General features: G+C 57.5%; 72 protein-coding genes, 1 tRNA gene and 5 pseudogenes (1 of these 78 running past the window's edge). 40 read left to right on the top strand and 38 right to left on the bottom strand.

The genetic code is table 11. From position 1 onward, the window contains the following. The 4 genes from H6973_20125 to H6973_20140 all read right to left on the bottom strand — a co-directional run. Positions 1 to 332: dihydrolipoamide acetyltransferase (locus H6973_20125; GenBank protein MCP5127827.1), on the bottom strand; the 332-nt coding region annotated here is incomplete at its 3' end. 15 nt (positions 333 to 347) lie between these two features. Further along, positions 348 to 1,919, bottom strand: coding sequence for a dihydrolipoyllysine-residue acetyltransferase (gene aceF, locus H6973_20130; protein ID MCP5127828.1), 1,572 nt, complete (start codon positions 1,917 to 1,919; stop codon positions 348 to 350). 37 nt (positions 1,920 to 1,956) lie between these two features. Continuing rightward, the gene (gene aceE, locus H6973_20135) at positions 1,957 to 4,614 is read right to left on the bottom strand and encodes a pyruvate dehydrogenase (acetyl-transferring), homodimeric type (GenBank protein MCP5127829.1); all 2,658 of its coding nucleotides are present in this window, start codon (positions 4,612 to 4,614) and stop codon (positions 1,957 to 1,959) included. A 344-nt stretch (positions 4,615 to 4,958) separates the two neighbouring features. Continuing rightward, positions 4,959 to 5,777 (bottom strand): helix-turn-helix domain-containing protein, encoded by an 819-nt coding sequence (locus H6973_20140; protein MCP5127830.1) that lies wholly within the window; start codon positions 5,775 to 5,777, stop codon positions 4,959 to 4,961. A 407-nt stretch (positions 5,778 to 6,184) separates the two neighbouring features. Here H6973_20140 and H6973_20145 point away from each other — a divergent pair. After that, positions 6,185 to 6,451 (top strand): annotated as a pseudogene (locus tag H6973_20145) (substrate-binding domain-containing protein). After that, positions 6,367 to 7,059 carry a Fic family protein gene (locus tag H6973_20150; protein ID MCP5127831.1) on the top strand — a complete coding sequence of 231 codons (693 nt, stop codon included), beginning with the start codon at positions 6,367 to 6,369 and terminating at the stop codon, positions 7,057 to 7,059. Before H6973_20145 ends, H6973_20150 begins: the two are co-directional and overlap by 85 nt. A 112-nt stretch (positions 7,060 to 7,171) precedes the next feature. Here the strand turns inward: H6973_20150 and H6973_20155 are convergent, their stop codons facing one another. From H6973_20155 to pap, 6 genes are all read right to left on the bottom strand, one after another. Beyond that, positions 7,172 to 8,935: a PTS fructose-like transporter subunit IIB gene (locus H6973_20155; GenBank protein MCP5127832.1), complete on the bottom strand. Its 1,764-nt coding sequence runs from the start codon at positions 8,933 to 8,935 to the stop codon at positions 7,172 to 7,174. A 31-nt stretch (positions 8,936 to 8,966) separates the two neighbouring features. Beyond that, on the bottom strand, positions 8,967 to 9,950 hold the full coding sequence (pfkB, locus tag H6973_20160) for a 1-phosphofructokinase (GenBank protein MCP5127833.1): 984 nt from the start codon (positions 9,948 to 9,950) through the stop codon (positions 8,967 to 8,969). Continuing rightward, complete coding sequence (ptsP, locus tag H6973_20165) at positions 9,947 to 12,448, bottom strand: phosphoenolpyruvate--protein phosphotransferase (protein ID MCP5127834.1); 2,502 nt, start codon at positions 12,446 to 12,448, stop codon at positions 9,947 to 9,949. The genes pfkB and ptsP overlap by 4 nt, the downstream gene beginning before the upstream one ends. Before the next feature lie 258 nt (positions 12,449 to 12,706). Then, on the bottom strand, positions 12,707 to 13,705 hold the full coding sequence (locus H6973_20170) for a LacI family DNA-binding transcriptional regulator (GenBank protein ID MCP5127835.1): 999 nt from the start codon (positions 13,703 to 13,705) through the stop codon (positions 12,707 to 12,709). Between the two features lie 304 nt (positions 13,706 to 14,009). Beyond that, a complete protein-coding gene (gene ppk1, locus H6973_20175; protein MCP5127836.1) occupies positions 14,010 to 16,244 on the bottom strand; it encodes a polyphosphate kinase 1 in 2,235 nt (744 codons plus the stop codon). 14 nt (positions 16,245 to 16,258) lie between these two features. Then, positions 16,259 to 17,806, bottom strand: coding sequence for a polyphosphate:AMP phosphotransferase (gene pap / locus H6973_20180; protein MCP5127837.1), 1,548 nt, complete (start codon positions 17,804 to 17,806; stop codon positions 16,259 to 16,261). A 226-nt stretch (positions 17,807 to 18,032) separates the two neighbouring features. Between pap and H6973_20185 the strand changes: the two genes are divergently transcribed. The 4 genes from H6973_20185 (at position 18,033) to rsmI (ending at position 23,722) form a co-directional block, all read left to right on the top strand. After that, positions 18,033 to 18,992, top strand: a complete 960-nt coding sequence (locus H6973_20185; GenBank protein MCP5127838.1) for a lytic transglycosylase domain-containing protein — start codon at positions 18,033 to 18,035, stop codon at positions 18,990 to 18,992. Positions 18,993 to 19,364: 372 nt separating this feature from the next. Then, positions 19,365 to 20,522, top strand: coding sequence for a succinyl-diaminopimelate desuccinylase (gene dapE, locus H6973_20190; protein MCP5127839.1), 1,158 nt, complete (start codon positions 19,365 to 19,367; stop codon positions 20,520 to 20,522). A 44-nt stretch (positions 20,523 to 20,566) separates the two neighbouring features. Then, positions 20,567 to 22,831 (top strand): trehalose-6-phosphate synthase, encoded by a 2,265-nt coding sequence (locus tag H6973_20195; GenBank protein MCP5127840.1) that lies wholly within the window; start codon positions 20,567 to 20,569, stop codon positions 22,829 to 22,831. Positions 22,832 to 22,834: 3 nt separating this feature from the next. Next, positions 22,835 to 23,722, top strand: coding sequence for a 16S rRNA (cytidine(1402)-2'-O)-methyltransferase (rsmI, locus tag H6973_20200; GenBank protein MCP5127841.1), 888 nt, complete (start codon positions 22,835 to 22,837; stop codon positions 23,720 to 23,722). 68 nt (positions 23,723 to 23,790) lie between these two features. On the opposite strand, the gene H6973_20205 is transcribed toward rsmI, so the two are convergent. Further along, the gene (locus H6973_20205; protein ID MCP5127842.1) at positions 23,791 to 38,442 is read right to left on the bottom strand and encodes an autotransporter-associated beta strand repeat-containing protein; all 14,652 of its coding nucleotides are present in this window, start codon (positions 38,440 to 38,442) and stop codon (positions 23,791 to 23,793) included. 391 nt (positions 38,443 to 38,833) lie between these two features. On the opposite strand from H6973_20205, the gene H6973_20210 reads away from it, so the two are divergent. The 3 genes from H6973_20210 to H6973_20220 are packed head-to-tail and all read left to right on the top strand — an operon-like array spanning position 38,834 to position 46,074. Next, the gene (locus H6973_20210; GenBank protein ID MCP5127843.1) at positions 38,834 to 43,774 is read left to right on the top strand and encodes a tetratricopeptide repeat protein; all 4,941 of its coding nucleotides are present in this window, start codon (positions 38,834 to 38,836) and stop codon (positions 43,772 to 43,774) included. A 30-nt stretch (positions 43,775 to 43,804) separates the two neighbouring features. Then, a complete protein-coding gene (lnt, locus tag H6973_20215) occupies positions 43,805 to 45,355 on the top strand; it encodes an apolipoprotein N-acyltransferase (GenBank protein MCP5127844.1) in 1,551 nt (516 codons plus the stop codon). Continuing rightward, positions 45,352 to 46,074, top strand: a complete 723-nt coding sequence (locus H6973_20220; protein MCP5127845.1) for a transglycosylase SLT domain-containing protein — start codon at positions 45,352 to 45,354, stop codon at positions 46,072 to 46,074. Before lnt ends, H6973_20220 begins: the two co-directional genes overlap by 4 nt. Positions 46,075 to 46,324: 250 nt before the next feature. On the opposite strand, the gene H6973_20225 is transcribed toward H6973_20220, so the two are convergent. Beyond that, entirely contained in the window at positions 46,325 to 46,858 is a 534-nt protein-coding gene (locus H6973_20225) for a zinc ribbon-containing protein (GenBank protein MCP5127846.1), read from the bottom strand. A gap of 123 nt (positions 46,859 to 46,981) precedes the next feature. Between H6973_20225 and H6973_20230 the strand changes: the two genes are divergently transcribed. Continuing rightward, the gene (locus H6973_20230; GenBank protein MCP5127847.1) at positions 46,982 to 47,536 is read left to right on the top strand and encodes a CDP-alcohol phosphatidyltransferase family protein; all 555 of its coding nucleotides are present in this window, start codon (positions 46,982 to 46,984) and stop codon (positions 47,534 to 47,536) included. Positions 47,537 to 47,564: 28 nt separating this feature from the next. On the opposite strand, the gene H6973_20235 is transcribed toward H6973_20230, so the two are convergent. After that, the gene (locus H6973_20235) at positions 47,565 to 48,782 is read right to left on the bottom strand and encodes an HDOD domain-containing protein (protein ID MCP5127848.1); all 1,218 of its coding nucleotides are present in this window, start codon (positions 48,780 to 48,782) and stop codon (positions 47,565 to 47,567) included. Between the two features lie 152 nt (positions 48,783 to 48,934). Here H6973_20235 and H6973_20240 point away from each other — a divergent pair, with 152 nt between their 5' ends. Next, the gene (locus H6973_20240; protein MCP5127849.1) at positions 48,935 to 49,990 is read left to right on the top strand and encodes an AI-2E family transporter; all 1,056 of its coding nucleotides are present in this window, start codon (positions 48,935 to 48,937) and stop codon (positions 49,988 to 49,990) included. A gap of 58 nt (positions 49,991 to 50,048) precedes the next feature. Further along, complete coding sequence (locus H6973_20245) at positions 50,049 to 51,620, top strand: 4Fe-4S binding protein (GenBank protein ID MCP5127850.1); 1,572 nt, start codon at positions 50,049 to 50,051, stop codon at positions 51,618 to 51,620. 17 nt (positions 51,621 to 51,637) lie between these two features. On the opposite strand, the gene recJ is transcribed toward H6973_20245, so the two are convergent. After that, a complete protein-coding gene (gene recJ / locus H6973_20250; protein MCP5127851.1) occupies positions 51,638 to 53,353 on the bottom strand; it encodes a single-stranded-DNA-specific exonuclease RecJ in 1,716 nt (571 codons plus the stop codon). Positions 53,354 to 53,420: 67 nt separating this feature from the next. Between recJ and H6973_20255 the strand changes: the two genes are divergently transcribed. The 7 genes from H6973_20255 (at position 53,421) to kdsB (ending at position 59,549) form a co-directional block, all read left to right on the top strand. Continuing rightward, positions 53,421 to 55,700 (top strand): DUF4214 domain-containing protein, encoded by a 2,280-nt coding sequence (locus tag H6973_20255; protein ID MCP5127852.1) that lies wholly within the window; start codon positions 53,421 to 53,423, stop codon positions 55,698 to 55,700. Between the two features lie 18 nt (positions 55,701 to 55,718). Continuing rightward, positions 55,719 to 56,297, top strand: coding sequence for a Uma2 family endonuclease (locus H6973_20260; protein MCP5127853.1), 579 nt, complete (start codon positions 55,719 to 55,721; stop codon positions 56,295 to 56,297). Positions 56,298 to 56,371: 74 nt separating this feature from the next. Beyond that, entirely contained in the window at positions 56,372 to 57,052 is a 681-nt protein-coding gene (locus H6973_20265) for a MotA/TolQ/ExbB proton channel family protein (GenBank protein ID MCP5127854.1), read from the top strand. Continuing rightward, a complete protein-coding gene (locus H6973_20270; protein ID MCP5127855.1) occupies positions 57,027 to 57,506 on the top strand; it encodes a biopolymer transporter ExbD in 480 nt (159 codons plus the stop codon). The genes H6973_20265 and H6973_20270 overlap by 26 nt, the downstream gene beginning before the upstream one ends. A gap of 2 nt (positions 57,507 to 57,508) precedes the next feature. Then, positions 57,509 to 58,558, top strand: coding sequence for a tetraacyldisaccharide 4'-kinase (locus H6973_20275; protein MCP5127856.1), 1,050 nt, complete (start codon positions 57,509 to 57,511; stop codon positions 58,556 to 58,558). A gap of 18 nt (positions 58,559 to 58,576) precedes the next feature. Then, the gene (locus tag H6973_20280; GenBank protein ID MCP5127857.1) at positions 58,577 to 58,765 is read left to right on the top strand and encodes a Trm112 family protein; all 189 of its coding nucleotides are present in this window, start codon (positions 58,577 to 58,579) and stop codon (positions 58,763 to 58,765) included. Beyond that, positions 58,743 to 59,549, top strand: coding sequence for a 3-deoxy-manno-octulosonate cytidylyltransferase (gene kdsB / locus H6973_20285; GenBank protein MCP5127858.1), 807 nt, complete (start codon positions 58,743 to 58,745; stop codon positions 59,547 to 59,549). Before H6973_20280 ends, kdsB begins: the two co-directional genes overlap by 23 nt. Here the strand turns inward: kdsB and H6973_20290 are convergent. Beyond that, on the bottom strand, positions 59,538 to 59,807 hold the full coding sequence (locus H6973_20290; GenBank protein MCP5127859.1) for a hypothetical protein: 270 nt from the start codon (positions 59,805 to 59,807) through the stop codon (positions 59,538 to 59,540). The two genes, kdsB and H6973_20290, sit on opposite strands and share 12 nt — an antisense overlap. Before the next feature lie 53 nt (positions 59,808 to 59,860). Between H6973_20290 and H6973_20295 the strand changes: the two genes are divergently transcribed. Further along, positions 59,861 to 60,385 (top strand): low molecular weight phosphotyrosine protein phosphatase, encoded by a 525-nt coding sequence (locus H6973_20295; GenBank protein MCP5127860.1) that lies wholly within the window; start codon positions 59,861 to 59,863, stop codon positions 60,383 to 60,385. 40 nt (positions 60,386 to 60,425) lie between these two features. Here the strand turns inward: H6973_20295 and H6973_20300 are convergent, their stop codons facing one another. Beyond that, entirely contained in the window at positions 60,426 to 63,260 is a 2,835-nt protein-coding gene (locus tag H6973_20300; protein ID MCP5127861.1) for an Rne/Rng family ribonuclease, read from the bottom strand. Between the two features lie 349 nt (positions 63,261 to 63,609). On the opposite strand from H6973_20300, the gene H6973_20305 reads away from it, so the two are divergent. Together H6973_20305 and H6973_20310 are read left to right on the top strand one after the other, a co-directional pair. Beyond that, positions 63,610 to 63,810: a hypothetical protein gene (locus tag H6973_20305; GenBank protein MCP5127862.1), complete on the top strand. Its 201-nt coding sequence runs from the start codon at positions 63,610 to 63,612 to the stop codon at positions 63,808 to 63,810. A gap of 177 nt (positions 63,811 to 63,987) precedes the next feature. Next, positions 63,988 to 66,645 (top strand): DUF4214 domain-containing protein, encoded by a 2,658-nt coding sequence (locus H6973_20310; protein MCP5127863.1) that lies wholly within the window; start codon positions 63,988 to 63,990, stop codon positions 66,643 to 66,645. A 125-nt stretch (positions 66,646 to 66,770) separates the two neighbouring features. Here the strand turns inward: H6973_20310 and H6973_20315 are convergent, their stop codons facing one another. Further along, positions 66,771 to 67,577, bottom strand: coding sequence for a hypothetical protein (locus tag H6973_20315; GenBank protein MCP5127864.1), 807 nt, complete (start codon positions 67,575 to 67,577; stop codon positions 66,771 to 66,773). A 228-nt stretch (positions 67,578 to 67,805) separates the two neighbouring features. Between H6973_20315 and H6973_20320 the strand changes: the two genes are divergently transcribed. The 12 genes from H6973_20320 to H6973_20375 all read left to right on the top strand — a co-directional run bounded on the left by H6973_20320 (position 67,806) and on the right by H6973_20375 (position 86,247). Continuing rightward, a complete protein-coding gene (locus tag H6973_20320; protein ID MCP5127865.1) occupies positions 67,806 to 68,855 on the top strand; it encodes an RluA family pseudouridine synthase in 1,050 nt (349 codons plus the stop codon). A 15-nt stretch (positions 68,856 to 68,870) separates the two neighbouring features. Next, the gene (sppA, locus tag H6973_20325) at positions 68,871 to 69,845 is read left to right on the top strand and encodes a signal peptide peptidase SppA (protein MCP5127866.1); all 975 of its coding nucleotides are present in this window, start codon (positions 68,871 to 68,873) and stop codon (positions 69,843 to 69,845) included. 150 nt (positions 69,846 to 69,995) lie between these two features. Continuing rightward, positions 69,996 to 70,853: a penicillin-insensitive murein endopeptidase gene (gene mepA, locus H6973_20330; protein ID MCP5127867.1), complete on the top strand. Its 858-nt coding sequence runs from the start codon at positions 69,996 to 69,998 to the stop codon at positions 70,851 to 70,853. Next, positions 70,850 to 72,619 (top strand): AAA family ATPase, encoded by a 1,770-nt coding sequence (locus H6973_20335; GenBank protein MCP5127868.1) that lies wholly within the window; start codon positions 70,850 to 70,852, stop codon positions 72,617 to 72,619. Before mepA ends, H6973_20335 begins: the two co-directional genes overlap by 4 nt. 248 nt (positions 72,620 to 72,867) lie before the next feature. Then, on the top strand, positions 72,868 to 74,649 hold the full coding sequence (locus tag H6973_20340; protein ID MCP5127869.1) for an AAA family ATPase: 1,782 nt from the start codon (positions 72,868 to 72,870) through the stop codon (positions 74,647 to 74,649). A 212-nt stretch (positions 74,650 to 74,861) separates the two neighbouring features. Beyond that, entirely contained in the window at positions 74,862 to 78,374 is a 3,513-nt protein-coding gene (locus H6973_20345; protein ID MCP5127870.1) for a DUF4214 domain-containing protein, read from the top strand. A gap of 131 nt (positions 78,375 to 78,505) precedes the next feature. After that, positions 78,506 to 78,757 (top strand): DUF29 family protein, encoded by a 252-nt coding sequence (locus tag H6973_20350; protein MCP5127871.1) that lies wholly within the window; start codon positions 78,506 to 78,508, stop codon positions 78,755 to 78,757. Positions 78,758 to 79,211: 454 nt separating this feature from the next. Then, positions 79,212 to 80,741, top strand: a complete 1,530-nt coding sequence (locus H6973_20355; GenBank protein MCP5127872.1) for an IS21 family transposase — start codon at positions 79,212 to 79,214, stop codon at positions 80,739 to 80,741. A gap of 16 nt (positions 80,742 to 80,757) precedes the next feature. Further along, positions 80,758 to 81,513, top strand: a complete 756-nt coding sequence (locus H6973_20360) for an ATP-binding protein (protein ID MCP5127873.1) — start codon at positions 80,758 to 80,760, stop codon at positions 81,511 to 81,513. A gap of 158 nt (positions 81,514 to 81,671) precedes the next feature. After that, positions 81,672 to 83,315: a 50S ribosome-binding GTPase gene (locus H6973_20365; GenBank protein ID MCP5127874.1), complete on the top strand. Its 1,644-nt coding sequence runs from the start codon at positions 81,672 to 81,674 to the stop codon at positions 83,313 to 83,315. Positions 83,316 to 83,343: 28 nt separating this feature from the next. Next, positions 83,344 to 85,575: a CHASE2 domain-containing protein gene (locus H6973_20370; protein ID MCP5127875.1), complete on the top strand. Its 2,232-nt coding sequence runs from the start codon at positions 83,344 to 83,346 to the stop codon at positions 85,573 to 85,575. An 18-nt stretch (positions 85,576 to 85,593) separates the two neighbouring features. Next, entirely contained in the window at positions 85,594 to 86,247 is a 654-nt protein-coding gene (locus H6973_20375) for a FecR domain-containing protein (protein MCP5127876.1), read from the top strand. Between the two features lie 104 nt (positions 86,248 to 86,351). Here H6973_20375 and H6973_20380 read toward each other — a convergent pair whose 3' ends face one another. Then, positions 86,352 to 87,056: a Crp/Fnr family transcriptional regulator gene (locus H6973_20380; GenBank protein ID MCP5127877.1), complete on the bottom strand. Its 705-nt coding sequence runs from the start codon at positions 87,054 to 87,056 to the stop codon at positions 86,352 to 86,354. A 145-nt stretch (positions 87,057 to 87,201) separates the two neighbouring features. On the opposite strand from H6973_20380, the gene H6973_20385 reads away from it, so the two are divergent. Next, the gene (locus H6973_20385) at positions 87,202 to 87,930 is read left to right on the top strand and encodes a hypothetical protein (protein MCP5127878.1); all 729 of its coding nucleotides are present in this window, start codon (positions 87,202 to 87,204) and stop codon (positions 87,928 to 87,930) included. A 4-nt stretch (positions 87,931 to 87,934) separates the two neighbouring features. On the opposite strand, the gene H6973_20390 is transcribed toward H6973_20385, so the two are convergent. From H6973_20390 to tldD, 3 genes are read right to left on the bottom strand one after another with little or no spacing between them, the layout of a single operon-like run. Beyond that, a complete protein-coding gene (locus H6973_20390) occupies positions 87,935 to 88,228 on the bottom strand; it encodes a polyhydroxyalkanoic acid system family protein (GenBank protein MCP5127879.1) in 294 nt (97 codons plus the stop codon). Between the two features lie 48 nt (positions 88,229 to 88,276). Beyond that, positions 88,277 to 89,626, bottom strand: coding sequence for a metalloprotease PmbA (pmbA, locus tag H6973_20395; GenBank protein MCP5127880.1), 1,350 nt, complete (start codon positions 89,624 to 89,626; stop codon positions 88,277 to 88,279). Beyond that, positions 89,626 to 91,071, bottom strand: a complete 1,446-nt coding sequence (gene tldD / locus H6973_20400; GenBank protein ID MCP5127881.1) for a metalloprotease TldD — start codon at positions 91,069 to 91,071, stop codon at positions 89,626 to 89,628. Before tldD ends, pmbA begins: the two co-directional genes overlap by 1 nt. A 227-nt stretch (positions 91,072 to 91,298) precedes the next feature. On the opposite strand from tldD, the gene H6973_20405 reads away from it, so the two are divergent. Continuing rightward, complete coding sequence (locus H6973_20405) at positions 91,299 to 91,577, top strand: helix-turn-helix domain-containing protein (GenBank protein ID MCP5127882.1); 279 nt, start codon at positions 91,299 to 91,301, stop codon at positions 91,575 to 91,577. Positions 91,578 to 91,775: 198 nt separating this feature from the next. Here the strand turns inward: H6973_20405 and H6973_20410 are convergent, their stop codons facing one another. From H6973_20410 to H6973_20420, 3 genes are all read right to left on the bottom strand, one after another. Next, on the bottom strand, positions 91,776 to 92,075 hold the full coding sequence (locus tag H6973_20410; GenBank protein ID MCP5127883.1) for an SDR family NAD(P)-dependent oxidoreductase: 300 nt from the start codon (positions 92,073 to 92,075) through the stop codon (positions 91,776 to 91,778). A gap of 4 nt (positions 92,076 to 92,079) precedes the next feature. Continuing rightward, positions 92,080 to 92,358 (bottom strand): hypothetical protein, encoded by a 279-nt coding sequence (locus tag H6973_20415; GenBank protein MCP5127884.1) that lies wholly within the window; start codon positions 92,356 to 92,358, stop codon positions 92,080 to 92,082. 146 nt (positions 92,359 to 92,504) lie between these two features. Then, the gene (locus H6973_20420) at positions 92,505 to 93,731 is read right to left on the bottom strand and encodes a beta-lactamase family protein (protein ID MCP5127885.1); all 1,227 of its coding nucleotides are present in this window, start codon (positions 93,729 to 93,731) and stop codon (positions 92,505 to 92,507) included. A gap of 256 nt (positions 93,732 to 93,987) precedes the next feature. On the opposite strand from H6973_20420, the gene H6973_20425 reads away from it, so the two are divergent. After that, entirely contained in the window at positions 93,988 to 94,677 is a 690-nt protein-coding gene (locus H6973_20425; GenBank protein MCP5127886.1) for an IS630 family transposase, read from the top strand. Beyond that, positions 94,678 to 95,043 (top strand): transposase, encoded by a 366-nt coding sequence (locus H6973_20430; GenBank protein MCP5127887.1) that lies wholly within the window; start codon positions 94,678 to 94,680, stop codon positions 95,041 to 95,043. A gap of 203 nt (positions 95,044 to 95,246) precedes the next feature. Here H6973_20430 and H6973_20435 read toward each other — a convergent pair. The 4 genes and pseudogenes from H6973_20435 to H6973_20450 all read right to left on the bottom strand — a co-directional run bounded on the left by H6973_20435 (position 95,247) and on the right by H6973_20450 (position 103,196). Beyond that, positions 95,247 to 96,421, bottom strand: a pseudogene (locus H6973_20435) (IS630 family transposase). Between the two features lie 333 nt (positions 96,422 to 96,754). Further along, positions 96,755 to 97,756, bottom strand: coding sequence for a dihydroorotate dehydrogenase-like protein (locus H6973_20440; GenBank protein ID MCP5127888.1), 1,002 nt, complete (start codon positions 97,754 to 97,756; stop codon positions 96,755 to 96,757). A 105-nt stretch (positions 97,757 to 97,861) separates the two neighbouring features. Further along, the gene (nifJ, locus tag H6973_20445; protein MCP5127889.1) at positions 97,862 to 101,443 is read right to left on the bottom strand and encodes a pyruvate:ferredoxin (flavodoxin) oxidoreductase; all 3,582 of its coding nucleotides are present in this window, start codon (positions 101,441 to 101,443) and stop codon (positions 97,862 to 97,864) included. A gap of 115 nt (positions 101,444 to 101,558) precedes the next feature. After that, positions 101,559 to 103,196, bottom strand: a complete 1,638-nt coding sequence (locus H6973_20450; protein ID MCP5127890.1) for an NAD(P)-binding protein — start codon at positions 103,194 to 103,196, stop codon at positions 101,559 to 101,561. A gap of 204 nt (positions 103,197 to 103,400) precedes the next feature. On the opposite strand from H6973_20450, the gene H6973_20455 reads away from it, so the two are divergent. Continuing rightward, complete coding sequence (locus H6973_20455; protein MCP5127891.1) at positions 103,401 to 104,405, top strand: zinc-binding dehydrogenase; 1,005 nt, start codon at positions 103,401 to 103,403, stop codon at positions 104,403 to 104,405. Positions 104,406 to 105,049: 644 nt separating this feature from the next. Here H6973_20455 and H6973_20460 read toward each other — a convergent pair. After that, the gene (locus H6973_20460; GenBank protein MCP5127892.1) at positions 105,050 to 105,307 is read right to left on the bottom strand and encodes a hypothetical protein; all 258 of its coding nucleotides are present in this window, start codon (positions 105,305 to 105,307) and stop codon (positions 105,050 to 105,052) included. Between the two features lie 126 nt (positions 105,308 to 105,433). On the opposite strand from H6973_20460, the pseudogene H6973_20465 reads away from it, so the two are divergent. Continuing rightward, positions 105,434 to 106,396, top strand: a pseudogene (locus tag H6973_20465) (IS5 family transposase). 465 nt (positions 106,397 to 106,861) lie between these two features. Here H6973_20465 and H6973_20470 read toward each other — a convergent pair. The 9 genes and pseudogenes from H6973_20470 to H6973_20510 all read right to left on the bottom strand — a co-directional run. Beyond that, positions 106,862 to 107,982 (bottom strand): annotated as a pseudogene (locus tag H6973_20470) (IS3 family transposase). Positions 107,983 to 108,653: 671 nt separating this feature from the next. Next, a tRNA-Val gene (locus H6973_20475) sits at positions 108,654 to 108,728 on the bottom strand. 235 nt (positions 108,729 to 108,963) lie between these two features. After that, a pseudogene (locus tag H6973_20480) lies at positions 108,964 to 110,108 on the bottom strand (IS630 family transposase). Positions 110,109 to 110,529: 421 nt separating this feature from the next. Continuing rightward, a complete protein-coding gene (locus H6973_20485) occupies positions 110,530 to 111,378 on the bottom strand; it encodes an endonuclease/exonuclease/phosphatase family protein (protein MCP5127893.1) in 849 nt (282 codons plus the stop codon). A 2-nt stretch (positions 111,379 to 111,380) separates the two neighbouring features. Further along, a complete protein-coding gene (locus H6973_20490) occupies positions 111,381 to 112,001 on the bottom strand; it encodes a thiol:disulfide interchange protein DsbA/DsbL (GenBank protein MCP5127894.1) in 621 nt (206 codons plus the stop codon). A gap of 47 nt (positions 112,002 to 112,048) precedes the next feature. Then, the gene (ccsB, locus tag H6973_20495) at positions 112,049 to 113,230 is read right to left on the bottom strand and encodes a c-type cytochrome biogenesis protein CcsB (protein ID MCP5127895.1); all 1,182 of its coding nucleotides are present in this window, start codon (positions 113,228 to 113,230) and stop codon (positions 112,049 to 112,051) included. Positions 113,231 to 113,450: 220 nt separating this feature from the next. Next, positions 113,451 to 113,714: an excalibur calcium-binding domain-containing protein gene (locus tag H6973_20500; GenBank protein ID MCP5127896.1), complete on the bottom strand. Its 264-nt coding sequence runs from the start codon at positions 113,712 to 113,714 to the stop codon at positions 113,451 to 113,453. A 196-nt stretch (positions 113,715 to 113,910) separates the two neighbouring features. Then, the gene (locus tag H6973_20505; protein MCP5127897.1) at positions 113,911 to 114,633 is read right to left on the bottom strand and encodes a hypothetical protein; all 723 of its coding nucleotides are present in this window, start codon (positions 114,631 to 114,633) and stop codon (positions 113,911 to 113,913) included. 100 nt (positions 114,634 to 114,733) lie between these two features. Then, positions 114,734 to 115,343, bottom strand: partial view of a cytochrome c biogenesis protein ResB gene (locus tag H6973_20510; GenBank protein MCP5127898.1) — the end only. 1,394 nt of this gene lie beyond the right edge of the window; the window shows 610 of its 2,004 coding nt (coding positions 1,395-2,004); its start codon lies beyond the right edge, outside the window; its stop codon occupies positions 114,734 to 114,736.

Below are 115,343 nucleotides of genomic sequence, written 5' to 3' on the forward strand. Positions count from 1 at the left end.
ACGCCGCCGGCATAAGCGCCAGCGGCGGGCGCGGCCACGGGCGCGGCCACGGGCGGGGGCGGGGCGGCGGCGGGCGCCACAGTCCCGCCCTCTTGCGCATTGAGTGTCAGAATGAGCGAGCCTTCGGAGACCTTGTCGCCGACCTTGACCTTGATCTCCGCGATCACACCCGCGCTGGGCGCCGGCACGTCCATGGTGGCCTTGTCGGACTCCAGCGTGATCAGCGGGTCCTCGACCTTCACCGTATCGCCCGGATTGACCAGCACCTCGATGACCGGCACGTCCTTGAAATCGCCAATGTCGGGAACCTTGACCTCGACCAAATTTGCCATTGTTTCCTTACTCCTTTAGATCAGAACCCGCCGCAGGTCGGCGAGCAGGTTGGCGAAATGGACGTTGAAGCGCGCCGCGCCCGCGCCGTCGATCACCCGGTGATCGTAGGACAGCGATAGCGGCAGGATGAGTCGCCACGCCGACTGTTTGCCGTCCGGCGATACCTGCTTCCAGGAGGACCGGCACACTCCCATGATCGCGACTTCCGGCGCGTTGATGATCGGGGTGAAGTAGGTGCCGCCGATACCGCCCAGGCTGGAGATGGTGAAGGTGCCACCTTGCATCTGATCGGGTTTGAGCTTGCCCTCGCGCGCCAGCTTGGCGAGTTCGCCCATTTCCCTGGCGATGTCCACGATGCCCTTTTGATCGGCGTCGCGAAGGACCGGCACCACCAGGCCGTTGGGCGTGTCGGCGGCGAAGCCGATGTGGTAGTACTGCTTGAAGATCAGATTATCGCCGTCCAGCGAAGCGTTGAACTCGGGGAATTTCTTGAGCGTCGCCGCCGCCGCCTTGATCATGAAGGAGAGCATGCTTACCTTGACGCCGCTCTTCTCGATCTCCTGGTTGAGCTGAACGCGGAATGCTTCGAGATCGGTGATGTCGGCCTCGTCATGATTGGTGACGTGCGGGATCATCACCCAGTTGCGGTGCAGGTTCGCGCCCGAAATCTTCTTGATGCGCGACAGCGGCTTGCTTTCCACCGGCCCGAACTTGCCAAAGTCCACTCGCGGCCACGGCAGCAACTCGATGCCGCCGACACCGGCGCCAGCGGCCACGCCGGCCGCGGGCGCCGCGCCGCCCTTGGCGAAGCTTTCCACATCCTCCCTGAGAATGCGGCCCTTGTTGCCGCTGCCCTTGACCTTGCTCAGGTCGACGCCGAGTTCGCGCGCCAGCTTGCGCACGGCCGGCCCGGCATAGGCCAGTTTGAAAGCGCCCTCGTCGATTCCGGTGGTGGGTACAGGCGCGGCGACGGCGGACGCGGCGGACGCGGATGCGGGTTCACTGACCGGTGCCGGAGTCGTCGCCGCGCCGCTCGCGGCGGCCGTGGCCAGGGTGAGAATGACCGTGCCTTCCGACACCTTGTCGCCCACCTGGACCTTGAGTTCCCGCACCACGCCGCTCAGCGGTGCCGGCACGTCCATGGTCGCCTTATCCGATTCCAGCGTGATCAACGGCTCCTCGGCCTTCACCGCGTCGCCCGGCTTGACCAGTACTTCGATGATCGGCACATCCTTGAAATCGCCGATGTCCGGGACACGCACGTCGAACGTGTCGCCGTGCGAGCTAACCGGCGCGGGCGGCGGCGACACGCTCGGCACGGCCAGCGCGGCGGCTTGCGTCGCCTCCGCGCCGTCGAGCATCAGGATCAGCGCGCCTTCCGACACCTTGTCACCGATCTGGACCCTGATTTCTTTGATGGTTCCACCGGTTGGCGCCGGCACGTCCATGGTCGCCTTATCCGATTCCAACGTGATCAGCGGGTCCTCGGCCTTGACGCTATCGCCCGGCTTGACCAGTACCTCGATGACGGGTACGTCCTTGAAATCGCCGATGTCGGGGACTTTGACTTCGATTATCTGGCTCATTGTTCTTCCTCGTGAGGCGTTGAGCGGTCCCGGATGATCAAATCGTCCAGGGATCGGGCCGTTCGGTGTCGAGGCCATAGTTCTTGATAGCCTCCTCGACTTGTTCGGCCTTGAGCTGGCCCTCGTCGGCCAGCGCCTTGAGCGCGGCGACGGCGACATAGTACCGGTTCACCTCGAAGAAGCGGCGCAACTGAACCCGGTAGTCGCTGCGCCCGAAGCCGTCGGTGCCCAGGGTGATGTAGCGCCGCGGGATGTAGGCGCGCACCTGCTCGGCGAAGGCGCGCATGTAGTCCGAGGACGCAATCACCGGTCCGGCGTGCTTTTCCAGGCAGGATTCGACATAACTCTTCCGGCGCGGCTGCGACGGATGCAGCAGATTCCAGCGCTCGGTGCTCATGCCCTCGCGCCGCAGTTCGTTGAAACTGGTGACGCTCCAGACATCGGCATCGATCTTGAAGTCCTCCTTGAGCAATTCCGCCGCCGCCATGACTTCACGCAAGATGGCGCCACAACCGAACAGTTGCACGCGCGGCCCTGAAGACGCACCGCCGTCCTGGAGGAGATACATGCCCTTGACGATGCCTGCTTCCGCCCCTTCCGGCAGGCCGGGATGGGGATAGTTCTCGTTCATCAGGGTGAGGTAGAAATACACGTCCTCCTGCTCCTGAAACATGCGGCGCAGGCCTTCACGGATGATGACGACGACTTCATAGGCAAAGGTCGGATCGTAGGCGACGCAGTTGGGGATGGTCGAAGCCAGGATGTGGCTGTGGCCGTCCTCGTGCTGCAGACCTTCGCCGTTCAGCGTGGTGCGGCCCGCCGTGCCGCCGAGCAAGAACCCACGGGCGCGCAGGTCGCCCGCCGCCCAGGCCAGGTCGCCGACCCGCTGCAAGCCGAACATCGAGTAATAGACGTAGAACGGGATCATCGGCAGGTTGTTGGTGCTGTAGGAGGTCGCCGCCGCGATCCAGGACGACATGGCGCCCGCCTCGTTGATGCCCTCCTGCAGCACCTGGCCCGACTTGTCCTCCCGGTAGTACATGAGCTGGTCGGCATCCTGCGGTTTGTAGAGCTGGCCGACAGCGGAATAGATGCCGAGCTGGCGGAACATGCCCTCCATGCCGAAGGTGCGCGACTCGTCGGGCACGATGGGCACGACGAATTTGCCGATGGCCTTGTCCCGCACCAGCGTACCCAACATCTGGACGAAGGCCATGGTGGTCGAGATTTCGCGCTCGCCCGACGCCTTGAGCAGACGGTCGAAGGTGGTCAGCGGTGGGATCTCGAGCGCGGCGGACTTGGCCCGGCGGCTGGGCAGGTAACCGCCCAGCGCCTGGCGGCGCTCGCGCAGATAGCTCAGTTCCGAGCTGCCTTCCGGGAACCGGACGAATGGGATTTCCGCCAGTTGCTCGTCCGCGACGGGAATCTGGAAGCGATCACGAAATTGCCGGAGCGCGTCGTGGGTCATCTTCTTGGCCTGATGGGCGATCATCTGGCCCTCGCCCGACTCGCCCATGCCATAGCCCTTGACGGTCTTGGCCAGAATAACGGTCGGCTGACCCGGGTGCCTGACCGCTGCGGCATAGGCGGCATAGACCTTGGTGGAGTCGTGGCCGCCGCGGCGCAGCGCCCAGATATCGCCGTCGCTCATGTCGGCCACCAGCTCCCGCAATTCCGGGTATTTGCCGAAGAAATGCTCGCGGATGTAGGCGCCGTTCTTGGATCGGAAATCCTGGTACTCGCCGTCCACGCATTCCTCCATGCATTGCAGCAGGAGTCCGGTCTTGTCCTTCTCCAGCAGTCGATCCCAACCCCGGCCCCAGATCGCCTTGATCACGTTCCAGCCGGCGCCGCGAAATACCGATTCCAGTTCCTGGATGATCTTGCCATTGCCGCGCACCGGACCGTCCAGGCGTTGCAGGTTGCAGTTAATGACGAAAATGAGATTGTCCAGCCGCTCGCGGCCAGCCATCGAAATGGCGCCAAGCGACTCCGGCTCGTCGCACTCGCCGTCGCCCAGGAACGCCCAGACTTTCCTTCCCTCGGTCTGGGCCAGTCCCCGTCCTCCCAGGTATTTCAGAAACCGGGCCTGGTAGATAGCCATCAGCGGCCCCAGTCCCATGGAGACGGTCGGAAATTGCCAGAATTCGGGCATCAGCCACGGATGCGGGTAGGAGGACAGCCCCTGGCCTTCGGTCTCCTGGCGGAAATTGAGCAACTGGTCCTCAGTCAGCCGCCCTTCAAGGAAAGCCCGGGCATAAAAACCCGGCGCGGAATGACCCTGGAAATAGATCAGGTCGCCGCCATGGTCCTCGGTCGGCGCGTGCCAGAAATGACCGAAGCCGATGTCGTAAAGCAGCGCAGAGGATTGGAAGCTGGCGATGTGGCCACCCAGTTCGGATGATTCCTTGTTAGCACGCAGGATAATGGCCATTGCGTTCCAGCGAATGGCAGAGCGGATTTTGTGCTCGATATCCCGGTCGCCCGGCGTGCGCGCCTCGTTCTCGGGTGCGATGGTGTTGCGGTAAGCGGTGTTCAGCGACGCGGGAATGTAAATGCCTTGGCGCCGCGCCTCCTGCACCAGCGTGTCCACCAGAAAATTGGCCCGTTCCGAGCCCTGGTATTGCTGGACAGCTCGCAGGGCGTCGAGCCATTCCTGGGTTTCCAGTGGATCGAGATCGCGATGGGTTGCCACGAGTTCTTCTCCTCAGTTATCGGTTAGGGGTGGTCACGCGCGAGAATGCCACGCACGGGATCACATCGCCATGCTCCAGACAATGATAGGTGATGATGGGCAAACCACCACCATCGGCAGCTTTCGGCCAGCGATCGGAGGGACTCTCCACCTGAGTCCACGGGCGCGGCAAACCACCACAGGTCTCGAACGGAATGACAATCGTGGCAATCGATATCGGTTATCGCCGCGTCTTCGATTTTAGTGAGAGCCATGAAATTACCATCGAGTAAGGATAACCACCCGTTTGCCAGTCACCAGCGCAGCCGATAAACAATGAACGGAAAAAACTCTACAAGTCCGTGTTACTTGATGTCTTGGATAAAATTGCGCCGATTCCCAATCTGTGTCTTTTTTTGATACTGGCCTGGTGTTATACCGACTACCTGGGAAAAGTACCGATGAAAGTGGCTCTGATCACAGAAGCCAACGTGAAACGCCACCTCCCCAATCGGATCACCATGTCGTAACATTTCTTTAGCATGCAATACCTTCAGCAGCACTTGGTAGCGATGCGGTGTTATGCCCAGCGTTGTGGTGAACAACCGTACAAGATGGAATTTGCTGATCCCGGCCACAAGGGCCAGCTCATCCAGATGGATGTGTTCGGCATAACGTGCGCTTAAATGAGCGACAGCGACCTCGATGGGTGGCAAACGCTGCCAAGCCAGGAAGATTGTTTGCAAATTCGATGATATAAGTTTTTGCTCGCGCATCAGCGTTTCTGCCGCACGAGGCAAAGGTAGAGCGACGCAGACGATGTCGGCTTGTCGCAGTACCTCGTCGAGAGAGAGCAGGCAAGCATTACAGGCAACCTCAATCTCGGGCATTGGATGCACATGGTGGTAGAGGATTTTCATGCCGAAGTCCATACAGGCTTGACAAGCAACCACATGACCGATGAGATCCATACCGAGAACACCGAGTGTTTTGGTAAGTATCTTCCTCTCGGAAAGGAATTCTCTGACGCTACACTTTTCTTTCGCGAGGAGTTCCGCGAGTCTAATAACTGCAAGTCCCGTATTCCACACTTGGGGATGCCCGATCAGGGATCGTTCACTCGAGTCATTGGTAGCGAAGGTGGCTATCGCCTTATTCAAAGCAATGATGTCAATATGATCCATCGGGTTTCCCTTGTTTACATCAGGTGACGGGCTTTAAATTCCATGCATGGTTGTTGATAAAAAACTGAAATGAAACCGGTTTCATAAAAATCCAAAAAAAATTTGGTGTTGTGAATTGATAGGTTTTCAGGCCGCAGTGCGGTTCCCTTTAAAGCCTTGGTGTAAATGATCAATCCTTCAACTGGAGCACACTGCCCACATTTGTTTGTATATCATTGTCATTATTGCACTACCTTGTTCTTGATCAGCGGCTTTCGCACTGCAAGCATCGCTGCCGAGCAACAAATATCGAAATGGTCCCTAAAAGGTCCGCTTGACTTGTTTTATGGAACCGGTTTCATCATAATCTTTTTGTGAGTTGGCTGCAAGAGGCTTTGTTGCATTAATTCTGAAAAACACTACCTGCCTTGGTGGGAAGTAACGGATTGATCCTGTTGGGACTGGTCGAAGCCCTGCAGGAAGCACACCTTCCGTTTCCGGAACAGATCGGACTGGCAGGTTTTGACGATCTACCCTGGACGCGGCTGGTGGGACCCGGCATCACCGTGATCGCACAACCGACTTACGATATTGGACAGGCCAGCATTGAATTGTTGCTTCAGCGAATCACACATCCGTCCCAGTCGGTGTGTCGGGTGGTGTTGCGCGGGGAATTGTGGGAACGAGGATCGAGCGCGCGTTGGATACCTTCATTACCTGGTTCAACAGCCGCCAGGCGAATACGATGCTGGACCCACTGCTCCGAGCCGGTATCGCGCATTTGTGGTTTATCACCTTGCATCCCTTCGATGATGGAAATGGCCGGATCGCCCGTGCCATCACTGATCTGGCATTGGCCCAGGCTGATCACCACAGCATCCGGTTCTACACCATGGTGGCAACGATCATGACCCACCGCGAAGACTATTATCAGGTGCTCGAACGCACCCAGCGTAACGGTCTTGACATCACCGAGTGGCTGGAGTGGTTCCTGATCATGCTTCGGCAAACCCTGAACCTCGCACTCGATCAAATCCAGCAAGTGTTGTTGAAAGCCCGATTCTGGCAACAACATCGCCAAGTCATTCTGAACGAGCGACAGAATAAAGTGATGAATCGACTGCTGGATGCGGGTCTGGCAAGATTTACCGGCGGATTGAACGCTCGCAAATACATGGGTTTAACCAAGGCGAGCAAGGCAACGGCAACGCGCGATCTCACCGACCTGCTGGAAAAAGGGCTGCTCAGGAAATGTCCGGGCGCGGGGCGCAGCACCCGTTATGAAATCGTCTGGCCAGTGTAGCCAGCGCCAATCGTTTGCTACGAAAAAACCCCCAGACGGAAGTCTACCACCGCCTGAGGGAAGGTTCGGGAGCCACCTCTCCCACGTATGTTCTATCTTTCGCTCTAGCTGATCACGCTCCGGTCAATTTCAGCTTTGCCGGCGCATTCACCGGGCGTTTCAGGAAAAACAGCGCGCCGGCGGTCACCACGGTACCGATTGCAATGGCTAGCAGATACGGACCCAGGTTCGTCACGGCATTGGGAATGGGCAACACGAACACCCCACCGTGGGGCACCCGCAACTCGCAACCAAACACCATGGACAGCGCGCCGGTCACTGCGGAACCGATCATCAGCGCCGGGATCACCCGCAGCGGGTCTTTAGCCGCGTAGGGAATGGCGCCTTCGGTGATAAACGAGATGCCGAGCACGGCCGTCGCACCGCCAGCCTCGCGCTCATCCAGGGAAAAACGGTTCTTGAACAACAAGGTCGCCAGCGCCAGACCCAGCGGCGGGGTCATACCGGCAGCCATGACTGCCGCCATCGGCGCATAAACCCCGCTGACGATCAACCCGGTCGCGAAGGCGTAAGCGGACTTGTTGACCGGGCCGCCCATGTCGAACGCCATCATCGCGCCCAGGAGCAGACCCAGGAAAATGGCGCTGCCGCCCTGCATGCCCTTGAGCCAGGCCGTGATGCTGGCGAGCGCCACCGCGACCGGTTCGCCGACCACAAAATACATGAGCAGGCCGACGATCAACGTACCGAGCAGCGGCAGGATCAGCACCGGCTTGAGACCGTCCAGCGTGCGCGGCAAGCGGATATGGTCGCTCATCCACTTCACGCTATAGCCCGCCAGAAAGCCGGCGGCGATGCCGCCCAGGAACCCGGAGCCAATCGTGCTGGCGATCATGCCGCCGATCATACCGGGCGCAATGCCGGGCCGGTCGGCGATGGAATAGGCGATATAACCGGCCAATACCGGCACCATCAGCGTGAAACCGGCCTTCGCGCCGATTTGGAACAACGTCCAACCCAGGGTTCCCGCATGGGCGTCCTCAAAGACGTTGATGCCGCCAATGGCGAAACTGATGGCGATCAGCAAACCGCCGGCGACGACAAAGGGAATCATATAGGACACGCCGGTCATCAAATGTTTGTAGGCGCCGGTGCGGGTCGCCGCTTGCTGCGCCTTGGCTTGCTTGACTTGGGCATCGTAGTCCGCACTGCTGGCGTCGGCTCCTTGTACCTGAGCCTGTTCAATAGCGGCGCGCACCAGCGCCGCGCCGTCATGAATCGCGGCCTTGGTGCTGGCTTCGTGAAGACGCTTACCGGCAAAGCGGCTTTTATCCACCTGAGTGTCAGCAGCGATAATGACCAGATCCGCAGCGGCGATGTCCTCGGCGGTCAGGTTGTTTTTCGCCCCCACCGAACCCTGGGTTTCCACCTTGATGGTGTGACCCTGACTCTTCGCGCCTTGCTCTAGACCTTCCGCCGCCATGAAGGTATGGGCAATGCCGGTCGGGCAGGAGGTAATGGCGACGATCTTCAAACCCGCCGCGGGCGGTGTAGCGGGCTTGTCCGTTGCCGATATACTGGCCAACGCGGTCTTGATGACTTCCACGCCGTCGCGAATGGCCAGTTCGGTAGTGGTTTCATACAACGGCTTGTCGACGAAGCGGGCGGCATCGACGCGGGTATCAGCGGCAATGATCACCACGTCAGCCTCGGCGATGTCGTCTTCGGACAGGGTGTTACGGGTTCCGACCGAACCCTGCGTCTCGACCTGGACTTCGTAACCCAGCGCTTTAGCGGCCTGCTCCAATCCTTCGGCGGCCATGATAGTATGCGCAATGCCGGTGGGGCATGCAGTGACAGCAACGATTTTCGTCATATTCGATTCTCCTTCAGTTCTGGTTTTGTCTTCAATCAACGGGGGTAACAGCAACCTGTCCAGCTAGGGCGCGGACTTCGGCGGGACGGGGCAAATGTGGTCCCAGGCGAGTCAGCTTGGCGGCGGAGAACGCAGTGGCCAGTTGTGCGGTTTCCGCCAAGGACAAGTCTTCAAGACGGGCGGCGACCAGACCGGCGACCATGGCGTCGCCTGCTCCGACCGTGCTGATCACGGCGACCTTGAGCGGATGCGCGTGCAACGCCTGTTCACGGGTCAGGAACAGCGCACCCTCGCTGCCAAGCGATATGACCACCCAGGCAGGCGCCGGCGAGCCGTGCAACAACTCACGTCCCGCGGCGACCAGCGACGCCAAACTATCCAGCGGTCGACCTAATAATTCCGCCAGTTCATGCCGATTGGGTTTGATCATGCGCGGCCCGGCGGCCAGGGCGGCCTTGAGCGGCGCGCCGCTGGTATCCAGCAACACCGACGCGCCCGCCGCCTGCATTCGTTCGGTGATGGTCGCGTAAGCATTCACCGGCATCCCCGGCGGCAAGCTGCCGGACAGCACAATCCAGTCGACTTGCCCCGCCAGCCGTTCGAGCCGCTCCAGAATCTGGTTCAGCAAATCCGCTGCGGCCTCCGGGGAAAATTCCGTTCCCGGCATGTTGAGATCAGTGGTTTCGCCGCTGACCGTATCCGCCAGTTTGGTGTTGATCCGGGTTAAGCCATCCAGGTAACAACAATGGTTAGCGATCTTCTTGCGCTGGAATAGCTCCTCAAAGAGCACGGCGTTATCGCGGCCTAGTTGACCGGCGACCGCGACCGGTACGCCGAAATCGGACAGGCAGGACGCGACATTGATGGCTTTACCGCCGACATCGATTTGCATCCGCAATGCGCGGTTGACCGCGCCCGGTTGCAAGCCAGCGACTTCAATGGTTTGATCCAGGGCGGGATTCAGCGCCACCGTGACTACCCGCGGGGCATTGACTACGGGATTCAGGGCATTCATAGCGCGCGCACCTCATCAGCAGTACGGGCGCGCAGCGCTTGGCGGGCCAATTCCTGCATGGCGGTCCGCGATTCGCTCCGTAATGCGGCTTTCACCGGAGCAATATCCTGAGCGCTCATACTGAGTTCGTCGACGCCCAGACCCGTCAGGATGCGCGCGCCCAGTGGATCGCCCGCCAGTCCGCCACAGACCCCGACCCAGCCGCTGCCGCCGGATCGGCGGGCGGTTTGTGCGCCGCGCACCGTAGCGTCAATCAAATTGAGAACCGCCGGATGCAGGCTGTCGGCTTGGGCGGCCAGTTCCGGGTGTTGACGGTCCACCGCCAGCGTGTACTGCGTCAGGTCGTTGGTGCCGATGGAGAAGAAATCAACCTGGGCCGCGAAGCGGTCGGCCAAGACCGCCACCGCCGGAATTTCCACCATGATGCCGAGCTTCACTTCGGGGCCGTTGACCTGCTGGCGCGCGCGTTCGCAGTGTTCGCGCAGCGCTTCGATTTCGCCAAGATGGGTGACCATCGGGAACATGATCCACAGCGGCCCATGCTGGGCGGCGCGATACAAGGCCCGCAACTGGGCATACAACAAATCCTGGCGCTGCAACAGCAGGCGCGCGCCGCGCACGCCGAGAAATGGATTTTCTTCGTGCGGCAAATTGAGGTAAGAAACCTGTTTGTCGCCGCCAATGTCCAGCGCACGAATGATCAACCGGCGACCGGCTAGCACTTCGGTCATTTCGCGATAGACCTGGTATTGCTCCTCCTCGTCCGGGGCGTTGTCGCGCTCCAGGAACAGGAACTCAGTGCGCATCAGGCCGATGCCTTCCGCGCCGGCGTCGACGGCAGCGGTGGCCTGCTTCGGATTGGCGACGTTGGCAGCGATTTCCACCGTATGACCATCGGTCGTCGTTGCCGGCTGATGACGAACGGCGCGCAGCGCTTCACGGGCGGCCTGCTGCCGGGCGATCACTTCGGTGACACTGCGTTGATCTTTGTCGCTGACGTCCACATAGAGGCAACCGCTGCCGCCATCGATGACCGCCATGCCGCCTTCCGGCGCGGTCAACAACGCGGGACCCGCCGCAACGATAGCGGGTAATCCTAAAGTGCGCGCTAGAATCGCGGTATGCGAGGTCGGACCGCCGACGCTGGTGGCCAATCCCCGGATATGGCGCGTGTCGAGTTGCAACGTGTCGGAGGGGGTCAGATCTTCCGCGACCAGAATCGACGGTTCAGTGAGCATCATTTGCCGCCGTTCGATACCGAGCAATTGGGCCAGCACTTGTTCGCCCACATCGCGCAAATCCAGCGCCCGAGCAGCTAGCAAAGGATCGGCGACCTGTTGCAGTTTCTCAATGCGCGCCCGCAACGCCCGTTGCCAGGACCAGGCTGCGCTGTGGCCTTGCATGATGGTGGTGAGGGCGTCGCGCACCAGCACCGGATCAGCCAGCAGTTCGCGCTGTGCGGCAAAGATGGCGGCTTCGGCGGCGCTCAACCGCTGGCGGGTACGCACTTCCAGTTCCTCGCGTTGCGCCTGGACTGCCAGTATCGCTTGTTCCAGCGCCTCGCCCTCAGCGACCACATCGCCGGGTTGATCGGTGATTTGGAAGCGCTGAGAGACATGGCGCACCAGCTTGCCAATCGCCAGTCCGGGACTGGCGCTGATGCCGTAGAGCGTGGTGGGCGAACCAGTCGGCGTCCAGTCCGGCGCGGTCTTGCGCGCGGCCAGCGCATTGCGGCGGGCGCGCTCGGCGTCGGCCTTTTCTTCAGCGGATAAAGTACGCATGGTCTCGTGCAAAGCGTTTAGCGCCTTTTGCGCATCGGGGCCGCGCGCCGCCAGCCGCAGGGTAGCGCCACAGGTTACGCCCAAGGCTAATAAACCGGTCAGCGCCTTGGCGTCGGCAAATTCGCCGCCTTTATAAATCCGCAGTTCACAAGCAAAGCGCTTGGCGGTATCGACCCAGCGGGTTGCCGGACGGGCGTGCAGCCCGTTGGGATAATCCACCGTCCATTCGACCTCGGCGTCCGCTGGCCAGGCCGGTGCGACCGGCGCTTCCACGACCGGCGGAGCGTCCGCAGCGTCGGCGAGCGCCGCGATCAACACCAGCGGGTTTTCCGCATGAAACAAGGTGTCCAGTGCTTCGGGTTGCTGCATCAGGCGCGTCAGGCGGCGCAGCAGGGCGATGTGTTCATCGGACTGGGCGGCGATCGCGACCACCAGATAGGCTTTCTGACCTTCATTCCATTCCACGCCGTTGGGTACTTGCAGAATGGCGATGCCGGTGTGGTGAATCAGATGCCGATCTTCGATCATTCCATGCGGAATGGCTACGCCGCCGCCCAGGAAGGTGTTGGCGACCTGCTCGCGTTTGAGCAGGCTGTCAATGTAGGCGAGCTCGATGTAGCCGGCCTCGGCTAGTAATTGACCGGCTCGCTGGATGGCTTCGTCCTTATTTTGAACGCGGACGTCCAAGCGAATGCATGATCTGGTAATCGTTTTCATATTTATCTCCAAGGTGGTGTGCGTTTTCGACGCAATAAATTTGTAATCGATTACATTCAGGATGTCAAGCAAAAACTCTTCGACTACATCTTCATTTTGTGCCGTAACCTTGAATCGGACAGGTTGGCCTTCTGATTGCGGCTTCACCTGCGCACTTCTGTCGGACAACGCTTCGCTTATGCCCACTTACCACTAGAGAATATTTATTGCAAGTGGCCTAAGCGCATTACGGTGAAATCAGTATGGTGAATCGCCCCGCTAATTTGTTGAATTCCTCTGCCGCATACTCGACCCCCGTTCTCGCAATTCCCCGCGCAACACCACCCGGCGCACCGACTGGGACGGATGGGCAATGCGCTGGAGCAGTAATTCAATGGTCGCTTGGCCGATGTCGTAGGTCGGTTGCGCAATCACGGTGATGCCAGGCTCCACCAGTCGGGTCCAGGGCAGATCGTCAAAACCCGCTAACCCAATCCGTTCCGGAAACTGAAGCCGCGCTTCCCGCAGAGCTTCAACCAGCCCCAGCAGGATCAAACCATTACTTCCTATCAAGGCATCCGGCAATGAAGGCCCTTGCACCAGTTCACTCGCTGCAATCCGGGCGGCGTCCACCGTTGCGGGCACGGCCTGGGCCAGCGTTTCCAGTCCATGCGTCGCCATGGCCGTCACGTAGCCTTCTTGTCGTTGCCGGCCAGTAGCACTGGTCGCGCCATAAATGAAAGCGATGCGCCGGTAACCTTGTTCGATGAGGTGTATGGTCAAGCGATAGGCAGAATCCGTGTTGTCCAACACTACTGCGTCAGCCGTGGTTTCACGGTCGCAACGATCGACTAGCACTACGGGAAAGGGGTAATCCTGTATCCGGAAATGCGCCAAGGTCGGTAACGAAGGCGAGAGAATCACCCCGCTGACGTTTTCATCCCGCATCAGGTCAAGATAGAGCGCTTCTTTTTCAGGATTTTCGTCAGCATTGCAGAGAAGCACCCGCATCCGGTTCTGATAGGCCATATCCTCAACCGCCCGGCTGACCTCGGTGAAAAAGGGGTTGCGAATATCCGAGACGATCAGGCCAATCGTATCAGTCCGGCGAGAACGTAGCCGTCGCGCCGCCAGGTCGGGCCGGTAATCCATCGCCTGGACTGCTTCCAGAACCCGCTGGCGGGTCGCCTCGGTGACCCCGGTATGCCCTGCCAACACCCGCGACACCGACGCCACTGACACCCCTGCCCGCTTGGCGACATCCTTGATCTGCGCCATTTGCATTTCTCCTCTCGAGGTAAAAAGTAACCGATTACACCATTATCTCACGTTCAAGTCCAATTTGAATAGCGATTAATTAGTTTTACAAATTTATTGACAATGAAAAAATGTAATCGTTTACAAAAAATATCCATGAAGCGCTTTCTATAGCGGTACTCGATGAGTCGTGGAATCGTGTTTTCAAACCACCCCGGCGCTTCGCGCTACCCCTCCTTGAATTAAGGAGGGGAATTCCGGAATGTAGGGCTATCAAAGAGCCAGGCTATGGGAGGGACGCTACCGGTTTTTTCTGGAGATCGCCCTACAAGATCATGCGCCGGGCGATGCCCTTGGGTTTGCGTTTCTTGAGCCGTTGCGCCTCCTTCTGGCGCTTCTCCGCCAGTTCGATCAGAATCTGTTGAGAACCGCGCGGATCGTCGCCTTCGCCTGGCACACGCTGAATATAAGTTCCATCCGGCTGCATATCCCAAGCGCTGCGCCGGTCGTTCAGCTGCACGTCCAGAATCTGCTGCAACTCTCGCTGCAACTCCGGGGCATCGATTGGCGTGACCACCTCGACCCGGCTTTCCAGATTGCGCTGCATGCAGTCCGCGGAACCGATGAAGTATTCATCAGCGCCGTTATTACGGAAATGGAAAATCCGCGTGTGTTCCAGGAATCGTCCAACAATGCTGATGACCTGGACGTTTTCCGAGACCCCTGGAATGCCGGGCCGCAACCGGCAGGTATCGCGCACGATGAGTTCGACTTTAACGCCGGCCTGGGAAGCCTGATACAGCGCTGCGGTCACTTCCTTGTCTTCCAGGGCGTTCATCTTGAACTGGATCAGCGCCGGCTTGCCGGCCTTGGCGTAGCCGATTTCCCGCTCGATTTTGGCCAACAACGCCGGTTTAAGCACCTTGGGCGCGGGCAGCAGCTTGCGATAATTGCGCTTGGGCACGTAGCCCGTGGTGAGGTAGTTGAACAGTTCGGTCAAATCTTCACCAATCACCGGATCACAAGTCAGCAGACCCAGATCACTGTACAGGCGGGCGGTGCCGGCGTGGTAATTGCCGGTGCCGATGTGCGCGTAACGGCGCAAGCCGTTGTAATCCCGCCGCACCACCAGGATCACCTTGCTATGCGTCTTGAGACCCAGCACCCCATAAGTCACATGGATACCTGCCTCCTCCATGCGGTTCGCCCAGCGAATGTTGGCCGCTTCGTCAAACCGCGCCTTTAACTCCACAACCACCGCGACCTGCTTGCCGTTTTGCGCAGCGTCGATTAGGTATTCGATAATCTTGGAATCCTCGGAGGTGCGGTACAAGGTCATCTTGATAGCCAGCACCTTCGGGTCGAAACTGGCCTCCCGCAAAAACCGCTCGACCGAGGTAGCAAACGATTCGTAGGGATGTTGCAGCAGGATCGGCCCAATCTCGCGGATAATATGGAAAATGCTGCGCTTATCGCTTAATTTCGGATGATCGCGCGGATGGTGAGGAGAATCATGCAAATCCGTCCGGCTGATCCCAACGATCTGGAACAGGTCTTTCATCGCCATCATCCCATCCACTTCGAACACTTCGCTGGCCTCGTCCAGGCCCAGTTCCGCCGCTAACATGCCGCGATGAACCGGATCCATATCTTTTTCTACTTCCAGCCGGACGATGGGAGCGACCTTGCGTTCGCGCAGTTCCGACTCGATCATCACTAATAAGTCGTCAGCCTGATCTTCATCGCGTTCGGTAACGGCGTTGCGGGTCACGCGGAACAGCTCGCAGGCTTCCACCACCATGCCGGGGAATAACAGGTCGAGGTTATTGGCCATTACATCTTCCAATGGCACGTACAACTCATCGTCGCCGACCTTGAGGAAGCGCTCGATCCCTGAACCCAGCGGCACCTTAATTCGCGCCAGACCGCTGGCGTCATCGTTAGCGTAGCGCACCGTCACCAGCAAATTGAGCGACAGATTGGAAATAAAGGGAAAGGGATGGGCCGGATCCATGGTTTGCGGGGTGACCAGCGGGAAAATGTTGCGCAAATAGTACTCGCGCATCTCCTCGCGCTGCGCCTCAGTCAGACGCTTGTAGCTGCGTAGAAAAATGCCTTGTTCCTTCAGTAATTCGTGTAATTTGGAAGCCAACACCCGCTGCTGATCGACAATATCGCGCACCACCGCCAGGCACTCGCTCAATTGCTGTTCAGGGCTGCGACCGTCTATCGAGAGTTCCCGCATCCGAGCGACGATTTGCTGCTTGAGGCCGCCGATGCGCTTCATGAAGAATTCGTTGAGGTTGGAACTGACAATCGCCAGGAATTTGACCCGCTCCAGCAGGGGCGTGCGCTCATCCTGCGCTTCATGCAGCACCCGTTGATTGAAGGCGAGCCAGGTCAGTTCACGATTCAGATACCACTCAGGAGCGTTAGAATCAAATACTGGCGGTTCGGGAGCCGCGAGTTCCACGGACGATGACCGGTCGGTTGATTCATTACTTGCAGGGATTTCGTTGAAGTCAGCGTTTTTGAGAGACGCCACGGCTTGTTCACTCATGGAAACTCCAAAATTCATTTCTTGCTTTTGGCGACGCCAGGTTGGTCTTCGAGGGGACCCAGCGCTGCCTCCAATCGTTCGCACAGGGTCCGCAATACTTCGATGCGCGCATAGCGCTTGTCGTTCGCTTCAACCAGGGTCCACGGCGCTTGTCGCGTACTGGTGCGCTCGACCAGATCGTTGACCGCCACTTCATAATCCGCCCAGCGCTCGCGGTTGCGCCAGTCTTCATCGGTCAGTTTCCAGGCTTTGTAAGGAATTTGTTCGCGCTCCTTGAAGCGACGCAACTGCTCATCCGGGGTAATGTGTAGCCAGAATTTCAGCAACACGATGCCGCGCTCTACCAGTTGCGCCTCAAAATCATTGATTTCGGCATAAGCACGCTGCCATTCCCGGGTGCGAGCGAAGCCCTCGATCCGTTCCACCAGCACCCGCCCGTACCAGCTCCGGTCGTAGATGGTGACTCGTCCGGCGCGCGGCAGGTGCCGCCAGAATCGCCATAAATAGTTATGGGCGGCTTCCTCGTCAGTTGGCGCGGCGATTTGAATCACCTGGTAATCGCGGGCGTCCAGGGTAGCAGTGATGCGGCGGATGCTGCCGCCCTTGCCGGCGGCGTCCCAGCCTTCAAAGACCAGAAGGGTTGAAACCTTACGCTCGCGGGCCATGCGCTGAAGTTGGTTCAGTTTAGCCTGGTAATGTTTCAATCCGACGTCATAGTCTTCCTTGGACAGGGCTTTGTTCATATCCAGGCGCGAGAGAATCGTGATAATGGGTAATCCATCGACTTCTGCGGAAGCAGGCTTTAGCGTGTGGACGTCAGCATCGCCATTACCGCTGACCAGTGCTGCTTTGGCCTCGTCCAGCCGGAAGCGGATCGCATCGCGCATAACGGTGGCGACCGCGACGCTGCGGTAACGCGCGTCGTAACCTTCGATGATCTTCCACTGTGCCAAGCCGGTGCTGGTTTTCATAATCGTGCGCTCGGCGGCGGCGATGAAGGACTCATACAGCTCCCAGTGCTGCCAATCGCGCTTGGAGATCCGCCAGTGCAACAGCGGATTTTTCTCCAGCTTACGCAGACGTTCCTTTTGGGCGTCCTTGGAGAGGTGCATCCAGAATTTCAAAATCAGCGCACCATCGCCAGCCAGGGTTTGCTCAAAGGTCTTGATACGCTCCAGCCGTTCATCAAATTCCGCCAGATCGTTATGACCATAAACGTGATCGAGAATCGGCATGGAATACCAGGAACTCAGGAATAGACCGATCCGTCCCTGGGGCGGCAGATCGCGCCAGAATCGCCAGTATTCCGGCCGGTCGCGCTCCTCGTCAGAAAGTTCGCCAAACGCTCGGGTAATGAGCCAGCGGGAATCCAGCCATTCATGTAATTTGTTGACAGTCTCGCCTTTGCCAGCGCCATCTACGCCGGCAAAAACGACGATGACGGGAAAATCAGCCTTGCGTAGCTCCATCTGCATCATGAGCAGGTCTTCCCGCAATTGGGAAACTTGCTGGTGATAGTCTTCCTTGGGCAGCTTGTGTTGCAGTTCGGCGGTTCTGAACATCATGATCCTCACTGGCGTGGACAGGAATGATAGATATGTCGCCCTGTATTTTGTCAAAAATATAAATATAATTATATACTTATATAGATAACAACGGACACTGGAGAATTTCCGCGCTATTGGATCGATTGCGGCAATCCGGTTTAATGTTAATCTTAGAGCAGTTAACCGACAAACGCTCGACTCCCTGCCTGAGTCAAGACAGTCTCAGACCGCCGCCCAAGGCATGACTCAGCATATCTCAAAACAAAGGAGAAACCGAATGAATCGGCGACTATTGGCCGGTCTGATTCCTTTAGCATTTGCTTTGACGGGTCCAGTTCAAGCAGACATCTATGCTTTTGTGGACAGCAATGGGGTGCGACACTTGAGTAATGTGCCGAATGATCCACGCTACAAGCTGGTAATGCGCACGCCGGCCTACAGCAAGAAGGCGGCCCAGTCTTCGAGTTATGCGCCCAACAATCTTTATGGCCCTAGCCTTTTCGGGAATAACCTGGCGCGCAAGGCGGGTCGCGTCAAACCGTTCCGGGTCAACGAAAAGAATCGTCAGCGGTTTGCCGCCGACGTCAACCGGATCGCTGCTCAATATCGTCTGGAACCCGCACTGATGCATGCGGTGATCAGCGCTGAGTCCTCTTACAATCCCTGGGCGGTTTCTCCTAAGGGCGCCATGGGTCTCATGCAGCTCATGCCAGGCACCGCGGAACGATTCGGGGTCGACAACGCCTATGATCCGGTCGCCAACATGCATGGCGGCGCCCGTTATCTGCGCTGGCTGCTTGATCGTTTCAACAATATTCATCTGGCCGTAGCCGCCTACAATGCGGGCGAAGGCGCGGTGCAGAAATATGGCAACCAAATTCCCCCCTATCAGGAAACCCAAACCTATGTGGCGCGGGTGCTGAATTTCTATCAGCAATACCGATTGAGTGGTCTAAACACCGGCGCGCAAGGCAATATCGTGGCATTCAACCGTAATTACCCAGGCAGATCCAGCGGCGTAACCATCATCACCCCACGCACCAGCGGCCGCTTCGCCCGAACACCGGTTAAGGCCACATCATCAAATGCAGCGCCTAAAACCTATCTGACCCCGACAGGTGATCGGGTTATCGTTGGCAACAGTGGCGGAAACCGAAATTCAGTACAGGCTTCCACGCAATTTGTGGGCAATAACAAGTAATGCTAGGGAGACGTTCCGGTCAATGTTATAGTCTGGCAACCTGCTTAGCCTGCATTCCAAGGTACGCGGTGCGTACCCTACATCGACGACGTTGATACCGATCATTCAAGAGTAGGGTACGCACCGCGCACCGCTGCAGTGAATAGCCATGACCCGAAATGTAGGGATAACGGCGAGCAAGACAATAATTCCTGGGCGACAATGCATTGAACAACCGCTAGAATCATGCTCAGATTGTCCAGATAGTAACGTTGCTCATCCATGAAAATCACAGAATCCTTGAGCTTTGAAAACTGCCAAATTTCTCCAGAGGGGACGCAATCGTAAACCGGCAGGTTGGGCTGATGGTTGGTTTGATTAAATAAACCACTGATGAATTCTACTCTCACCCTTGCGCTTGACCTCATGCGCCGATCTTCGATCACGCCGGAAGACGCTGGTTGTCAGGAGCTGCTGATCAGTCGCTTGCAAGCTCTGGGCTTCCAAATAGAACGGTTGCGCTTCGGCATCGTTGACAACTTCTGGGCGCGGCTTGGCGATCAGGAACCATTGTTTGTTTTCGCCGGCCACACCGATGTGGTGCCCCCCGGCCCACTGGACCAGTGGTCATCCCCGCCGTTTGCGCCGGAGGTGCGCGACGGTTTCCTGTACGGGCGCGGCGCGGCGGATATGAAAGGCAGTCTGGCGGCAATGATCACCGCCTGCGAAGATTTCCTGAGCGCCTACCCCCAGCCGCGCGGTTCGCTGGCGTTCCTGATCACCAGCGATGAGGAAGGGCCGGCTACCGAAGGTACAGTCAAGGTGGTCGAGCGTTTGGAAGCGCGTAACGAGAAGATGCGCTGGTGCCTGGTCGGGGAACCGTCCAGCGTCCGCCAGATCGGCGATATCATCAAGAATGGCCGACGCGGTTCGTTGAACGGCCGCCTGTTGCTGCGCGGAATACAGGGCCATGTCGCTTATCCGCATCTGGCGCAAAATCCCATCCATGCGATTGGCGCGATTTTGACCGTGCTGGCCGATGAAGTCTGGGATCAGGGCTACGAGTGCTTTCCACCCACCTCGTTCCAGATTTCCAATTTGCAATCCGGCACCGGCGCGGTCAACATCATTCCCGGCGAGCTGGAGATGCGCTTCAATTTTCGCTTCTCCCCCGCCGTTACCGTGGAGCAACTTCAGGAACGCACCCGGCTGATCATCGAAACCGGCTTGCTCAACAAGGAAGTGAAAACCGGCCAGGTCTTCCAATATGCTCTGGACTGGAGTTTGTCAGGGATGCCCTTCTTCACGCCACCCGGCGAACTGTCGGCAGCGGCTATCCAGGCCATCCGCGCTGAAACCGGTCTGGACGCGCAACTCTCAACCAGCGGCGGCACCTCCGATGGCCGGTTCATTGCTCCAACGGGCGCGCAGGTCATCGAACTGGGTCCGCTCAACGCGACGATTCACCAAGTGAACGAACGGGTGGCGATTGCAGACCTGGAAACTCTGAACCGGATTTACCAGACTATTCTGAACCAACTGCTGGCTTGATCCAGCGCTGATCCGGCCAACGCTCTTCCAGGAAAAACCAATTCATGTCTTCAGAAACCTCGCCGCGTCTGCCCAACGCCCTGCGCATGGGTTTACTGGTCACCGGGCTGATGGGCCTGTTGATGGGCGCCCTGGCCTGGTTCCAGGTCGAGCGGGAGCGCACCACCGATCTTGATGAATTGGATCGGCGCGCTTATGTTCTGGTCCATCAGATGGCCTATTCGATCCAGGCGATTCTAAAATTGCCAGACAAGGAAGCGGCGGCGGCGCTGGGTTCAACTCTGGAAGGTTACCGACCGCTGATCGGCCTGGCAGTTTACCGTCCCGATGGACGCCTGATCGCCGAAGGTCCGGACCTTGTGGAGTTTTCCAGCGAATTAAAGCAGACCGTTCTCCAGGCGATCAAGGAACCCAAGGATGTGATCAAGGTGCTGAAAACGCCTACCACGCAGATCCATATCGTAACTTCTGTCATCCGCACTGCAGAAGGTCAACCGGAAGGGGTGCTGGCTGTCGTACATGATCTAACGGATGTGGTGGAGCGCGCCCGGAATCGGCGCCAGCAATTTGCGCTCTGGGGCGGCGTGATCATCCTGCTGCTCCTGACCGTGGTCGTCGCGGGTGCCTGGTTGCTATACGACCGTCCGCTGAACCGGATGGCGGCATGGATGCGGCAATTGCGCACTGGCGAAACGGATGAGTCACTGCCGGTCGATCCGCCGGTCGCGCGCCTGGCCACTGAGAGCGACCGGTTAGCCGCCACGTTACGGGCGAAACAGGCGGCAACGCAAAAGCAGGTCCAGCAGGCCAAGTCCGCCCACCCGATCTGGTCCCGCAACCGCTGGCGCGCGCACCTCAGCGATTGCCTGCGCGGCAGCCATTTGCTGCTGGTCAGCCATCGCGAACCTTACCTGCATGAGCTTCAGGATGGTCAACCGCGTCTGGTAACGCCGGCAGGCGGATTGGTGGCTGCCCTCGATCCAATCATGCGAGCCAGCAATGGCGTCTGGATCGCCCATGGAGCCGGTAATGCCGACCGGCGGACGGTGGACGCCAGAGATCGATTGATGGTCCCTCCCGATGATCCGAGTTATATCCTGCGGCGGGTCTGGCTGACTCGTGAAGAGGAGCATGGCTATTATCATGGCTTCGCCAATGAAGGACTGTGGCCGCTGTGCCATCGGGTTTATGAGCGTCCGGTCTTCCGCCCGCACAACTGGGAGTATTACGCGCGCATTAACCGGCGCTTTGCTGAAGCGGTTCTGCAGGAAGCCGGTTCCGATCCGGCGGTGGTGCTGGTGCATGACTACCAGTTGGCGCTGGTTCCCCGCTTGATCAAGGAAGTTCGTCCGGATCTGCGGGTCGGCCTGTTCTGGTATATTCCCTGGCCGGATGCGGAAACGTTTTGCATCTGCCCTTGGCGGAATGAGCTGTTGAGCGGCATGCTCGGCGCTGATCTGATCGGCTTTCATTTACAGCAGTACTGCAATCACTTCATGGAAACCGTCGACCGGTTGACTGACGCCCGGTTGGACTGGGACCATTTTTCCATTGATACACAAGGACACCATTCGCAGGTGCGACCCTTTCCCATTGGGGTCGAAAACAAGATGGATCAATCAATCCCGACTGGCGTCATCCTGGCCCAGCGTCTGGCTGACCTCCGCGATCGGCATTCCCTGGAAAACCTGCGTGTTGCAGTCGGCGTCGACCGAATCGACTACATCAAGGGTTTGCCGGAGCGCTTCAACGCCGTCGCCCGGTTTCTGGAACGCTATCCGCAACATCGGGGACGCTTCACGTTGGTGCAATTGGGCGTGCCCAGCCGTATGCACATTCGCCGCTACCGGGATCATCTCAATGAACTGGAATCCCTGGCGGATACCATTAACTGGCGTTTTCAGACCGCCTCATGGCAACCGATTCGTTTTCTGGTGGGCCAGCATGACCCGGTTACGGTTTACGCTTTCATGCGCATGGCCGAGATGAGTATTGTCAGTTCGCTGCATGACGGTATGAACCTGGTGGCCAAGGAATTTGTCGCGGCCCGTTCAGACCTGGATGGGGTGCTGGTGCTTTCGGAATTCACGGGGGCCGCCCGTGAATTAGAGGATGCGTTAATCGTGAATCCTTACGATACCGAACAGTTCGCCGAGACGATTCACCTGGCGCTGGACATGCCGGCGGACGAACGGCGCGAGCGTATGATTCGCATGCGGCGGCGGTTGGAAGAAAACAATGCCTACCGCTGGGCCGCAGATTTCCTGACGGAGTTGACCGCCAGGCCGGTGACCGACGAAGAGTCATGATGCATGGCCAGTGATCAGCCTACGGGCGATGCGCCGCCGGCCTTCGACATCGAACCGGGCGCGCTATATGTCGTAGCAACGCCGCTAGGCAACCTGGAAGATATCAGCGCGCGCGCCCTGCGCGTCCTGCGGGAGGTCGAAGGCATCGCTGCCGAAGATACCCGGCATACCGGGCGGTTGCTGGCGCATTTCGGCATCGCTACGCCGCTGTTCTCGCTGCATGAACACAATGAGCGCGCTCGACTGGAGCCAGTGGTTGAACGCTTGCAGCGCGGCCAATCATTAGCATTGGTCTCAGATGCTGGCACCCCGCTGATCAGCGATCCCGGTTTTCCACTGGTGCGCGAATTGCGTCGCCAGGGCTTGAAGGTTATCCCCATCCCTGGGCCTTGCAGCCTGGTGACGGCGCTGTCGGTGGCTGGCCTGCCGACGGACCGTTTCATCTTCGAGGGTTTCCTGCCAGCCAAATCCGCCGCGCGCCGCGCGCGTCTGCAGGGTTTGGCGCATGAGGAACGAACGCTGGTTTTCCTCGAAGCCAGTCATCGGATTGCCGAAATGCTGGCCGATTTGGCGATGGTGTTTGACGAGGAACGGTTCGCGGTGATCGCACGAGAATTGACCAAGCGTTTTGAAGAGGTGCATGGAGCGAATTTGAGCGAATTATTGGACTGGCTGGATGCTGATCCTAACCGTCGGCGCGGTGAATTCGTGGTGCTGGTTCACGGCGCGCCGGCTGTAGTGGATACAGTGGATACGCAGGAGATACGACGTTTGTTGGCCGCGCTGATAGAGGAATTGCCGCTGGGTCAGGCGGTCGCGGTCGCGGTCAAGGCGACCGGGCTAAAACGCAAGGCGCTGTATGAACTGGCGTTACGGCTGGAAAAAACTTAGAGAAGAATTTATTCCGAAACCGCCGCCTCTTGAATCCAAGAGGCGGCGGGTGGGGAGTAGCGCCGAACCTATCCCAGTTCCAGTTCCATCGGTTCGTCCATCCCAATCAGGGTCAGCGGCGTTGTTCCGTCTGCTGGCAACACCTGATCGTGGAATTCGGCGCTGTTCAAAAAGTCGTCAATGATGGTGGTTTCCGCCGCGCCCTGCTCCAGGAGATTGACCCAATACGTCTGACCGCCTGGGTCAGGGGCGCGGTTGAGAAGGCCCAGATAGAGTTCATCGACAGTGACAAGGGCGGCGCTTTGGGTGCGATATTCCGCCGAGTCGGTGAACGCCAGCAGCACCTCGGCAGCGGTGCGCGCGCCAGTGGCCAGTTGCGCGACCCAATACGCTTGACCTTCGGTATCCGGAGCGCGATCAAGCACCTGCGAATAGAGGAAGGCGACGAAGCTTTCTAAAGCGGTGGGCAGGATCGGGAAGGCCGGGTCTTGAAGCATCGCTTCGGCCCGATCTGTGAGGGTCTGGCCACTGCGCAGGGCTGCGATGTCGCGTTCCAGATCGCATTGCGTAGGGGCATGGCCCCAGACGCCTTCGTGCAGTCGGATCAAACTGTCGAGGGCGTCGCCTTCAGGGGCAGTCAGGAAGGTCTGCGCTAAGGTGATCGGGGTCAGCGTGGTCTGGAGCTGCTCGCGCCAGAAGGCTTGACCGGTTGATTCCCCTTCCCGATAGAGTAGATCGCGGTACATCTGGGCAACAAACAGGTCGTCGCGGGTGAAGACATCGTTGTCCTTCACAAGCGGGTTAGCGCCGTAAGCGCTTTCCCAGGCGTCGGGAATACCGTCGCCATCGGTGTCCGGGGTGAAGAACCCAGGACAACCGGGATCGAGTGGCGTGTCGTTAACGTCGGTGACGGTGACGGTGAGCGTTTGTTGCGCAGACCCGCCCTGACCGTCGTCCACGGTGACCGCCACGACATAGGCATTGTCGCGGTTGCTGTCCGTGGGGTTCTCAAAGTCAGGGGCAGTGATGAAGGTCAGGACACCGGTAGCGGCGTCGATTTGGAACCGGCCTTGATCCGCGCCGCCGGTCAACTGATAGGTAAGCGGATCGCTGTCGGCATCGATAGCGGTGAGCGTGGCGACCGCGGTTTGGTTTTCAGGGACGGTGACCGTGGCCGGACTGGTGATCACCGGCGCCGTGTTATCTGGCGTGGGTGGGGTCACAGCCAGGTACACCGGCCCGCCCGGATCGCTGATCGCGCCCGGCGTAGGATCGCTGTCCAGAGGACCATTGTCTTGCAGCACAAAGTCGATGCGTTGCTTGTCGCCTACGGTCGTGATCGTGATAGGGACGCTCACCCAGTCGCCTTGGGCATTTTGCTTGAGGTAACCATTCACCGGCAGGTCGCCGTCAATGAACAGGCGCATCGTGATTGCGCCGTCGGGCGTTACGCCAGTCACATCGAAGCTGAACACCCCCAAGGGGAACTGGCTGCCTTGCAGGTCGGGAGGCAGTTCGGCATCGCTCGGCGGGGGCAAAACAGTGATATTCGTTTGCTGGCCGCCGCCGTTGTTTTCGATCGTAATATAGCGCGAATGGCCTTGTGCATCGGTAAGACCAGTGGGTAGGGAGGTGACATTGGCCTGGCGGGTGTCGGGGATACCGTCACCGTTGCCGTCGCCTACTGTCCCATTAGGACCTACAACGCCGAGTTCCGTAGCGCTGTCAATGCCGTCGTTGTCGTCGTCCGGGTCCCGGTTGTCGCTGATCCCGTCGCCATCCGTGTCCCGATTGGCTTCCTCAGCGTCGCCTTGGCCGTCGTTGTCCGAGTCAGGGTCTTGATTGTCCGGTATACCATCGCCGTCAGTGTCTACCGCGCCGTCGCCTTCGTCGACATCTGGGATGCCATCGCCGTCGCTATCCGGTAGAGGCAGCGGAGGCGGCTCGGCAAAGTGGTTGTTCGTGACGTTGACCGCTGGGCTGATGGAAGCGGAATCGTTGCCGGCTGCATCCTGGATGGCGTTAGCGTCGTCGCTGGCGGTCGGATCAGCATAGGCGACGGTGACGGTGTCGCCGGGCGCAATGGGACTGGCCGGGGTGAGTTGCACCGTAGAACCGCTGATGCTGACGCCGGTCACGGTGCGGGGCTGATTGTTAACCTGGACGGTGAAGGCGCTCACCGCTGCCGTAGTGGTGCTCAGCGCTTCATTGTAGGTAAGGATGAGCAAAGTGCCGTTGGCGTTGGTCGCAGCCGATTGAAGCACAGGCGCGGTGCTATCAATCGTCACGGATAGCCCATCCGATGCGGAGGATGCGTTGCCCGCAGGGTCGGTCTGGAGCGCTTTGACCGTGTAGGTTCCCGCCGCCAGCACGCTGCTCGTCACCGACCAGGCGCCGCTCGCCACCGTCGCTGTGCCCAGGCTCTCGCCCGCATCAACCATACCGTTATTATTCGCATCAGCGAACAGGGTCACCGTCGCGCCATCCTCACCCGTGCCGGTGAAGGTCGGCGTCGTGTCGTTCGTGATATCGTCCGTGTCGCTGTCGCCCGTGTCGGAGGCCGCCACAAGATCCGGCGCGCCCGGCGCATTCGGTGCTACGCCATCCACGAGTACGCCTGTCGCATTCGGGGCGGTGTAGCTGAAGTTGGTCATAGCGCTGTTGGCGCTATTAGTGATCGTCGCGCCGTTAGGGGTGAGGCTGCTGGCAACGGTAATGCCATCGGTGTCCAGATTCCCGCTGACGACCGTGTAACGGAAGGTCGCAGTGGTGCTGTTGGTCACAGCGCTTTGGAGGGTGGCATTGACTGTTCCGCCGGTGTCGAGGGTGACTGCGATGTAAGGTGTGCCGTCCGTGGTGTCAATAGTGACGGCTTCGCTGAAGGTGACGGTGAAATCCAGGTTATCGCCGATCTTGTAGGTTCCGTCAGTGGGCGGGTTCACCGATTGCACGGTCGGCGCGCCAGTCAATACGATGTCATTGCCATCGCCACCCTGGTAGGAGAGCGTCAGGGTGACGCCATTGACGGTGATCGGAGCGCCCTCAGCGAAGCCGTTGAAGGTTCCGATAACCGCATCGTCGCCATCGTTGTCAATGAGCGTGAAGTCGCCGCTGGCTGACGGCGTGAAACCGTTGATGGACTGTATGTTGAGGGTAGCCCCGGTAACGTCTACAGCGCCGGTCACAGCGATCTGGTCATAGCCAGCGCCTGCCGTGGTTCCGCCCAGATCAATGTCCAGGGTCGCGCCATTTTTCAGTGTGAGATTACCGGTGTGCAAAACGCCCGCACCGCTGCCACCCGGCGCAAAGGTTGCGCCGCTTTCCACGGTGAGCGCGCCGGCCAGAGTCCCCTCGCCGTGCAGTGCGCCCGCCGAAATGGTCGTCGCGCCGGTGAGCGTGTGGTTGCCGCTCAACGTCAATGTCCCCGCGCCGGTTTTGGTCAGCGCGCCCGAACCACTGATCACACCCGTGAACGTGTTGCTGTTGATTTCGTCGATAGTTAAATGGTTTGCGTTCAGCGCTACCGAACCAGCGCCGGCCAGTCCACCAATCGTCTCATCGCTGCTCAGCGCCAGCGCGGCGCCGTTCTCCACCGTGACTGCGCTGGCGTCGGTAATGGCGTTGCCGCCCGTTGCCGCCAAGGTTCCTGCGCTGATCGTGGTGTTGCCAGTGTAGCCATTACTACCGGCCAGCGTCAGCGTCCCCGCACCTTGTTTAGTAAAACCATATATCCCTGACTCTACTGAAATATTTCCAGTAAGCGTCACATCACCTGCATTGACGAAATAAGCATCCTTACCTAAAAGCAGGCTATTCGCAAAAGTTCCGGCGCCGTGCAACGTCAGACTGCCGCTGCCGCCCGCGAGGGAGACAAGCACACCGGAGCTGATCGAGCCGCTGGTCTGCAACCCCAAGGCGCCCTGATTGAGCGTCAGAGTACCGCCGGAGAAATTGGCTGCGCTGCCCAGAGTCAGGGTGCCATTCCCTGTTTTGCCGATATTCTGCCCGGCATCGGCGACGGAGATAGCGCCGTCCAAGGTCACATCCTGGCCAGTGTCAACCTTGATCGAACTAAACTTACCGCCTTTCGTCGCCGCCAGATGGATGCTATTGGTGACCGTGCTGGAGCCGCTCAAGCTCAAATGCAGGCTGCCGTCTGCAAGCGTCAGTGTTCCAGACCCAAGCGCCGCAGCATCGGTGATTGATACATAGCCCGTCTGTATGGTGATATCGCCGGCATAGCCGCTGTTGTTGCCCGAAAGCGTCAGGGTCTTCGAGGCGCCGATCTTGGTCAGGTCACCTGAGCCGGATAGTGTCCCAGAGAGGGTAGCGTGTCCAGAGAGGTCAATCGTACCATTACCGAAGCCGATTACCACCGACTTGTCGATATCCATGGCCCCGGTCACCGCCAGCGCGCCGCCGTCGAGAGTGAGCGTTGTTCCGCCGCTGCCTAGATCAGTCGCTTCCGCAATCGACAGCGTTCCCCCTGAGAGGGTCGTGTTGCCGTAGGTGTTGTTGCCCGAGAGAATCAGTGTGCCTGCGCCAACTTTGTTCAGTGCGCCAGAACCGGAGATCACGCCTGAGAGCGTGGCCGTGACGCCGCTATTAACACCGATGTTCCCTGTGCCCGAGGAGAGGCTGATCGCCTTGGTGATGTCGCTCGCGCCGGTGATCCCCAGCGCGCTCCCATCGGCCAGCACAATCCCGCCACCGCCCACGCTGCTGTCGCCGGCTACTTGCAGGGTTCCGGCGGAAACGGTGGTCGCGCCGTCATAATTGTTCGCGCCGGATAGCGTTAGGGTGCCCGCGCCGGTTTTGGTCAGGGAGCCGCTGCCAGACATGCTGCCCGCGTAGGTTTCATCGGCACCAAAACTCTGGTCGAAAACCACGCTAGCGTTATTGGTGATGTTGCCTCGCAGGCTGTCGGTCGTGCCTGCGAGGGTTCCCGCAGATACGGTCGTGCCGCCGCTGTAGGTATTCGTCCCGGTCAAGGTCAAGGCGCCAGCGCCAGTTTTCAATACAGCCCCTATACCGGGCAGCGATGTCTCTATCGTCCCGGTGTCGTTGCTGCTATTGGTCAGCGTTAGCGTCACCCCGGAATTGAGAGGGAGCGCCCCTCCGCTGAGTGTAGCGCCGCTAGCGGCATCCAAGTCGAGGGTCAGGCTTTCCGTCAAGGAGGAGGCCGATAACGTACTCACTGTTTGCCCGGCCAGACTGCTGGCCAGGGCGATAGTCTGCGTCCCGCTGGTGTCGGCGAGGGCAATCGCGATGGCCTCGGAGAAACTCACGCCGTCATTGATGTCGATGCTGGCGGTATCGGTCGTGTTGGTGACGTAGATCGTATCCGAAGTCACCGTGACCGTGCCGGTGTCCGCGTCGCTTCCATCGCTGACGGTAAATTCCAATTCAGCGTCGCCAGCAGGCGTGTCGTTTTGGTAGGTGATGTGCTGGAGAACGTCATTGACCAAGGCGGTAGTCGCCGCCGTTCCGGTGCTGTTGAAGGTGATCGTCAGTACGCCGCCCGCGTTCGTAAAACTGGCGAAGGTCTGGCCGCCGGCTTGCAAGTCGCCGCTGTTGACCGTGAAACCGGCGCCGCTGGTATCGAAGTCAAAGGTATCCGTTGTGATCGCCGCACCCAAACGCTGCACGGTCAGTGAACCGCCGCTCCAGTCGCCATTGCTGCTGTTGAGCGTATCGAAATTGGTATCTGCAACCGTGGCATCGCTGTCCAGCGTGACCGTGTTTCCTTCGACCCAGGCGACCGAACCGCCGTCAAGGTTGCTGAAGGTGGGGGCGCTATTCGCAGTTGTCAGGACAATGTCGTTACCATCGCCGCCCTGGTAAGAGAGCGTCAGGGCAATGCCGTTGACGGTGATCGTAGCGCCTTCGTTCAGGCCGCTGAAGGTGCCTGCGACGGGATCGCTGCTGCCATCGTTGCTAATCAGGGTGAATGCGCCGGTCGGCGTAAAGCCGTTGATGGACTGTACGTTGAGGGTGGCCCCGGTAACGTCCACAACGCCGGTCACAGCGATCTGGTCATAGCCAGCGCCTGCCGTGGTTCCGCCTAGCTCAATGTTCAGGGTCGCACCGCTTTTCAAGCTCAAGTTGCCGGTGTGCAGAGCGCCCGCGCCGCTGCCGCCCGGCGCAAAGGTTGCGCCGCTTTCCACGGTGAGCGCGCCGGCCAGAGTCCCCTCGCCGTGCAGTGCGCCCGCCGAAATGGTCGTCGCGCCGATGAGCGTGTGGTTGCCGCTCAACGTCAATGTTCCCGCGCCGGTTTTAGTCAGCGCGCCTGCACCGCTGATCACGCCGGTGAGCGTGACAGCGGCGAGGGTGTTAATTACGCCATCGCCAAACCCGAGGACAACAGTTTGGTTGAAGGTCGAGGCGCTGGTTACCGCCAGCGTACCGCCGTCCAGCGTGAGCGTTGTTCCGCCGCTGCCTAGATCAGTCGCTTCCGCAATCGACAGCGTTCCCCCTGAGAGGGTCGTGTTGCCGTAGGTGTTGTTGCCCGAGAGAATCAGTGTGCCTGCGCCAACTTTGTTCAGTGCGCCAGAACCGGAGATCACGCCTGAGAGCGTGGCCGTGTCGCCGCTGTCAACATCGATGTTCCCTGCGCCCGAGGAGAGATTGATCGCCTTGGTGATGTCGCTCGCGCCGGTGATCCCCAGCGTGCTCCCATCGGCCAGCACAATCCCACCACCGCTCACGCTGCTGTCGCCGGCTACTTGCAGGGTTCCGGCGGAAACGGTGGTCGCTCCGTCATAGTTGTTCGCGCCGGATAGAGCCAGGGTACCCGCTCCTCCTTTCATCAGGTCAAAGCTGCCAGCGCCGTCGGAAATGGTCCCTGACAGGGTCGTATCTCCAGCGACGATGATGCTGGCATCACCGTTCAGGGTGATGCTCTTGGCAATCGTGGTGGAGTCGCTGATGCCCAGCGTCGCACCTGCGCCCAGGAGCAGCGCGCCGTTGCCTAGGTTGCTGTCGGTCGCAATGTTCAACGCGCCGGTCGCAATGGTCGTGTCGCCGGAATAGATGTTGGTACCCGACAGGGTCAGCGTGCCGGCGCCAATCTTCGAAAATCCACCGCTCCCTGATAAGTCGCCGCTCAACGTCGCGTCGTTGCCTACGCTGATTGCCGTGCTGCCGGTTGAGGTATTGCCCAGTAAATTGATCGCATTGTCGACTGTAACGCCGGTACCGGTGATCGCCAGGATGGCGGATTTCGAGGACCCGCCCAGCGAAAGTGTGCCCTTGAACAAATTGCCATCGTCCATCACTGACAAGGTGCCGCTACTGACGGCCATGTCGCCCGTCACTGACGAGTTGCTGCTGTTGCTCAGAATCAGTGTCCCCGAACCGGTCTTGGTCAAGGAGCCAGCGCCGGTGAATTGGCCGGTGATGCTGAGGTTAGAGCTTATGGTGGTTGTCGAGACCGTTAGGTCGCCGTCCAAGGTCACGGTCCCGGCCAGGGTTGTGGCACCGCCGGAGGACATCGAAAGAGCTGCGCTGCCACTGGCCGTCACAGCTTCAGCGATCGTGAGTCCCCCGCCGAGCGCCAGCGTCGCGCCGTCGCTGATAAGGGTGGCGCCGTCGGTGCTACCCAAGGCATTGTTGTGTTCCGCCGCGATCGTGCCAGCACTAATGGTGGTCACGCCGGTATAGGTGTTGTCGCCTCTGAAAGAGACCGTTCCGGTGCCGGTCTTGGTGATGCCAAAGCCGCCACCGATGGTTCCTGTCAAGACCAGGGATGTGTTGCTCTTAGAATAGAAGGTGGCGTCCCCAGCCAGACTGATCGCGCCGCTGATCGTGGCGTTTCCAAAGCTACTGGGGTCATACCGCAGCACGCCACCGCCGGAGAGGCCGCTGCCAGCCAGCGTCAGGTTCTCGCCGAAGGTATAGGCGCCATCGATCCACAGTGCGGCGCCACTCTCGACTGTTGTGCCACCATCCGTCGCGCCCAGTGCAGCTGCGTTCCCAACGACCAAAGCCCCCGCTGAAACTGTCGTCTCGCCGTTGTAGGTGTTACTGCCTGCCACGGTCAGCGCCCCAGCGCCGGTCTTAACCAACGCCCCGCTCCCCGACAGGATGCCGGTATAAGCGCCATAGCCACTTTGGCTGAATTCAATAGTCGCGTCGTTGGTAATATCACCCAGCAGGGTGGAACTGGTGCCTTTCAGTGTGCCTGCCGAGACGGTCGTGCCACCGGTATAGGTACCAGTACCCGCCAGCGTCAATGTGCCGGCGCCGGTTTTGGTCAGCGTGCCAGAACCGGAAATCGTGCCTGAGAGCGTGGCCGTAATGCCGCTGTCAACACCGATGTCCCCTGTGCCCGAGGAGAGATTGATCGCCTTGGTGATGTCGCTCGCGCCGGTGATCCCCAGCGTGCTCCCATCGGCCAGCACAATCCCGCCACCGCCCACGCTGCTGTCACCCGCTACTTGCAGGGTTCCAGCGGAAACGGTGGTCGCGCCGTCATAATTGTTCGCGCCGGATAGCGTTAGGGCGCCGGCCCCTCCTTTCGTCAGGCCAAAGCTGCCAGCGCCGTCGGATATTGTCCCTGACAGGGTCACATCTCCAGCAACGGTGACACCGGCATCACCATTCAAAGTGATGTCCTTGGCAATCGTGGTGGGATTGCTGATTCCCAGCGTCGCACCCGCGCCAAGGAGCAGTGCGCCGTTGCCCAGGTTGCTGTCGGTCGCAATGTTCAACGTGCCGGACGCAATGGTCGTGTCGCCGGAATAGGTGTTAGTGCCTGCCAGAGCCAGGCTGCCATCGCCGATCTTGGTTAAAGCGCCTATACCGGATAGCGATGTCTCTATCGTCCCGTTATCGCCACCGCCATTGGTCAGTGTCAACGTTACTCCAGCAGCATCGAGAGCGAGCGTTCCCTCACTCAGTGTGGCGCCGCTGGCGGCGTTGAGGTCGAGAATCAGGCTTTCCGCCAAGGAGGAGGCCGATGACGTACTCACTGTTTGCCCGGCCAGGCTACTGGCCAAAGCGATGGTCTGCGCACCCGTGGTGTCCGCCGCTGCTATGGCAATGGCTTCGGAGAAACTATTGCCATCCGCTGCGCTGATCGTCGTCGTATCTGTAGTGTTTGTAACGTAAATCAAATCACTGGTGACGGTGACATCGGCATCGGTCGTGCTAGTGCCGTCACTCAGAGCGAATCGAATGATCGCATCGCCAAAGGGCGTCGAGTTGGTATAGCCGATGTTGCGAATCAGTGTCTCTATCCGGGTCGTCGTGGCATTGGCGTCGAAGGTGATAACCAGCTTGCCCGTCGCACTCGTATAGGTCCAGTCGGCAAATTTTGTTCCACTGTCGCTTAATGTCCCACTGCCATCTGATCCTTCGCTGATGCTTCCTGTCGCCGTCACACCGGACAGGAAACTGAAGACGTCGTACAGATTGCCATCCGCCACGCCGCCAGACGTCACACGCTGGAGGGTCAAGCTGCCGCCGCTCCAGGCTGAATCACTGGCGGTAGCAGTCGCATCCGCCAATCCGCTGCTGGCGGCAGCGAGAGTGACTTCATTGCCGGTTCCAGCGCCACCTCCGTTCAGGTCGATGGTCGGCGGCGTGTTATAAGGGGCTTGCAACATAAACTCGTTGCCGCCGCTCGTTGCTTCGCCATCAGTCGCTGCGTAATAGGCGGTCAGGATGACGCCGTCTCCACCTGCCGTCAGCGTACCGCCTTCGGCCAGACCGCTGAATGTTCCGGAAATCGCATCAGAGCTATCGTTTGAGATCACCCGATAGCTGTCGCCATTGCCCGCGGCGTAGGAATGCGTCGCCGAAAAAGTTGCGCCACTGGTGATTGCCACCGTGCCGCTCACCGCTACCGCATCATATGTAGTGCCTATCGAGTTCCCTGCGATATTAACAGCATAGGCGCCCGATGCTCCAAAGAGCAGATTGCCATTGATGGTGATCGCCCCGACATTGCTGTCCGTACCAACCACACCGGGCGCAAGCGTTCCATTAATCGTTACCGTGTTACTCCCAGAGCTGAAAATGGTTCCATTGCCGCCCAGGGTCGCGCCGTTGTTGACCGTCACACCCGACGTCCCAGTCAGTGCGCCTGTCACATATAAGGTTCCCACTGAAACGGTTGTGCTACCGGTATAAGAGTTGGTTACGGAAAGCGAAAGGATGCCGGCGCCGGTCTTGTCGAGCGATCCGGTTCCTGTAATTTGTCCCGACACAGTGGCTGATTGACCACTGGCTACACTAATAACATCGGTTGAGGAACCATCGAGAGTTAACGCATTATCAATATTTGTATCACCCGTTATCAATAGCGTACTATCTTGCAGGATCACCGTACCGGTCCCGAGATTGCTATCCTGAGAGACCGCCAAAGCGCCGCTGGAAATTATTGTTGTCCCGTTGTAGGTATTTTCCCCAGACAGGGTCAGTGTGGCGCTTCCCAATTTGATCAGGCCATCCGATCCTGAAATGACGCCAGCAAATGTTCCATCCGTGTCTTGCGATACCGTCAGGGCCTGATCTAATGCAATTTCGCCGCTTGCGCCTGATAGATTGCCGATGGTCTCGGCGATTTGCACAGTTAGCGTACCGCCGTTCATCGTCACCGCACTGCTGTCTGAGAGCGCAGCGCCGCTCGAAATAGTCAAGCCGCCGGCGGTCAGCGTCGTGTCGCCGCTGTACATATTGCTACCTGACAGGGTCAGCGTACCCGCGCCGGTTTTGGTTAAAGCGCCTGATCCCTCGATGCTGCCGGAGAAGACGGTATCTGAGCTTTGATTAACGGTCAGCGTGCTAGTACCCAAGTCGACTGCACCTGAGCCAGCCAACCCGCCGATGGTTTCATCCAAGGCCAAGCGCAACGCGCCTGCGCCCTCGACCGTTACGACACTACTATCGGAAATCGCTCCAGAGGCCGCGCTAGCGATAAGAGCGCCAGCAGAAATAGTGGTCGCGCCACTGTAACTGTTGTTCCCGGTCAGCGTGATGGTGCCATTGCCGCTCTTTAGCAGTTCACCATTACCACTGATCGCTCCTGTGTAGGTGCCGTCGGAACTCTGGCTGAATTCCACAGTGGCGTTGTTAGTGATGTCACCGAGCAAACTGGACGTGGTGCCCTTCAGGGCACCTGCCGAGACCGTGGCGCCACCAGTGTAGGTGTTGCCGCTGGAGAGTATCAGGGTGCCGGCATCGACCTTTTCCAGCCTACCGGAACCAGAAATCACACCTGATAGCGTGACGGCGCCGCTGTCCACGCCAATCTGCGCCGTGCCAGAGAGATTGACTGCCTTAGTGATGTTAGCTGAGTTAGTGATACCCAATTTTGCGCCGTGGGCCAGTGCAATCCCGCCGCCGTTGCCAAGGTTGCTGTCTTCAGCAATGGTCAGTGTACCGCCGCTTACCGACGTGCCGCCGGTATAGGTATTGGTGGCGCTCAGGGCCAGTGTACCGGCACCGGCCTTAGTCAGCGAACCGCTACCCGCGATGACCGAGGCGATGCCGTCAGCATCCCCGCTGCCCGAAGTCCAGGTCATGCCGCCGTCCAAGGTGAGCTTCTGTCCAGTGATGGTCAATCCCGCACCATCGCTAGCATCGATGCTCAGGCCACTTTCCAGCGTCGTATCCGCGCCCAGGGTGATGGTTTCGGCGTTAGCGAACACCATCGAGTCCAGCCTGAAGCTCTGCGCGCCAGCCTGGTTATTGGCGATATCCGCCGCTTCTTCAAAGGTGATGGTGTTGCGATCGGTATCGATCGTGACGCCAGTGTCGTTGATATAGATAACGTCCGAAGTCACCGTGACCGTGGCGTTATCCGAGGCGCTTCCGTCACTGATAGTGAACTGTAAGTCAGCGTCGCCAGCGGGCGTATCGTTTTGGTAGGTAATGTGCTGGAGGACATCGTTGACCAAGGCGGTGGTTGCGACATTAGCGCCGCTGAAGGTGATCGTGAGCACCCCTCCAGTATTAGTGAAAGTGGCGAAAGTGTTCGAGCTGCCGTCCTGGAGGGCGCCGCCACTGACCGTGAAATTACTGCTGGAGGCGAAGTCGAACACGTCGCTGGTTACTGCGGCGCCGTCGCGCTGAATGGTTAAAGTCGCGCCGGACCAATCACCATTGCCGCTGTTGAGCGTATCGAAGTCGGTGTCCACAATCGTGGCGTCGCTGTCCAGCGTGACGGTGCTTCCTTCGACCCAGGCGACTGAGCCGCCATCGAGGTTGCTGAAGGTGGGCGCACTATTATTGGCAATGGTAACCGCTGTCGATCCCGTTGCCGTCTTCGCTCCGCCGCTTCCTTGGCTGATGGTCGTTCCGTCGCTGAAAGTCCAATCAAGGGTAACAGCGCCGCTCGTATCCACCGCATTGCTATAGGCAATAGTCTGCAAGACCTTGTCAACCATGACCGAGGTTGCACTGTTGTTAAAGGCGACCGTCAACGTACCGCTGCTTTCCGACCAAGTTCCAATGGTAGTGCTGTTATAGGTGATGTTGCTGCCGCTCAAAGCAACCGTACTGCCACTGTCAACAATGGAAAAGTTATCGTTCGCACTCGCTCCGCCTTGACGGACGATAGTCAGCGAAGCGCCGTTGTAATCGCCGGAACCGGAATTCTCGGCGTCCAGCTCTATATCCGTAACTGTGACATCAGAATCGAGGGCGACAGCCGATCCGCCAAATGCAAAGCTGACCGTCCCGCCGAGATTGCTGAACGACGGCGCATCATTAACCGCCGTGACGGAAATGGTCGCCGTGGCGCTGGCGGAAGAATAGGCTGTCCCGGTCGTCGTATTTGCCGTGATGTCGCCTGCCGATCCAGAACTCTGATCCCAGGCTTTGAAGGTGACGGAGCCAGTATCCGAGCCATTGTAGTTCCCATCGGGAACGAACCGCAGATAGTCATCATGCGCGAGCAACACGGCGCTCGTTTCGCTTACGCCGGAAACATCGTCCCAACTAATGCCATCGGTGCTGTACTGCCATGTACCGTTGGTATTGGCTACCCCAGTAACGGCGATGCCAATGCTGGCGCTATCAGGATCGGTTACGGTCCCAGCATTGGACGAGAGAATGGCGGAAACCAGCGTCCCCGAATTTGTCGCTGGATCTTCCGTGATGGTGGTCAGAGACCGCGCCCCGGTGCTCAGGATTGGCGCGTCGTTGACGGCATCGATATACACCGGGACCGAAATCGTCGAGCTGTCGTTCGTCCCGTCATTGAATGTCCAGTCCAACGACACGGATGACGGCGGCGCATCGGAAGAGTTGGAATAGGTGATGCTCTCAAGAATAAGGTCGACATCGTCCGATGTAGCGTTGCTGTCGAAGGTGAGCTTCAGGACGCCATTGGAGTTGGTCGTCACGGTCCCAACCTGGGTGCTGGCGAAGGTAAAGGACTGCTCTTCTGTCAGTGTGCCGAGACTGTTTTTGTTGCCAAATACGTCCTCGCTGTTGGCGCCACCATTCCGAACAATAGTGATGGATGCGCCATCGTAATTACCGGCGCTACTGTTGAGCGCGTCTAGTTCCGTGTCGGAAACGGTCACGTCACCATCAATCGCGACCGCTGAGTCGCCTTCTGTAAACGTATTCCCGCCGGTCGTCGCGCCGAAATCAAGGACAGGAGGGTTAGTGTCGGAAGCGGTGACGGCAGTGTCCAAAATCAATGTATCGATGCCGAACGATCCGCCGCCGGAAGAAGTAGTCACATCCGAGGCAAACGTAAATCGGAGTTCGTCAATGTTCTCAAAAGTGTTGTCAAAAGTGATTGTGGTGCCCTGATCGGCGACAAAAGTCTTAGAAGTCGTTCCAACTGCTGTACTGCCACCATCTCGATACCCGGCGATAGTTACTGGAATCCCGGCCGCTTGTCCGTTCGCTGCCGCCTCCAACGAACTAATCTTGAAGTTATTGCCATCCGTTGCTTTAATTATTAGTTCATTAAAATAACGCCCTTGACCATCCACATTTGCAGTCGTTATGCCCAAGACATCATCACCAACACCGTTGATGCCGGCAATACTGGTAGAGATGTTTGCCTGTGCAAGGCCAGTGAAAGATACATCAAATCCAAAATTTCCTGGATTAGTATAACTACCATCCGTATCAAAACTGCTGCCCGACAAGGGTATGTTAGACGAACCCCACTCTATGGTGGTCGGAAGCGTTAATGTCAACAAATGAGAGTAAGCCGGCGCAGACACCGTGAAAAGACTGGATGTAAATTCTCCGATTCGATACTCAAGCTCCCAGTTTCCGCCGAATGTAGCTGAACCGGTAAGATCGTCTGAAGCCGCTACATCCGCTCCAGTCGCCTCGGCCAACTGCCGAACGAACGCCTCCCCGGCTTCGCTGTCAGCAATATTGCAGCTATAAAGCAGCAAATCCCCCTGCTCGCCCAGTGCTTCGCCCAACGCCGCTGTCAGGGCAGCATAGTTGTCCAGATTCTCGGATGTGATTGTCTCACCGCCCAGACGCAACGCCCCTACGCCACCATGCGAGAGAACATGGATCGCGTCAAGATCGCTGAACGCGCCCAATTGCTCGGTTAACCAGGCAAGTGCATCGCCCGATTCTGGCAGAATGAGCACCTGTGTATCGGGGACCAGACCTTGGAGCAGGGTTTGATAGTCATTAACTGCTGGGTCCACGATCAGCAGCTGGCGGGCAGCAGAAGTAGATGGGGTGTCGGCGGCGGTGGAACCTGCGGAGGCATTGTCGGAAAGATACATGATTTAGCTCCAAGATCGGTGGCTCGCGGTCACTGTGCGGATGCTTCATTGAGCATTAGTTTAATTTGATCAATCAGTTAAAAAAAGCGCGCACTCTATGGATTATCGGCTGATTTAATTGAACCTTGAGCAAAAATAGCCGAATAGCCTTAAAACGACAAGAGGAATACAACTCAAAATGGGCGTCGGACGCTCTTGACATCGGCGAGAAATAATGCAGTGTGCAATCAGTGAATTCGAGATAAAACTGCTTATCGAAAAGTTGTTCAGCGGTACAAAGGAGCCATCGAATTCCACATTTCTGATGCAGAACAATTTTTAATAAAATTAAAATTAAATTTCAATTATTTGAAAATCAATCCTTTAATGATCATAAGCCTTAATGTCTTCAATGAATTCACTTGAACTTGCCGCTGGCGTCAACCATTACCAGGCTGGGCGCTATGCCGCCGCTGCCGCGCATTTTCAGCGCGCTTTGGATGCCGCGCCGGAGCGCCCGGATATCGCCAACAACCTGGCCACGGCGCTCACCGCACTGGAGCGCTACCCGGAGGCCGAACAGGTCTGTCGATCCGCCTTGCGCGGTGACCCTCACCTGGTGGAAGCTCATAACAATTTGGGCCTGATTCTGCTGAATCTCCAGCGCCCGGAAGAAGCCATTGCCAGTTTTCGCACGGCGCTGAAGCTTCAGCCGCGCTTTGCCCCGGCCCATAATAACCTGGGCCATTGTCTGCAAAGCCTGGGACGCACGACAGAAGCCGCTGCCTGTTTTCGGCAGGCGTTGGCCCTCGATCCCAACGACTATCAGGCCCACAACAATCTCGGCATTACCTTATGGGGGCCGGAACAGGGCGCCGAGGCCGAAGCCTGCCATCGGCGGGCGATTGCCCTCAAACCGGATTTTGCGCCCGCCTACAACAATCTGGGCATTACGCTGATTCAAAGCGCACGGTTCGCCGAAGCGGAAGCCGCGCTGCGCCAGGCCATCGCCCTGGATCCCGGCTATGCCGAGGCGCACAACAGCCTGGCGCTGTTTCTGTTGCTTCAGGGCCGTTTGGAGGAAGGTTGGCGCGAGCATGAATGGCGCTGGCAGGCATCGTTCCTTTCCCCCTGGAAACGCAGTTTCTCGCAACCCCGCTGGACGGGTGAACCCTTGCAAGACAAAACGCTGCTTATTTACAGCGAGCAGGGACGGGGCGACATCATCCAGTTTGCGCGTTATGTTCCACTGGCCGCTGCGCTCGGCGCGCGCGTGATTTTTGAAGCGCCGCCCGAAATGCAGCGATTGCTCAATACCTTGGCCGGCCCGCACAGGCTCTACGCCAGTGGTGAACCCTGGCCAGCGTTTGACTTTCACATCCCTCTGATGAGTCTACCCGGTGTGTTGGGGACGACGCTCGATACGATCCCGGCAACCGCTCCCTATCTGACCCCCGAAGCGAAGCGTGTCGAATACTGGCGGCAGCATCTCAGCGCGGACGGCTTCAAGATCGGCATTTGCTGGCAGGGTTCGCTCATTCGTCCGGCCCCCCTGCGCAGTTCCCTGCCGCTGGCCGACTTTGCGCCACTGGCCCGGTTGCCGGGCGTTCGGCTGATCTCGTTGCAAAGCCACTATGGTCTTGAGCAACTGCAACAACTACCGCCCGATATGACGGTGGAAACACTGGGCACGCAGTTTGGCGCTGGCGATGATGCATTCATTGAAATCGCCGCCGTCATGGCTAACCTGGACCTGGTGATCACCATCGACACCGCCATTGCCCATCTGGCCGGAGCGCTGGGCCATCCGGTGTGGGTGGCGTTGAAATTTGTCGTTCCAGACTGGCGCTGGTTGCTGGAGCGGGAGGACAATCCCTGGTATCCCACCATGCGGCTGTTCCGTCCAGCGCATCACAACGAAGCAGGGCGAGCAGTCCTTGAACGGATCACGGCGCAACTGGCGCAGGCGCTGGCCGGTCAGGCCCCAGTGATCGCGCCAACGGCTCCATCCCGCCGCAGCCAGGATACCGTTTTGCTGTCGTTCAGCCGCCGGTTGACGACCCAGGGACGGCTGACGGAGGCTATCCCTTTATTGCAATCGATCATCGCCCACAACCCGGCGGATGCGGAAGCACAGAGGCTGTTGGCGAGCAGCTATTATCAGATCGGTCAACAGGATCAGGCGCGTTGCGCGTTTGAACGGCTGGTCGCGCTGTGCCCGGAAGATCCGAATGCCCGCAGCGACTGGGCGACGGCGCTGGCCGCAAGCAGGCAGTGGGCGGCGGCGGAGCGCGTTTTTCGCCAAGCGCTGGCGCGTCAGCCGGACGCCGTGGAGAGCCTGAGCAATCTGGGTATCGTGCTGCATCACCTCAATCGTCACGAGGAAGCGCTGGCAACGCTGGATCAGGCATTGCGCGTGAAACCGGATTTCACGCCAGCGCTCGCCAATCGCCTCACGGTCCTGCAACATTTGCAGCGCACTGCGGACGTGGAGGCGGCCCATCGGCAGTTGCTTTGTCTGCGTCCCGACGATCCCAATGTCCACAATGACTTGGGCGTATTCCTGAGCGATCAGGCCCGCTGGGTGGAAGCCGAAGCCTGTTATCGGCAGGCGATTGCGCTCGATCCCGGTTTCCTCCCTGCCCAGCGTAATTTGGGCGTTATCCTGCGCAAGCATCGCTTTTTCGCCGAATCGGAAGGGTGTTTCCGCCAGGTGGCAGCCTTGACCCCCAATTCGGCGCAAGCGCATCTCGACTTGGGGATTACTCTACACAATCTGGATCGTCTGGAGGAAGCCGAACGCTGTTACCGCGAGGCGCTGGCTCGCGATCCCGCTTGCCATGACGCGCATAACAATCTGGGCGTGCTGTTGCAGGAATGGCGGCGACTGGAAGAAGCGCGCCGCCATCTGGATCAAGCGCTGGCGCTACAGCCGGATCATGCGGACGCGCATTATAATTACGCCCTGTTTCATTTGATTCAGGGACGCTGGGCGCCAGGCTGGCCCCAGTATGAATGGCGCTGGAAAACAACATTTTTTGCCGACAAAGTGCGCACGTTCTCCCAGCCCCGTTGGAACGGCGAAGCGCGCGCTGGTCAAACGCTCCTGCTGTACGCCGAGCAGGGCCTAGGCGATGCGATCCAGTTTGTCCGCTATGCGTCTTTGGTTTTGCAAACGGGCGCCCAGGTGATCGTGGAAGCGCCCCGGTCGCTGGTGCGCCTGTTGCGCAGTTCGCCCTTTGCGGTGACTGTGGTAGCCCGAGGCGATGAGCTGCCGGCGTTCGACGCCCAAGCGCCGCTGATGAGCCTGCCAGCAATCTTTCAGACCACCGAAGCCACTATTCCGGTCACGATTCCCTATCTGCACGCGGAACCCGACCGGGTGGCGCGTTGGCGAACGTGCATCGGCAGTCACGGTTATCGCATCGGCATCGGCTGGCAGGGTTCCCCAGCCGGCTCCGTGGATCGAGGGCGCTCCATCCCACTGGCGGCGTTTGAACCGCTGGCGCGTCTGCCGGGCGTCCGGCTGATTTCCCTGCAAAAGCATCATGGCGTTGAGCAACTGGAACGGTTGCCAGCGGGCATGACCGTGGAAACCCTGGGTAACGGCTTCGACGCTGGCGAAGACGCTTTTCTCGACACTGCCGCAGTGATGGCCAGTCTGGACCTGGTGATCACCTCCGATACCGCCATTGCCCACCTGGCCGGCGCTTTGGGACGGCCCGTATGGGTGGCGCTAAAATTCGCGCCAGACTGGCGGTTTTTGCTGGATCGGGAGGACAGTCCCTGGTATCCCACCATGCGGTTGTTTCGCAAAATCGCCTGGAATGAACCCTGGACGGCGGTTATGGCGCGCATTGCTGCGCTCTTTACCGACGCCCAGGCGCATACGATCCGGGGCAATGCGCTGCTTCAACAAGGGCAGCGCCGTCTGGCCGAAGGGGCTTACCGTCAGGCGCTGGCGCTGCATCCTAACATGCAGGCGTTGATCAATCTGGCCAGTCTGCTGAGCGATCAGCTGCGCTTTGAAGAGGCCGAACGGTGGTTGCAACAGGCTGTGGCGGTTAACCCCGAGCACTTCGCCGCCTGGAGCAATCGGGGCAATGTGCTGCGTATGCTGGGGCAGTTGGAAGAGGCCGAACAGTGTTGCCAACGGGCGTTGGCCCTGCAACCGGATCATCCGGGGACGCTGAACGCTCTCGGCAGCGCTCTGCTCATGCAAGGCCGCCGGGCTGAGGCGGAAGCCGCCTTTCGCCGGGCGCTGGCCCTCCAGCCGGAAGACGCCGACGCGCATTTGAACTTGGCGCTTCTTCTCTTGCAAGCGGGGCGCTTCCAGGAAGGCTGGGCCGAATATGCCTGGCGCTGGCGCACCCAACGGCTCGCGGCTTTTATCCGGCAATTTCAGCAGCCGCTCTGGCGAGGTGAGTCGCTGGCTGGACAAACCCTGTTGCTGTACAGCGAACAGGGCTTGGGCGACGCCATTCAATTCGCCCGGTTTGTCCCGTGGCTAGCTGCGCAATGCCGGCAGGTCATTGTGCAGATTCCGGATCGGCTGAAACGCTTGCTGAGTTCGATGATCGTCCCAGAACCGGCGAAGGAATGTCTGGAGCACGCCATCGTCTGGATCGGCGCCCAGGAATCTCCGCCGGCTTTCGATCGGCATGCGCCGTTGATGGACATACCGCGTTTTTTGAAGATCCATGATGTGAAAGATATCCCGTGCGCTGTGCCCTATTTGCGCGCTGAAGAAGCGCGTATTCGCTATTGGCAAGCCCGCATCGGGGCCGAAGGGTTAAAGATCGGGATTTGTTGGCAGGGCAACCCCAACACGGTGATTGATCGGCAGGACCGTTCGATTCCCTTAGCGGCGTTTGCGCCCCTTGCCAAAATGCCGGGCGTGCGTTTGATTGCCTTGCAGAAACAGCATGGACTGGAACAATTGACGGCATGGCCCGCCGGGTTGCCGATTGAATTGCTGGGCGAAGACTTCGACGCCGGCCCAAACGCCTTTCTGGACGCCGCCGCCGTGATGATGAATCTGGATCTGGTGATCACCTGCGACACGGCGATTTCGCATGTCGCGGGGGCGCTGGCGCGGCCAGTCTGGATTCTTTTGCCGTTCTTTGCCGACTGGCGGCGGCTGATTGACCGGGAGGATTGCCCCTGGTATCCCACCGCGCGTCTGTTCCACAAGCGGCATTGGTCGGATGACTGGACGCCGGTCATGCGCCAGGTCGCCGATGCAGTGGCGGCTGCCATTGGGCAGCATTCTTGTCGAAATAGAAATCGTATCCGGTTCAAAACGCCGAATATTCGGAGGCTCGATCCTGATGGGATGCGCTCCGCAACCTGAAACGCAGCGACGTGGGTCGTCAATCCGATCATGAACAGAGCATTACCTTGGCGCGATCTTTTGACGCCCGACTTTCTGCAACGTTATCCGCTAATCGTTGACTTGCTGGTTTTCGTCGCTGGCGCGTTGCTGGCGCTGGCTTTTGCGCCGTTCGATTTCTGGCCGCTGGCTATTCTGCTGCCGGTTGTGCTGCTGTGGAGCTGGGATCACGCCACGCCACGTCAGGCCGCGCTGCGCGGCGGGCTGTTCGGACTAGGACTGTTCGGCTTTGGCATCTACTGGATCTACATCAGTCTGCATGATTACGGCAATGCTCCCGCCCCATTCGCAGTGCTGGCCACCTTCCTGGTCATTTTGCTAATGGCGCTCTATCCAGCACTCACTGGTTGGTTACTGGCGCGCTGGGGACCACCGCCGGGTCCATTGCGCTGGGTGCTGGCGTTCCCGGCGCTGTGGACTTTGCTGGACTGGATGCGCAGTTGGCTGTTTACCGGCTTTCCCTGGCTGGCGTTGGGCTACAGTCAGATCGATGCGCCGCTGGGTCAATTCGCGCCCTGCGTCGGCGTATTTGGCGTCGGCTGGTTGGTGCTGCTGAGCGCCGGACTGTTGCGGACCTTGCTGCATGGCCAGAGCCAGCGGTGGGCGCAGTTGAGCGGACTGGGATTGCTGGCGGTCTTATGGCTCAGCGCCTGGGGACTGGGGCACATTCACTGGGTCACGCCCACCGGCTCGCCACTACAGATCGCTATTATTCAGGGCAATATTGCTCAGGATCAGAAATGGCGACCGGACGTTCTCGATACAACCCTGTACCATTATATTCAGCTCAGTCTGCCTGAACATGAGCGCAGTCAGGTCATTATCTGGCCGGAAACAGCGATTCCGGCGTTTTATGAACAGGTACGCCCTTTCATAGACGCCCTGGCTGCACGGGCGAGAAAAGATCGGGTTGATTATGTGACGGGCATTCCCACCGGTTCCTGGGAAACCGGGATTTTTCGCAACAGCGTCGCCCATATCGGCTCAACAGTGGATTTTTATCACAAGCGACGCCTGTTGCCATTCGGCGAATATTTGCCATTACGCAGCTTTTTCCTGTTCTTCCGCGACTGGGTAGATATCCCGATGGCGGATTTTACCGCGGGCGACCACGACCAGCCGTTATTACAAGTCGCAGGCCAGCCTGTGGGCGTCTCTATCTGCTTTGAAGCGGTTTTCGGCAGCGAAATCCGCAAGTCGCTGCCTGGCGCGACCTGGTTAATTAATGTCAGCAACGATGCCTGGTTCAAGGATTCCACCGCCCCGCACCAGCATCTGCAAATCGCCCGGATGCGCGCATTAGAAGTTGGACGCTACATGGCGCGCAGCACTAATACCGGCATCTCCGCCATTCTCGACGAGCAGGGGCAAATCGTCGTCAAAGGCGCCTCGTTCCAGGCCGAAGTCATTCGTGGCGAGGTACAACCCTTAAGCGGGTTGACGCCTTATGCGCGCTGGGGGGATTCACCTACCATGATTTTGGTGATAGCCTTACTTTTAATCAGCTTGTTCCTTGCCCAACGTAAACTCGCCACGGCATGATTGAACGTTACCCACTCTTTCTGTCTCGCAGCAGCTTTTATTCACCACGTCTGCTGGCCAGCCGGGGAGTGTCTTTTGTTGGCTGGCAATCCTGGTGCTGGATCTGGAGCGGCTCCAGCAGCCTGTTGACCATTCTTCTGCTACTGGGCGCTTGCACTACAGTCCCGCAGCCGCGCAATGTCAGCAACGCCTGCGCCATTTTTACTGAATACGGCGACTGGTACCCCGATGCCAAAGCCGCCAGCCGACGTTGGGGGGCGCCATTGCCGGTTTTGTTAGCGATTATCCACCAGGAATCTACTTTCCGCTCCGACGCTCGTCCACCACCACGCACCTGGTACTTCGGCTTCATTCCCGGTCCACGCCCTACAACCGCTTACGGTTACAGTCAAGCGCTGGATAGCACCTGGGGCGACTATATCGCAGCGACCGGCAATCATAACGCCGACCGAGACAAATTCGACGATGCGGTGGATTTCGTGGGCTGGTATATTCATCAAACTTTTAAGCGCAACCACGTTGCCAAACATGATGCTTATCACCAGTATCTCGCCTATCATGAAGGCCACGGTGGTTTTGCCAGGGGCAGCTATCGGAAAAAACCCTGGTTGATCAAACGGGCGCACGAAGCCCGCCAGTTGGCGGATCGCTATCGCGCCCAACTGGCTCGTTGCGAACCTCAGTTAGCTGGCCAGCAATCGAGTCGGTGGTTGTTTTGAGTTTCGCGTAACCCATAAAAAAACCGCCAGCAAATCCGGCTGGCGGTCAAAAACAAAATATTGAGCTTAAATACGCTTCACTAGGAAAATTAGCTCAAGCCACCCAAAGTAAACAATTTTTCACGCCCTGGGTAAATCAGGAAAATTGATCGCTCAATCAAGGTTTATACTTATAGCAGTTCCAGGCATCAGGAACGGAAACAGGGAGTTATTCCCGCATTTGTCCGGTTCCATCTGGAAGAACAATATCTTATGGTTCATCAGTCACCCGCAAAAAGCGTATTCCCCCGCACCCCAGACAAGGACCGATAGCAGCCGGCGCATGATACGCCACACATTCGCCACACTGTTCGCACTGCAAAGTGCCCGGCCCGGTAATTTCACCAGAATGGTAATACTCCTCCTCGACCCGTTCATAAGGCGTTTCGAACTCCAATAAATCCAGGCGTGACTGATCCACGCCGCGCTGGAAAAAATCCAGTAGCCGGTCTTCCAACAATTCCAGATCGAAACGCAACCAGGCGCGCAGATCGCGTCCCGTAGTGGTCAGATAGTGACCTGCATCCCCCAAATCCCGCTTCAGATACCCACCGATCAGCTGTGCTTCCTCGCGAGTCAGTTCACCGACCTCCACAGCTTTTTCCGCTGCATGTTCGATACTAGCGCTCAACCGGGGCAAAGCTGCTTTCTCGGCTTGCTCCAGTTCCTCCAGCCGATTTTTCACCCGCTCCATCATTTGCCGGTAGGCTCGCACCAGCAGCGAACTGTTCGATACATCGTTCATGAGTGATCTCCATTGCCACGATCAGGGCGGCGCTTAGATAACGGCGTTGCTTCGTGAATAGCAGTTGTCATCGCATTCAAATACACTAGACACAAGATAATATAGAGACTTCAGGTAATACCCTTGCTTCTTAAAGCCCATCATATTCCCAATCTTATTACCGGTCTGCGCATCCTGTTGGTGGCCCCATTCCTGTGGTCGCTGCTGCAAGAACAGTATGGTGTGGCCTTGTTGCTATTTATCATCGCCGGCGTCTCCGATGCCCTGGATGGCTTTCTGGCCAAATATTTTGGCTGGACCAGCGAGTTGGGCGGCCTGCTTGATCCCATCGCCGACAAGCTTTTGTTGATGGGAGCGATCCTGTCCCTGGGTTGGTTGAATGAACTCCCCTACTGGCTCGTGGCGCTGGTCATCTTGCGCGATCTCATCATCATCGGCGGCGCGATCAGTTACCATTTTCTGATCGAGCGCTTTACGGCTACTCCCTTGATGATCAGCAAGTTTAATACCTTGCTGCAATTAATCCTGGTCTGCGCGGCGATTGTTCATTATGGCATGGCCCTCTTACCGTCATGGTTGCTGATCGCGTTGATTTATCTGACGGCGCTGACCACGATTTGGAGCGGGGCAGCTTATGTCTGGCGATGGAGCGCACGCGCCCGCAACCGGGAGCAATAACCCATCAATAACGGCTCTACCTCGGCAATTATGAACCCTTGAGTAATTCATAGGTCGCCTGATAGGCATCCGCTACTGCAGTCATGTAAGCTTCGTTGAGCTGGTTCGGCTCCAAACCCAGGTTATCGAGAGAATCCCAGTCACAGCGTTCATAGGCCAGAGTACAGGCCAAAATGCGCCCTAGCGGTCCTTCGTGATACAGCAGCGCCTTATTGATCTCATCATCCAATGGCAGCGCAGCCAGAATCGCCTCCAGCGGCATTTGAGTCATGGCGTCCAGCACCGACAGCAATCCGACCGTAAACCCGGAATCCTTTTGCTTGATTTTCAACAGATCCGCCAGCAATTCGCACATCTTGGCCCGCTCCAGAGCAACGGTAATCAGATCGCTGCGATGATTTTCGATGTTCGAGAGTGAAATCAACGTAACCCAGGAGCGAATATTTCTCAGCCCCAGCATCACCACTGCGCGCTGGATCGAGTCGATGCGTTTGGGCAGATTGAAGTAGGCGGAATTGATGTAGCGCAACAACTTGTAGGTCAGGGAAACATCTTGGCTGATCAACGCCTCGACCTTTTTGATTTCAATGTCGGGATCATGCAACTTGCTGATCAGTTGCAACACCGCTAATTGATTGGTGGGAACGCTCTGGAACTTGAGCAACTTGGGCTGGGAGAAGTGATAACCTTGCAGGTAGTCAAACTTGAGAGTCTGACAAAGCTCCTGGATCGATTGCGTTTCGATGCGCTCCGCCATCAGCGCGATTTTCTTGTGCTGACGCAAACGTGGAACCAGGCGGCGCACCTCCTTCTCGGGCGTAGTCAGCATGTCGATCTTGACGTAATCGGCGATTTCCAGCAGCGCCTGATAAGCTTCATTCTCTATGTAGTCATCGAGAACGAAGCAGCACCCCTGCGCGCGCAACTCACGCAGTATTTGTAGCAACGGCTCATCGACCACAATATCGGCGACGATCTCGAAGACCAATTGCGGCATTGCAAAACCCTGCAAATGGCCATCCATGATGAAATCGCGGGCAACATTGATAAATGCTTTGTGCTTGCCCACGATGCGCTCCAGACCGACTTCGGTAACCGTGTTCAGCACGATTTGCGATGTGGCGATTTCCGCATCAAGAAACTGGGCAGTGGTATCCGTCTCCCTGTTTCGGTAAAACAACTCGTAACCTTCGATTTCAAGGTTGCGGTTATAGATAGGTTGACGGGCAAAATAAATTTCCTTCACGAACGCACCTCTGGCAGGACAGCGCGGGGGTCTGATAAGGACCGGATACGATATATTAGCAGCATTCGAAGCCGCGCTTGATGTTGAAACGGGCTACGCTCCGAAAATTCAAATCCTGGAACCGAATGATGCATTAAAAGGACTGACAACATATGCAACGAGAATCGCAAACCCGCTTCTGGCTGATGATGGGCGTCATCGCCATTGGCCTGCTGTATCTGCTGTCACCGGTGTTGACGCCGTTTCTGTTCGCCACCCTGCTCGCCTATCTGGGCGATCCCCTGATTGACCGACTCGAAGCGCGCAAAATTCCCCGATCCTGGGCAGTGGCGCTGGTCTTTGGTGTGATCCTGTTTGGTTTGTTGTTATTGTTATTGTTTCTGATCCCCATGTTGACCCATCAATTCAAAGGACTGATTCAACGATTGCCTGGTCATATCGACTGGTTTCAAACGCACGTTTTGCCTTGGTTGCAGACCCATTTGGGCGTGGAGCCGGAATCGCTCAGCTTGCGTAGCCTGCAAACCAAACTGGTTGCTCTCGCCCAAAACATCGGCGACGTGGCTGGGAGCGTGTTGGAATCGTTCCAAGCTTCGTCTACTGCGCTTTTTACCTGGCTTGCCGATTTGATCCTGGTGCCGGTGGTAACCTTCTATTTGCTGCGCGACTGGGATTTGCTGGTTGCCAAAGTCCGTGAGTTACTTCCCCGGCGCATTGAGCCGGTGGTCAGTCATCTGGCCAGGGAATCCGATGAGGTGATCGGGGCGTTTCTGCGCGGTCAGGTCATCGTCATGGCAGCCTTGGGGGTGATCTACTCGGTCGGGCTGGCGGTGATTGGCCTGGATTTTTCGCTACTGATCGGAATGCTGGCCGGCTTGGTCAGCTTCGTACCCTATCTGGGCTTAATTACTGGCATTGTGGTGGCCAGCATCGCGGCGCTCATGCAATTTCACAGCGTGCTTAGTCTCATCCCTGTGATGATCGTTTTTGGTCTTGGCCAATTGATTAGCGATTTCTTCCTGACTCCGAAGCTGGTGGGCGACCGAATTGGTCTCCATCCAGTCGCAGTATTGTTCGCAGTGCTGGCCGGTGGTCATTTGTTCGGATTCTTCGGTATTCTGCTGGCGCTTCCCGTGGCGGCGGTCATTGCAGTGCTGTTGCACCATGCCCACGATGAATATCTTAAGAGTGTGTTTTACACCGATTGAGCGATGGCAGAACGGGTTGACGAAGCATAACTGACATGACGCTATTGAAAAAATATCCATGAATCAAAGATGGCTCAAGACAATCCGGGTTGTGGTTTCACTAGCGTTTCTGGCGTTGACCACGTTGTTGTTCATCGATTTTGATCGGTTCGGCGAAACACCCGCCGCTACGATAGCGATCTATCCGCAATTCGTCCCCTCGCTTCTGAACTTCACAGAAACTGTCAGCTGGGCGGCGACCGGGTTTCTACTGGTGCTCGGGATCACTCTGCTCTTTGGCCGGGTTTATTGCTCAATGATCTGTCCACTCGGCGCGCTGCAAGACCTTTTCATTCGCATCGCCGACAAACTGCGCAAGCCGCGCCGGGTCAAATTCCGTTACCAGAAACCCCGCCCTGCCCTGCACTACGGTATTTTGGCGCTGACTATTGCCCTGTTCCTGAGCGGCAATGTTCTGGCCTTGAGCTTGCTGGACCCGTTCAGCAATTTCGGGCGAATCGCCAGTGATCTACTGCGCCCGCTTTATGTAGCCGCGCACAATGGTTTTGGGCAATTGCTGGAAAGTTTCGGCGTCTATGGACCCTTTCCCCTGCATTGGAAAGCGCCCGCGCTGGCGACGCTGATTTTTCCAATACTGTTTCTCATCGGACTGGCCTGGCTGAGCGCTTTCAAGGGTCGACTATTTTGTAATACGCTCTGTCCGGTAGGCGCGCTGTTGGGACTGATCTCGCGGTTCGCCGTCTTCAAAATCCAGATACCCAAAACCGCCTGCACCCTCTGCGCCCACTGTTCCATTCACTGCAAGGCGGGTTGCATCCATTTGAAGACCCAGGAAGTGGATTTCAGTCGCTGCGTGGCTTGCTTCAACTGCATCCCGGTTTGTGACGCGCATGGCATCGGCTATGCGCGGACGCGAGCGCTGGGAACAACCCGTGAAGAAACGCCAAATCTGGCGCGACGCGCGTTGCTGCGCGGGGCCACAGTGACGATAGCCGGTCTAACCGGTCTGTCAGGATCAAGCAACGGGGAGGCCAAGCCGCATAACCGGGTTCCCAGCACGGTGGTTAATGCGCGAACCTGCCCGATAGCGCCGCCCGGCGCTGGTGATATTGCCCGGTTCAACGATTTATGCACCGCCTGCCATTTGTGCGTCAGCGTCTGTCCCTACGGCGTATTGCAACCGGCCCTGCTGGACTATGGCCTGTCCGGTTTACTGCAACCGCATTTGGACTTCACCACCGGTTATTGCAGCTATGAGTGCAACCGGTGTGGCGACATCTGTCCGACCGGCGCCATCCAGCCGTTAACGCTACCCAACAAGAAAACCGTACAACTCGGCATTGCCCACTTTATCCGTGATAACTGCATTGTCTACACCGACCACACTGCATGCGGCGCTTGCGATGAGTATTGCCCCACGAACGCCATTGAGATGGTTCCTTACCGCAATGGCCTGACCATTCCCGAGGTGCGCGAATCCGTTTGCATTGGTTGCGGGGCCTGTGAAAACGCCTGTCCGGTGCGTCCATACCGGGCGATCTACGTGGAAGGGCATCCCGTCCATCAGCAGGCGGAGCTGCTGCAAGCCAAGCCGCTGGAACATCAGATAAAAAGCGGATTTCCGTTTTAACGCAGTGGTTAGCCCCGTTAAGCGGCTTCCAGATGCGCAATCCGCAGCTGTAACCGGCGTTGCCCTTGCCACTCATTGACATCCAGTTGGTAGGCGACGCGCACCCGCTCCGTTCCGGGGGAAAAAGCGGCTACCTGGTTAAAGGCGACAGCTTCCAGTCTGAAGCTGTCGCCTGGCAGGCGCAAAAACAGTTTTAAGTGTTTCTCCTTCATCACCTGATGAGACAGCACCTCGAACACTCCGTCGAACAGAGGTTCGGGAAAACCCTGACCCCAGGGACCGCCCTCGCGCAAGAGTTCAGCGATTTCCAGATTAAATTCGTCTGGCGCTAACTCGCCATCGCTGAGCAACCGGCCATGCAGATCATCGTCGCTGAGCCACTGACGGGTCTCTGCGTCAAACGCCTGGTTGAACACGTCGAAGCGCTCCAGCGCCAGCGTCAATCCCGCCGCCATGGCGTGACCGCCGAAATGACTGATTAGTCCCGGATTTCGCGTCGCGACTGCCGCCAGCGCATCGCGCAGATGCATGCCTGCCACTGAACGCCCCGAACCTTTGATTTTACCGTCCCGATCCGTCGCAAATACGATGACTGGACGATTCAGCCGTTCTTTCAGGCGACCGGCGATGATCCCAACCACGCCTTGATGCCATTCGGGATCGAACAAGCACAAACCGAAAGGTAATTGCTCCGCTTGCGGCGCAAGCCGGTCAATCCGCGCCAACGCCTGGGTTTCCATTTCAGCGGTTAATACACCCCGTTGCCGGTTGATTTCGTGCAACCGGCAAGCAATAGCGCGGGCGGCATCCAGATCGTCACTCAACAAGCATTCGATGCCCTGACTCATGTCCTCCAGGCGACCGGCGGCATTCAACCGGGGACCGAGATAGAAACCGATGTCGCCCGCGTTCAGTCGGAGCCTTGGGCGATTCGTGACCTCACACAAGGCTGTGATGCCGGGAACGCAATACCCTTGGCGAATGCGGCGCAGCCCCTGCTCCACCAGAATCCGGTTGTGGTGATCCAGCCGCACCACGTCCGCCACGGTGCCAAACGCGACCAGATCGAGAAACTGGGCGAGATTCGGTTCGGCTAAATGGCGTTCAGCGAACCAGCCGGCCTCGCGCAATCGCGCCCGCAACGCCATCATCACATAGAAAATAACGCCCACGCCGGCGATATTTTTGCTGGGGAATTGATCGCCTGGTTGATTCGGATTAACAATCACCTCGGCGAGTGGCAACTCTGGACCCGGCGAGTGATGATCAGTAATCAGCACCTTCATGCCGAGCGCGTGCGCGGCCTTGACGCCCTCGTGGCTGGAAATTCCGTTGTCGACCGTGACCAGCAAATCAGGCTGTTCCTTGGCGGCGATTGCGACAATCTCCGGCGTCAGGCCATAGCCATGTTCAAAGCGGTTCGGAACGCGATAACCGACCCAGGCAGCGCCCATCACCCGCAAAGCGCGCACTGCCAAAGCGCAACTGGTCGCGCCATCCGCGTCGAAATCGGCAATAATCAGAATACGCCAGCGCTCGCGCAAGGCCGTGTACAGCAAGTCGACCGCCTGCGTCATGTTCAACAGCCCGGCGGGCGGCGTCAGCAATCGCAATTCCCGTTGCAGTTCGTGGGGGAAACGCACCTCGCGGGCAGCGTAAATGCGCTGTAGCAAGGGAGGAACCGGCAGATCGTTGCACGGTTCACAAATACGACGGACAATGGATTTATGCATAGGGACCGATCGGATCGTTCAATTCTTAAGCGTTTAAGTCCGCATGATTTTAACCTGGAGAAAGATAATGTCATTTTTTTCCTGCTCAAACTTTCCTAAAGCGCCGGTGATGCGACTGTTATCGAGTGAACTCGTTCGATGGTTTACCCTGTGCGGCCTGATCACGATGGGCTGTTTGGCCGTGGCCAATCCCCGCTTGGCCGCAAGCCTCTCTGCGCCATTCGCCAATGGTCAAGCCTGCGGCGGCGATTGGAGCATCGCGCTGCGCTTCGATGATCTGTATGACGTCACCGCGGGTCATGGAATCCTGGTTGCAGTCGGCGCTTCCGGGACGATTCAAACCAGCCTTGACCAGGGCGCAACCTGGACACGCCACTATAACGATGTGAGTAACAGAGCCTGGTTCGAAGGCGTGGCCTGGAACGGCAGTCTGTTCGTCGCGGTGGGCAACACCATTGTGACCAGCCCGGATGGCGTAACCTGGACCTCCCGCGATACCGCTGACGCCGGTTATCCACTGCTTCGCGATATTCTCTGGACAGGAACGCAATTCGTGGCTGTAGGCAACACGCATGACAGCGCTGGCAATATAGCGCTGATGCTGACCAGTCCGGATGGCGTGACCTGGCAACGCAGCGATATCGGCGCGGTTGACTATTTCGTCGAGAGAATCGCCTGGAGCGGCGACCGGTTGGTCGTCACCGGGAATGACTATCAGACCAGCACGGTGATCCTTACCAGCACCGATGGCGTGACGTGGAATCATCGTTCCCTGAACACCCTCATGGTGATCGAAAACCTTGTTTGGGGCAATGATCAGTTCGTCGCGGTTGGAACCAATTACGAGGATAACCAGTATTCGATCCTGACCAGCGTCGATGGCGCAACCTGGATGCCCCGCCGGTCGGATGGCCCTGCATACGGCGTAACCTGGGACAATAACCGGTTTGTCGCGACGGCTTATAACCGTATGCTGACCAGCGTCGATGGCGTGGTTTGGACTAGCTCCAATGTGAATGTTTACAATACCTTGTCTAGCGTAGCCTGGACAGGTCAGCAGTGGGTGAGCGTCGGCGTCGGTGGAACCATCCTGACCAGCGCTAATGCGAGGGATTGGACGCGCCGCGATTCCGCAATTGTCAAGGGCGGTTTGGAGGGGATTACGTCAAACGGTCAGCAATTCGTCGCCGTTGGCTTCAATGGAACGCTGATCACCAGTTCGACGGGTTTAAACTGGACGCCACGTGATGCCGGCGGTTTGAATGGGTTGTTTGACGTCGCCTGGGGCAACAACCAGTTTGTAGCGGTGGGCTACGGTCAGAATGTGTTGACCAGTCCCAATGGCGTGACCTGGACCCCCCACACACTTGACGGATCCTCTTATTATCTTAAAGGGATCGTCTGGAGCGGCAGTCAGTTTGCGGCAATCGGGTATGAATATGTCAATGGCGGCAACGCCAAGGGTGTGGTTTTCACCAGCCCCGATGGCGTCGCCTGGACCCGCCGTAATGTGAATGCCGCTGGTCTGCTTGAAAGCGTTGCCTGGAGCGGCAACCGATTCATCGCGGTGGGCCATAATGAAGATCAACCGCCAACGCCGTTATTACTGACCAGCGCTGACGGCGTGACCTGGAGCTTTTCCTCCACGACGGACTTCTCCGAACTGTATGATATTGTCTGGGGCAATCATCTGTTTGTCGCCGTCGGCTCCAACCGTTCAAACTCCGACTTTTCAATCCTGACCAGCGCTGATGGCGTAACCTGGACGCCCCGTCAATCCGGGGGTTCCGTTAACGGAATCACTTGGGACGGCAGCCAATTCGTAGCGGTAGGCTATGGCGCTGTGCTTACGAGTCCCGATGGCATCGCCTGGACCCGTCAGGACACGGTGAATGCTTTTCTAAACGAGGTTGCCGCAAGCGACAATCAACGGGTAGCGGTCGGCAGCATCATTCTGCATAGCGATTGCAGTGGCGGCGACGATCCCGCTACCACACTGATCACCCATTATTACGTCTCCATTCTGCGCCGGGAACCCGACGCGGGCGGATTGGCTTATTGGCAACAGGAGATCGCTGACAAGCAGGCGCAGGGATTGGATGTCAAGCCAGTGTTTCGGGACATGGCGGCTTTTTTCTTCTTCAGCCCCGAATATCTTGACCGAAACACCCCGGATGAAGAGTTCATCACCAATCTGTACCTCACCTTTTTCCAGCGCGAACCGGATGACGGCGGGATGAGCTTCTGGTTGAACCAGTTGGCCATGGGCGTCTCGCGGAACAGTGTAATGGCTGATTTTCTCTATTCGCCGGAATTCACCCATTTCATGGAAGGGTTGGGTTTCTGACGAGTAGGAGAATGCATCATGTCTCGACCTGCTGAACAGTTCATTACTCCGGCTGAATACCTGGAACGGGAACGCGAGGCTGATAGCCGCAGCGAATATCTCAATGGCCGCATCTACGCAATGAGCGGCGCCAGCCTCAGGCACAACCGGATCGTAGCCGGTCTGGCCGTTGCCCTGGGTGTTCAACTCAGACGCAAGCCTTGTGAGCCGTTTTTTGGCGATATGCGGGTCAAGATCAATCCCACGGGCCTGTATACCTATCCCGATGTCGTGGTGGTCTGCGGCGAGCCGCAGCTAGAGGATCAGCATTTCGACACGCTGCTGAATCCTGCAGTGATTATTGAAGTTTTGTCGGCGAGCACCGAAGCCTATGACCGAGGCGAAAAATTTGCGCATTACCGCGCGCTGGGATCGCTGACAGATTATCTGCTGGTCGCCCAGGACAAACCGCGTATCGAACACTATTGCCGACAAGCGAATGGACAATGGTTGTATTCCGCTAGTGAAGGCTTGGAAGCGCATATTGAGATCGCCACAATTGGCTGCGCATTGCCATTCGCCGAAATCTATGAGCGCGTAGAATTTTCGGATTCATAGCGGTCGAGTCTGCGACAAACTCCCGTTAAATCCAGTATCATCCGCTGACTTGCACAGTACCAAAAGGAGACGGCGTGCTCGATCTGATCAAGGCTGGCGGTTGGCTGATGGCGCCGATTCTGGCTTGCTCATTCGCAGCGACCCTCATTATTTTCGAACGCCTGCTGGCGTTGCGTCGGGCGCGGGTGTTACCGGAACGGCTACTGGTCATGCTGCACCGCTGGGCCGAACCCGGCGCAGTTAGCCCACTGGACCTCAAGATGCTGCCGCTCAATTCCCCCCTGGGCCGGATCGTAGCGACTGGGTTAGCAAATCGTCACCGTGGACGCGAGGCGCTTCGCGAGCGAATCGAAGATGTCGGTCGCCATGTTGTGCATGAACTGGAGCGCTTCCTCAACACCTTGGGCACTATCGCCGCGATCAGCCCTTTGCTGGGTCTGCTTGGGACGGTCGTGGGCATGATCAAGATTTTTCAGATCGTTTCGACCCAGGGCAACAGCAATTTCAGCCTGCTGTCGATCGGCATTGCCGAAGCATTGGTGACTACCGCTGCGGGGCTTACCGTGGCGATTCCCAGTTTGCTGTTTTATCGTTACTTTCAAGGCCGGGTCGATGAGCTAGTGGTGCAGATGGAGCAGGAAACCCTGGAATTGATTGACCTGCTTGACCATCCATCGCCCAGTGAGCCAATGATCGAATCTTTTACTCCCCTCTCTCCCGAGAACATGGATGAATCTGCGCCCCCGTCGCCGTGAGGATCCAGAACTCAATCTGGTGCCAATGATTGACGTAGTACTTGTGTTGCTGATCTTTTTCATGATCGCCACCAGCCTGCGGCATGAATCGGAACTGGAAATTCGCCTGCCCGAGGCTTCGGGGCAACCGATGCCGGGAGATATCGCGCCATTGGAAGTCAGCATCGACGCTGAAGGCCGTTACTCCATTCATGGCGTTCAGGGACAATTGCTGGACTCGACGACCGCCCACGAAGCATTAAGGGAAGCCCTCCGACAAGCCGCCAAGGGACAGCCTTTGCCGTTGATCATCAGCGCCGATGGCCGGACGCCGCATCAAGCGGTCGTGACGGTGCTGGATATCGCCGGGCAACTGGGGCTAAGACGGGTGGCTATCGCTACAACGAATGCGCCGGAACAGGCTCCTCTGCCTCCTCCGGCGTCAGCGCCTTTATCCTCGTCCCCGGATCGTTGAACATGAGCTGGCTGGATCGTTACGGCTATTCCCTCAATCTGGTCGCGGTCCTGCTCTGGCCGCTCAGTCTATTGTTCAGCGCCGTGGTTCGGGTGCGCCGCAAGTTTTATCAATGGGGTCTATTGCAAAGCGAAGCGATTGCAGCGCCGGTCATCATTGTGGGCAATATCAGCGTCGGTGGCACGGGCAAGACGCCACTGACCGCGCGGCTAGTGGAGGTGTTGCGGGATGCTGGCTATAAACCCGGCGTCGTCAGCCGGGGTTATGGCGGCCAATCCAAACAATGGCCACGCCATGTTACCGCCGACAGCAATCCGCGCGAAGTCGGCGATGAACCGATCCTGCTGGCGCAACGCTGCGACTGCCCCGTGGTCGTCGGGCCGGATCGAGTCGCTGCAGCGCAGACCTTGACCTCGGCTTACCACTGTAATGTGGTCATCAGCGATGACGGCTTGCAACATTACCGGTTGCAGCGCGACATCGAGATTGCGGTCATTGACGGATCACGCCGGTTGGGCAATGGCGCCTGTTTGCCCGCCGGTCCATTGCGCGAACCGCCCTCCCGATTACGCACTGTGGATTTCATCATCGGCAACGGCGCGGCGCGCGATGGCGAATATTTGATGAGCCTGCGCGGCGACACGGCGTTAAATCTGCTGGACCCCTATATCACGATTGCGTTGCCCGGTTTTCGCGGAAGCGTGGTGCATGGAATCGCGGGCATTGGCAACCCCAAGCGCTTTTTCAATTACTTGCGTCATGCCCGCTTGCGATTGATCGAGCATCCCTTCCCCGATCACCACCTGTTTCGGCCAGAAGATCTGCGATTTCCACAGGATTTCCCTGTGCTAATGACTGAAAAGGATGCGATAAAATGTCGGTCGTTCGCCAACGACGATTGGTGGTATGTGCCGGTCAGCGCGCGACTGGACCCGGAATTCGAGGAACAGTTGCTTAGACGGCTGGCAATGATTGCCATGGCTAAGGGGATACACCGTGAAAAAATGGAGCGCAACCGCAAAGCAGTCCCTGCCAAATCTGGCGTTTCCTAATCATAACGAGGTCACAAAATGGATAAAAAACTGTTAGATATTCTGGTGTGTCCGGTCAGCAAAGCGCCGCTGACCTACGACCGGAACCGGCAAGAACTGGTTTGCGCGGAAAGCCGACTGGCCTATCCGGTGCGCGATGGCATTCCGGTGATGCTGGAAGCCGAGGCGCGGCGTTTGGCTGATGATGAAGCGATTCCCGGTGAGTGAGAACATCCCCAGATTCCGGGTGGCGATTCCGGCTCGCTATGCTTCAACCCGGCTGCCGGGCAAACCGCTGCGCTTGATCGCCAGGCGGACGCTGATCGAGCATGTTTACCGTCGGGCGCTGGCCAGCGGGGCTTTGGAGGTCGTGGTGGCTACGGACGACGTGCACATTCAGCAGACCGCCGAAGGCTTTGGCGCGACGGTGTGCATGACCTCACCCAACCATCCCTCCGGCACCGACCGGTTGGCGGAAGTCGCCGCGCGGTTGAACTGGCCGGATGACGCGATCATTGTCAACGTCCAGGGCGACGAGCCGCAAATACCGTCGGCGCTGATTCAACAAGTCGCGGCGGGACTTGAATCGCATCCCGATGCTGGCATCGCGACGGTGTGTGCGCGCATTGATGATCCAGCGGAGTTGTTCGATCCCAATGTGGTCAAAGTGGTTCGGGACTCACAGGATTACGCCCTCTATTTCAGCCGGGCGCCGATTCCCTGGCATCGCGAAGGATTCGGCGTCAACCAGGAACCCTTAAACCGGTTACCGGAGAACGGCGCCTGGTTTCGGCACATCGGCCTGTACGCCTATCGGGTGGCGGTGCTAACCCGCTATCCGCGCCTGTCGCCCGCGATGGCCGAACAGGCGGAATCGCTGGAGCAGTTGCGCGCGCTGTGGCATGGCATTCGTATCCATGTAGCCGAAGCGGTGGAGATTCCCCCACCCGGCGTGGATACTGAAATCGATCTGGCGCGCGTAGCGGCGCAATGGGCATCCTCAAGCGAATAAGTCAAACGAAGTCAGTTCCGGCAAGTCGGGATTGAGCCGTTCGCGACGCAAGTTGAGCAGGGGAACAGTATGGGTTTTGGGCAGATGATCGCCTGCGTCGCCATACTGGTTGGCGTGAATGACCTTTCGGTGGTCCTGGTCACGCAGCACCAAGGCTGGCTCATCGACCAGGATTTCAATAACCTGGCAGGAAATGCCTTGATAGGTCAGAGTTTGGCCAAGCAGGGTTTTCAGTTTATCAGGATTAATCGGCGGCATAACAGGTAGCAATCAGCGCGATGGGTTCCACAATCGTACAAGCGATCCGGGCGATGTTTGTTTCCTCACAACGGTCGGATGAGACGAAGGCGAAAGCAATGGTTAAGGTGTTGTTTGTGTGCATGGGCAATATTTGCCGCTCCCCAATGGCCGAAGGCGTGTTTCGGCGTATGTTGGAAGGCGTCGGTCTCCATGAAAAAGTCTATGTCGATTCAGCCGGCACCCATTCCTACCATATCGGTGGGCCGCCCGACCCCCGTAGCCAGGCGACAGCTCAGCGTCGTGGGGTCGATTTGCGGAGTTTACGCGCCCGCCGAGTGACCCCTGCTGATTTTGCCGAATTTGATTACGTGCTGGCCATGGATCGGGATAATTACGAAAATCTGGTGGAGTTGTGCCAAAATGCGGAATTGCAACAGCGCATTCAGTTATTTCTGGATTTTGCCCCAGACCTGCCCGAGCGGGAAGTCCCCGATCCTTATTATGGCGGTCCAACCGGTTTTGAGCGCGTCATGGATTTGGTCGAAGAGGCGGCTCAGGGCTTGTTGATCCACATCCGTGAACGCCATCGGCTTTGAGTCTGGCCCCCCTTTGTTAAGGGGGACTGGAATGGATACATCAGGGCTTAGCATCGTTTCCTGGAGATACTGGGGGCGATTCAATCGACGGGGAAGGCTCCACCGATTCAATCATGGATTCGCTGAGAAGAGCGGGTTCAGTTGCCGGAATCCTTTTTTCTACCTCTTCGTCGGCGGCTGCTTCCGACGCAGCGGACGACTCGTTGACCGGAGCTTCTTCCGATACAACGGTTTCCGCCTCTACCTCTGCCGCCAAAACCACGGTCTCCCCAACCTCTGACCCAAATGCCGCCGACGTTGGCGCTGCATTATCCGTTTCAGGGATTATCTCTTCCAGTACAAGCGGAGCCTGGACCGCTTCCATATCCACGGCAATCGCCGTTTCTGCTTTGGCAAAAGCCGGTTCGACCGGCACCGGAGGACCGCTGACCGAATCGCTGACCGAACTAGTTGATTCCATGTAGGGCGCTTCAGCCTGACCTACCGGTTGAGCTGGCGCTTCCCGCGCAGAATCATTCACTGCTTTCGACGCTTCTTGCGACTTTTCTTTCACCTCTTCCTCAGCTGTTGGATATTCCAGACGGGTAAGAGGCGGCATCGGCAACTCGTCATTAAGCGCAGCCGATGCATCCGCCGCTTTGGTAGCCGCCTGTGCGGCAAGCACCTCCCGAGGCAGGCGCGGACGTCCGCTGCGGATACGTCGCTGTGGCCCGGCGGATTTCCCGGTCATAGTCGGCGTAACTGCCTCACTGACTGCGGTCGAGTCACTCTCTGATTCAACCCCGGCGCCCGATTCCAGGGTGATCTCGGCGTTGGCGGGCGGCGCATCGGCAGGCGCTTCGCTGCGCTTCCGCCGCCGCCCACCCCGCCGCCCTCGACGGTTCCGCCCGGAGGTTTCCTCTTCACCTTCGGCGATGACCACCGATTCTTCGAGTTCCGGGATGGGCGTTACCACTGATTCACCCAGCTCGTTGGGTTCCAACGGCGCTTCGCCGCTCGGTGGCGACATCAGGATAGGCGTCGCTTCATCAGTAGCTGTGACCGACGCAAAGGTTGTCCTGGCCTGTAGCGCCTCAGCGCCTGGTTCTGCCTCGCCGCGCCGTCCAGGGCGTTCCCGGCGCGGCCGCTCGGGTTTGGCTGTAGCCGGCTTGACGCCGGACCGTCCAGACCGCTCGTCCCTGGAAGACGCTGGCTGCGGTTGTCCAAAGAGATTACCCCATAGCCAACGGAAAAAACTGGCGTTAACTTCCGGCTTGGGTCCTGGCGATGGCGGCAACGGCGCCGGGCTGGCTGGCGCAACACCCTTGACTGCCGGTTCCTCAATCGTCTCTCGCAAGGCTGCGTTGACCTGCGCCTCGTACTGTTCCTCGTAATCTTCGGCCAGGGTGTACGATAACCGTTGCGCTTCCGACAGTTCTTCAATGCGCAACCGACTTAATTTGAAATGCGGCGTCTCCAGCGACTCATTGGGGATCAGCAAAATGCCGACTCGATGGCGCTGCTCAAAAGCGCGGATCGCTTCACGTTTTTCATTGAGCAGGAAGGTGGCGACCTTGACCGGCAGCTGTGCAACGACCCGGCCGGTCTTGTCCTTCATGGCTTCTTCCTGAATCAGTCGCAATACGCTCAGCGCCAGCGATTCGATATTGCGGATCGTCCCCCGGCCTTCGCAACGCGGGCAGATGACGTGACTGGCCTCATCCAGCGAGGGCCGCAAGCGCTGCCGCGACATTTCCAGCAGACCGAACCGGGAGATACGACCCACCTGCACCCGGGCGCGATCCACTTTCAACGCATCGCGCAACCGATTCTCGACTTCCCGCTGGTTGCGAGCAGCGTTCATGTCGATGAAGTCGATGACGATCAATCCGCCCAAATCTCGCAAGCGCATTTGACGCGCGATTTCATCGGCGGCTTCCACATTGGTGGTCAGCGCGGTTTCTTCAATGTCGCTGCCCTTGGTGGCACGCGCCGAGTTGATGTCGATGGATACCAGCGCTTCCGTGTAATCGATAACCACGCTGCCGCCAGAAGGTAGAGTGACCTCGCGTTGATAGGCGGTTTCGATCTGCGATTCGATTTGAAAGCGGGAAAACAGGGGCACATTATCCTGATACAGCTTGAGCTTGCTCAGGTTATGCGGCATCACCTGTTGCATGAATTCCTGCGCCTGACGATAGACCGCCGGACTGTCCATCAGGATTTCCCCAATGTCGGCGCGCAGGTAATCGCGGAGCGCACGGATGATAATGTTGCTTTCCTGATAGATCAGGAAGGGCGCCTTTTTTTGCGAGGAGGCGGTTTCAATAGCCCGCCATAAATTCAGCAAGTAATCCAGGTCCCACTGCAATTCTTCCTGAGAGCGGCCCACGCCGGCGGTGCGCACGATCAGGCCCATGCCTTCAGGAATGTCGAGGCTGCTCATGATCTCGCGGATTTCCTGGCGATCCTCGCCTTCGATGCGCCGCGACACTCCACCCGCCCGTGGGTTATTGGGCATCAACACCAGATAGCGGCCCGCCAGACTGATGAAGGTGGTCAGCGCCGCGCCTTTGTTGCCGCGCTCTTCTTTTTCCACCTGAATCACGACTTCCTGGCCTTCGCGGATCGCTTCGCGGATGCTGGGGCGATTGCTGTCAGCGTGGGGGTCGAAATTGCTGCGATTGATTTCCTTGAAGGGCAGAAAACCATGCCGCTCGGCACCATAATCGACGAATGCCGCTTCCAGTCCGGGTTCGACGCGGGTGATGCGTCCTTTATAGATGTTGGATTTTTTCTGTTCCCGCGAGGGCGTTTCGATGTCGAGGTCGAATAATTTCTGACCATCAACGAGCGCTACCCGCAACTCTTCCTGCTGAGTCGCGTTAATCAGCATACGTTTCATAAAGTTGAGATTCCTTGCGCTCAACCATCACCGGAGGCAACGCGGTTGTCGCCGAGGCGTGTCTGGGGTGGGAGATAGCCTGGGGAATCAAGGTTCCCAACAAGGGGCCGTCCCCAATACGCCAAAGGTCGTTGCCCGTCGGCTGGGAGCGCGGTCAAGAGCCGCTCGGGTTGAAAAGGGGTTGAGCGGCGGGAAAACCCTTTGAAAACCACCGCTCGCCGGGCAAAATGGCGCGCAGGCGTGAAAACCGATATCGTGTATTGTTCCAGTTTCGCCGACCTTTCGGGTCATTGGCGACAACCTTGGCAACTATAACAGTCTGATGAACGCGCTTCAAATAATGCCTGCTTCTGCATCGCCCGGTGGGGTGCGCCGTCTGGAAATCACTCCAGAACACGCTGGTCAGCGCTTCGATAATTTTCTGCTCCGCGAATTGAAGGGTGCACCCAAGTTTGCCGCTGGGCGACGGGAGATTGCCGTCAGCGCTCCGCTGGAGACTGAGCTTTATATCCTGCAAATGCCGTGTTACGTGAAATTTTGACTTTTGCTTTTTTTTGTACATTACACCCTGTCTGTTTGTGATGACACATTGAGTTGATCTCGATACTTTCCTCAAGAGACATTCTGTCTCTCCCGTACAAGTATCCGGTTGCTCGCCATTGAGTGTTCACCGCTTCTATGTCCACTCACAATATCCTAAAACTACAGGGGATTTCTGATGAAACGACATTGCCTCTGGCGCAGCGTGTTTCTGCTGTGCTGCTTTTTCCTGCCCGCGCTGGCTAGCGCCGCGCCACTTGAATTGCTGACCAGCGTTAGCAAAGACCCAGTTGTCCCTGGCGAGGGCTTTTTCTATCGCCTCATGGTCACCAACACTAACCCGCAAGGAGGTGCGCCGCTGGAAGATGTCAAAATCCGGTGGACAGTGCCTGATGGGCTTGCGGCTTTCTCGCCAGGTAGAATCAACGGCGCCTCTGTATCAGGCTGCGACCGTTACGATGGATGCTACTACGGTCACATCGTAACTCTGACCATAGGTACCTTGCTTCCCGGCGAAAGTCGCGAAATACAAATCCCAGTATGGGCGCGCTCCAACATTCCAATCACTGAACTACCCCAACCACTGATTGCCGAGTTTGAGGGGAGCTACGCTGACAGCGAACAGCTTCTAGTGAAGGAAACACTGACCATCGCAACCGCAAGCACACTGGATATCGAACTCAGCGCGACACCCACGCCACTCATGCCCGGCGAAGAACTCACATATACACTGACATTCAGCAATTCTGGTACACAGGCTTTGAATGATGCCGATCTTACCCTGCGACTCCCTACCGGCGTCACTGTCCTTAACAATGGCGGCGGCACATTGCTTGGCAACAACATCATCTGGTCGATTGACCAACTCAATTCCGGAACCAGCGACCGCCGACAAGTTCAGGTGCAAGATTCGATCAACGACGTTAGCCATGTCTTATACGCCCAAGCTGAAATTGATGACAAGGTAGGCGTAGCAGGACCGGATGTAAGGGCATCACTCCTGACGCCGTTTCGCAATAACCGTCCACTTGAATTGGCGCTGACTGTTAGTGACGATCCGTTGGTGCGTGGGCAAGGTTTCTTCTATCACCTGACTGTTGCTAACACCAACCCGACTTCAGGAGCACCGATGGAAAATGTCAGGATTTGGGGAATGGTGCCTCAGCTCGCAGCTTTTGGGCCAGGCAGAATCACCGGGGCTTCTGCATCAGGTTGTGATCGCTACGATGGGTGCTACTACGGTCACATACTGACTCTCTCCGTAGGCACCTTGCTTCCCGGCGAGAGTCGTGAAATACAAATCCCAGTGTGGACAAAAAACGATGCATCTTTTGGTCACTTGGTTCCAATTCGATTTTTCGGCAGTTATGACGCTGATCCTCTTATTGAACCAGTCATAGTCGCCGATACTATTGCTATCGAGCAATTTAAAACTCTGGATATCAATCTCAGCGCCAATCCTGCGCCGATTATGCCCTCGGGTCAGCTTATTTACGAGCTGCTGTATGGCAACACCGATTTTGCCGCTGCCAATGGTTCATTGGAACTGACTCTGCCCGATCAGGTGCAAGTGCTGGACAGCGATGGCGGCATCCAGACCGGCAATATCATCGTTTGGGACAACATCGGCCCGCTTGGCTCAGGTCGGGGCAGCCGTCGGCAGGTTGTGGTTGAGGATACCCGTGGTCTCGAAGGCCGTTTGCTGCAAGCAGAAGCGCGTCTCGTAAATGATGCCAGCTTTAAATCCTGGGCAGCGCGTTCAGCATTGTCTGTCTCGGCGCGCACTGTTGTTCCTCTCAGCATGACGGCTGCGCTCAGCAAAGACCCACTAGCCCAAGGCGATGACTTTCGATATGAGTTGATGGTGACCAATACCAACCCCATTTCTGGAGCATCCTTGGAAAATGTCAGAATTCAGTGGATGGTGCCTAATGAACTCAAGGCTTTTGGGCCTGGTAGCATCACCGGCGCTTCTGCATCAGGTTGTGATCGTTACGATGGATGTTACTATGGTCACATCGTGACTCTGACCATAGGTACGCTTGATCCTGGCGAAAGCCGCGAAGTGTACATCCCGGTCACAGTCAAAGATGATTTAATTCCCGGTATACTGTTTGAGACGCATTTCATTGGCAATGCCAATTTTCCCAATGGTGTCAATATACAGCAGTTAACAGCTACCGTTGGTGCGCTGATTGGTGAATACGCCGTTACCGTTCCCACCCATGCCCTAACCGTGACCACAACCGGAACCGGAACCGGTACGGTGAGCAGCAACCCCGCTGGGATCAACTGCGGCAGCGACTGTTCACAAAGCTATCCCGAAGGCGCATCAGTCACGCTGACAGCCAACCCCGACAGCAACTCCACCTTTGCTGGCTGGAGCGGAGCCTGTTCGGGGTCTGGGACTTGCGTGGTTACGATGGACGCCGCCAAGAACGTCACCGCGACCTTTGCTCTCGAAAACAGCGATCCCGCCACGACTCTGATCACCCACTACTACGTCTCGATTCTCGAACGCGAGCCGGAAGAAGAGGGCCTGGCCTTCTGGAAAGACCAGATCGCTGAGAAGCAGGCAAACGGCGAGGATGTAAAGCCGGTTTTCCGCGCAATGGCCGCTTTCTTCTTCTTCAGCGAGGAATACATCGGTCGAAACACCACCAATATCCAGTTCCTCACCAATCTGTACCTGACCTTCTTCCAGCGGGAACCAGATGATGAAGGGCTGGAGTTCTGGTTAGTACAATTGGTCGGCGGTATGTCGCGCAACCAAGCCATGCAAGGCTTCCTGTTCTCGCCGGAATTCACTAGCTTCATGGAAGAACTGGGGTTCTAAAGGAATTTAGGGCGCAGGATGCAATTCCCATGCATTCCCGACCTCTTTTCCTGGAGCCGACCCGGTCATGAAATCTCCCGCGACCGGGTTAGATCGTCAGCGTCCGCCAAGGGAGGCAGGCTGGGCTAATGCCGGGTTTTCAAATAGGCTTCCAACTGCTGCAATTCCTCCGGGGACAAGCCGCGCAGCCGCTCCTCGGGGGACAAGCCGCGCAGCCGCTCCTCGGGCGGCAGGCCGCGCAGCCACGCCTCCAGGGGAATGCTGTCCAGGAACCGGCGGTGGATTTCCTCAGCGAATTCGGCCAGGGTCTGGGCCATGCGCGGATCCTCCAAAAGATGGGTCAAGTACAATTGATACAGCAATTCCCAAGCGCCAGCGCGCCGGGGACGATAATGCCGCACCCCGTGACGGATACGTTCCTGCCGGCTACTGAACAGTTCCCAGAAGGCATTCCGGGGGTGCGGCGCAATCCGGTTAAGGACGATCAGGCGCACGGTTTGCGTTCCCCACACTACGTCAGAAACCCCCGGCCAAGCGGTCTTGCGTAGATGCTGCCCCTGACTCAGCGCACGCGGATGGCGGGTGGCGACAGCATACAATTGAAACTGACCGACGTCGGGCAGGTTCCCTTCGTCATCCTCCAACTGCTTGCGGTAATTGACAAAATGACCGAGCAGTTCGTCAAACGCCCAGCCGTCCATCGCCTCGCGCTGCGATTTATAGGTCAACAGGTTGTGTCGACGAAAATTCTCCAGACCGTCGGGCAATTCGCCCGCGCCGCCGGATGCGCATTGTTCAATGATGGCGACATCCAGCTGCTGCTTTTGCAAGGCCAGGTTGCGTTCGAGTTCCACGCGCCAAGGAGTATCCTGGAAAAGATCAGTGAGGGTCAGGCCAAACAACCAATGCCAATCGGTCAGGCGGTCGGTCATATCACATTCCTCTCCCCCCTTTGAAAACCGGGCTTAGAGGCGGATCGGCTGGGAGCGCGATCAAGAGCCGCTCGGGTTGAAAAGGGGTTGAGCGACGGAAAAACCCTTTGAAAACCACCGCTCGCCGGGCAAAATGGCGCGCAGGCGTGAAAACCGATATCGTGTATTGTTCCAGTTTCGCCGACCTTTCGGGTCATTGGCGACAACCTTTGCAACTATAACAGTCTGATGAACGCGCTTCAAATAATGCCAGCTTCCACGTCTTCCAACAGGGTGCGCTACCTGGAAATTGCGCCAGAACATACCGGCCAGCGCCTCGACAACTTTTTGCTGCGTGAACTGAAGGGCGCGCCCAAGAGCCTGATTTATCGTATCTTACGCACCGGTGAAGTGCGCTTGAACGGTGGACGGGTTCAACCTCGTCATCGTCTGCAAACCGGTGATGTGCTGCGCATTCCGCCGCTGCGGCTGGCGGAACCGGATGATCGGCCCTTCCATCCGCCGTCAGGGCTGGCCGAACGATTGCGGGCAGCGGTGATTTACGAGGACCGGGACCTGCTGGCGCTGGACAAGCCGGCGGGACTGGCGGTGCATAAGGGCAGCGGCGTCGATTACGGGATCATTGAAATTCTGCGGGCATTGCGGCCCGAGGAGCCGTTTCTGGAGTTGGCGCACCGGCTGGATCGGGAAACCAGCGGTTGTCTAATGCTGGCGCGGACACCGACTGCGTTGCGGCACATTCAGGAAGCGTTCCGGGACGGGCGGGTAGAAAAGCGCTATCTGGCGTTGGCGCGGGGTCACTGGAATCTCGGTGCGCATGAAGTGAACCAGCCGTTGCGGCGCAACATCCTGCGCGGTGGGGAACGTATGGTCGAAGCGCTGGACGATGGCAAACCCGCCCTGACCCGGTTCCGTCCGGTGAGTTTGCACGCAACCGCTTCTCTGCTGGAAGTTCGCATCGCCACGGGCCGCACTCATCAGATTCGCGTTCACGCCGCGCATATCGGCTATCCCCTGGCGGGCGACGACAAGTATGGCGATGCAGTTTTCAACCGGACGATGGCAGAAGGTTATGGGCTGCGCCGGCTGTTTCTGCATGCGCACAGTCTGAATTTGCCGCTGGGTGGGCGGGAGATCGCTGTCAGCGCGCCCCTGGACGCCGAACTCAAGGCGGTGCTGGATCTTCTCGGTTCAGCGAAACCGCGTGGCCACTCTTCTAACCTTTCTTCTCCCTGGCCCGCTTCCCCTGCGAGGGGCAAGCGGTCATTTAAGCGATAATGCCGAGAATTCACGATGAATGAGCTGAATCCGAATACCAGTCCCCCCGATGATGAGCGCTGGGCGCGGGACACCCTGACCAAACTGGCGTTCGCCTCGGCCACCGAGCAACGGCGAGCGCGGCGCTGGGGGATTTTCTTCAAATTCCTGTTCTTCGGTTATCTGGTATTGCTGCTTGTTCTGGCCTGGCCGGACAATCTCGGCAAGGCCACCGCCAGCGCCAAGCGTCATACCGCCCTGGTTCGCGTGGAGGGTCTGATCGCCAGCAGCACCGAAGCCAGCGCCAAGAATCTTATCGGAGCGCTGCGCAAAGCGTTCAAGGATAACAATACCGTAGGCGTCATCCTGCAAATCAACAGTCCCGGCGGCAGTCCGGTGCAGGCGGGAGAGATTTACGATGAGATTTGGAAACTGCGCGAGCAATATCCCAAAATTCCCGTTCACGCCGTCGTCAGTGATGTGTGCGCTTCGGGCGGCTATTACATTGCCGCTGCGGCGCAGAATATCTACGCGAACCAGGCCAGCATCGTCGGCTCTATCGGCGTGCGCATGGACAGTTTTGGCTTTACCGAGGCAATCGCCAAGCTGGGCGTGGAGCGGCGGGCCTATGCCGCTGGCGTCAATAAGGATTTTCTCGATCCTTTCAAGCCGGTGAATCCGGACGAGGTTCAACATTTACAAGGGATGCTGGACGCCATTCACCAGCAATTCATCACGGCGGTAAAAAAAGGCCGGGGCGAACGGTTAAAAGATCAGCCTGAGATCTTCAGTGGTCTGATGTGGACCGGCGCGCAGGGTGTGGAACTGGGTCTGGTGGATGCTCTGGGCAGCGCCCGTTATGTGGCCGAGGAGGTCATTGGGGAAAAGACGATCCTGGACTACACCCAGCACACCGGTTGGATCGAGCGATTGCTGGATGAGGTGGAGGCCAGTGCAGGAGCGGCGCTGCGGGAGGGATTGAGCATCGAGGGAACACCGCAGTGGCGGTAAAATCGTGGATGTGCATTTGCATGTTCTCTCCTTTAGCAAAGGGGAGTGAGGGGGGATTCTAGCCTCGTCGCCCGTGCGAAATCCCCCCAGCCCCCTTTTTCAAAGGGGGAGCCCTGCCCATCTATCTTGCACTGAAAGGAGCACATTCGCATGACGATTCGATTCATTACACTCCTGTTCCTGCTATCCGCGGGCATGACTGCCGCCCATGCCGGTAATGCCTGGAGTCAAGTCCGCAATCCGCTCGTGGGCCAACCTGAAGTCATCGGTTCTTACGCGAATGGCTGCATTGCCGGAGCAGTCGCCTTACCGCTGGTGGGCGATGGTTATCAGGTGATGCGCGCTAGTCGCAACCGCTATTATGGTCATCCGTTGCTGATTCGCTTCATTGAACAGCAGGGTCGGCAGGCGGCGGCGCGCGGCGGCCGATTATTGATTGGCGACTTGGGACAACCGCGTGGCGGCCCCATGTCCAATGGTCACCGCAGCCACCAAAGTGGGCTGGATGTGGATGTATGGTTTTTGCAGCAACCGCGTGATCGCATCTTATCTAGGGCGGATACCGAGCAGATCAACATGCGGTCGATGGTGCGCGCCGCCGATGGCGCCTTAAATCTTTCCCGTTGGTCGCCGCATTACCGCGACGCTTTGAAATTCGCCGCGCAATCGCCGTATGTCGAGCGCATCTTTGTGAATGCGATTATCAAGCAAGCATTGTGCGAGAGTGAAACGGATCGAAGCTGGTTGCACAAGTTGCGTCCCTGGTGGGGTCACGATGCGCATTTCCATGTTCGGTTGGCCTGTCCCCCAAATTCCGCTCAGTGTAAATCACAGAATCCGATCCCGCTGGGTGATGGTTGTGACACTGATTTAGGGAATTGGGTTCGTGATCTCGTCCAGGCGGCGCGGTCGCCCAAGCCGTATCGGAAGCCTAAACCGCCTTCTGTGGAAAATCTGCCAGCAGCGTGCCAGTTCGTCTTGAGCAACGCTGCGCAGGCCACGCCATGAAATTTCCCTATGGATTAAGCGATTTCGCCACTCTCATTCAGGAGGGCTACTTTTATCAGGACCGCACTGACCGCCTTCCACAACTGGAGAACGCAGGACGGCAATTGATTTTCATCCGCCCGCGCCGCTTTGGCAAAAGTCTGCTGCTGTCGATGCTGGAGCATTACTACGATGTGAATCGGGCCGATCAATTCGAGACCCTGTTCGGGCATTTGGCCATCGGACAAAATCCGACGCCGCTGCATAACCAGTACCTGGTGATGAAATGGGACTTCTCTCTGGTGAAAGCGCAAGGGGAGGTCCACGCGATTGAAGCGGCCCTGCATCGGCACATTAATTCATGCATCCGGCGCTGTGCGGCGCATTATCAACTCAACGTCCGTATCTGCGAAGAAGACGCCATTGATTCCTTTGGCGCATTGCTAACCGCGATCCAGTTGGCCGGGCATCGTCTCTATCTCCTCATTGACGAATACGACAATTTCGCCAATGACGTGCTGATGACCGGACGCAAGCAGGACTTTTACGAGAGCCTGCTCTATGGCGAAGGGTTGTTGAAAACGGTGTTCAAGGCAGTGAAAGCGGCGGCGGGCGGTCAAGGTCTGGATCGGGTGTTCATCGCCGGCGTCTCGCCCATCGTTCTCAGCGACATGACCAGCGGGTATAACGTCGGGGAGAATATCTATCTGGATGAGACGTTTAACGACCTGTGCGGGTTTACTGAAGCGGAAATCGCCCACGTGCTGGAGCAACTGGCTACCGAGGGCGGTTCCTGGCCGCCAACGGCGGTGCTGGAGACGATGCGCACCTTCTACAACGGTTACTGCTTCAGTCCCAAAGCGCGCGAACGTCTCTACAATCCGACCTTGAGCTTGTACTTTCTCAAACATCTGCACACCAAAGGCGAATATCCGCAAGAGATGCTTGACGAAAATCTAGCGATGGATCGCAACAAGCTGGCGTATATCGCCCAATTGCCGCATGGGGAAGAGGTTTTGATTCAGGCCCTCAATGGCGAGCAGGGCCTGGTCATTCCGCAGTTGTCCCAACGCTTCGGCGTGGCGGATGTGCTGGCGGCGATTAAAGATCAGCCGTTCATGGCCTCTCTGCTGTATTACTTTGGGGTGTTAACCTTGACCGGGCAGGGGCTGTTGGGCAAGGCGATTCTGAACATCCCTAACCTCGTCGCCCGATCATTGTACGTGGAGCGTTTACGCGAACGGTGGTTGCCCACCTACGAAGACCGGCAAACAATTCCGGCCCTGGCCGAAACGGTTTATCTCCACGGCGATTTAGCGCCGCTTGTACAATTTATCGAACAGCGCTATTTACCGGTGCTGTCCAATCGCGATTATCGCTGGACGAACGAGTTGGTGATCAAACTGGCTTTTCTGACGCTGTTGTTCGATGACCGGTTGTATATGATGGTGTCGGAAACCGAAATGGATCATGGCTATATCGATTTGAGTCTGATCGTGCGCCCGGACATGCGCCGCTTTCAGGCGCTGGATTTACTGCTGGAATTCAAATACGTCAGTCTGAAAGACCTGAAATTGACCGGGGAAGCGGTGCGCGGGCAGAGTCGGGACGCGTTGATGACGTTACCCCCGATTCAGGAGCAGTTACAAGCAGCAGAAGCACAGGCGCGGCGTTACGGGGCCGCTTTGCAGGAGCGCTATGGCTTGACCGATCTACGTTTGTACGCAGTCGTGGGCGTCGGACTGGAGCGCGTTGTGTGGCGGTCGGTCGCCCTCTCCCCCCTTTGAAAAAGAGGGCCGGGGGGATTCTGATCCGCAAATGACCTTAGACGACCTCCGTCAGACCCACAGATTCCGTGAAGTAGCCCTTGTAGCGCTCGCCCACGCTCTTTGTAGCGGGCATGTTGCCGTTGATGATCCACCATCGCCTCTGGCCATGCAGGACCTCATTTGCCGATTCTTTCTCTTGGCGGCCCTGGCGTCTTGATGGTTCATCCGCTTTTCGAGCTAAACCTAACGGGAGGTAAGACCCCGTCATGAAATTTCCCTATGGATTAAGCGATTTCGCCACCCTCATTCAGGACGGCTACTTTTATCAGGACCGCACCGACCGCCTTCCGCAACTGGAGAACGCAGGACGGCAATTGATCTTCATCCGCCCGCGCCGCTTTGGCAAAAGCCTGCTGCTGTCGATGCTGGAGCATTACTACAACGTGAACCGGGCCGAGCAATTCGACGCCCTGTTCGGCAATCTGGCCATCGGACGAAATCCGACACCGCTACATAACCAGTACTTGGTGATGAAATGGGATTTTTCCCTGGTGAAAGCCCAAGGGCAGGTTAAAGAGATCGAAACCGCCTTACATCAGCATCTGAATGAACGCATCGTCAAATTCCAGCGCGCTTACGCCCAGCGTCTGACGGCTTCTATCACCATTTATCCCGACAATGCGATCGCCTCCTGGGAATCGGCGATGACCGCGATTGCCGAAACACCCTACAAACTCTATCTCCTCATTGACGAATACGACAATTTCGCCAATGACGTGCTGATGACCGGGCGCAAGCAGGACTTTTACGAGGGCCTGCTTTATGGCGAGGGATTGTTGAAAACCGTGTTCAAGGCAGTGAAAGCGGCAGCGGGCGGGCAAGGTCTGGATCGGGTGTTCATCACCGGCGTGTCGCCGATTGTCCTCAGCGACATGACCAGCGGGTATAACGTCGGAGAGAATATCTATCTGGATGAGCGATTTAACGACCTGTGCGGGTTCACCGAAGTGGAAATCGCCCACGTGCTGGAGCAACTGGCGACCGAGGGCGGTTCCTGGTTTGCATCTGAGGCCCTCGATTTGATGCGTACGTTTTATAACGGCTACTGCTTTAGCGAAACCGGGGGTGAGCGCCTCTATAACCCGACTTTAAGCTTGTACTTTCTGAAAGCCTTACAGAACGAGGGCCACTATCCCCGGCGCATGCTCGACGAGAATCTGGCGATGGATCGGAACAAGCTGGCCTATATCGCCCAATTGCCGCATGGGGAAGACCTCCTGATTCAAGCCCTGAATGGTGAGGAAGGGGTGATCATTCCGCAGTTGTCCCAACGCTTCGGCGTAGCGGACGTGCTGGCGGCGGTTAAAGATCAGCCATTCATGGCCTCGCTGCTGTATTACTTTGGGGTGTTAACCCTCACTGGGCAAGGTTTGTTGGGCAAGGCGATTCTGAACATCCCTAACCTCGTCGCCCGATCATTGTACGTGGAGCGTTTACGCGAACGGTGGTTGCCCACCTACGAAGACCGGCAAACAATTCCGGCCCTGGCCGAAACGGTTTATCTCCACGGCGATTTAGCGCCGCTTGTACAATTTATCGAACAGCGCTATTTACCGGTGCTGTCCAATCGCGATTATCGCTGGACGAACGAGTTGGTGATCAAACTGGCTTTTCTGACGCTGTTGTTCGATGACCGGTTGTATATGATGGTGTCGGAAACCGAAATGGATCATGGCTATATCGATTTGAGTCTGATCGTGCGCCCGGACATGCGCCGCTTTCAGGCGCTGGATTTACTGCTGGAATTCAAATACGTCAGTCTGAAAGACCTGAAATTGACCGGGGAAGCGGTGCGCGGGCAGAGTCGGGACGCGTTGATGACGTTACCCCCGATTCAGGAGCAGTTACAAGCAGCAGAAGCACAGGCGCGGCGTTACGGGGCCGCTTTGCAGGAGCGCTATGGCTTGACCGATCTACGTTTGTACGCAGTCGTGGGCGTGGGCCTGGAGCGCGTTGTGTGGCGGTCGGTTACCCTCTCCCCCCTTTGAAAAAGGGGGGCCGGGGGGGATTCCGAACCCGCCGCCAGACCCACGATATTCAAATCCCCCCTTACCCCCCTTTGCTAAAGGGGGGAATCCAGAGTCACTCACGACTCAAGCAACGCTGCATTACAGTATTGACAATCATACAATGCGCAACTAAACATAAAAGGAACACTCTGCCACTTTCCCTTCATTTCGATTCACACAGGAGAAAACCGATGTTGCGTTATCGACAACCCATCCCCCTCGTACTCATCTTGCCGATTCTTTTTGTCATTGCCTTTTCGCCCCCGGCTGGGGCGGCTACTCTCCTGGTGACGACCCTCAACGACGACGGCCCCGGTTCGCTGCGCCAGGCGATTCTTGATGTCAACGCCTCCGAGGACACCGACAACACCATCCTGTTTCAATCGGGACTCAGCGGTTTTGTCTTGAGCACCGGCGGCATGACCATCAACAAAAATCTGACGCTGGAAGGCTTAGGAGAGAGCCTGACAACCATCATTGGCAACAACGCACGGATTTTCACGATCAATGCCGATGCAACCGTTAGTATCTCGGATTTGAAGCTCCAGAATGGCGGGATTCATAATAATGGGACGTTGACGCTCAGCAATAGCACTATTCAGTCTAGTAAAATTAACAGAGATGGTGGCGCTATCTATAATAATGGGACATTGACTGTAAATAATAGCACCATGGCCGATAATTCAGCGTATAATAACGGATATTATGATGGTAGTGGCGGTGGTATTTTTAACGCTGGGATTCTGAATGTAAACGACAGCACATTGGTCAACAATTCAGCGGTTTTTTATGGCGGTGGTGTTTTTAACGCTGGTACAGCGACCCTCACAAATACCATACTGACTGACAATTTAACTTCGTCTCCAGATTTTGGCCGTGGCGGTGGTATTCTTAACGGCGGCGATGGTACGCTGACCATTGAGAACAGTATCCTATCAGGCAATATAGTTCCGCTTTACGGTGGCAACATATTCAATGGGGGTAAGTTGACGATTAATAACGTGACCTTGTCGGATGGTACGGCGATAGACGGTGGTGGCGTCTACAATAAAGATGGCGATTTGGTAATAAGTAACAGCACGCTGTCGAATAACTCGACCACCCATAGTGGCGGCAGTATCTACCATATAGGTAGCGGCACTATGAATGTGCGCAATAGCACCTTGTCTGGAAATTCTGCATTGGGAGAAAGTTCAGGTTTAGGCGGTGGCGCTATCTACAGCGCAGCGACCGCTCTGATCCTCAACAGCACCATCGTCAACAATTCCGCGCTGGGTGTCGGCGGTGGTATATGGAACACGGTGCCGCTGTCCATCGGCAACAGTATCGTAGTGGGCAACACTGCGCCCACGGGCAAAGAAATCCGCAGCAATGGCACGCTCAACTCCCTGGGCCACAACCTGTTCGGTGAAAATGCCGAGGCCGGGCTGGAAGGCGCGGATTCCGTCGCCAGCGACCTGATTCTTGCTGGCTCCATGACGACCGCCATTGCGCCCTTGGCCGATAATGGCGGCCCCACCCAGACCCACCTGCCGATTCCCGGTAGCCCCGCGATTGACGCCGGCGACAACACCCTGATCCCTCAAGGCGTCACCACCGACCAGCGCGGCGAAGCGCGCATCCAAAACGGCCTCGTCGACATCGGCGCGGTGGAATTCGACGGCGGCGGCGTGTTCACCATCACCGCAACCGCCGGCGCAGGCGGCGCGATTCGCCCCGAATCCGTCCCGGTCAACTTCGGCAGCATCGCCACCTTCACCGTCATCCCGGACACCGACTATTTCGCCAACGTCAGCGGCTGCGGCGGCACCCTCGACGGCACGACCTACACCACGGGTCCAATCACTGCCGATTGCATGATTAGCGCCAGCTTCTACCCCAACACCAGCGCCTACACCGTCACCTCGGTCGCCGGTTCAAACGGCACGATCAGCCCCGACCGGCAGCTCGTCAATCCCGGCGGCACGACCACCTTCACCGTCACCCCAGCCCCCGGCTACGTCGCTACCGCCGCCGGTTGCCAGGGCGCGCTGGCTGGCACGCTCTACACCACCGGCCCGATCCTGGTCGATTGCACGGTGATCGCCCGCTTCACCCCCGGTGCAGCGACCGAAATTCCCGTGGTGACCACGCCCACGCTGCCGGACCTGGTGGCGGGCGTCCCCTACGGCGTCGTCCTCAATGCCCGTGGGGGCCGACCGCCCTACACCTATGCCGCCACCGGCCTGCCGCCCGGCCTCGCCCTGAGCGCCGATGGCGTGGTCAGCGGCACGCCCACCACCAACAGTAGCCGCATCCCGGTGGTCATCACCGTCGCCGATCAACTGGGCCGCAGTGGCACGCGCACCTATGACCTATCCGTCACCAGCGACCTAACGCTGGTCACCACCCTGCTTGCCGAAGGACTGGTCGATACCACCTACGCGCAAACCCTGTACGCCCTGGGTGGCCGGCCCCCCTACACCTTCAGCGCCCGCGACCTGCCCAGCGGTCTCACCCTGAGCGAAGCCGGCTTCCTCAGCGGCGCCCCAGTCGAAGCGGGCGAATCGGTGGTCGAACTCACCGTCACCGACACCGCCAACCACAGCGTGACCCTCCCCACGCTGCTCGTCGTGCGCGACGCCACCTTTACCGAACCCAACCCGGAACAACCCAACCAAACGGTCAGCGGTGTCGCCGAAGCCTGCGAAGACGCCGTGATCACCACTCGCACCCTCAAACTGGGCGATCCTGGCGCCCCGACCACCGGCCCCGACGGCATCGATCTACCCTATGGCCTGCTGGAAATCACCGTCACCGGATGCCAGGCCGGTCAAACCGTCCTCGCCCTGACCACCGTTTACCCGGAACCCCTCCCACCGGGCACCCAATACTGGAAATACGGCCCCACCGAAGACAACCGCGAACCGCACTGGTATGTCCTGCCCGGCGCGATTGTTCAGGGTAACGCCATCACCCTGCTGATCACCGACGGCGGCACCGGCGATTCCGACTTGGCAAGAGACGGTAACATCCTCGACCCAGGCGGCCCCGGCATGCCGAATCTGGCCATTAGTGGCGGCATCCTGTCCCGCACCCCGCTGGGTCAACCCTACCGCGCCACCCTCGAAGCCCGCTACGTCGGCACCCCCGTGGCCAACGCCGACACGGTCTGGAGCGTCGCCGCTGGCGTGCTCCCTCCGGGTCTCGCGCTCACGCAGGACAGCCTGACTGACGCCACGGTGCTCAAAGGGGTTCCCACCACCGAAGGCGTCTACTTCTTCACCCTCCAGGTGATCAACCGCGCCAACGGCAATGCGCTGTCTCAGCAGGACTACCGCATTGAAATCACGGGCGGTGATTCCGCCACAACCTTGATCACCCACTACTACGTCTCGATTCTCGAACGCCAGCCGGAAGAAGACGGTTTGGCTTTCTGGAAAAACCAGATTACCGAGAAGCAGGCAAACGGCGAAGATGTCAAGCCGGTGTTCCGCGAGATGGCCGCTTTCTTCTTCTTCAGCGATGAATACATCGGTCGGAACACCACCAACATCCAGTTCCTCACCAACCTGTATCTGACCTTCTTCCAGCGGGAACCGGATGATGAAGGGCTGGAGTTCTGGTTGACCCAGCTAGTGCTCGGCTCGCCACGCTATGACGTGATGCTCGGCTTCCTGTTCTCGCCGGAATTCACTGGCTTCATGGAAGCCTTGGGATTCTAACCGCGTCAGTATTCACTCCCCCCTTTGAAAAAGGGGGGCAGGGGGATTCCGGCCAATAATCATCGATCATTTGTTCCCAGCTAAAGGAATTCGCTTCGGGGAACACGGCTTCCAAGAGACTACGCGCCATCATGACCAGCCTTTACGAGACAGACTTCTACGCATGGACCCACCAACAGGCCGGTCTGCTACGCGCCGGTCAATGGGCCGAGGCCGACCTGGTTCACATTGCCGAGGAGATTGACAGTATGGGCCGCAGCGAACAGCGCGAACTGCTTAACCGACTGGTCGTCCTGTTGCTTCACCTCCTCAAGTGGCGCTTTCAACCCGCCTGTCCCTTCTCCTTCGCCCAAATGATGGATGAGACCTTCTGGCCGGATTGACGGCATGGGGATTTAGGGCCATGTGGGATTGCCAAAAAGACGGCAACCCTACATGGCCCGACTTATACCACTTCTCGTTATGTTAGCGAATAGAGCTGATAGGGTCAGCGCAGAAGCTCCCCCCTTTGAAAAAGGGGGGTTGGGGGGGATTCTGACGAGCAGCTTCGATCCACGGCGTTCAAATCCCCCCTCACCCCCCTTTGCTAAAGGGGGGAACCTATGTGCGTATTTCACGGGATGACGGCAGGTCGTTTCACGGGATGACGGCAGGTCGTTTCACGGGATGACGGCAGGTCGTTTCACGGGATGACGGCAGGTCGTTTCACGGAAGGCGGCAGGCCATTACACGGAAGGCGGCGGGTTGTTTCGCCAATGAGCAGCGACGCAGGTTAACAACTTGTAGGCTGGTTCCTTTTTTTCCGAGGAGGAACTCATGCCGACTGAGAGGTTATCCATGCGCAAGATTCAAGAAGTGCTTCGTTTGCAGGCGGCGGGCCATAGCCAACCACAAATTGCCCGGAGTTGCGGGATCGGCCGTAGCACGGTCGGAGAGTATCTGCAACGCGCCCGACGAGCGGGCCTGGGTTGGCCCCTGCCCAAGGGCATGATGGCCGATGAATTGGAACGACGGTTGTTTCCGCCGCGCCCCGCCGCTGGGTCTGCGGATCGCGGAAAACCGGATTGGGCCACCGTCCACCAGGAATTACGCCGCCCCGGCGTCACCTTGTGGCTCTTGTGGGAAGAGTACAAAGCCACGCATCCCCAGGGCTATCAATACACCTGGTTCTGCCAGCAGTATCGGGCTTGGGTGGCGCATACCGATGTGGTGATGCGCCAGACCCATCGGGCCGGTGAGAAGGTGTTTGTGGACTACGCCGGTCCCACCGTGCCCATCGTGGACCGCATCACGGGTGAACTCCGCCAGGCCCAAGTGTTTGTTGCGGTGCTGGGCGCCAGCAATTACACCTATGTGGAGGCGACCTGGACCCAAGGACTGGATGACTGGCTCATGGCGCATGTCCGGGCCTTTGCATTTTTCGGCGGTGTCCCGGAAATTGTGGTTCCAGATAATTTGAAAACCGGCGTCCAGACGCCGCACCGCTATGAGCCCGACCTCAACCCCAGTTATCTGGAGTTAGCCGCCCATTATGGCGTCGCGGTGATCCCCGCGCGTGTCCGAAAACCGCGTGATAAAGCCAAAGCGGAAAGTGGCGTGCTCGTGGTGGAACGCTGGATTCTGGCCCGCTTGCGCCATCGGACTCTGTTCAGTCTCGACGAACTCAACACGGTCATCCGCGAACTGCGCGACGCCCTCAATCAGCGCGCCTTCAAAAAACTCCCCGGTTCCCGTCAGCATTGGTTTGCAACGCTGGAACAACCGGCGTTGCGTCCCTTACCGGCCGAACCCTACGTGTTCGCGCAATGGAAAAAAGCGCGCGTCAACATTGACTATCACATTGACATCGAGCGCCATTACTATTCGGTCCCCTACCTCCTGGTGCGCCAGGAAGTGGAGGTGCGCCTGACCGCCACCACGGTCGAGGTCTTCCATCAACGTCAGCGGGTGGCTTGTCATCGCCGCCATCCGCAGCCTGGTCGCCATACCACCGTAACCGCCCACATGCCCAAAGCCCATCGGGAGTACGCCGAATGGACGCCCGAACGGTTAGTGCGCTGGGCTCACCAGACCGGCCCCCACACGGCGACTCTAGTGGAACGTATCCTGGCCACGCGGCCCCATCCTCAGCAGGGCTACCGCTCGTGCTTGGGCATCTTGCGTCTGGGCAAAGCCTATGGCGCCGACCGCTTGGAGGCCGCCTGTCAGCGCGCGTTAGCCATTGGGGGACTGAGTTACAAGAGCATCGAGTCGATTCTCAAGCATGGCCTGGACCAGCAACGCCTCCCGGATGCGGGGACTTCGCCACCGCCCATCCCTTCGACCGCGACCCACGCGAACGTGCGCGGCGCACGCTATTACCAATAACCCAGGAGCCTCCGCCATGCTGAAACAACCCCTTCTCGATCAACTGCACACCTTGAAACTCAGCGGCATGCGTCAGGCCTTGCACGAGCAACTCCAGATGCCCGATAGCGATCAGCTCAGCTTTACGGATCGCTTGAGTCTCCTGGTTGATCGCGAACTGACCGAACGCGCGAATCGTCGCCTCCAGTACCGCTTACAGCAAGCCCGTTTGCCCCAGCAAGCCTGCCGGGAAGACCTGGATTACCAACATCCCCGGGGCCTGGATAAAACCCTCATCCAGCATCTGCTCGGTGAACGCTGGCTTGTGGAGCATCTCAACTGCCTGATTACCGGCCCCACCGGCGTGGGGAAAACATGGATTGCTTGTGCCTTGGCTCAGCATGCGTGTCGTCTGGGCTATACCGCGCGCTATGTCCGTTTGCCCCGCTTGCTCCCTGAACTGGCGTTGGCCCGCGCCGATGGCCGCTATCCCAAGCTGCTACGCGAGTACGCTAAAGCACACGTGTTGGTCATCGATGACTGGGGCTTAACACCGCTCACCAGCGAGGGCCGCCGTGATCTTCTGGAAATCCTCGATGACCGGCATCACCGTCAATCCACCCTCGTGACCAGCCAGTTGCCCGTGGCAAGCTGGCACGCCTATCTGGACGAACCCACTCTGGCTGATGCCCTCCTCGATCGGCTCGTCCATAACGCCTACACCCTCAACCTGACCGGAGAATCCTTACGAAAACGTAAAACCCCCTTGACGAACTCCATCACGGAACAGTAAACACTCATCCACTGCGTCGCTGCGCTCCGACCGAGTGAAATACGCTGCCGCCTTCGACTGAACTCGCCGGCCGTCATCCCGTGAAATGGATGGCCGGCATCAGTGAAATACGCACCTATGATTCAACACTTATCGAGAAACGGTATCAGATAAGGTAAATGATCCTGTTCAACCGTCTGGACCGCCTGCGTCTGATCGCGTTGCTGCTATGGGCATTGCCCATTGCAGCGCTGTTGCCGCTGGGCGCGTTCTGGCTCTGGCAAACCGGAATGCTGTATGGCTGGCTGGCGGCCATGGTCGCTTGCAGCGCCGCTGGTTATGGACTGCAACACTGGCTGTTACGCAAGGATCGCCGTTTGCTGGCGGATGCGGCGACCGCGCCTGACTCGCACTGGCCGCCTAAAGCCGATGCCGCCTGGGAAATCATCGAGCGATTGGCCGGAGACGTAAAGCCGGAAGATTGGCCCTTAAACGACGGCAGCCGGTTGTGGACGCTGGGTCAGAACACCCTGGACGCCGTTGCCCGCTACTATCATCCGGCGGAAGCACGGCCCCTGCTGGAACTGACCGTACCGCATACCCTGTTGATCATTGAACGCGCCAGCCACGATATGCGCGCTACGGTCACCGCGCATATCCCACTCAGCCACCGCCTGACGATCGGCGATCTACTGCGCGCCTGGCGCTGGAAAGACGCCGCCCAGCGATGGGTGAACCTCTATCGCACGGGCCGACTGGTGGTCAATCCCCTGGATGCCCTGTTAAGCGAAGCCTGGGGCCATCTGCGCGGCCAAGCCTATAGCCAGGCGTGGACCGAAACCCAGCGCTGGCTGCTGCGGGAATATGTGCGCAAGGTCGGTTACTACGCCATCGAACTGTACAGCGGACGGCTGACCCTGAGCGATGACGAACCGAAGGCCAAAATCCCCCCTCACCTCCCTTTGTTAAAGGAGGGGACTGAACGGTTACAAACCGGCGAACCCTTGCAGATCCTGGTGATGGGCCGAACCAACGCAGGCAAATCCAGCCTGATTAACGCCCTGTTTGGCCGATTGACCGCCGCGACCGATATTTTACCGGACACCACAACGGAATTGACGCCTTATCGGCTGGAGCGTGAAGGACTGATTGCGGCCCTGATCTTCGATACACCCGGCTCTGACACCGATGGGTTCAATGTAAGCGTTCACCTCCCCCCTTTGAAAAAGGGGGGCCGGGGGGGATTGCGCACGGGCGACGGAGCCAAAATCCCCCCTCACCCCCCTTTGTTAAAGGGGGGGACTGAACGGTTACGGTTCAATGAAAAAACCTTACAGAACGCCGTGATGGAGGCCGACATGATTCTCTGGGTCTGCGCCGCGCATCGCCCCGACCGGCAACCAGATCGGCTGCGCCTGGACTGGCTGCGCCAGCAATTTGCAGAACGTGCGGAGCGTCGACCGCCGCCCCTATTGGTCGCCGTCAGCCATATTGATCAACTGCGTCCCCATCGGGAATGGCAGCCGCCCTATGATTTACTACATCCCCAGGGCGTCAAGGCCACGCATATCCGCGCTGCTGTCGAAGCCGTGGCGGAAGACCTGGCGATTCCGGTGGCCCAAGTCATTCCCGTTTGTCTAGCTGGGGAGCGGGTTTACAACGTCGACGACGCACTCTGGGCGGCGATGCTCGACCGGCAGGATGAAGCCATCAAAGCGCGGTTTCTGCGCTGTCTGGAGCACCGCAAACGTGCTGAAAACTGGACGTTGCTACGCCAGCAACTGGTGAACGCTGGCCGGTGGTTGCTGAAGTTGCCGGGGTGAACGGTGGGTTAAAAACAGGATTGCCTCTATGCCACGCACTGCTCATATTCTGCTGCGCATCGCCCTAAGTCTGGGCGTCATACTAGCACTGATGCTGCACGCCAGCGGTCTTTACCCACTAGCGCTGGTCCATCAATTGGAATCATTCGCCTACGATGCCCGCTTACGGTTAACCCTGCCTGGCGAGGTCGATCCACGCATCGTGATCGTGAATATCGACGAGGACAGCTTGCTCCAGGAAGGTCAATGGCCCTGGCCGCGCCAACGGTTAGCGGAACTCGTGGATATTCTGTTCAATGACTATCAGATTCGGTTACTCGCCTTCGACGTGGTTTTCCCGGAAGCCGAACGTCATTCAGCCCTAGCGGTTCTGCAAGCTCTTGCACAAGGCGCGTTGCGCGAAGATGCAGCGTTTCAACAGGAATGGATGGATCTACGCACCCGGTTGTCGGGCGATGAACGCTTCGCCGCCAGTCTGCGCGATCGCCCAGTTATCCTCGGTTATTCCTTCGCGTTGCCGGGCCAGCAGGGTCAGGATTTACGCAAGGGGCAACTGCCGCCCGCCGCCGCGCCACTGACGATTTTGGCCGGCGCTCCCAGCCCGTTTGCTGCCGCCGCCGGTTACAGCGCCAACCTGCCGTTGTTGCAGACCCGCGCCCAGGGCGGTGGATTCTTTAACAGCCCGCTGGTGGATCAGGATGGATTGATCCGCCGACTGCCCCTGCTGTTGCGCTATGACGACCAGCTTTACGCAAATCTCAGCCTCGCCGTGTTGCGCACTCTGATGGGCGGCCCCGCGCTGGAGATGATCAGCGGCGCAGGCTATCGCAATCCCAATGGACAGCGGGTAGAAGCCGTGCGCGTGGGCGTCTTCGATATCCCTGTCGATGCGCAGGGCGCGGTGTTAATCCCCTATCGCGGACCGCAAGGCAGTTTTCCCTACCTTTCCGCCCGGACTCTCCTCAACCGCCAAGCCGATCCTGGACTATTATCCGGTGCGATTGTGCTGGTTGGAACCACTGCCGCTGGTCTACTGGACTTGCGCGCGACTCCGGTGCAAAACATTTACCCCGGCGTTGAAATTCACGCCAATCTGATCGCCGGAATGCTCGATCAGCGCATCAAGCGCCAACCTGCGTTTAGCGCTGGTCTGGAAACCTTGTTGCTCCTGTTCCTGGGCGGGCTGAGTGTGGCGCTGGGGTTTGCATCACCCCTGAAAGCGTTGCTGGGAACCCTGGTTTTAGCTGCCGTGACCGTGGCGCTGAATCTGTACGCCTGGCAGGCATTGAACTGGGTATTCCCGCTGGCTTCGGCCCTGCTGCTCTTGCTGTTGCTGTACCTGTTGCACAGCAGCTACGGTTATTTCATCCAAACCCGCCGCGAACGGCATCTGACCCGCCTGTTTGGCCAATACGTGCCGCGTGAACTGGTGGCGGAGATGAGCCAGCAACCGGGAGGTTACGCGCTGGGCGGGGAAAGCCGGGACATGACCGTGTTGTTCAGTGACATTCAAGATTTCACCACGCTTTCCGAGACGTTGGACCCCCATCAGTTGACCCGCTTGATGCAATTCATCCTCACGCCGCTGACCCAGGTTATTCACGAACAACGCGGCACGGTGGACAAGTATATTGGCGACGCCATCATGGCGTTCTGGGGAGCGCCGCTGCCTGATCCCGATCATGCGCGCCATGCCGTTCATGCCGCACTGGGCATGAAAGCGCGGCTGGAGGCGCTGATGCCGGAATTGCATGCGCGCGGCTGGCCTTCCCTGCGCATCCGCATCGGCGTTAATAGCGGACTCATGAATGTCGGCAACATGGGTTCGGAATTCCGCGTGGCTTACACGGTGCTGGGCGACGCCGTTAACCTGGCGTCACGGCTGGAAGGGGCCGCCAAACAATATGGGGCGACGATCGTCATCAGCGAGACGACGCGCGCTGCCGTTCCCAAGCTTGTCTGTCGAGAACTGGATTGCGTGCGCGTCAAGGGCCGCTCGCAACCAGTCACGCTGTTCGAACCGCTCGGCGTAATCGATGCTTTACCGCAAACGCTGCATGAAGAATTGGCCAAATACGACGAGGCGCTGGCGGCCTATCGGGCTGGCGACTGGGATCAGGCCAGCGCCCGGTTTGAAGCGTTAAAAACCCGGTATCCAGAACAGCCGTTGTATAAAATTTATGTGGAACGGATCGCGGCGTTACGCGCTCATCCCTGCGCCACGGGGTGGGATGGAGTGTTTACGTTGACCGCAAAATAACTTACGAGGTAAGAAACCATGTTGCGTTTAAGCCAGTACTTGTCGCTATTCATGACGTTGTGGCTATGGACTGTGACTGGATATGCGGAGCGTCCACCCGATATCGCCGGTTACGTTACCCGAGTGCGCGGCGAAGTCGTGATCGAGAATGCTGCGGGTCGCCGTTCACTTGCGCTGGGTCAACCACTGCATATTGACGACCGGATCGTGACTGGCGCTAAAGCCCGCCTGGAAGCGCGGATGCAGGACGGAACGATCCTCACATTAGGCGCAAACACCGAATTTCTGATTCGACAAGCGCAGGGCGTGTCCCCAAAGGACAGTGGCTCGTTGTTCGAGTTGTTCAAAGGCGTCTTTCGAGCGGCGACAACGCAAGCTCGCGCTGAAGCGCCAACCCGCGAGGATTGGCGGGTTCAAACGCCGGTGGCGACCATCGGCATTCGCGGCACTGAGTTATGGGGCGGTTTCAACCTGCTGAATGCGGGGTCAGAGACGCTCGATGTCGTGATGTTGAAAGGCAAAGGCGTGTACGTCGAAAGCGCCGGGCAACGCGTGGAACTGCAACAGGCCGGAGAAGGCACGACAGTGGAAAGCGCCGGCCAAACGCCGATGCCTGCCAAGGCGTGGGGGAAGGAAAAGGTTCGGTCGGCACTGCAAACCGTCGTGTGGTAATGCGTGGCTGTGCGAAATCCCCCCCAGCCCCCTTTTTCAAAGGGGGGCTGGGGGGATTTGCTCTTCGTCCCCCCTTTAGCAAAGGGAGGTGAGGGGGGATTTACTTATCCATCGGCGATGTGCCGCAACCCGGACTGGTCGAGCGTCAATTGATTATGAGGCATCTCCTGAATCAAGCCATTGCGGCGTAATTCAGCGATAGTGCGGCTCACGGTTTCAGTAGTCAGTCCGAGCATCGCGCCTAAATCCTCCCGGCCAAACAGCGGCACGGGTTGCCCCGGCGCGGTTTCAGACAACCAGAGCAACAGCCGCGCCACCCGCTGGCGGGCGGTGCCGGTGGAAAATTCCGCCAACCAGCGATCGGCCTCCGCCAGCGCCTGTTGCCAACGCACCATCAATTCATGACACAGACGCGACTGCTCATGGCTCAGGCGATCCACCAGACTGACGGGAATCGTGCAAATCTCACAGCGGGTCAGCGCAATGGCGTCGTGTGGATAAGGCTGACCTAACAACGCCTCCAGCCCCAACGTGTCGCTATGGCGGAGCAGTCGAACGATGCGCTGGTTGCCGTCGGGCAGGTACTTCACCAGCTTGACCAGTCCCCGCCGCAAGGTAAATACGACTCGACCGCGCTCGCCAATCCGATACAACACCGCTGGCGGTTCCAGAATGATGTCTTCAATCGGCTGATGCAACTCACCGAAATCCACTTCCTGCAAACCGGCAAACAATGCTGAATTGCGGACAGCGCAATCACGGCAATCCTGCTCTCCCAACCAGGCGACACGGATCGGTACGGTTTTCATTAAAGGAACTCTGAGTTGTGGTGGGTCATAACAACCACCCTTCGACTGTTTGAGCAACCGGACGGCTAATTGTGGCAATCAGGAAAGACTTAATCCAGCTATCCTTTATCAATAAGAACGTCAGGATTTCCTGCGAGCGCCCGGCATGAACCAAGATGACCTCTCCTCAAGCACCGTGCGGTTACTGGATCAACTACAACGCAGCCAATCCTTCCATCATGGCGGCGTCACCGGCATCGAGCGGGAATTTGGCGGGTTGCGCCGCTGGCAGTCGGCGCGGCTGAGCCGCACCTACGCCGATCTCCTGGCTAACCCACGCTACCGGCCAGCAGCAGAGTTCTTTCTCGACGAGATTTATGGCGATCGGGATTTCCAGCAGCGCGAACACGACTTGGCGCGCATTGTGCCGATGATGACCCGCATCTTACCGGCCAGCGTCTTGCACACAGCCGCGCTGGCGCTGGAGCTAAATGCGCTCTCCTACGAACTCGATGCGCAAATCACGCGGATCCTGGCGTCGAAATTCGACTTTCATGAATCGATGAACGAAGCGGTTTATGTCGCTGCCTACCGCCGTTGCGCCAATTACGAGTTGCGCCAGCGCCAAATCGAACTGGTTGGGCAACTGGGTCAGGACTTGCGAAGAATCGTGCAAAAACCCTTTATTCATACCGCGCTCAAAGTGGCGAAGACTCCGGCGCGTCTGGCTGGAGTAGGCGAATTGCACCATTTCCTGGACGCCGGATTCCACGCCTTTCGCCAGATGGGCCAGTACGCCGCAATTTTCATCGCGACAATTGTCAGCCGCGAGAGCGCCATTTTGGAGCGTATGCGGACCGATCATGCTCATCCGCTGGATTTGGAACGGGAATAGAGAATTAAACCCCATCAGGCGCAGCGCCAAACATCGCATCCAACTCCTGTTGAATCTGCTGCTCCAACTGATGCTTGAACGGGGCCAGTAGAAAACCCAGCCGTATGCTGATCCGAATCGCGCCCGGTTCCAGATCGATTTGGCCACTGATGCCGGAGCGCTCAAAATACAGCGAATCATCTTGCCAATGATGACTGATTGCATAGCGGTCGGCCAATTGCGCAGCAATCGTTTCCGCCGCTTCACGGGCCTGATCGAGAGTCAAGGGATGATCGCGATGCATAACAATGTGGGACATTTCCAACTCGCTATTGATGAATCATTTTTATCAAATCGCCATGATAGGTTATTCTCCCGCTACGGTCATTTTTTCCACCAGCAGCGAACCGCAACGGATGCCGCCACGCACATCCACGTCGTTGCCTACCGCTGCGATGTCCCTGAACATTTCGTTCAGATTCCCGGCGATGGTGATTTCGTGAACCGGATATTGAATTTGGCCTTTTTCCACCCAGAAACCTGACGCGCCACGGGAATAGTCGCCGGTCACCAGATGAACGCCGTGGCCCATCAGTTCCGTCACCCACAACCCGGTATCCAGTTGCCGTAGCAATTCTTCATGACCCAGCGGACCGGGTTCGACGATCAGGTTATGCGTGCCGCCGGCATTGCCAGTGGTCTCCATCCCCAGCCGGCGCGCCGAGTAACTGTCCAGCACATAGCCCTGCAAGATCCCGCCAGCGACCACATCCCGATTGGCCGTCGCCACCCCTTCATTGTCGAAAGGCGCGCTGCCCAGCGCCTTGGGCCAGTGGGGCCGTTCGCGAATCGTCATAAATTCCGGGAAAACCGGCGTACCGAGCCGATCCAGCAGGAACGACGCCTTGCGGTACAGCGCGCCACCGCGAATGGCCCCAACAAAATGACCGATTAACCCGCGCGCCAGTTCCGGCGCAAACAATACCGGAACCTGGCGCGTACTCAACCGGCGACTCCCCAACCGGCGCAAGGCGCGTTGACCGGCTTTTTGTCCGACCGCAACCGGCGTTTCCAATTCATCGCGGTCGCGCGCCGCCGTGTACCAATGATTACGCTGCATTTCCCCGTTATCCTGGGCGATCACCGAACAACTCAGGGAATGGTGCGTGGTGGGATAACCGCCGCAAAAGCCGTGCGAGTTGCCATAAAGGACTAATCCGGTGTGCGTAGCGATGCTGCCGCCCTCGGAATTGCGAATTCGGGGATCCAATGCCAAAGCCGCTGCTTCACACTCACGGGCCAGGGCGATGGCGTCTTCGGCGGCTAACGGCCAGGGATGATAGAGATCAAGATCAGGAATGTCCCGCGCCAGCCGATCGGGATCGGCCAATCCAGCACAAGGGTCGCTGGCGGTATAGCGGGCAATGGCGCAAGCGCTTTGCACCGTGTCGCGAATCGCCGTCGCCCGCCAATCGGCGGTGCTGGCCGAACCACGACACTGGCCAAAGTAGGCCGTGACCCCCAGTCCGCGTTGACGGTGATGCTCCAGGGTCTCGACCTCGCCCAGCCGCACGGTGACCGACAGGGCGCTACCGAAGCTGACCGCTGCTTCAGCGGCAGTCGCACCCTGGGCGCGCGCCTCGGCAAGGATGTCGGCAACCAGATTTTCCAGGTGCTCGCGCGCCGGCAGGGGCGCGATAGGTTGGGCTGTTTTCATCACGCCTGCGTCCCCCCCACGGTCAATGCCTCGACTTTCAATGTCGGCTGGCCTACACCGACGGGTACGCTCTGCCCATCCTTGCCACAGGTTCCAACACCGGCATCGAGCTTCAGGTCATTGCCGACCATCGAGACTTTGGTGAGCACATCCGGGCCGTTACCGATCAACGTGGCGCCTTTGACCGGACGGGTGACGCGACCGTTTTCAATTAAATACGCCTCGCTGGCGGAAAACACGAATTTGCCCGAAGTAATATCCACCTGACCGCCGCCAAAGTTAACGGCGTACAGCCCTCGCTCGACCGAAGCAATCACTTCCGCCGGATCGTGTTCGCCGGGCATCATATAAGTGTTGGTCATCCGGGGCAGCGGCAAATGCGCGTAGGACTCGCGCCGGCCATTGCCGGTCAGCGCAGTTTTCATCAGCCGAGCGTTCAGCTTGTCCTGTAAATAGCCCTTGAGAACGCCCCGCTCAATCAGCGTGGTGCATTGGGTCGGCGTTCCTTCATCATCGATGTTCAACGAACCGCGCCGGTGGGCCAGCGTCCCGTCATCTACGACCGTACACAATGGGGAAGCCACGCGTTCCCCGATGCGCCCGGTGAACACGGACGTACCCTTGCGGTTGAAGTCGCCTTCCAGGCCGTGGCCGATCGCCTCATGCAGCAGAATTCCCGGCCAACCCGGCCCCAGCACCACCGGCAGAGTCCCGGCCGGCGCAGGGACTGCCTCCAGATTGACCAGCGCGAGCCGCACTGCTTCCCGGGCGTAACCCAGGGCGCGTTCTTCATCCAGAAACCAGCCGTAACCGACCCGACCGCCGCCGCCGGAACTGCCTTGCTCGCGGCGACCGTTCTGTTCAACAATCACCGACACATTCACGCGCACCAGGGGCCGCACGTCACCGGCCAACGTCCCATCGCTGCCCGCGACCAGAATCGTATCCTGGGTCGCAGCCAGGCTGACCATGACTTGCGTCACGCGCGGGTCTTGCTGGCGCGCTTCAGCGTCCAGTTTCTCCAGCAATTCCACCTTGGCCTCGGCGGTTAAAGTATCCAGCGGATCGAGAGGTTCGTACAAGGCGGGCCTTTGGCTAGCGCGCCAGACCTGGAGCCGCCCTTCCCCGCCTTGTTGCGCGATGGCGCGGGCAGCGGTTGCGGCTTCCAGCAATGCCGGCATCATCAGTTCATCGGAATAGGCGAAACCGGTTTTTTCCCCGCTGATCGCCCGAACTCCGACCCCCTGTTGGATCGCATGGCTGGCGGTTTTAACCTGCTGATCCTCCAGACTCCAGGATTCCGCGCGGCGTTGCTGGAAATACAAATCGCCGCTGTCTATGGCATGGCCGAATAGGCAACTCAAGGCGCGATGCAAATCATCCTCGCCGAGACCAGCAGGCGTTAATAGTTGATGGCGGGCAAGCGTAAGCGTGTCAGTCGTCATGGTTGATCTCAAGTAGACGCATATCGATGCGAGACAGTCATTTGTGGATCAGGATCGATCATACTAAAGTTGAGACCAGAAAAAAGAGGATTGCGCTCCCCGCAATCCCCGCAAGACCTCCAAGCGACGTAGGTCGGGCAAAAGCGGAGCGTTGCCCGACGGGTTCATGGGGGTGGAGGGTGCATGTCGGGCACGTCCGATGCCCGACCTACCTGGCTGAATCCGTGATGACCGGTCGGGAACTCGGCGAAAAGCTCCTGGCGTCCGTGCGGGAAATGAAAGCCGGAGAAGGGGCGCGAGTCACTCGGGTTGCGGTTCCGCCGATTGCGGCAACCCGCAATGCGGTCGGCGTGTCGCAATCCCAGTTTGCCGCGCTGCTCGGCATCTCCGTCCGCACCTTGCAGGAATGGGAACAGGGGAGGCGCTCGCCCACGGGCGCGGCCAAGACCTTGCTGCGCGTGGCGGAAACCCACCCGGAAATCCTGCGCGAGTTGGCGACTGGCTAACCTGCAAATCCCCGCCACTCTCCTGCCCTGCGGCAACTGGAGCAAACGGCGAGTGAGTCACTTGCCTTGCTTATCGCCATTGATGCTTAAGGCAGCTCGCAATAAATAACCTCCAATGGTAGGTCGGGCAAAAGCGCAGCGTTGCCCGACCGGTTCACGGGGGTGGTGGGCGCATGTCGGGCACGTCCGGTGCCCGACCTACCTGGCTATAAATCCTGTCCCTGCAGATATTACAACTAAATCAATTTCACCAAACTCTTCTCTGACTGAATTGAATACCTCGATGGCACTGTTGGTATCGGAAACATCCATTCCTCGTATCAGCGATGGAGAAGATAACTCTGGCCGGAGCGATTCAAGGAGGTTTATCCGTCTACCTGTTGCACAGACCATACAACCGTACTGAAAAAGAATCAGCGCCAACTCCTTTCCAATTCCCGATGATGCTCCGATAATGATAGTTTTTTTATTCCTTTTGCTTCTCGTGGTGGGCAACATAATGTTATCGGTTGTCAATGCGGACAAATCGAAATCCTGAATAAACAAGTTCAGTGCCGTTGCTCAAATCTGTTGCGCGTACCACACTTCCTTCACCGTTACCGATTCCCGCGATAACGGCTTCGTCATCAGAGATCGCCTGCAAGGCATATGTCACTCTGGTTTCTGGATCGACACCGTTCTTGGAGGCGATCACCGCTTTGAATACAAGAATTCCCGATTCGGTTACGAGTTCAGCCTGCTTGAAGTCGAACTGCTCATCGGTTGTGTCTGTTTGATACATGCCCTCTCTCTTGCGCCAAGCGTCGGGTATGTCAACGCTCGGCACTCGCTCAAACGCAAAAGGCGCGGGCAACCCTTCCAGTAAGGCCACATCCTTTGCTTGCACCGTTATAAATCGAATGGACAATGTATCAATCGGTATAGAGATCAAACCGAATGCCACGTTGGCCTTTGGTACGAAGGTGTCGGCACTAACTGGCTGCAGCGTGAAACTCCTGTCAAACAGCGAAGTCTTGAGTTGATCTCCGTCCACGGTAATGGACCCGAGTTGGCCGTTGAACATCGCGTAATGTCCGGCATAACGGGCGAGGTGATCGTGCGACATTCGCATCGGCTCGGGTGTTGGATTGGTGGTATCGCGTGTCGGTGGGGCGCGCCATACTTGGTCTCATAAGCGAGTTCAAGCGCGCGAGTGCCGAGCTTGGTGATGAACTGAGACGCCTCATCACTGTTGGTAAGAATGATTACACCCAGCTTTTGTTTGGGCAGCAGTGAAAGGTGTGCCTGATAGGGAGGGAATCCGCCGTTGTGCCACGCCAGCGGCTGACCTCCAGGGGCGGAAAGGCCGCTCAGCATCCAGGCCATGCCGATTTTGTGGTCGAAATCCAGATCGAGGCCAGCGAACTGTGGCTTGAACATTTTCTGCAGTGTTTCCGGTTTGATGATTTGCATACCCTGCGCACTGCCATCGGCAAAGATGAACCGCAGCCAGCGGCTCATGTCATTTACGCTGGATAGCATGCCCCCCGCAGGGGTATCGCGCAACGATAAGCGGGGCGCGTCCTTTCCCTTGCGATAGCCGCGGGCGTAGCGATGTTCGATATCCGGTGTGAGCTGGAAGGAGGAATCCGCCATTCCCAAGGGCATTAACAGGTTTTGCTGCATGGCGCTGGAGAATTCCTGATGTTCGACGTTCTCGATAACCCTGCCGAGCAAGCTGTAGTCGATATTGGAGTACTTGTATAACGATTGCGGTGGACTTGCGAGACTCTCTTCACTCAATGCTCTGACATACTCCGCGAGGGAAACGGGGTGGTCAACCCACATACCTTTGAGCACATCCGACGGCATTCCGGAGTGATGTGCAAGTAGAGCACGCAAGGTGATGGGCTTGCTGTCTGCGAAACGATTGCGGATGGAAAATTCCGGCACATAATCCGTGACCGGCTTGTCCAGCTGGACATTGCCATATTCGACCAATCGCATGATCTCGGTGGCCGTTACCACCTTGGAGATCGACCCGATACGATACACCGTATCAGCGGTCGCAGGCACATTGTTAGCGGCGTCGGCAAAGCCGAAACCCTCGGCCCACACGACTTTTTGGTCATCAACAAGTGCAATACTTAGTCCCTTGACATCGTGTTTCGCCATGTCCTGCTTTATCAAAGCTGACAGATATTGCCTGGCCGGCTCATAGTCGTTGCGGGCGATATTCGTCGGCCAGGGTGGGACACCAGCGCACCCGGAGAGCAATAATGCAATAGAGAAACCCCAGTTAATTAGCCATCCTGGTATAGGCTTGCCAACGATTATCCCTACATTATCAACGAACTGAGCGTTAATCAAATTGTCTAATAACTATAGAAGACCTCTTTAGAGACTCTAAATTTATAGAGGAGGTGCGGCAATGAACGCGGAATGGATGTTTGATGCACGTAAAATACCGGATGAAGTGATGAATTACATCCGGCGTATTGCGGTTCGCGCGGTCGAAGAGAAGCATTATGGTCCGGAGCTTGTTGCTGATTTTTTGGGTATCGACCGAACGAGTATTTATGATTGGCTTCGCAACTATCGTTATGAAGGAGAAGAAGCCCTGGATACCCGGAAAGCGCTCGGCGCCACGTGTGTGATGACTCCGGATATTGATCGATGGTTAAAAGAAACGATACTCAATACGACGCCGGCGGATCATGGCTATGATACGGTTTTATGGACTTTAGAGATCATGGTTAATTTATTGAAAGAGTACTTTGGTTTATGGGTATCGGATGCCACGGTTCGTCTGCATTTACATCAATTAGGACTGAGTTGTCAAAAACCTTGTTATCATGCCTTAAACCAGGATCAGGAGGAAGTTAAAAAGTTTATTAATGAAGAATTTAAAGAGATTCAGAAGCGGGCTCAAGAACTTGGAGCGGATATTGCGTTTCAGGATGAGTCATGGGTTCAAGGCCATACGCGTTCTGGACGGACGTGGGGCTTAGTCGGTCATCCGCCTGAAATTAAAGTGAGTGATGACCGGGGTGGGTTTCACATTTTATCGATGGTTACGGCGACGGGCGAGTTAATATTTGAAGTGACCACTCAAAAATGAGTGAGTGGGGTTTTCATTGCCTTTTTAGAGAAGGCATTAGAGGGTCGAGAGCGCCCATTAATTGTCATCACGGACAATGCGTCTTATCATACCTCGAAAGAAGTCAAAGCCTTTCTTGAGACGCATCGAAAACAAATCCGCTTGTTCTTTCTTCCCCCCCACTCGCCAGAGTTAAATCCGGATGAACAGGTTTGGAATGAGATCAAAAATGATCATCTGGAAAAGGAGCCAATTAAAAACCGGGCTGATTTCAGAGCGCGCGTTTATTCTGCTTTGGAAAAGCTAAAAGAATTTCAGGAAAGGGTCAAATCATTTTTTAGGCTCCCTGATACTCAATACGCTAATCCTGAAAAAGCTCCAGCATGATTTTTGTGGGGATAACTATTAGCAAGACAATAACATTCGCAAGCTCATTTTCTTGTCGTATTTCGTTGTCATAACGCTATACAAATTTATTTCCATTAAAAACAGGGCTGATTTCAGACAACATGTTTATTCTGCTTTGATAAAGCTAAAAGAATTTAAGGAAAGGGTCAAATCATTCTTTGGGCTTCCTGATACTCAATATGCTAGTGGGCTGACACAGAAGTTTTGACAGGTTCAGAGGTTTCTAGGTCCACCGGGGTTTCAGAAGATTTCAAGGGAGGATAGAGGCGCTTGAGTTTGACCCGGGCCAAGTCGGTGCCGAACTGCCAGTGGATTTTGGTCTGACGTAGGTTGCGTGGGCCTTGCCAAGCGGCGATTTCCTTCCGCAAAGTTTCGAGGTTCGCAATGCGGCGATTCAAACACTGGCCGGCGAGAACAGCGAACTCACATTCCGCCATATTGAGCCAACTGCCATGCTTGGGGGTGTAATGAAATTCGAGCTTGCGGGTGATCCGGCGGGCTTCCTCTGGAGAAAAGACACTATACAAGGCCGCAGGAGTGTGGGTATTGAGGTTATCCACGACCAACCGGATTCGCTCCGCCTTCGGAAAGTACACATCAACGAGTTGCTGCATTTGCTGGGCAAAATCGCGTTTGGTGCGCTGTTTCGTGACATTAACATGACGCCACCCGCGCAAGGGTTGTACGAATAGAAATAAATTGGCGGTGCCTTCGCGTTTGTATTCACAGTCATAGCGCGCCGGTTGACCCGGGCGGGCGGGTTGAGGACAGCGGGTTTCGCTGGTCAATTGCACCGGACTTTCATCGAAGCACACTTGGGGGTATTGAGGATCATCGGGTTCGGCGTACAGGTCCAACACATCCTCCATATGCCAAACATAATCGGGACTGACACTGGGAATACACCATTCTTGACGTTGCCAGGGTTTGAGGTCGTTTTTTTAAGGATGCGCCGCACACTCTCACGGGAAATGGCTTCGATGGGCCGGAGTTCCATGAAGCGGTCCGCTAACAATTGGAGAGTCCACTGACAACGGCCAGCGGGCGGGGTACTACAGGCCAAGGCGACCAGAAAGGCGGCCTGTTTGCCGGTCAAGGCCGGGGGCAAACCGACTCGTGGCCGCTCGCTTAACGCCGCCAGCAACCCTTCGTCGACAAACCGTTGACGGGTACGATGAACGGTCGAAATCCCCAAGTGAAGGCTTTGGGCAATGGCCTCATCCGTCGCCCCTTCCGCAGCCTGCAGCAACACATGGGCACGGGCAACCTTGCGCGCCGCTGCCTTGCCTTTATGAATGACCTTCAGCAGGTCTTCCCGCTCCTCTTCAGTTAGATCAACCAGATACTTGTGGGCCATGGTGATTCCTCCTGTTGATCTCAACCATAGGGCACCCACCGCTACCTGTCAAAACTTCTGTGTCAGCCCACTAGTCTCGAACAAGCTCTAGCATGATTTTTATGGGGATAACTATTAGCAAGACAATACAAGGGGGGAATTGACGATTCAAAATCCATTGAGAAACGGTATAACAACGCTGCCCAGCAACCGCTGGCGCAGCCCGGTGATCCCTTACAGACAGTTCTTCCAAATCAAACAGGCGGCCAGAAAAAAGGGGATTGCGCTCCCCGCAATCCCCGCAAGACCTCCAAGCGAAAGAACAGAGGTCAATCAGACCCAATACTCAACGGCTTAAATGTAATCGCTCTTAAAACTTTCGAGCGTCTTGATGTAATTGGCGCGCTCAAAAGCAGTCGGATCAGCCACATTCTGCTGGCTCATCGACCCTTTCATCTGCGTCACCGACTGGTACTGATTCATCTCCATCCACGCCTGCAAACCATCACGCAGAGTGGTCAGATAATCGACGCCATTCTTGAGCAACGCCGAGGTTGTCATCACCGCATCGGCGCCAGCCATCAAGTACTTCACGACTTCAACCGGGGTATGCACCCCGCGCGTCGCTCCTAGAGAAGCTTTTAGTTTCCCGTACAGCACGGCGATCCACAGCAAGGGCAGGCGAATCTCATCCGGGGTACTCAAATTCAGATTCGGCGCCACTTCCAGCTTGTCTAAATCGAAATCCGGCTGATAGAAGCGATTGAACAGCACCAGTGCATCAACGCCGACATTGTCCAGCGCTTTGGCCATGGAACCGATGGCGCTGAAGAACGGACTCAGTTTAACGGCAACGGGGATCGTGACCGATTCCTTGACCGCCTTGACAATCTTGATGTAACGCTCCTCGACTTCTCGACCATTGGTGGTCAAATCGGCGGGAATGTAATAGATATTCAGCTCGATGCCTTTAGCCCCGGCCTGTTGCATCAATTGGGCATACTCGATCCAGCCGGTATTGGTGATGCCGTTAAGACTGCCGATTACCGGAATATCTACAGCCTCGGACGCCCGGCGCAACAGATCGAGATAACTATCCGGACCCACCGTGTAGTCATCCACTTCCGGCAGATAGCTCAGCGACTCGGCGAAGCTCTCGGTGCCGGCGGTCATCAGGTGTTCCAGGGCAGCGCTTTCATGCTTTAACTGCTCCTCGAACAGGGAAAACATGACGATCGCCGCCGCGCCTGCGTCTTCCAGGCGCTTGATGCTCGCCACACTTCCCGATAATGGCGATGATGACGCCACGATGGGATGCTTCAGTTTCATCCCCATGTAAGTGGTGGTTAAATCCATGTTCATTCCTTCAGAAATAAGGGATCAGGTTCCAGACTCCAGGCATCAGGCTGCCAGGTTGCAGGTCCGTATCTGACCTCTGACGCCTAACGCCGGATACTTTGGTTACTTGAATTTGGGCACAAACGTACCGCCGCTACGGGTCGCCATGTCCTCATACACCGACCAGCGCCTGTTAATCGCCTGCTGGGCCATGTCCATCAGGTGCTCGGCTTCCGCCGGGTTGGTGTGAGCCAGCACCTTGTAGCGCACCTCGTTATAGGCGTATTTCTTGAGCGGAATCTTCGGACGCCCGGAATCCAGAACAAACGGGTTCTCGTTGGATTCATGCACCATCGGGTTGTAGCGGAACAAGGGCCAATGACCGCTCTCCACCGCCAGATGTTGTTGATCCAGTCCGCGCTGCATATTGATGCCGTGGGCAATGCAGTGGCTGTAGGCCAGAATCAGCGACGGTCCCTGGTAAGCTTCGGCCTCGCGGAAGGCTAGCAGCGCCTGCTGTGGATTAGCGCCCAAGGCGACACGCGCGACATAGACATTACCGTAGGAGATGGCCTGCAACGCGATGTCTTTCTTACCGATATGTTTGCCCGCCGCAGCGAACTTGGCGACGGCGCCCATCGGGGTGGATTTCGACATCTGGCCACCGGTATTGGAATACACCTCGGTGTCCATGACCAGAACGTTCACATCGCGACCGCTGGCCAGGACGTGATCGACGCCGGAGGAACCGATGTCGTAGGCCCAGCCATCGCCGCCGACAATCCAGACGCTGCGCCGCACCAGTTGATCGGCGACCGCCAGCAATTGCGCTGCGCGGGGATCGTTGATCTCCTGCAAACGTTGCTTCAAATCCGCGACCCGCCCACGTTGCCGGCGAATGTCGATCTCGGTCACCTGCTCGGCGCTCAACAATTCGTCCACGCGATCAGCACCGATCTGTCCGGCCAGCGCTTGCAGCAGCTCGCGTGCGTACTCCAGATGTTTATCCGCAGTCAGACGGAAACCCAGGCCAAATTCGGCGTTGTCTTCAAACAGCGAGTTGGACCAGGCCGGGCCGCGTCCTTCATTGTTAATCGACCAGGGCGTTGTCGGCAGATTGCCACCGTAGATTGAAGAGCAACCGGTCGCATTCGCCACCAGCAAGCGGTCGCCAAACAGTTGGGAGAGCATCTTGACATAAGGCGTCTCGCCGCAACCGGCGCAGGCCCCGGAGAACTCGAACAGCGGCGGCAGGAATTGCACCCCGCGCACTGTCGAAAAATCCACCCGGCCACGGTCCACTTCCGGCAAGGTCTCAAAGAAACTCACATTCGCGCGCTCGTTCTCTAGCACCGGCTCCTTGAGCGCCATGTTGATGGCCTTGCGTCCGGTCTGTTCCTTGCTCTTGGCCGGGCAGACTTCCACGCACAGTCCGCAACCGGTGCAGTCTTCCAGATAGACCTGCAAGGTATAGCGAATTTCCGGGAAGCCTCGGGCGTCGATGGGAGCGGCCTTGAACGCCTTGGGCGCGCTGCTCAGGTTGGCCTCGTTGTAGAACTTGGAGCGGATCACGCCATGTGGGCAGACCATGCTGCAATTGCCGCACTGAATGCAGACATCCGGCTCCCAGATCGGCACGAAGGTGGAGATATTGCGCTTTTCCCACTGGGTGGTGGAGCTGGGATAGGTGCCGTCCACCGGCAGCGCGCTGACCGGCAGTTCATCGCCGCGCCCGGCCATCATCATCGCCGTTACTTTCTGAACGAATTCCGGCGCGTTGGCGGGGACCGTTGGCGGTAATTCACGGGTGCTGGTAGCCTGGGCCGGCACTGGAATTTCGCGCAAGTTAGTCAAGGTATTGTCGACCGCTTCGAAGTTCTTGCGCACCACTTCTTCGCCCTTGCGCATGTAGCTCTTTTTAATCGAGTACTTGATCTTCTCAATGGCTTTATCGCGCGGCAGCACCCCGGAAATGGCAAAGAAACAGGTCTGCATGATGGTGTTGATCCGCGTTCCCATGCCGTTATCGCGGGCGACCTGCTCGGCGTTGATCGCGTGGACCTTGAGTTTCTTAGCGATGATCTGTTCCTGCACCGGGCGCGGCAACCGATCCCACGCCTGCTCCGGCTGGTAGGGGCTGGTGTTCAATAGCAGCACTGCGCCTTGCGCAGCATTCTTGAGCACATCGCCGCGATCCAGGAAGTTGAACTGGTGGCAACCAATGAAGTTAGCTGACTGCACCAGATAGGGCGAGCGAATCGGATCGGGACCGAAGCGCAGATGGGAAACCGTCTGCGAGCCGGATTTCTTGGAGTCGTAAACGAAATAGCCCTGGGCGTAAAACTCGGGATCGTCGCCGATGATCTTGATTGAGTTCTTGTTCGCACCCACCGTGCCGTCCGCGCCCAACCCGTAGAACATGGCGCGCACGACTTTATCGGATTCGATGATGAACGTCGGATCGACGTCCAGGCTGGTGTGCGTCACGTCATCGACAATGCCCACCGTGAAATGGTTCTTTGGCCGCGTCTTGCTTAATTCGTCGAACACCGCCTTGACCATCGCTGGGGTGAATTCTTTGGAGGACAGCCCGTAACGACCGCCAATCACCTTCGGGAAGGTCGGGGTGGGCAACGTGCCGGCGGTCTGCGCTTCCACCAGGGTATTGACCACTTCCAGGTACATCGGCTCGCCCGTCGCCCCTGGTTCCTTGGTGCGTTCGAGGACGGCGATGGATTTGACGCTGGCCGGCAAGGCCGCCAGGAAATGAGAGGCCGACAGCGGCTGGAAAAGGCGAACCAGGATCACACCAACCTTCTCGCCGCGCGCATTGAGATAGTCTGCGGTTTCACAAGCGGTTTCCTGCCCGGAACCCATCAGAATAATCACTCGTTCAGCATTCGGATCGCCGAAGTAGTCAAACAGGTTATAGCGACGGCCGGTGACGCTGGCAAACTGGTCCATCGCCCCCTGTACGATGCCCGGCACCTTGGCGTAAAACGGGTTGACCGTTTCACGGCTCTGGAAATAGACATCGGGATTCTGCGCCGTGCCGCGAATGAAGGGCCGATCTGGATTCAGCGCCCGGGCGCGATGCGCCAGCACCAGGTCATCGCGGATCATCGCCCGGATCTCGTCATCCGACAACAACGTAAGCTTGTTGACCTCGTGCGAGGTGCGGAAGCCATCGAAGAAGTGGATGAAGGGCACCCGCGCTTCCAGGGTGGCCATCTGGGCGATCAGCGCCATGTCGTGGGCTTCCTGCACCGAACCGGAAGCCAGCAGGCAGAAACCGGTCGGGCGCACCGCCATCACGTCCTGGTGATCGCCGAAAATTGACAAACCCTGGGTCGCCAGGGAGCGGGCGGCGACGTGGAATACTGCTGACGTGAGTTCGCCGGCGATTTTGTACATGTTGGGAATCATGAGCATGAGTCCCTGCGAGGCGGTGAACGTGGTGGTCAACGCCCCGGTTTGCAACGCGCCGTGCGCCGCGCCCGCTGCGCCGCCCTCGCTCTGCATCTCCATCACCAGGGGCACGCTGCCCCAGATGTTTTTCACGCCTTCCGAAGCCCATTGGTCCGCCAACTCGGCCATCGTCGAAGACGGGGTGATGGGATAGATGGTGCAGACTTCGTTCACCCGGTAGGCGACGTAGGCCGCCGCTTCATTACCGTCAATGGTGGTAACTTGCCGTTCAGTCATTTCGTGCTTCTCTCTTGGCCCGCTGTGATGGAGCGGGCAGGTGGTTTTTGATCACCATGCGCTCCCCCTCTCCTGGCAGGAGAGGGGTCGGCGGTGAGGGGATGGGGGCGAATGATTACGCTTCCGCCGGTTCCGGGATCATCTCGATGGCATGGCAGGGACACTGCTCAAAACAGACAGCGCAGCCGGTGCAGAGATCGTAGTTGTAGCGGTAGCGTTTGCCGGGTCCCAGCTTGATCACGGCGTCTTCGGGACAGGCGCCAAAGCAGCCGTCGCATTCATAGCAGTTGCCGCAGGACAGGCAGCGCTTGGCCTCGTAAACCGCTTCCTTGGGCCCCAGCCCGGCCACCACTTCCTCGAAACTGCTCTGGCGAACCTTCATGTCCAAATGACCCTGCGGGCGCTGGGCGGCGTCGGTGTAGTACCAAACATGCAGCTTGTCGAAGGTCGCCAGATCATGCTTGGGCGGCTTGGCATAAGATTCGCCGCGCAACCAGGCGTCGATATGGCGGGCGGCTTTCTTACCGTGGCCAACGCCGATGGTCACCGTGCGGTCGGAAGGCACCATGTCGCCGCCCGCGAACAGACCCGGACTGCCGGTCATCATCTGGTCGTTGACGATCACCACGCCGTCGGCCTTGAACTGTACGCCCGGCACCTTTTGCATGAAGCTGGTATCTACGTCCTGCCCCAGCGCCAGAATCAAGGCATCGGCCTCCAGCGTCTCAAACTGACCGGTCGGACGCGGCCGACCCTTCTCGTCGATCTCCATCACCTCGACGGTGAATTGGTTTTCCTCAATATTCTTGATCGTGCGCAGCCAGTGAATTTTGACGCCTTCTTCCAGCGCCTCATCGGCCTCGAACTCATGAGCGGGCATGTGGGCGCGGTCGCGGCGGTAGATGATCAACGGTTCGTAGCCCAGCCGCTTGGCGACGCGGGCGGCGTCCATCGCCGTGTTGCCGCCGCCGTAGATGGCGACGCGCCGGCCCAGCTTGGGCGCATTGCCCGTTTCCACATCCTTGAGAAAGTTGATGGCGTCGAACATCTTGCCGGCATCGCGCGCCGGGATTTCGGTGCGCTTGCTGATATGGGCGCCGACCGCGACAAAGATGGCGTCGAAATCGCCTTGCCGCTTCTCAGCCAACAGGTCATCGACCCGATGGTTCAGAACGATCTTGACGCCCATGGTTTCGATGCGCTTCACCTCGGCGTCCAGTACATCGCGCGGCAGGCGGTAAGAGGGAATGCCAAAATGCATCATGCCGCCGGCCATCGGTCCGGCTTCATGAATTTCCACTTCGTGACCCAGGCGGGCCAGGTGATAGGCGGCGGACAAGCCGCTGGGGCCGGCGCCGACCACCAACACCCGCTTGCCGGTCGGTTGCGCGGTGACCTCGAATTGCCAGTTTTCCTGCAAGGCCAGATCGCCAAGGAAGCGTTCGACCGCATGGATGCTGACCGAAGAATCGAGCTTGCCCCGGTTGCAGGCGCTTTCGCAGGGGTGGTAACACACCCGGCCATGAATCGCCGGCATGGGATTGTTTTCGGTCAGGCTCTGCCAGGCTTCTTTGAAACGCCCGGCCTGGGCGTGCGTCAGCCAGGCTTGAATATTCTCGCCTGCCGGACAGGCATTGTTGCACGTCGGCAGCAAATCCGCGTAAATCGGCCGCTGGATGCGCTGCGGGCCGACATTACGCTTCTCGTGCGTCAGGTCCAACGGGCGTGTCATGTTGATAGGCTGGTCAGTCATCGTTTGCTTCTCTTCGCAATCGTCTGGTGGTGAAAAATCGCCGACCGTTCAAGGCGCAGCGCCGACCGGGTCGTGCTGGCGGTCGTGTTCGATCGTTTTCAACTAAACTCGTCCCCATAAACGTAGAACATTTTGGCCGGAAGTGAATAACCCGCTGCGATCAATCGTCCGCGAAATTGCAACCTCAACTCAGGAGTGCAATCTATGAAAGCCGTCTTGCTCCGCCAACTCGGCGGTCCCGAACAACTCAGCATTGAAGACTTGGCCCTGCCGGAACCCAGCCCAGGCCAGGTTCGCGTTCGCCTCCACGCTTCGGCGCTCAACCGCCGCGATGTCTGGATCACCTTAGGCCAATATCCGGGCATTCGCCTACCGTGCGGCATGGGTTCGGATGGCGCGGGCGTGGTCGATCAATTAGGTCCAGACGCACCAGCGGATTTGCTGGGCCGGGAAGTCGTGATCTATCCCGCTTATGACTGGGGAAATGACCCGCGTTTCCCCGGTACGACCTTCCGGGTGTTGGGAATGCCTGATCCGGGTTGTTTTGCTGAACACCTTTGCGTTCCCGCCGGTCATGTTTTTGCCAAGCCGACGCATTTGAACTGGGAACAAGCGGCGGCTATCCCGCTAGCGGGTTTAACGGCATGGCGAGCGTTGATGACCCAGGCCGCAGCGCAGCCGGGCGAAACCGTGCTGGTCACCGGCATTGGCGGCGGCGTGGCGACCTTTGCCATGAAGTGGGCTGTGGCGCTGGGCGCACGGGTCTTTGTCACCAGCGGCGACGAAGGCAAGCTGGAACAGGCGCGGCAGATGGGTGCGTCTGGTGGCGTCAACTATCGGGCGGAGGACTGGGATAAACAATTGGCTAAGCTGACCGGTGGCGTCGATGTGGTTATTGATGGAACGGGGGGGCCGGCTTTTAAGGGCTGTTTCTCAGTGCTGAAACCGGCGGGTCGGTTAGTGGTGTATGGTTCGACCGCCGGTAACCCACCCGGACTGGACATGGTCCGGCTATTCTTCCGGCAGGCGCGGATCATTGGCTCCACCATGGGTTCGCCAGAGGAATTTGCCGCTATGCTGCGCTTTGTCGAAGCGCATCACGTCGAGCCCGCAATTGACCGGGTCTTTCCGCTAGATCAGGTCGTTGCCGCCCATCAGCGGTTGCTGGCGGCTGAGCAACTGGGAAAAATTGTTTTACGGCATGGTTAATTAATTTCTTGACGCAGTGCAATATGTTCTTTATACTGCATTGCAACATTCATCGAGAATGTTATCCTCCAAATCCTCCTTTGGTGGTTCTTTAGCCAGGATTAAGCATGATCCTGGCTTTTTTTTATTGCGCCGCAAAAAAAGTTTTGTTGCGTTCCTATGAATTTGCTTGACGCAGTGCAACATTTAGACTAAGCTACGTTCTGACATCGTTCAGATGTTCTTCTCCACACCTTCCTTTGGTGGTTTTTAGCCGGGGTTCACCGAATCCCGGCTTTTTTGTGAACGACGTTCAGGCAACCGCCAGATACTTCGCCAGACCCTCCATCATCTATACTGTCGTGGTTTCAGAGTTGCGTTTTGCGAGGCTCATCCGATGACCGAAGCCGTATTAGATAGAGCTTACGCATTGACAAACATCGTATAATGTGCATAGCGAGTCAAATCTTGGTCATGAATGTTGCCGTTAATGAGAACAATCAGCCGCCCACCCACCGCCCGTTGCACTTTAGCGATGTATGTATCTTTTATATTGAGCACACCGCACTCACCGACCTGTTGTCGGTTGGGGGAAGTGATGAAGATCAGCCACGACAGTGTTAATCGGTTCTTACTCCGCGAAGAGTATACGCCCCACGATTTATTCAATGAGGTCCGCACCGACGGGCTTGGGAAAAAGCGCTCGCGGTGACCGGAGCCATCATCAGCCAGGTGGTCGCTTCATTCACCACATTTTGCAAGGATTTCACACTCTTTCTCAGAATCAAGACCAAGACCGCGGCAAACGACAAACAACGAACGCGCGTGAACGCTTGATCGTTGACCCGATGTCGGTTCTTAAAGTCAGCGCTGTTGAGGAGGTCACGGGTGATCTCGATTGCAGCATAGGCCGTAGGGTTCATCGGCAACTCTCAAGACAGGTAGGAAACTCCTCTTAATTATGATGGAAATGGGCTTAACTTAATGGCATTGAAACAGCCTATGGGATGGTCAAAGTGGTTAAGGAACCCCAGGATGGAGAAGCCGTCATGAACGCGCAAGCTGCTCCTGCGACGGAAGCCGCCACAGAGAAAATCCAGTCTCGAGTGACGAACTGGCCCGAGTATGATCGCGCCCTGGTGCGCCGGGGCAGTTTGACGATCGGGTTTGACAAAGTGTTTTTGCAGGACTACTGGCGACCGGCTCCGACCGGCCAGCGAGGGGGGCCATTCCAGTCTCGGATACCGCCATTCAAGCGTTGTTGACGCTCAAGGCGGTGTTCGGTCTGCCCTACCGCGGAGTGAAAGGGCTGGTGGGTTCGATCGTGCGGTTGCTGGGATTGACGTTGCCCATTCCCGACCACACCCTGCTGTTGCGCCGGGCGAACACGCTGACGGTGCAGATTCCCGTCCGTCGCGGCGTGGACCGATCGACGTCGTGGTCGATTCCACGGGCTTGAACGTGTAGGGTGAGGGCGAATGGAAAGTCCGGCAACAGGGTGCGGGGAAACGGTGCACCTGGCGTAAGGTGCATTTGGCGGTGGATGCCGACGTCAAGGATGTGTTGGCGGTTGAGGTCACGACGGCACAATGGACGGATAGTGAAGTGTTGGCCGGACGGCTCGAGCAAATCGATGACCCGATCGGCCACGTCCGGGCCGACGGCGCGTATGACACGCACGGGGTTTACACGGCGGCCGGGGAACGCGGTGCCGAAGTCACTATCTCACCCCGCGAACACGCAGTGCCGTGGACTCCCGATCATCCCCGCACCCAGGCACTGGCGGCCATTGCCGCGCAAGGACTGCTGGCGTGGAAACAGGCGGTCGGCTAGCATCGCCACCGCATCGCCGAAAACGCCATGTATCGATTCAAACCGTTGTTTGGTGATCGCTTGGCCTCCCGTTTGTTCGAAACCCAAGTCACAGAGATCCCGTCCGGGTCGCCGCGTTGAATGTCATGACCTACCTCGGCATGCCCGTTTCCGTCCCCTGCAGGGTTATTCTGTCTTGAAAAGACATAGAGGGGAGAGGATATTACCCTCATTTTGTTTATGCACCAACGCCGCTGTTGGCCTAAAACATGCCGTTTAACGCCATAATAATACAGCTTCTTCGAGGCACAGTAACCGCGATCGGCATACTCTGGCGCGACCTACGTTGTAAAGCTATATCCTTATTGAGAAAGGATAATCGGTTGAGAATCAAGCAACCAATCGCCCAAAATAGGGCCAGGGGCCGATAGAATCTCAACGAGCGGCGCGAAAACATCGCAGACTTTATTCACCCGTTGCACAAACCCAGGATAGGAGGGCAAATTGGGAAACCAATCACCCAGATGACGGTGAGTTTCATCATAGATGGTTTTGATTTGACTGTGTTTACTCATAATCCCAAATAAGACAAAGCGTAATCACCTTGAGGTGGACCCCAATGTCAAGACAGAATTTAGCCGAATTTAAGGTGGACACTCTACACCTTATAGCGACCGGCTTTGCCTGTCCGCATACACCTCAGCGGGTGTTCGATAGTTCAGCGCCTGATGAGGACGCTGGTCATTGTAAAACACGAAGTACTGCGCCAAGCCCTGGTAAGCCGGGTCCAGCGTTTCATAGGCCTTCGGATACACCTCCTCATATTTTACGGACCGCCAGAGCCGTTCGACAAAGCTATTGTCATGCGCCCGCCCTCGACCGTCCATACTGATTCGGATTCCGGCTTGCGCCAAGCACCCGGTAAAAGCGACGCTCGTGAACTGGGTTCCTTGATCGGTGTTGAAGATCATCGGCTGGCGATGCGCCAGGGCTTCTTCCAAGCACTCCAGGCAAAAGGTGGTCTCCAAAGTATTGGACAACTGCCACGCGAGCACTTTACGGCTATACCAATCCAGGATCGCAACCAAGTAGACAAACCCGCCTGTCAGGCGAATGTAGGTAATATCCGTACTCCACACCTGATCGGGGACGGTCACCGCTACCCCGCGCAGCAGGTAGGGATAGATCCGATGAGCCGCACAGGACGGCGAGGTCACCGGCTTGGGGTCAATCGCCTGCAATCCCAATTCCGTCATCAACCGAACCACCCGTTTGCGGTTAACCGGATACCCGGCCTGCCGCAACACGGCCGTCATTCGCCGACTGCCATAAAAAGGATGCGCCGTATATTGCTCATCCATCTGCCGCATCAGCGCCAGATTCAGCGCCGACGTGGGCACTGCCGTGTAATACCACCCACTGCGTGCCCGTCCCAGCAGTTCACATTGGGCCACCACCGACAGTGCCGGATGATCCGGTTCGATCCAAGCCCGCTTTACCTGGGTGGACTCAGTCCCGACTTTTTTTTCAACCACTCCACCTGGACTTGCAGCCGACCAATCTGGCTATACAGCGCCTCGGCATCGGTCCCGTCTTGGGGGGAACGTCGGCCCCGTTTGCACGCAAACAGGGCCTTCAGCCCCTCCTGGGCTTCACGCTTCCAGGTGGTCACCTGGTTCGGATCCACCTCATGCACCCCGGCAATCTCGTTGATCGTTTTTCGGCCCGCCAGCGCTTCCATCGCGACCTTGGCCTTGAACTCGGCACTGAAGACTTTCCTCTGCATTTCATCGCTCTCCTCAATCGTTTCTACTTTGCAGAGTACCACCTTATTTAACCGTCCGAAATTCGGGGTCCATTATACCTCCTCATCCGTAAACGATAGATCGCAGTAAGGACTAAATTGTGGCTCTTCGAGGGTTTCTGTGGAATCGGCCCGTGTGACCGGAGATCAGCCCACCAAGTGGGACATACATCTTTCAAGATCAATTGATTAGTTTCATAGTCAGCTCGCCGGTTGGGTTGCTCCACAAAAACTCTCGAAGAGCCTAAATCGTTGGCAATAAACGACCCCGCAGCAAGCTGCGGGGTATGTATCCCGAACGGGAATCAATGGCTTATTTTTTATACAGCTTCTTAGCCTGCATTCTAAGGTACGCGGTGCGTACCCTACATCGACGATGTTGATACCGATCATTCAAAAGTAGAGTACGCACCGCGTACCGCTGCAGTGAATAGCCATGACCCGGAATGTAGGGATAACGGCGAGCAAGACAATAAGAACGCGCCTGTAGAGAAAACACCATGCAGCAGAGAAAAGACCGCGACAGCCTCAATAAGGAGCGCCGGGGTGGTTCGGAATGTCAGTTAATCAGGTTGCCAGACTATAGATCGTCATAATCTGGTCACAGGCCAGAATACTGAAGAGAGAAAAGTACCCGAAGTGGTTGACGGGATTGGTGGGCGATACTGGATTTGAACCAGTGACCCCTGCCGTGTGAAGGCAGTGCTCTCCCGCTGAGCTAATCGCCCTTCAAAAACTAAAGGCGGATTATAAGCGTCACAGCCTGTCTTGACAAGCAATGGCGTCCTTCTTCGGTTTTCCTGTTTGCAGGGGATGACGCCGACGAGCTAGGCTATGTTGACATTCTATCGTAACCAAATCAATGCGCGCGTGAAGTGAATAAAGTGCAGATCTATGGAATATGGACCCTTGGGCCTAAATCAGCACACCAAGCTAGTGGGCTGTTGCAAAAGTTTTGCCAGGTTAGGAGGCCTCTGGTCCGATCGGATTTTCGGTGGATTCCAAAGACGGATAGAGGCGTTTGAGTTTGACCCGGGCGGCCTCGGTACCAAACTGCCAGTGGATTTTGGTCTGGCGCTGGTTGCGCGGGCCTTCCCAAGTGGCGATTTCCTCTCGCAAGATGTCGATCGTCGAAATGCGGCGATTCAAACACTGGCCGGCGAGTACCGCCAACTCACACTCGGCCCTATTGAGCCAACTGCCATGCTTGGGGGTGTAGTGAAATTCCAGCTTGCGGGTGATCCGACGCGCTTCGTCTGGCGGAAAGGTGCTGTACAGGGCCGCCGGGGTATGGGTATTCAGATTGTCGACCACCAGCCGAATGCGTTTTGCCGTAGGAAAGTATTGATCGACCAGCAATCGCATTTGCTGAGCAAAGTCTTGTTTAGTGCGTTGCTTCGTGACATTGACATGACGCCAACCGCCCAAGGGTTGAACAAACAAGAACAGATTAGCGGTACCTTCCCTTTTATATTCCGTGTCATAGCATGTGGGGTGGCCGGGACGGGCGGGCAACGGATGACGGGTTTCGCTGGTGAGCTGCACCGGGCTTTCGTCAAAACACACTTGGGGATAACGCGGATTATCGGGTTCGGCGTACAGATCCAAGACATCCTCCATAGGCCAGACATAATCGGGACTCACACTGGGAATACACCATTCTTGACGTTGCCACGGTTTGAGGTCGTTTTTTTGAGTACGCGATGGACCGTATTGGGCGAGATCGTATCGATTTGGCGCAATTCAACGAAGCGATCGGCCAACAGTCGCATCGTCCACCGCCGGCGACCCGCCGGTGGGGTGCTACAGGCCAAGGCGACCAGAAAGGCGGCCTGTTTGCCGGTCAAGGCCGGGGGCAAACCGACTCGTGGCCGCTCGCTTAACGCCGCCAGCAACCCTTCGTCGACAAACCGTTGACGGGTACGATGAACGGTCGAAATCCCCAAGTGAAGGCTTTGGGCAATGGCCTCATCCGTCGCCCCTTCCGCAGCCTGCAGCAACACATGGGCACGGGCAACCTTGCGCGCCGCTGCCTTGCCTTTATGAATGACCTTCAGCAGGTCTTCCCGCTCCTCTTCAGTTAGATCAACCAGATACTTGTGGGCCATGGTGATTCCTCCTGTTGATCTCAACCATAGGGCACCCACCGCTACCTGTCAAAACTTCTGTGTCAGCCCACTAGAACCGTCTCTTTCAAGAGCAATAGGCTGATCCGTCTTTCCTGTCTTCTGATACGCCAGCAGATGATGGAGGAGACTTATGTCTAACATCTGGCACGACTTGATTCGGACTTACGCCGCAGCGTCGATAGATGCTCTGGCATTGAAGACCGTCACAGAAGCATTATAATTTTGCTGACCTGAAGTTTCGGGAGCGGGTCAATCGAGGAAGGGAGAACAATCCGTTGGCTGTTCCCGTTAACTATATCGCGCACGACGGTGAAGACACCTACTGCAAGTTTGCAAGCCTTAACGATTTCATCATGGGTTGGGGACAACGTTAGATGCTCAAAGAAACCTACAACCTTCCTCAAGGCGTTAAACTCCAGCGATTGGGAGTTCTGATCTGATAGGGAACGTCTGGAATGGAGAGTCGTAATTCGTCCGGCAACCGCACCTGCATGGCAATAGGCAGATGATCCGAATAGACATGATCCAGCGCCTTGACTTGCTCAACGGTAATCGAAGGCGACACCAGAATATGGTCCAGTTGCCGATCCGGTTGCCAACTGGGAAAGGTATGCAGCCCTGGCACCGGTTCAGATAGCCGTGCGCTTGCCAGCAGAACGGCCATCTCGCGGCTATCCGAATGGCAATTCAAATCGCCCATCAAAATCACATGACGATAATCATGCACCAGATCCGCCAGGAATTCGATTTGCCGCAACCGTCCACGACGACCGAGAGCCATGTGCAAAATTAACACATGCAGCGCATCGACGCCATTACCGAATCGAACTTCCAGCACACCTCGGCCTGGGATCAGCCCAGGCAGCTTGTGCTCGGTGATTGTATCCGGGCAAATGCGGCTTAACAGGGCGTTGCCATGCTGGGAGATCATACCGATCTTGCGGTTGGCCTGATCGAAGACATGCTCAAAACCCGCATAATCCGCCAGATATTTGACCTGATTCACGAAACCGCTGCGCAGGCTGCCCGCATCCACCTCCTGTAGGCCGACCAGGTCGTAATTCGCCAGAATGCGAGCGATGCCATCGAGATTGGTCATTCGCGATGGAACTGGCACCAGATGTTTCCAACTGCGGGTCAGATACTCTGAATATTTGTTGGTGCTCAGTCCGCTCTGAATGTTGTAGCTCAGTAACCGCAACCGCTGCGGTCCGGGGTGATGATCATCAGCCATGCCCCCTCCCTGCATTTTCAGCTTTGCGGGCTAGCTTCCTTGGCGATCAGGAAATCCACGACCTCGAACATGCGTGGCGAACGCACGTCGTATTTACCGTTGACGATCACTGCTGGCACCCCCCGCACCCCAAAGCGCTGCGCTAACTGGTTGCCACGGCGCAACTGGGTTTCGGTCTGAAAAGATTGATACGCCTTGCGGAACGCCTCCTGATCCACGCCGTGCTCGGCGAAAAATGCCGCTAGTTCATCCTCGTTGCTCAGTTTGCGCCGTTGGTGATAGGCATCGAACAGCGGTTGGTGGACCTTGTCCAGCACCCCCAATGCCTCGGCAGCATAATAGGCCCGGGCGCCTGGCTCCCAGCTTGCTCCAAAAGCCACCGGAATCCGGGTGAATTCAACGTTATCCGGTTTACGTTTCAGCCATTCCTGGACGCTTGGCTCCAGATCGTGGCAATGCGGACAACCGTACCAGAACATTTCGATCACTTCGGCTTTATCGGAAGTTTCAGGCGCTACCGGGGTGGGCAATTGCACATAGTCCTTGCCCTCCTGAAACGGCGGGTCGGCGGCATGTACGGCGAGTGGCAGAGTGCAAGCCAATAGAATCAGTAACCAGTGGCGAAACAGGCTCGGCATCAGCGGAACTCCGTGAGTAGCAGTGGAAGAAATGAAAGAGACAGCGCCTACAGCGTACCGTAGGAATGTAGCCCCGACAGGAACATGTTGACCCCTAGAAAGGCGAACAGCGTCACGAACAGGCCGATCACCGCCCACCAGGCCATCGGTGCGCCGCGCCAACCCTTGGTCATGCGCAGGTGCAGCCAGGCGGCATAGTTCAGCCAGACGATCAGCGCCCAGGTTTCCTTGGGGTCCCAGGACCAGTAACCGCCCCAGGCTTCAGCGGCCCACAGCGCGCCGAGGATGGTAGCGAGGGTGAAGGCGGCGAATCCCAGGGCGATAGCCTTGTACATGACATCGTCCAGCAATGGCAACGGCGGCAGCGCCTGCGCGAGTCGTCCATTTGGCCAGCGCGTCCCGATCCAGTCACCCAACAGGTAGGCCACGCCCAGCATCGCCGCCAGGGAGAATGCGCCATAACCGATAAAGTTGGCCGGTACGTGAATCTTCATCCAGTAGCTTTGCAGCGCCGGGATCAGTGGCTGAATGTGATGCGCTCCACGGTCGAAGGTATACCACAATAGAAAAGCCACGGCGGCGCTGATCACCAGCAGAGCGAATCCTCCCATAGCGCGGGTGCGATGGCGATCCTCGTAAAACAGATACAGCAGTGCAGTAATCAGAGCAAACAGGATGAACACTTCGTAAAGATTACTGACCGGGATGTGGCCGATATCCGCGCCCAGCAGATAGGACTCGCGCCAGCGCACCAGCAGGCCGGTCAAGCCCATCGTAGTCGCCGACCAGGTCAGGGCGGTCGCGGTTTTACCCACAAATTCCGAGTGAGCGAACATCGCGGTAAAATAGGTGACCGTAGCCAGTACATACAGGGCGCTCATCCACATGAACGCCGCTTGGCTTTCCAGGAAGTATTTAAGCCAGAAATCGCTATGGCGCAGTTCATAGTCCGCGCCATAGCGCCATAACGCCAGCATGGTTAGCGCCACAGCCGCCAGCGTGAAGAATCGCGCCGGTTTCCAGTAAACGCCCCAGGCAATCAAGGCCACGGTGCTGCCCGTCTGAATGGCGATTTCGTAGCCATCCATGTAGGCGTGGTAAAGCCACCCGATGTAAATGGAACCGGCCATCACCAGCAACGTCCAGAGTCCATTCCAAATGTTCAACCATTGACCGAACGAAGGTTGTTCCCAGTGTCGCTCCAACATAGCTTCGCGCGTGACTGACATCGTAAAGGTTCTCCAAAATAGATCATTAATAAAGATAGGTCTCTTCGCATTCTTGTGGAGTAAGCTAGCCTAATGGCCAATTACAAACATAATCAATTGATATTAAAATAGTTATAACCGGACCACCAGACTGATCTTCGGTCACATGCGTCAATTTCATAGAAACTATCGAAGAATCCATGTGTCTCAAAAAAGATAGGAAAAGTCTATAAAATACTTATTATCTACACCATTGCTTCTCACAAGGAACACCATCATTATCTCCATCCATCTTGACATCTGGGCAATTTCTCAAAAAGAAAATGGCCTCGTCACAAGATTTCATTTGAGAGCAATGTGTTCTGCCGTCACATTTGAAGCTTGAAGCTCTACTATTTTCTTCGCTGGAATTAGAAGATGGATACCATTTATCTTTTCTTTGACCAGGGGATTCACTAGAAACGACTGTTAATGAGCCTTCAACTGACTCCACTTTTTCACATATAGTTCCATACGGCACACTTCCATATATAACGCTACCATCTTTAGTAATGCATTTTGTTTCTTTTGTGTATTCTATGTTAGGCAATGAATTTTGCATGAATGCTAGTCCAGATTGTTTGTATAGATAGTTTCCATACCAACCTATCGCTACAACAATGGCAATCACGATAATCTTCTTCATAATTTTGTTAGCGAATTCATTTTGTTGTTTCTGGGAAGACCAGTTCGCAAGACGCGAAGAGATCTCCTCCAATTGGTTTGCTTGCCTCGGCAGAGCTGAAAAGCGGCTTGATGCTGAATTCGACATAGCGGGCGAGGTCAACCATTCGGACATACGCCGAGGAAAGGTCCGCAGTGTATGTATGTGCCTTCAGTAATACATTTGCTGAGCCATTAAGTACGATGATTTCCTTTTTCGGGATGTTCAACTGACCTCTAATTGATGGAGTCAGAAAACCGGGCCTTATGAGGTAGGATTTCATGATTGGTGGCTCGATGCTCGTTACATTTACCCAACTTAGTTCACCTAGAGCTGCTGTGCCCGAAGAGATTACTTGCTCTGCTCGTTGAGCCAAGTGATCTGATACGTTTCGGATGTCCCGAATCGTGCCTAGTTCGCTTTTTAAGTTGGAAGAACTCCAGTCTTTAGGAATGCTATCTGCGTTAGGTTGCATTTTCCATAGGGCAAGCAGCCTGTCTATTGCGTCCACGAATGCCCAGGCATCCAGATAGTATTTTGCATAGCCTTTAGGGCGATCCCCTTCAGAATCGGACTTTGCTAAATCAGCGAGGTTTGTGGTTAGACGATTAAAAGCAAGGTGGGCGATCTCGAAGGCGTGGCGCATTCCGTCTAAAAAGAAAGCCTGCCGCCGATTAAGGTTGGCTGGAAAATTCAGAATCGGCGAGTCCGGTTTGAACATGAGGTATTTATCGGTTTCCGCTAACAGTTGAATAGGTAGTAATGAGTCAATTATGAGGCTAACAGAATTCCATAATCATACTTGCCCACTCTCCCCGCTCTCAAACACTTATCTGTTTCTCAAGCGCCATTCGCAGTTCGGTGAACTCATGAGCAAACTCGAAGGGCCGACGACTGCTGGAACCCGCCAGCACCATGTGAGTTGCGCCTTCCTCATCCGCCAGCCAGATCCATAACCGGCGGTGCGAAGTATAGAACATGACGAAAACGCCGATGACCAGCAAGGCAAAGCCGGTATAAACCACGGATGTGCCACTTCTGCGCGTCACTTGCAAACCTGATGCCTCAACCTGCTGAAAACCGGTGAGTTGCAGGTAAAACGGCGATCCGTAACCAGGCAGCACCGCCAGCGCAGATACCGCATCGTTGAAAAACGCATCCTCTCGTTCGGCAATCCCTTGTTTAACGTCCATTCCTTCATCGCGCAGCACTTCAATAAATACTTCCGCCAGCGTATCACGCAGAATGTTGAGATACAGGGTGGTCGCATCATTCAATCGTTCGGCGGGTACTACCGCTTTTGCGCGCTCGGTGACCGCCATGAACCCGCCCTGAGTGAACAGTTCAATCAGGTTCAGACGCACCTGGTTAAAATCACGCTGGAAGTCAGGATTGTCGCTTGGAGCTGGCGACCGCTCCAGCAAACTGCGC

It is taken from the genome of Gammaproteobacteria bacterium (genome assembly GCA_024235095.1).
Classification (GTDB): Bacteria; Pseudomonadota; Gammaproteobacteria; order Competibacterales; family Competibacteraceae; genus UBA2383.

What these genes read in the sequence shown, in the direction of transcription:
- H6973_20170 (MCP5127835.1), bottom strand. Translation starts at nt 13,705, where the DNA reads ATGGCGCAGATCAAGGATGTCGCCAAGCGGGCAGGGGTGTCAGTGGCG.
- H6973_20295 (MCP5127860.1), top strand. Translation starts at nt 59,861, where the DNA reads ATGTTTGTTTCCTCACAACGGTCGGATGAGACGAAGGCGAAAGCAATG.
- H6973_20185 (MCP5127838.1), top strand. Translation starts at nt 18,033, where the DNA reads ATGACTCAGCATATCTCAAAACAAAGGAGAAACCGAATGAATCGGCGA.
- H6973_20455 (MCP5127891.1), top strand. Translation starts at nt 103,401, where the DNA reads ATGAAAGCCGTCTTGCTCCGCCAACTCGGCGGTCCCGAACAACTCAGC.
- H6973_20315 (MCP5127864.1), bottom strand. Translation starts at nt 67,577, where the DNA reads ATGACCGACCGCCTGACCGATTGGCATTGGTTGTTTGGCCTGACCCTC.
- H6973_20390 (MCP5127879.1), bottom strand. Translation starts at nt 88,228, where the DNA reads ATGTCCCACATTGTTATGCATCGCGATCATCCCTTGACTCTCGATCAG.
- H6973_20225 (MCP5127846.1), bottom strand. Translation starts at nt 46,858, where the DNA reads ATGAACGATGTATCGAACAGTTCGCTGCTGGTGCGAGCCTACCGGCAA.
- H6973_20340 (MCP5127869.1), top strand. Translation starts at nt 72,868, where the DNA reads ATGAAATTTCCCTATGGATTAAGCGATTTCGCCACCCTCATTCAGGAC.
- H6973_20415 (MCP5127884.1), bottom strand. Translation starts at nt 92,358, where the DNA reads ATGTATCAAACAGACACAACCGATGAGCAGTTCGACTTCAAGCAGGCT.
- H6973_20505 (MCP5127897.1), bottom strand. Translation starts at nt 114,633, where the DNA reads ATGTTCAAACCGGACTCGCCGATTCTGAATTTTCCAGCCAACCTTAAT.
- H6973_20425 (MCP5127886.1), top strand. Translation starts at nt 93,988, where the DNA reads ATGAACGCGGAATGGATGTTTGATGCACGTAAAATACCGGATGAAGTG.
- H6973_20140 (MCP5127830.1), bottom strand. Translation starts at nt 5,777, where the DNA reads ATGGATCATATTGACATCATTGCTTTGAATAAGGCGATAGCCACCTTC.
- ccsB (MCP5127895.1), bottom strand. Translation starts at nt 113,230, where the DNA reads ATGTCAGTCACGCGCGAAGCTATGTTGGAGCGACACTGGGAACAACCT.
- H6973_20275 (MCP5127856.1), top strand. Translation starts at nt 57,509, where the DNA reads ATGAGCTGGCTGGATCGTTACGGCTATTCCCTCAATCTGGTCGCGGTC.
- H6973_20240 (MCP5127849.1), top strand. Translation starts at nt 48,935, where the DNA reads ATGCAACGAGAATCGCAAACCCGCTTCTGGCTGATGATGGGCGTCATC.
- H6973_20440 (MCP5127888.1), bottom strand. Translation starts at nt 97,756, where the DNA reads ATGGATTTAACCACCACTTACATGGGGATGAAACTGAAGCATCCCATC.
- H6973_20280 (MCP5127857.1), top strand. Translation starts at nt 58,577, where the DNA reads ATGGATAAAAAACTGTTAGATATTCTGGTGTGTCCGGTCAGCAAAGCG.
- dapE (MCP5127839.1), top strand. Translation starts at nt 19,365, where the DNA reads ATGAATTCTACTCTCACCCTTGCGCTTGACCTCATGCGCCGATCTTCG.
- H6973_20360 (MCP5127873.1), top strand. Translation starts at nt 80,758, where the DNA reads ATGCTGAAACAACCCCTTCTCGATCAACTGCACACCTTGAAACTCAGC.
- H6973_20385 (MCP5127878.1), top strand. Translation starts at nt 87,202, where the DNA reads ATGAACCAAGATGACCTCTCCTCAAGCACCGTGCGGTTACTGGATCAA.
- H6973_20420 (MCP5127885.1), bottom strand. Translation starts at nt 93,731, where the DNA reads ATGGCGAAACACGATGTCAAGGGACTAAGTATTGCACTTGTTGATGAC.
- H6973_20345 (MCP5127870.1), top strand. Translation starts at nt 74,862, where the DNA reads ATGTTGCGTTATCGACAACCCATCCCCCTCGTACTCATCTTGCCGATT.
- H6973_20380 (MCP5127877.1), bottom strand. Translation starts at nt 87,056, where the DNA reads ATGAAAACCGTACCGATCCGTGTCGCCTGGTTGGGAGAGCAGGATTGC.
- H6973_20335 (MCP5127868.1), top strand. Translation starts at nt 70,850, where the DNA reads ATGAAATTTCCCTATGGATTAAGCGATTTCGCCACTCTCATTCAGGAG.
- pfkB (MCP5127833.1), bottom strand. Translation starts at nt 9,950, where the DNA reads ATGAATGCCCTGAATCCCGTAGTCAATGCCCCGCGGGTAGTCACGGTG.
- H6973_20355 (MCP5127872.1), top strand. Translation starts at nt 79,212, where the DNA reads ATGCGCAAGATTCAAGAAGTGCTTCGTTTGCAGGCGGCGGGCCATAGC.
- H6973_20270 (MCP5127855.1), top strand. Translation starts at nt 57,027, where the DNA reads ATGAATCTGCGCCCCCGTCGCCGTGAGGATCCAGAACTCAATCTGGTG.
- H6973_20300 (MCP5127861.1), bottom strand. Translation starts at nt 63,260, where the DNA reads ATGCTGATTAACGCGACTCAGCAGGAAGAGTTGCGGGTAGCGCTCGTT.
- nifJ (MCP5127889.1), bottom strand. Translation starts at nt 101,443, where the DNA reads ATGACTGAACGGCAAGTTACCACCATTGACGGTAATGAAGCGGCGGCC.
- H6973_20260 (MCP5127853.1), top strand. Translation starts at nt 55,719, where the DNA reads ATGTCTCGACCTGCTGAACAGTTCATTACTCCGGCTGAATACCTGGAA.
- aceF (MCP5127828.1), bottom strand. Translation starts at nt 1,919, where the DNA reads ATGAGCCAGATAATCGAAGTCAAAGTCCCCGACATCGGCGATTTCAAG.
- mepA (MCP5127867.1), top strand. Translation starts at nt 69,996, where the DNA reads ATGACGATTCGATTCATTACACTCCTGTTCCTGCTATCCGCGGGCATG.
- H6973_20460 (MCP5127892.1), bottom strand. Translation starts at nt 105,307, where the DNA reads ATGAACCCTACGGCCTATGCTGCAATCGAGATCACCCGTGACCTCCTC.
- tldD (MCP5127881.1), bottom strand. Translation starts at nt 91,071, where the DNA reads ATGACGACTGACACGCTTACGCTTGCCCGCCATCAACTATTAACGCCT.
- H6973_20410 (MCP5127883.1), bottom strand. Translation starts at nt 92,075, where the DNA reads ATGTTGCCCACCACGAGAAGCAAAAGGAATAAAAAAACTATCATTATC.
- H6973_20490 (MCP5127894.1), bottom strand. Translation starts at nt 112,001, where the DNA reads ATGCCGAGCCTGTTTCGCCACTGGTTACTGATTCTATTGGCTTGCACT.
- H6973_20350 (MCP5127871.1), top strand. Translation starts at nt 78,506, where the DNA reads ATGACCAGCCTTTACGAGACAGACTTCTACGCATGGACCCACCAACAG.
- H6973_20370 (MCP5127875.1), top strand. Translation starts at nt 83,344, where the DNA reads ATGCCACGCACTGCTCATATTCTGCTGCGCATCGCCCTAAGTCTGGGC.
- H6973_20155 (MCP5127832.1), bottom strand. Translation starts at nt 8,935, where the DNA reads ATGACGAAAATCGTTGCTGTCACTGCATGCCCCACCGGCATTGCGCAT.
- H6973_20310 (MCP5127863.1), top strand. Translation starts at nt 63,988, where the DNA reads ATGAAACGACATTGCCTCTGGCGCAGCGTGTTTCTGCTGTGCTGCTTT.
- H6973_20450 (MCP5127890.1), bottom strand. Translation starts at nt 103,196, where the DNA reads ATGACTGACCAGCCTATCAACATGACACGCCCGTTGGACCTGACGCAC.
- H6973_20205 (MCP5127842.1), bottom strand. Translation starts at nt 38,442, where the DNA reads ATGTATCTTTCCGACAATGCCTCCGCAGGTTCCACCGCCGCCGACACC.
- H6973_20375 (MCP5127876.1), top strand. Translation starts at nt 85,594, where the DNA reads ATGTTGCGTTTAAGCCAGTACTTGTCGCTATTCATGACGTTGTGGCTA.
- pap (MCP5127837.1), bottom strand. Translation starts at nt 17,806, where the DNA reads ATGTTCAGAACCGCCGAACTGCAACACAAGCTGCCCAAGGAAGACTAT.
- H6973_20365 (MCP5127874.1), top strand. Translation starts at nt 81,672, where the DNA reads ATGATCCTGTTCAACCGTCTGGACCGCCTGCGTCTGATCGCGTTGCTG.
- recJ (MCP5127851.1), bottom strand. Translation starts at nt 53,353, where the DNA reads ATGCATAAATCCATTGTCCGTCGTATTTGTGAACCGTGCAACGATCTG.
- ppk1 (MCP5127836.1), bottom strand. Translation starts at nt 16,244, where the DNA reads ATGAGTGAACAAGCCGTGGCGTCTCTCAAAAACGCTGACTTCAACGAA.
- rsmI (MCP5127841.1), top strand. Translation starts at nt 22,835, where the DNA reads ATGGCCAGTGATCAGCCTACGGGCGATGCGCCGCCGGCCTTCGACATC.
- H6973_20320 (MCP5127865.1), top strand. Translation starts at nt 67,806, where the DNA reads ATGAACGCGCTTCAAATAATGCCAGCTTCCACGTCTTCCAACAGGGTG.
- H6973_20405 (MCP5127882.1), top strand. Translation starts at nt 91,299, where the DNA reads ATGACCGGTCGGGAACTCGGCGAAAAGCTCCTGGCGTCCGTGCGGGAA.
- H6973_20220 (MCP5127845.1), top strand. Translation starts at nt 45,352, where the DNA reads ATGATTGAACGTTACCCACTCTTTCTGTCTCGCAGCAGCTTTTATTCA.
- sppA (MCP5127866.1), top strand. Translation starts at nt 68,871, where the DNA reads ATGAATGAGCTGAATCCGAATACCAGTCCCCCCGATGATGAGCGCTGG.
- H6973_20305 (MCP5127862.1), top strand. Translation starts at nt 63,610, where the DNA reads ATGCCTGCTTCTGCATCGCCCGGTGGGGTGCGCCGTCTGGAAATCACT.
- pmbA (MCP5127880.1), bottom strand. Translation starts at nt 89,626, where the DNA reads ATGAAAACAGCCCAACCTATCGCGCCCCTGCCGGCGCGCGAGCACCTG.
- H6973_20290 (MCP5127859.1), bottom strand. Translation starts at nt 59,807, where the DNA reads ATGCCGCCGATTAATCCTGATAAACTGAAAACCCTGCTTGGCCAAACT.
- H6973_20255 (MCP5127852.1), top strand. Translation starts at nt 53,421, where the DNA reads ATGTCATTTTTTTCCTGCTCAAACTTTCCTAAAGCGCCGGTGATGCGA.
- kdsB (MCP5127858.1), top strand. Translation starts at nt 58,743, where the DNA reads ATGAAGCGATTCCCGGTGAGTGAGAACATCCCCAGATTCCGGGTGGCG.
- H6973_20210 (MCP5127843.1), top strand. Translation starts at nt 38,834, where the DNA reads ATGAATTCACTTGAACTTGCCGCTGGCGTCAACCATTACCAGGCTGGG.
- H6973_20195 (MCP5127840.1), top strand. Translation starts at nt 20,567, where the DNA reads ATGTCTTCAGAAACCTCGCCGCGTCTGCCCAACGCCCTGCGCATGGGT.
- H6973_20245 (MCP5127850.1), top strand. Translation starts at nt 50,049, where the DNA reads ATGAATCAAAGATGGCTCAAGACAATCCGGGTTGTGGTTTCACTAGCG.
- lnt (MCP5127844.1), top strand. Translation starts at nt 43,805, where the DNA reads ATGAACAGAGCATTACCTTGGCGCGATCTTTTGACGCCCGACTTTCTG.
- ptsP (MCP5127834.1), bottom strand. Translation starts at nt 12,448, where the DNA reads ATGAAAACGATTACCAGATCATGCATTCGCTTGGACGTCCGCGTTCAA.
- H6973_20485 (MCP5127893.1), bottom strand. Translation starts at nt 111,378, where the DNA reads ATGCAGGGAGGGGGCATGGCTGATGATCATCACCCCGGACCGCAGCGG.